Consider the following 115,343-nt stretch of genomic DNA (forward strand, 5'->3'; position numbering starts at 1 on the left):
TGCTGCAAACCTCACAAAAGGAAACGAAGGCAGCGGAAAAAGAAGAACGGGAACAAGGAACAGCTGTAACTATAGCAGAAACCTCCTTAAAACTGGCGGCCGAACAGCGCGACAAGTCAGGAAAGAAAGTGGAAAAGCATGAAAAACAGCCTGAAGCATGGGAAAACCTTGATCTACAAATAAAGGAGATCGAAATTAAAGACCAAACAAAATTAGCAAAAGAGGAAGTAAAGAAGGCGGAGAAACGACAAAAAGAATCAGAAACGAAAATTACGGGTTATGAAGGGGATTTATTAACCTTATCCGTTATCCTTAAAGAGGAAGCGGCGGCATTTACGGACGATGATGTAGAAAGAATTAAGAGTCAAGGAAAAGCAGGTATTCTTTCCTGGTGTGAAGAACATCAAGCGATTCAGGAAGAAGGCCAAGAGAAGCACGCGAAAATTGAACAATCCTTGCGTAATTTAAAGCTTTCCATTGAGGGAAAAGATTGGGAGATTCGCTTTAAAAATGAAGTACTAACTACACTCGATCATATGGATACAAGGCATTATACGCATATCCAAAGCACCGTTAAAAATATGAAGCGTTTTTCACAAAGTGGATTGGAGCAATTAGAACGGGATAAGGAAAGGGCAGAAAATGCTCAAAATTTCTGGGCTAGTCGTGCCAGCATGAAAGTGATGAGTATTTCAGAGGCTATTCGTTCTATGATTGCCAAAATGAAGCTAAAAAATGAACGAGGATCCTTTCCACTTGTCCAGCTCAAAGAAGACATCTTACCTAAAAAGGCAGAAGATATCGAACCACTATTGAAACAGCATTTTGTTACTGCCATTTACAAAATAACCAAACAATTTGATGTGATTGACGATGTGAATCAATCCTTAGACCAAGAAATAAAAAAACTCATTAGTGATGAGCAAATCTTATTTGTATCCCTACGAAATCGGTATCCTGAACTGCTTGTCTATAATATGCGGACGGATAATGCCTTTATGTACGGTAAACCGCAAAGGGAGCATTATTCAACATGGCAGACTATTAATCAAGGTTCTAAGACGAAATCCGATGGAAGCGGCGGACAAAAGTTATCGGCACGAATGGTGATGATGATGATGTTATTATCCGTTAAAAGCGAAACTGATCAAAGCTGGGTTCCGTTAGTCTGTGATAATCCGTTCGGACAAGCTGCATCGGCACATGTCCTTGACCCGATCTTCGCCGTTGCTGAAAAATTGAAGTTCCAATTCATTGTCGTCACTCCACCTGAACTGGTGAAAACGGAAATTAGCCAAAGATTTGATGCCTATTATAAATTGGACTTCATCCGTGAAAAAGGAAAAGAAATTGTATCGGATACGATTGTTCCAGCCTTTCGGATTTACCAGGGAGAGGAAATCTCACAGATAAGGTAAAAATAATGATAGAATCGAATAAACGTAAAAAATCTCACTTTCTAATGGAAGGTGAGATTTTTATTTGTACCACGTTAAAGGAAATTATCTTAATCTAAAAAATTATTAACCAATTTAGACAAATGGAAGAGAAAAATATATACTAATATCAGGAAAAAGCATGAAAAGAGGAGAAATAATGGATATAAAACGTCAGAATGTCGATTTTGGTAATTCTATCTTTCAAACCCTTGTGGATGGTTATTATTTTGAGATTCCTACTAATGTAGTAGAAATAACGAAAGATAAGGCAGACGGCCACTATCCGTCTACTTTTAATGACCCCCAATTCCTTCTTCAAAATATGCTCATTTCAACTACCATAGACGGTGTAGAGAAATATTATTTAGTAGGCGATTCAGCTGAAAAACAGGTGTTAGGAAACATTCATATCAACAAGCTTCATGATAAAACAGAATCTGAGATTCCCTATGTGATGTTCCTTGCGTCAGTTGCCTATTATCATGTATTAAAAGGATTCAGCAAAGAAGATAACCAAGTGAACATTAATTATTTTTCGACCATGCTTCCCATTTGGTTACTTAAGAAAACAAACAAGTTCAGTGATATGCAAAATAAAATGGCCAGCAGATTTGAAGGGGAGCACCAAGTAGCGATTTTAACTCCAGGATTTGAAAGAGTGGTCACCATTCAAGTCGAAACAAGCAAATGCCGGATTGAAAGCGAAGTTGCTCGCTGGGCCATTAAAAAAGATTTTGATTTGCAGGATCGTGAGGAAGCAAATGCATTTAAAAATGTTGAAACTCTCATTGTAGATTTAGGGGGAGGGACCGTTGATCTTGCCTTGCTCCAAGCAGGACTTCAAGCTCCTAAAAGCAGGGATTCACTGAACTGCTTCACTGACATTTCGTATTTAAAACATATCGAAAAACTGAGAAGCGAAAAGTTTCTAGAGTCCTTTGATGATGTTCGCTCACTAGAAGAATTCATTATCAAAACAATCGAGAAAACAAAAATGGAGCAGCGGGATGGAAATAGCGGTAAAACCGTTGATCTTACAGAGCCAATCCATGAGTCATTAAGGGAATATACGCAAATTTTATTAACGAAAATTGAAAACACATTCCCATCACCTAAGGATAAAGTTTATAAATATATTTATATAGGTGGAATCGCCGGAATCCTTAAACGATTCCTTGAAGAATCAATTGATATAAGATATGGCGTTGAAATTAGAGAGCAAAATCATCTATTCCTACCTGATGCCAGAAAGTTAAATTTATATGGTCTAGAAATTTTAAGCAGGCATGAAACAAACATAGTTTCCGCATAAGAGGGGAGAAGAACGTATGAGCAACAAAGATCATCTTCTTGGTGAAAAGTCCGCTGTCGGATACCATAATTTCTATTCAGATCTGACTGCACAGATGTTTGCACCATTTTACGCTCTATCAAACTTTTTATTACCTCCTGCTACTCGCCAAACGGATGTGGTCAGATTAATGAATTCGGAATCAAGAAGTAAAAACGAACGTGTAGGGTTGACATTAAATCCTTTGAAAATCTCTCCAAAGGTGTATGCATTTCTTGAGGAGAAAGCACAGGCAAATGAGTTGGAGGATTATATCACGAATCTTATTGAACAGGATTTGGATAAAGTGAAAAAAGAAGAGACACTAACCTTAATCGATACACTTCGTGAGGAGTTTTTAGGTAAGATTGATTTACTTAAACAAGAATTTGTCTCTGGTCGCGCAGTTGATTCTTCTGGGATGGGGTCCTTCCAAGCAAATGAGTTACGGGAGTTTATCACGAAACTCGGTGAGCAAAAATTAGATAAGAATCAATTCCAAACCTTGTTAAAATCCTTTCGCATCGAGCTATTAGGTGAGATTAACCAACTTAAAAATGAACTTACTTATCGTCCTGTTGATTCTGCTCATCCAAATAACACAAAGCCTGCAATGGGACAGACTAAAGAAGTCAACGATTTGAAAGAAGGGCAATTGCTCAAAAGTGATCAAGTGACAGGTACTATTAATGAAGTTATAGATATTGATTTTTAAAATAGGAAGAGCCGGCTGATCTTGAAAAGGAGCTGAAACGGGTTATTGAGTCTATTTACTAGATATCTAAGATCTATTTTTAGAAATCCAACCTGAATTCATATATTACGCCTTATCAAAAAACGCATGACACGTAAAAAATGTCATGCGTTTTTGTTACTTAATTAAGGCGCCCACCGCTGAATTAGTTTCTTAACATAATGATCCAAAAAAGCTTGCTTTTATAAAAGAAACGACCGTATTTTCTATTTGCCCGAATTTTTATTTCTTTTTTATCCATAACGGACAATACAAAATATAAAAACTTAAAATCATCACCATCTCCATGGAGAGAAGATACCATGGCCACTGTCCAAGATAATCTAAAAGCGAAACTGATTTTGGTTTTTTCATGATATATAGATAATTTGCTCCCAGCCATTTATTGAGGAAAAAGACAATGCCAGAATAAATGTTTACAATAAAAATGGTTACCCACATTCCCTGAAGAGTCGGGCAGTAATTGAATACCAAAACCATGAATAGACAAGCCAGCACCACCCCGCCATGTGACACAAAGAACTCAAAATATTCAAAGTGCGGGAAGGAATATCTTCCAAGGTCAGGAGTCAAAATAGCTTGAAGCGAACTGCCTAACCCTGCAAAGTACATAAATTCAAAAAGTTTTTTACTCCTGGTAAACAGCATCACAATAGCGAGAATGACAGAAAGATCACTAAGCTGAAGCGGTAATGACCTTTTCAATGACCATCCATGCTCAAATAGAAGCCAAGCTTGCTCCCAAGCGGTAGAAAAAAAAAGGAGAAAGGCTAAAAAGAAACTTACATATCTTCTTTTACTTTTCTCTTTTAGCTTGTTTCTAAAAATAAATAGGAGAGTGCATAAAATTAAAATGATACCAAGCGGCAAAAGGTGTTCTACTGAAAAAAGGCGGAAAGAATGAAGATTGGAATGAATCCGAAAAAATGCATGCATTTTTTTACCCCATTATTTTGATCATTTCTCATTTTAATTTGGGGCAAATTCTTCGCATACTATACCAACCATTAAATTTTTCATATGAGTTAATCCAATATGTTATGCTCCCATTTTCCCTTGAACTACAACCTGTTTTGCCGTCTGCTTTTGCTTCTTATTTACGAGATAGATACTAGCCACAATCAGTATAATTCCTAAAAATAAGAGTTTCGTAAAGGGTTCATTCAAAAATACAGTTCCAATGACAACTGCGAACATTGGGACTAAGAATGTAAATGTTGCCACAACACTCGCATCCCCTGTTTTCACAAGTATGACGTAGAGAATCCATGATATTGCAATCCCCAGAATCGTACCAAATGAAAGACCCCATAAAAACGTATCGTTCCAAACAATACTAGTCCACTTTTCAGAAGAAAGTCCGGCGATCATAAGAACACATCCCCCAATTAAGCATTGGAAAGCTACCATCCAAAGGGAATCCACCGAGTGCGCATGTTTTTTGGTGTATACGGTACCTAATGCCCAAGAAAGTGCTGATAATAATCCGAAAATAATCCCTAAAATGGAAACATGCCCGGAAAATCCTTCTGCACTGACAGAAATGACTCCTAGAAAACCTAGAATAAGTCCCGCTACTTTAGCTATAGTCATTGATTCGCCTAACCATAGCCAAGCTAGAAGACCTACTATAATCGGTTGAAAATAGACGATGACAGAGAATAAACCGGAAGGTACTAATTTAAGCCCTTCAGTTTGCAGCCCATAGAACAAAGCAATATTTAAAGTGCCGGTAATAACATAGATCTTCCAATTCTTTCGCCATTGAATGCGGGCACGTGTTTTCCAAATGACAACACTCAAGATCAAGCCGCCTAACAAACACCTCATCCCTGCAAAAAGCAATGGAGGTGTAAATACCAATGCAAGTTTATAAATGGGCCAGGAAACACTCCAAATAATGATTAATCCTGCCATCATTAAAAACCATTTTACATTCATCAAATCTCTTCTCCCTCAGTGTAATTGAACGAACTGAATGGTTCATAGACTTTAGAGCCTATCCCCTTAAAAAACATAACTTTCATAGAATACGCCCCTTCGTAAAATAATTCAATTAAGAAATCTTGGATATTCGTTTTTAGTCATTGATAACCCATTCTAAGGGTATTTATAATAAATAGAAACCTAAAAAATGAAACGGGTGTTTAAAGGAATGAGTATTTTAAAAAATGACTGGGCTCCTTTACTAGAAGGAGAGTTTTCAAAAAACTATTATTTACGATTAAGGGAGATTTTAAAAGAAGAATATCAAAAGAAAGTGATTTACCCCGAAAAGTCTGATATATACAATGCACTCCATTTTACTTCATTTAAGGATACAAAAGTGGTGATTATCGGACAGGATCCATATCATGGACCTGGACAGGCTCATGGACTTAGTTTCTCCGTGAAGCCGGGGGTAACGATTCCGCCTTCATTGAAAAATATTTATAAAGAATTGTATAGTGATATAGGCTGTGAGATACCAAATCATGGATCTCTAACGGAATGGACGGATCAGGGAGTGCTGCTGCTTAATGCAGTGCTGACTGTACAGGCGGGGAAGCCCAACTCCCATAAAGGATTAGGCTGGGAAATGTTTACTGATAGAATCATAGAAATCCTGAATGAACGGGAGACACCGGTTGTCTTTATCTTGTGGGGAAAATTTGCGCAGCAAAAGCAGCAGCTAATCACCTCACCAAGGCATTTTATTATAAAATCGCCGCATCCTAGTCCGTTTTCTGCCAACAGTGGCTTTTTTGGCAGCAGGCCCTTTTCCCGAACCAATGACTTTTTACGAAAAGTAGGGCAGGAGGAGATTGACTGGACAATATCAAACATTTAAAAAACTGAAGGGAGAGACTATAGGCGCAAGCCTACGTTATGAGTGCCTGTTAAGTTAACTTTCCTTCCTCAACATTAATTCAAAAATAACCCTGAATGATTTACATTCAGGGTTATTCGTATTTATTTAATCTTTATTTAGATTGGTCATGGGGAACAGAGGCAGTAACACTCTTAGTTATTTCATTACCAGCTTTATCTGTAGCTGTAAAAGTAATCGTGTATATACGTCCATTACCGTTCCCTAATCGATCTGCACGAAGTTCAAAGGTAGTAGTAGAACCTGTAATAGATGTATTCAATTTTACATTCTGAATATCATCAGATGGAATCTTCTCATTACACGTAATGGAAGTTAACACGACGGAGTCGATTCCTGATGTGGCATCAGATGAACTAATACTAGCCGTAACTGGCACCATCTTATGATTAGCTGGCCATAAAACAGATTTATCAAGAGTGATAGTTAACGTAGGTGCTGTCTTATCCAGTTTAACGGTTGTTGTCTTAACCGGCTCGACATTTCCAGCGTTGTCTACACTCCAATAAGTGATCGTGTGGACACCTTCATCAGAAATCGTGAAGGTACTACCAGTGTGTTCGGTTCCGTTATCAATCTTATAATAGGTAGCTTTAACTCCCGAACCATTATCATTTGCGTGGAGCGCAACCGTAACATCTTTATTAACCCAAGCTGTTGGTGCATTATCAGTCGTAACAGGTGCGGTGGTGTCAACAAGTGTCAGGATGCCGAATACGGATGTATCTTGGTATCCATTACCGGTTGTATCGTTCCATGTCGCCACGCTTTGACGGGCACCTGCTTTACCGTCATTGATTTGTACATCAAAACCGATCTTTGTGTTGTGCTGAGGAGTGATCGTTTTTAACGGAATCTTCATTTCAACGATGTAGCTATTACCGGATACGTGGGTTGCAGATTGGAAACCACTTGCCATGCTTCCAGGGTTGAAGGAAGTCTCATTGTCAAAGTTTACTCGATATTGTCCGTCTCCATTTTCGTAGGACGAGGTCTTTGCATTATTCTCGTCGACAAAGACTTCAACGGAATCCTGCTCCCATGGATTTGGACTTGATTTGTCAAGTTGGGAGTCGCTTACCTGCGTCAACACATACAGGTTTTCTTTATCCCAAAGGACCTTGGATACGCCGTTTGCTCCTTGCCAAGCCATTTGATAGCGGTTAACCGGAAGTTCCGGAGCGTTATTCCAAACAGCATCTACCGTTCCATCAATTTCAGGTGTGCCGAATAGAGCAGTGGATTGATTAGCCTCTTTCTGTTCAGGCGCATGTTCTGCAATAAATTTATCCGAATCAATCACACCATAGTAAGCTGGTTTCGCTTGCAGGTCTTTATCGAAGATTAACGGACTTTGGGCAGCACGCCAACTTGTCGCGTCATTTAATCCCCAGAAGGTTACGCGTCCGATGTGATCTGCGTGATCTTTGTAGATCTTAAACAATTGCGCGTATAGATAAGCCTGATCATTCGCTTGCTGTCCGGTAAGTTGATTGTTACTTCCGGCTGCCACGTCTAGTTCAGTGATGCTTACCTCTACACCCAAGGATAGAAACTTTTCCATCGACTTTTTAACATTTTCTGGGTTGGTTTTTGTATTGTAGTGTGACTGCATACCAACGCCATCGATGAGAAGTTTACCATTGTGCTCTTTCGCATATTTGTCATTGATTTCTTTGACCATCTGATAAATGGCTTCCGCTTTGTTCTGATTATCTTCGTTGTAATCGTTGTAATAAAGCTTAATATTCCAGCCGTTTTCGTCGACTACTTTCCTCGCCTCTAGGAAGGCCTGCTCTACAAAATCCGGTCCGATGGATTTATACCATGCGGATTGACGAAGGGATGCTTTCCAATCCGTCGGGTTCGGCGGGTTATCGTTTATCGCTTCGTTAACTACGTCCCAAGAAATCACATTGTTACCGTAATGCTCAACGACTGTTTTCACATGGGTTCTTAAATTTGCGAGTGCTTCCTCACGCCCCAAAGGATTGCCGTTTTCATCCGTATTCAACCAAGCTGGTGTCTGTTGGTGCCATACAAGGACGTGTCCATGCAATTTTAGACCTTCAGCCTTAATTTTAGCGACGAGCGCGTCTTCATCGGAAAAGTCAAATTGTTTGTTGGCATTATAAGCTTGATCCGGTTTCATTGCGTTTTCTGCAGTAACAATATTGAAATGCTTTTTAAGGAGCTGAAGTCTAACGCCATCCAGATCTGCCATTGATACGGCGTTTCCGATTAAGAAGTTGTTTTTATATACCTCTTTTATCGGAGTTAAATCTTGGATTTGGATTGGACCCGAACCAGTAGGTTCGAAGCTGATGTCGTCAATATAGAAAGAGGAGGTTGCGTTATTTGAACTTTCTACATAAATAGTTAAATATTCGCCGCCTGCATTGTTATAACGGTAGGTTCCTTCTAGCTTAACCCAGCCGTCTGTAGTGCTGATTGTTTTGCCTTGAAGGTTATTGTAGCTAGCACTGCCGCCGCTGCCAACCTGTGTGGAAAGCTGCAGTTGGGAACTTCCCGGAGAAATCAACTTGACCCAAGCCGAAATCTTATATTCTTTTCCAAGGTCAACGTATTTTTCTACATGTAATGATGGACCATTCCAAGCTTGTGTTCTGCCATCAATTTTTAAAGCATAGGAACCGTTTGGGGTATGATTCGCATCATTAGTTACAGTCAGCGATTCAGTACCAGCTCTGCCCTCAAAGCCTCTTGTCGTTTGATCTTCAAAAGTAATTGGATGGAAGGTTTGCGCAGGTGGTCTTTGGCTTCCAGGCTCATTGCCGCCGTCTGAAGCTACCTTCTCTGTGATCAGGATATCTCCGATGTAGAAAGGAACCGTTTTTCCTGCATCGTTAGATTGAATGCGCAGTGCTTTATCTTTGCTCGTATCAACGGTGTACTCACCGCTTAAAGTAAAGGTCTGACCTGATTTATAATCTGCTGCCACATACAAGCCATTGTAGCTGTTTACATTCTGAAGTAATGCTTGTGCACCTGCAGGGACACTGAGACTTCCATCAACATAACCTTTGACTGTGATGCTATATTTTTTGCCATTTTCCATGCCGACGCTGCTGAAATTGATATCCACGCCATCCCAGTTGTTTGCTCTTCCACTTACATAGATCGCTTTACCGTCATCATTACCGTCAAAAACTTTTCCAGAAACCGCTTCTACTTGCGGACCGCCAGCTTTCGTTGCAACACCCACACCATTGGCAAAGGTTTCATGATAAACCGTTTGAGTCGTAGTCTGGTCTCCTGGTGTTGTTGTCGGTGCTGGGCCGCCGATCATTTGAGCGATTTGAGCTAAGCTCTGATTTGTTACATAGTAACGACCCATGGCATAATCTCCATCATTAGGATAGCCAACTTTAAAGGCGTATTTTATACCATTTTCCTGGTTTACTTGTTTTGTCATATCATTGTAGCTGCCATAAGGGTAGGCCATGAGCACAGGGTCTTTGCCAGTAATCCCTTTAAGATAAGTATTTGCTGATGTAATTTGATCCTCAGCTTGTTCTTTCGTTATAGTACTGCGCGTGCCTCCGTCAGTTCCCCAAATAGCACCATCATGTGTTTTAGTATGATTCTGCAGACTTAAAGATGGCTCATTCGCCAGACTTTTCAACTGCACCTCTGTCATGCCGTAACCATTGCCGATCCAGTCACTGACAATAAACAGAACTGCGTTCATGTTATATTGTTTCAATACCGGAAGAGCATTGGTAATGAATTCAGGAGTACCATCATCAAAGGTTAATAGAATCGGATGTTCAGGAGCCGTTTCTTTTCCTTCCATGATGTTTACATATTGTTCCGCAGACAAAGTGGTATAACCATTATCATGAAGATACTTCATGGTCTGCTTAAACGTATCAGCGCTCGTATCCGTCCATTGATTTGTAGGATTATCCATGATTCGATGATACAGAATAACTGGAATATCTGCATTTGCCGCCTTAGCAACACGAGTAATCCAGCCTGTCGGAATAACCAAAAAGGCTACAAGAAGTAATGAAATGATTCTTTTAAACTTTCCCCTCATTTTCTGCCTCCCCTGAATTCTATAAAGTTAAGCGCTTACAAATAATAAATTACCTCCTCTCTCTATTATTCTTTTATTCTAGCTTGATGCCCAAAACATTAAACCGTAAAAACTATAGATAATATTTAAGAAATTAAATATCTTACTAGTTATTGGTAGATAAAACAGTTTTTGGCGATAGAAACTACAAGTTCAATGTAAGGGTTAATCTGTATCTAATTTATAAGGAAGTTCTTCTTTGCAGTTAAAGTGCAAAAAAATCGGGCGAGTGCCAAGAAATTTGGCATATTGGTGTCCTGAAAAACTTAAGAATCGGCGTTTTCACTATTGGCACAGAAATTGCATTAATAAAAGTGAAAAATAGCGATAACTGTGAAAATTCTATCGCTATTTTTATAACATTATAGAATTAAATACATTATTTAGGAGGATTCAAATGAAAACAGGTACAGACCGTGTAAAAAGAGGCATGGCTGAAATGCAAAAGGGCGGCGTCATTATGGACGTTGTGAATGCAGAGCAAGCAAAAATCGCAGAAGAAGCAGGGGCGGTAGCTGTAATGGCATTGGAGCGGGTTCCTTCTGATATTCGTGCAGCTGGAGGAGTGGCAAGAATGGCGGATCCGAGAATCGTAGAAGAAGTACTGAATGCGGTTTCCATTCCGGTTATGGCGAAAGCTAGAATCGGCCATATTGTAGAAGCTCGTGTACTTGAAGCTTTGGGCGTTGACTATATCGATGAAAGTGAAGTATTAACACCTGCTGATGAAGAATTCCATTTATTAAAAAGTGATTATACGGTTCCATTTGTATGCGGCTGTAGAGATCTAGGGGAAGCTGCCCGCCGGATTGGTGAAGGCGCATCCATGCTTCGTACAAAAGGAGAGCCTGGGACGGGTAATATCGTAGAAGCTGTTCGACATATTCGTAAGGTGAATGCTCAGGTCCGAAAAGTTGTAGGAATGCACGAAGATGAGCTGATGACTGAAGCAAAGCTATTAGGTGCACCTTTTGAATTACTGCTTGAAATTAAACGTTTAGGCCGTCTTCCAGTTGTAAATTTTGCAGCGGGCGGAGTCGCGACACCTGCAGATGCCGCACTTATGATGCAACTTGGAGCAGATGGTGTATTTGTAGGATCAGGAATTTTCAAATCGGAAAACCCTGCCAAATTTGCACGAGCCATTGTGGAAGCAACCACTCATTATCATGATTATCAATTGATTGCTGAGCTTTCCAAGGACCTTGGAACCCCAATGAAGGGAATCGAAATTTCATCATTAGCACCGGAAGCACGTATGCAGGAACGTGGTTGGTAAGGAGTTTTTTTAGTATTTCAAGGTGGGTTAGCTAATAAATCTTATATTAAAAAAATAATTACGTCTATTTGAAAGCGCTTTAACCTTTTTGAAAATTATGAATTTTATCATTGACATTGTTTTGGCAGACCCGTATACTCATGATTAGAAAATGATCAGTTAGTTTTAAAAGGAGGTTTGGAGGCATGCAAACACTGGAAACAGTGATTGTTACAGGATATGCAAAAGCTCCACAGGGAACTTCCATGTATGAAATGTATAAGCATGCTGGAATTGTACTCGAAGTGGATCCGAAAGAACATAAAATTATCAACGCCGAATTTACTTTCGTTACAGAATTAACGAAAAATCATTTTCAAAAACTGCTGATAGGCTACCGCCTTCAAGATGGTGTGGAGCCTCTGATTCAAAGAATTCAAAGCTTTTATTTTGCTCCATCCCAGCAAGCGATCATTGTGGCCCTTCAGGCTGCAGTTCAACGATACTGGGATAACGTGAAGCAAAAGAATACATAACGTTTGGTTATAATAAAGTGGGAAGATGACCTCTTTCCATGGTCTTATTAAAACCGGGCAGACATGAACACTTTGTAGGGAATTGTCATTCACATGACATTCTTTATAAAGGATTTATGTTTTGCTCGGTTTTTTATATTTCCAAACTGTTAGCACACACACTCGTCATGGAAGGGCAGGGGAAAACATGAGCAAGCTGATTACCTGCAAAGAAGCAGTAAAAAAAGTTAAAAGCGGCTCACGGATTATGGTAGGGGGATTTGGCCTTGTGGGAAGTCCGCTAGAATTAATAGCGGCATTAGCTAAAACCGAAGTCAAAGACTTAGAGATTATTAGTAATAACCTGGGAGAACCCGGAAAAGGTCTTGGAGTATTAGTCCGGCAAAAAAAAGTGAAAAAAGCCATAGGTTCCTATTTTACATCCAACCCGGAAGTTGTTAAAGCTTATCAGGATAAAGAATTGGAAGTGGAGCTTCTCCCCCAGGGGACAATGTCTGAAGCGATTCGAGCCGGGGGGGCTGGCATTGGAGGGTTTTATACACCTGTCAGCGTGGGGACAAAAATCGCGGAAAACAAAGAAGAGCGTACGCTTAACGGTAAAAAATATGTTTTCCAGGAGCCCATGAAAGCGGATTTTGCTTTTATTAAAGCAAAAAGCGCGGACCGATTAGGAAATCTCATTTACAACAAATCGGCCAGGAACTTTAATCCGATGATGGCAACAGCAGCGGATGTTGTGATTGCAGAGGTGGATGAGTTAGTGGAGACAGGCCAGCTTTCCCCTGAAGAAATTGTGACCCCGCATTTATACGTAGATTATATCGTGGTAAAGGAGGGGAACTAGCTTGAATGCGAAACAATACATTGCTGCAAGAGCAGCAAAGGAATTAAAGAATGGCGACATCGTCAATTTAGGGATTGGGATTCCAACACTGGTGGCTGATTTTATCCCTTCAGATATAGATGTCTTTTTACATTCGGAAAACGGCATTCTCGGAGTAGGCCCTTCACCAGATCCGGGGCAAACTGACCAAAATCTTGTCAATGCAGGGAAACGGCCTGTCACCGTGTTGGAAGGTTCCTCCTTTTTTGATAGCGCTTCCTCGTTCGCTATGATTCGCGGAGGACATGTAAGTGTTTCTATTCTTGGTGTTCTCCAAATAGATGCCATTGGGCGGATCGCCAATTGGGCCGTTCCAGGAAAAAGTGTCCTCGGAGTAGGCGGGGCAATGGATTTATTAGAAGGCTCCAAAAAGGTGATTGTCACAACGATGCATACGAATACGGAGGGAGATTCAAAAATCGTCCCTAAATTAACTTATCCGCTCACTTCAGAACGAAAGGTCGATTTAATTATTACGGAACTGGCTGTGTTCTCCGTTAAGGAAGATGGACTTCATCTAATTGAGCTGGCTCCCGGAGTTTCCCTAGAGGAAGTTCAACAGAAAACGGACGCACCGTTCCAAATTTCCGAGACTTTTACTAGAGGTAATGAGGTGATGGTGTAGTGATTGTAATCGTAAATGCCTTTCGCACGGCTATTGGGAGCTTCGGCGGATCACTGGCGAAGATACCTCCGGAAGAGCTGGTAGCCCTCATCATGAAAAATAATCTATCAGCTGCCGGGTACGGCGCGAACATGGTCGATGAAGTAATCGTAGGCCAAACAAAGCAGAGTGCCCATGCACCTAATATTGCCAGGGTGGCTGCCTTACTTGCCCATTTTCCTGAATCGATTCCTGCTTATACCGTGCATCGTCAATGCGGCTCCGGTATGCAGGCAGTCGTAAATGGGGCAATGTCGATTTTAACCGGTCAAGCGGACGTGGTTTTAGCCGGAGGGGTTGAAAGTATGTCGCAGGCTCCTCACTATACGATTGGTACACGATTTGGCCCAAATATAGGAGAGATGACTCTGTATGATTCGAATACGGAGAGTCAGCCAAAATCACAGCCAGAGGGGATATACGGCCGCTTTACAATGGGGCAGACAGCAGAATGGCTCGCTGAAAAATATACCATTAGCCGTCGTGAACAGGATAAATTTGCTTATTTAAGCCAGCAGAAAGCCAAACGGGCGATTGAAATGGGTCGTTTTGAAGAAGAAATTGTTCCTGTCCCGGTAAAGGAAGGGAAAAAAGGGATCAGACACTTTGCCATAGATGAATACCCAAGATTGACGGACCTTGAAAAGTTAGGAACACTACATCCCGTTTTTCAAAAGGATGGTACGGTAACTGCCGGAAACTCTTCTGGGAGAAATGATGGAGCCTCAATCCTATTGTTGATGTCGGAGGAAAAGGCGAGACAGTTTGGAGTGATGCCACTCGCAAGGATTCGTTCCTTTGCTTCAGCGGGCGTATCGCCAAAAGAAATGGGAATCGGCCCTGTCCCTGCATCCGAAATCGCCTTGAAAAAAGCAGGCCTTCGCTTGGAAGATATCGATTTGATTGAATTAAATGAAGCATTCGCAGCGCAAAGTCTTGCGTGTCTAAGAGAATGGGGCATCAAAGGTGACAACGTAAATGTAAATGGAGGGGCGATTGCCTTAGGCCACCCGCTTGGCTGCTCCGGTGCTAGAATTGTCACTACTCTATGTCACGAGCTTGAAAAACAAAAACGGCAATTTGGCCTGGCGACACTTTGTGTAGCCGGAGGATTAGGAATGGCAATGGTGGTGGAGAGATGGAGCGAATAGAAAATGATTACGTGTTTCATCGAGATTTAAAAAAGGAGTACCCGATCATTACTCACGGTGTAGGGTCTTATCTAATAGATGAAAACGGCAAAAAATATTTGGATGCTTGTTCAGGAGCGGTTGCAGCCAACTTGGGCCATGGAATTCCATTTATTGGGGAGGCAATGGCAGATCAAGCAAAAAAAGCCGCTTTCGTCCATACGATGCGTTTTGAGACGAAAGCATTGCATCAATTGGCTGAAACAATCGGAAAAATGGCTCCCGACCAATTAAATAAAGTTTATTTTACAACCGGAGGTTCCGAAGCAAATGAAAGTGCTATGAAGCTGGCAAGACAATATCATCGGGACGCCGGCAGATCTCAAAAACATATTGTAATTGGGCGATGGCAATCGTATCACGGGAACACGATTGGTTCCTTATCAGCAGGAGGGGACGTGAAAAGAAGGCATGCATACACTCCGAATCTATTAAACTATGCCCATGTCTATTCACCATACTGTCACCGATGTCCATACGATCGCCAGCATGATGATTGTCTTTCCAACCAAAACTGGACATGTGTAACGGATATTGAAAGAACCATTTTGGAACTTGGACCTGAGAACGTGTCGGCATTTATAGCGGAACCAATTGTCGGAAGCCAGCAAGGTGCAGTCCCGCCGCCGCCAGGATATTTTGAGAAAGTCCGGGAGCTGTGTGATCGTTACGAAATTGTCCTCATAATTGATGAAGTGATGACTGGATTCGGCCGTACTGGAACCAATTTCGCGACAGAACAGATTAGAATTACGCCCGATATTATCACTTTTGGAAAAGGGGTATCAGCAGGATATGCCCCACTGGCGGGAATGATAGTTCATGATCGGCTAATCGAAGGGCTTATCCAAAACAGCGATGGGAAATTTATTCACGGTTACACCTATAGCGGGCACCCAGTAGCCGTTGCTGCCGGACTTGCCGCATTGGACGTATACAAGCGGGAAAGGGTACTAGATAACGTCATTAAACAAGGTGACTACCTTTTCAACCGTCTTTTAGAGTTAAAGCAAAAACATACTTATATAGCTGATGTTCGGGGCAGAGGACTTTTAATTGGGATCGAGCTTGTAAGAGATCGGGAGCTTGATCTGTTGTTTGATCCAGCTGAAAAAGCGGCCGACCGATTGAATGGAATTGCGATGGAACTCGGTGCCGTTTTTTATCCCGGTGCCGGCTCGATTGACGGCACAAAGGGGGAACACCTTATCATCAGCCCTCCCTTAAATGCCATCAAAAAAGAAATAGATGAGATTGTGAGAATATTAGACGAATCATTGACCATATTTAAGAGTCTGGAAAGAAAGGGCGAGCGATATGAAATTACGAAATAAAACAGAAGAAATTCAAGAAAAGGCAAAAAAGCATCTTTCACCGGTCATGACAAGGGTAACCGAGTTAGTCATTGAAAAAGCACATGGCGCCAAATTTTGGACGACAGATGGAAAGGAATATATCGATTTCGTTTCAGGAGTGGCAGTCAATGCAGTTGGGCATACAAACCAAAAGATGGTTGATGCCATTAAAAAGCAGGCGGAAGCCCTGATTCATCTTGGATTGAACTATGGTTACTATGAAACGGCAGCAAATTTGGCGGAAAAGCTTGCTCAAATCACACCAGGAAATCTGGACACGGTCTTTTTCTCAAATTCAGGAGCTGAAGCGATTGACGGTGCGCTAAAACTGGCCAAAGCAGCCACAGGCAGACCGGCGATCATTGCTTTTGAAGGCTCATTTCACGGCCGTACATTAGGGGCAACAGCGATTACCGCATCAAGCTCTAAATACCGTCGTTATTATGAGCCAATTTTAGGAGAAGTGTACCATGCCCCATATCCTTATCCAAGCCAGCTGAAAAACATTAAAACAGAAGAAGCGGAAGAATATTGCTTGAATCAACTTCAAAAATTGTTCGATTTACGAGTCGATCCTTCACGTGTGGCGGCAATCGTGATTGAACCTGTCATGGGTGAAGGCGGCTATTATCCGGCACCGCCAAGCTTTTTACAGGCGTTAAGAAAGATGACAGAGGAACACGGAATTTTACTGATCTTTGATGAGGTTCAAACAGGATTCGGCCGTACGGGTAAAATGTTTGCCGCGGAGCATGCCCATGTGACCCCTGATATTTTAGTATTGGCAAAAGCCCTTTCTGGCGGTATGCCTCTTGGGGCGATTGTAGCGAGCCGTGAGCTTCATGAAAAATGGCCGACGGCAGGTCATGGTTCGACATTTGGAGGAAACCCCGTTTCATGTGCGGCGGCTTTGGCGAATATTGAGGTGATTGAGGAAGAGAAGTTGGTGGAGCGCAGTGCAAAAATCGGTGCGGAGATTGTCAGCCGCCTGCAAGACACGGTCGGGCATTTACCGGGCATTATCGATGTAAGAGGAGTCGGTATGATGATCGGGATTGAATTCGATTCAGAATCCGCATCATTGTATGTACCGAAAATTAAATCAAAAGCATTGGAACATGGCTTACTTATTATGAACTGTGGAGTGAGTGGGCAAACGATCCGACTAATGCTGCCTCTTAATATACAGGAGGACGTGCTCCATAAAGGTTTAACAATTTTAGAAAAGGTGATGACAGAAACCCTTTTAGGAAACTGATTTTGTTTATAAAAGACCATAAAAAGGAGGCAAAGGTTATGTTCAGTCAAATCAAAACAGATATTCTTCAGGGGGATCTTTATATAAATGGAAAATGGGTACAGGTCCCTGGACAGTCCTATTTTGAAAGTTTAAATCCGGCAACTGGGGAATTTGTCGGTGTATATGCAGCTGCCACAACGGAGCAAGTGGATGAAGCGGTATTTGCGGCAGACGAAGCGTATTCAAAATGGAAGAATACCCCTATTCCGGAACGGGCGTCGTATTTAAATAAAGCCTGTCAACTTTTTGAAGCACGGAAAGAAGAATTGGCCCGTGTCATGACGATGGAGATGGGTAAGGTTCTAACGGAATCTTTGGGCGAAGTGGGAGTGGTTATCGCGACTGCTCAATATATGGCAGGCGAGGGTCGGCGCCTCTTTGGGGAAACGGTGCCTGCGGGATTCACCGACCGGAACGTAAGAATGGTTCGTGAACCTCTCGGTGTGGCAGCGTGTATCACATCTTGGAATTTCCCGGTGGCACTTGCTTCCTATAAGATCTTTTCTGCTTTGATTGCCGGCAACACCGTCGTATGGAAGCCAGCTTCAGAGGTGGCATTATCAGCAAAGATTTTCGTGGAAATCTTAGAAGAAACGAGATTGCCATCAGGGGTAGTGAACTTAATTACTGGTTCCGGAAGTAAAGTGGGGCGAAGACTTGCCGATCATCCAGATGTGAAAGTCATTTCGTTTACAGGTTCAACAGAAGTAGGACAACAGCTGGCTGAAATGAGCAGTAAAACGTTAAAACGAATTTCATTAGAATTGGGCGGAAAAAATGCCGTGATTGTCCTAAAGGATGCGGATCTTGATAAGGCGGCAGACGGAATTGTAAAATCAGCGTTTACGACAACCGGTCAGCGCTGTACGGCGGCAAGCCGTGTCATTGTCGAGCGGGCAGTGAAGGAACGGCTCGTTCAAAAAGTGGTTGAATTAACAAAATCTATGAAAATAGGGAATGGACTTGAAGAGGGAATTCAAGTGGGCCCGCTAGTAAATGAAGATCAGCTTCATACAGTGGAGAAATATGTAAGCACAGCGATTAAAGAAGGCGGAAAAATTGTGTCGGGTGGTCAACGTGTTAAAGAATTGGGCGGTTACTATTATCACCCGACCATCATTGAGAATGTAAAACCGAACGATACCATTGCACAGGAAGAAATTTTTGGTCCTGTACTCGCCATTATTGAAGTGGACTCTTATGAGGAAGCGATGGCGGTCAATAACGGGACAGTTTATGGGTTATCAACTTCTATTTATACGGAGAGCCTGCATTATGCGAACCGTGCAGCAAGGGAATCGGTAAGCGGACTTGTCTATATTAATAACGGAACGTCCAATGCTGAAATGGGTGTTGCGTTTGGTGGGATGAAAATGTCTGGAAACGGTCACCGCGAAGTTTCTTATCATGCCTTCGATGTCATGACCGAGTGGAAGTCAATCTATACCAACTATTGATTAACAACCATTTCATTTACAAAGGGGGAAGAATATGAGACATCGTATTGGTATAGCCTTCTTTTACCATGAATCCCACAGTTTCAGCCCCATGAAAACCGAAATTGAACATTTTTGGAATGAAGGCTACTTTATCGGCGATGAAATTTACGATGCCTATACTGGAACGAAAACGGAAGTGGGCGGGTTTCTAGATGTTTTGAAACAGCAAGAGGATGTTGAAATCATACCGCTTCTTTGTGCGGCCGCGGTTCCCTCAGGTGTGGTTTCTAGCAATGCCTACTCGATCATCGAAAAACAAATGCTGGAATCCATTGAGCAGGCGGGAAGGCTGGACGGGGTATTGCTGGCACTTCATGGAGCAATGGTTGTGGAGAACCTCTTTGATCCGGAAGAGCATCTGTTGAGTAAAATCCGTCAAGCAATCGGACCCAATGTCCCCATTGCCACAACTCTGGACATGCATGCCAATTTAAGTGCAAAAATGATTGATTACACACCGCTTCATTTTGGATTTAAAACCTATCCGCATATTGACATGTATGAACAAGGGGTTCAGGCGGCTATCGCCTTATTAAAGCAATTAAAGGAAGATATTTCTTATTATGCTGCCTTTGAAAAATTACCGATGATGCCTCCATCTATTAATATGAGAACGGCAGAGGGGCCGATGCACAAAATGATAGAGTGGGCGAAACAGGCCGAAGAAGATGATGAGATTTATAATGTATCCATATTTGGCGGTTTTCCTTATTCCGATATCCCCATGGCTGGCGCAAGTGTACTGGTTGTTTCACTCCATCCGCAAAAAGGGGAGAAGACAGCGAAAATGCTAGCTTCCTTGTTTTTGAGTGTAAGAGAAGAGTTTATCATGGATTTGCCAGATGTGAAAGAAGGTCTGAATCGGGCATTGGCGTTCCAAGATGACAATCCAATAGTACTGGTTGATATCTCAGATAATCCTTTAAGCGGCGGCAGCGGGGATACAACTGAGCTGCTTCGGGAAATGGCTCAAAGGAATACGCCCGATACGCTGTTCGGAGGACTCTATGATTCTGAATCTATTGAAGCTTGCCGTAAAGCAGGGGTGGGAAACAAGGTGTCCTTGTCTCTTGGGGGGAAAATATCGCCCGAATTCGGCGAACCTGTTCTGGTTGAAGCTACGGTTGTTGCCTTATCAGACGGCATATTTTATAATTCCGGTCCCTTCAACCAGCATCTAAAAGTAGATTTAAAGGGAGCCGCTCATATTCGCGTTGGCCATTTGGATATCCTCCTCATTGGAAGGCCGATGTCAGCAAATGATCCAGAAATGTTTCGTCATATTGGCATTGAGCCGCAGGAAAAGCGAATACTTGGGTTAAAAGCGAAAAATCATTTTCGCGCAGCTTTTGAGCCGATAGTGGGTTCGATTATTTATGTGGATGCACCTGGGGTTGCTTCCAATCGTTTAACCACTTTTAAGTATCATCATATTCCAAGGCCAATTTGGCCGCTTGATGAAATCCATTATGAAGTCGAACAAAGGAGGAAAGAAACGTGGAGACACTAAACAGATCCTATTTTGTTGAAGTACCATCTTCATTGAATCCGGAACAGCTAAATATGATGATGGAGCTTGAAAAAGATGCCTTTCCGGGCTTAGGCGCGGTAGATGAACAAACGCTTGTTCCGCTGACACGCTATGGAAAGCTGATTCAATATTGGCAATCAGATGACCCAAGGCCGATTGCAGTTTGCGAACTTATGAGAGATTACAAGGATATTCACAAAGCTTATATTTTTGGATTTTATGTCCGCTCCGACCAGCAGGGGAAAGGAATCGGAAAATTATTTTTACAGGAGATTTATCCGATTTTGAAGCAAGATGGATTTCGGAAGGTTTGCCTGACGGTCAACGTTAAAAACGAGGCAGCCGTGAAGTTATATGAAAAAGCAGGATTTGCCATAAAAGAGACGAGGTTCGATGAATTTGGCGAAGGGGAAAATCGCTATTACATGGAGTACCTCATTTCTTTATAGGCTGTATTAAAGATAAATGTTTATTATTTAACCCTGTTGATTGGAGCGTAAGGCCCGAAAACTCCTGCGGGAGTACGGGACAGGGGAGACCCCGCAGAAGCGAAGCGACGAGGAGGCTCTCCGTACCGCCCGCGAACCGCTCGGGCCTGGAGCGGAAATCAACAGCCATGTTTAATAGAACCTCTATAAAGTAAAGTTCAAAGGGGAATTCATTCAAATTGTCAATATAATCGATTAATTTCAGGAGGGGTTATGATGAGAAACACTTTATTCACACCGAAAAGACATTGGAAAGAGATCGAGCTATGGAAGGAAGTAACAGATGAACAGTGGAACGATTGGGTGTGGCAGCTGACGAATACCATCAAAAATTTAGAAGACTTAAAGAAAGTAGTTAACTTAACACCAGAGGAAGAAGAAGGGGTAAAAATCTCAACGAAAACCATCCCGTTAAACATCACACCGTATTATGCCTCTCTTATGGACCAGGACGATCCAAGATGTCCGGTCCGTATGCAGTCTGTTCCGATTTCCGAGGAACTTCATAAAACAAGATATGATTTAGAAGATCCTCTTCACGAGGATGAAGATTCTCCGGTACCTGGGTTAACCCATCGCTATCCGGATCGCGTGTTGTTCCTAGTAACCAACCAATGCTCGATGTACTGCCGTTACTGTACAAGAAGACGTTTCTCCGGACAAATCGGAATGGGCGTTCCAAAGAAACAATTAGACACAGCGATCCATTACATCGCATCCAACCCGCAAATTCGCGATGTGTTAATTTCCGGAGGAGACGGACTCCTGATTAATGACAATATTTTAGAATATATTTTAAAGAATTTACGAGAGATTCCCCATGTGGAAATTATTCGTATCGGTACAAGAGCACCAGTCGTGTTCCCGCAGCGCATTACAGAAAATCTTTGCAATATCTTGAAAAAGTACCATCCAGTTTGGTTGAATACACATTTTAATACGTCGATTGAAATTACCGAAGAATCGAAACGTGCGTGTGAAATGCTGGCAAATGCGGGGGTACCTCTTGGTAACCAGGCGGTTATTTTAGCAGGTATTAACGACAGTGTACCAATCATGAAACAACTAATGCATGATCTTGTGAAAATCCGCGTTCGTCCGTATTATATCTACCAATGCGATTTATCAGAAGGCATCGGCCATTTCCGTGCACCGATCAGCAAAGGCTTGGAAATTATGGAAGGGCTTCGTGGTCATACATCCGGTTATGCCGTTCCAACGTTTATTGTAGATGCACCGGGTGGAGGAGGTAAAATTCCATTACAGCCGAATTATATTATTTCTCAAAGTGCAAATAAGGTGGTTTTACGAAACTTTGAAGGTGTCATCACCTCTTATCCTGAACCGCAAAACTATCTGCCAGGAAGTGCGGAAGATTATTACAAAACGGTTTATCCAGAAGTATTTGAAAAGTTTGAAAGTAATGGGGTTCTGTCCATTATTGACGATACGAAATTTAACCTAACACCTGAAGGATTAAAGCGTCTGGACCGCCGGAAAACGTATAAGGAAAATCCTGAACATAGTTCTTTAAAGGATAAACGTGAAAAGCGGGATGAGTTAAAAGAGAGGAAGTTCCAGGCGCAAATAACTAAGTATGTAACGGTGGGAGCAGAGGAGGAATAATGTTGGTTTGTCAATGGTGCGAATCTGACTTAACAAGCAAAACTAGTAACACCGTGTATTGGGAGCTTCCAGATGGAACGAAAGTGATCGAAATTCACAACACACCAACCATTCAATGCTTGGAATGCGGAATGAACTATCAAACTGATCGTACTGTGAAAGAAATTGAGGATCAACTCTATTTAATTGATACCTCTATGCTCGAAAAAAGTATGACGTATGACACACTCATGGCTGTTCCACGCTTATTGAAGCGAAACTACTTTGATTTTTCAAAATAAATAGTGGGCTGTCTCCCGTTTTTTAATAGGAAGAGGAATTGAATCTTATGGACCATTTATCGCTATCCTAATTCAGTTGGGATAAATGGTCCTGTAAAAAAAGCAAGATTTATCGTTCGAAAGTGAAGGGAGATAGGACATGGAAGCAACCAAAAGCCATAATCATGAACATAATAATCAGAAATATCAGAATGTCAAAGAGGAGAAACAGCACATAAAAAGAAACTTAAAGGCACGTCACATGACGATGATTGCCATTGGCGGTTCTATCGGAACGGGGTTGTTTTTAGCGACAGGGGCGTCGATCCAAACCGCTGGACCTGGCGGGGCGCTAATAGCTTATGGAGCGATTGGCATTATGGTCTACTTTTTAATGACTAGTCTAGGAGAAATGGCTACCTTAATGCCTGTTTCGGGTTCCTTTGCAACCTATGCCAGCCGTTTTGTCGACCCGGCGTTTGGTTTTGCGCTCGGTTGGAATTATTGGTTCAACTGGGCAGTGACCCTTGCCGTTGAAATCGTTGCATCTGCTATTATCATGAAGTTTTGGTTTCCGGATATACCCAGCATCGTTTGGAGTGTACTGTTTTTAGGAGTCATCTTTTTATTGAATGCATTGTCGGTCAAAAGTTACGGAGAATCCGAGTATTGGTTCTCCTTGATAAAAGTAGTGACAATTATTGTTTTTATTGGAGTAGGTCTATTGACGATTTTCGGTATTCTGGGCGGACAATTTATCGGATTTAAAAACTTTACCTTAGGTGATGCTCCGATTCACGGGGGCGTTATGTCGATTTTAGGGATCTTTTTCATTGCCGGGTTTTCCTTTCAAGGAACTGAACTCGTCGGGATTGCTGCAGGAGAAAGTGAAGATCCTCAGAAAAACGTACCAAAGGCAATTCGACAAGTATTTTGGCGTATTCTCCTATTCTATATCGTTGCCATTGCTGTTATTGGCCTTATTATTCCTTATACAAGTCCCAATCTATTAGGCGGGGACGTTGAGGCCATTGCGGTCAGCCCTTTTACCCTTGTCTTTAAGCAAGTGGGCATTGCATTTGCGGCATCAGTAATGAATGCGGTCATTTTAACATCGGTTTTATCTGCGGGGAATTCCGGTTTATATGCCTCGACTCGTATGCTATGGTCGATGGCAAAAGACGGTCAGGCGCCAAAATTTTTACAAAAACTAAATCCTCGCGGAATTCCAATGAATGCTCTTGTCTTAACGACCATTATTGGAGGCTTTGCCTTTTTAACATCCATTTTTGGAGACCAAGTATATACATGGTTATTAAATGCTTCAGGCTTAACTGGATTTATTGCCTGGCTTGGAATTGCGGTCAGCCACTACCGTTTTAGGAAGGCGTTTACAGCCCAGGGCAGGGACTTGAATGAACTACAATTTAAAGCGAAATGGTTCCCCCTTGGTCCGATTCTCGCTTTTACAATGTGTATAATTGTGATTTTAGGCCAAAATTATCAAGCTTTTTTAAATGGTAGGATTGATTGGTATGGAGTAGCTGTTTCTTATATTGGGTTACCAATCTTTTTGGCAGTATGGATCGGGTATAAGATGGTTCATAAAACGAAGGTCGTTCCACTAAAGGAATGTTCCTTTGAAGAGAAGTAGTCTAAATAGAAATTCGTTATTTGGTGTCTCCGGTCATTTTTCTTGGAGATAACAGCTGAAAACTAGAATGTTCGAAAAGCAAACAAACTTGCCTGACATGCAAGTTTGTTTGCTGCTTATGGGTCCCGTTTTATTGCTGATTGGATTTTAAACTGTAATATTTATTTAATCTAAAATGGACACTCGAGAGGTTGAGGGAAAACAGTCAAAAAAATCAAGAGACTGCATAGACCCATTGATTACTGAAAAAAACATGCAGTTGAATGGGGTACTTGTGTCCTCCACAGTCTTCAAAACTGCTTGAGACCTGCGTGCCAGGTCAGGTGGGTTCGATTCCCACGCAGTCCCGCCAATGTTCTACTCCGGCAAGGGTTTGACAATGATTGATCCAGTGATTGTTGCCGGTGATTGATACGTTAACTTACACAGTTTCAGCCTAGTCTAAGCGCAAGACTGTAAAAGACTAGCGGATAAAACTGTAGTTTTGATAGTTGCCGAAAACTGTTCGTCCTCTTACGCTAGCTACTAAAAATTGCGGAAGGGGATTTTTTATTATGCGGAAAGGATTAAATCGACGTAAACGGTGGCATCGGTTAAAGATACACTCACAATTACGGAGATGTTCGAGGAGTTCATGCTCATAAAGAAGGGCGAAGGATTAGCGAAATGGAAGATTCAGGAGCATTATAATAATTTCGGTTATTTTAAATCGTATATCGGCAAGGAATTATCTGCGGATGAAATGACAACGGAACTCTTTATGGGTTGGATAACGTATATGCTTGAGGAAATGGACTATACTCCGGGTACCGTTAATATTAGAGTCAGAACTATTCGTGCATTCTTACGATATTGTTACGAGGATAAGATGTGGTTAAGCGAGCCTACTCATAAGCGCTTTAAACCGATTAAGGCGCCTGTTGACGAAGTTGAGGTGTTTACAGTAGAGGAATACAGACGTCTCATTGTGGCCTTTGATGATGAGACTTATGTTGGATTTAGAACAAAAGTCATGACGTTTGTGCTTCTAGATACAATGGTCCGTGTATTCGGATTGGTGGATATGAAGCGACAGAATATAGACTTTAAGACGATGTCTATACGCTTGGGGGAAGCTGATACTAAGACTCGAGTTGGACGTGTGGTTCCAATATCCGCTAGAACTGCGAAACTTTTAAGCAAGTTTTTACAAGAGACAGAGGAATTTGGCAACGTGTATGTATTCTTAACTTATGAGGGAGAAAAGATTGGCGAGGCCACGGTCCGTGATAATCTAAGAGTCTACGGCCAAATAGCGAAGATTAATAATAAACGAGTGAGTCCGCATACACTGCGATATAGATTTGGCATTTTAACGAATTTTTTCATTATAAAAGCTCCTCCAATTGATTTTTAGGTAGTTTATCAATTGCTGAAGAGACATAACCATTTCCAGGAAAATGTCAGTAGGAAAATAAATGTAAAAAATATATTTTCCAATTGTGAATTTCGATATTTATTTCGTTCCAATAACGTATTATTTTCATGTAAATAGGTCTTTGTGAGGGGGGATGGTCACATTTTTGTTTCAAAAATCCTCTTAATTTTTTAGTAGCATTTTAATGGGGGGGGTATATTTATTTAGTATTAATTTTCTTTTCTGTGTATTTGATTCAGTAATTCAAATGGTTCAAAAACAAAAAAGTAGATTGGTATGAATTTAGTAGAGAAGTTGATATATTTTGGCTAGTCAAGGATTACATAGACATATTAACTTGAAACATGGGGTGCTTAAGGCGGCGGTTCTGATGGTGGTTTGGGAGGATGAACCAAGTGGCAAAATATTCTTCATCAGACATTCTATTTTAAATCTAAATCTTATTTGTTAAACTTTAGAATGGTGAATGTACGATTTATTTTTCGCTTTTAAAATATTCATTTACCAAATAAACAACAGGATTCATTTCAGGAGGCAAGTAAAATTAATGAAGTGGTTTGTCTTTATGTGTCTATCCCTGATTTTTCTAATCTCACCTTTTCAGGAAGGCCTTTATTATAGCGCTGGTTACTACTCACTCGGTCTTATTTTGTTTATTATTTTTCTTGTATTTCTCATTAGGCTTTTGACAAGAAATGAGATTCATTTAATTAAAAAGTACTTGATCATTTTACTATTGCCATTATGTTATATAGTGTCACTTCCTTTCTCAGAAAGTCCGAAAGGAGCATGGGATTCAGTACTAAAGTGGCTTTTTTACTCCAGTTTTTTTATTTTATTGATTTGGACTGCATCAAAACCGAAAATCAAAGAAATGCTCCCTCATCTATTTCAATTCTCAGGAGCAAGTATTGCTTTATCCATGATATTTGACTATTACGGCTGGGTAAATTATCCTCATGCCATTGAAAGTGGCCGCTTCGGAGGCGTCTTTCAATATGCTAATACATTTGGTATGGCCATGGCGCTGTTTTTTTTCTATTGTTTGGTTAACTTAACAGAAGAAAAAATCCCTGTAAAGAAACTATTTTTACAAACATCTTTATCATTGATCTATTTTGTTTGTATGATTCAGTCGTCTTCACGGGGAGTAATGATGTTTTTCCCGCTGATTTGGCTTGCAGGATTACTATTGCTGCCAGTAAAAAAGCAGCTGAAGTATATATTCTATTCTTTCATTAGTATTCTTGCTGCTCTTATTGTGTACCAGTCAATGATAAAAGAGCAATCTATCAAAGTTCATTACCCTGGATTCATTTTATTGATCGTTATGATGCTCATATCAAATGTAATGATCTTCTTTATAAATCGGATATTAATCAATCGCACCTTTCCTTTCGTGATGAATAAATGGACTCGTCTTGCTTTACCGGCTGCAATTGTGGTCATTTTCATTCTTGGATTTCTCGACCTAAGGTACCATGGCATAGTGTACCACCAACTGCCGGTTCAATTACAGGACAGACTTGGAAGTATCAACTTAAGTACACCGACTGCAGAGAACCGTCTAACCTTTTTTAAGGATGCTTTAACGATGAGTAAGTCTTCTCCTATTATTGGTTTTGGTGGAGGAGGATGGGGAGTAATATACCATGAGTTTCAGACTTTTCCCTATATTACTAATAAAATACACAATGGTTATTTGGAATGGATTATAGATACCGGCTGGTTAGGTTTTTTACTATTTTTAACTGTATTTGGTCGGTTCTTCTTTTTACTTATTCATTCCTATATAAAAGAAAAGAGCTCTTCATTAAAGATATCTGTCATTCTTGCGCTACTAACTATATTTTTGCATAGTTTTGTTGATTTTGACTTTTCCTTCGGAACTGTATGGTTCCTTATTTTTTGGTTATTTGCTATCGTATTTTCGGATTTGCCGAAGGATAAACAAGCAGAAACTAAACAATTGAAAAAACTAGCAAATAAAAAAACCATTATAGTAGTAGATAAACCAGGGAAATATAGGGCTATTCTTATTGCTTATGCCTGTATTTTGATCATTGGGCTGATTCAATCCTACCGATTTTTAACCGCACATCAATATTATGCGCAAGCAAATTTCTCAAAAGATAATAGTATGAAAGAGTTACTGATTCAAAAGGCAATTGGAAGGGATCCAAGCAACATTAACTATATGCTGGATTTAGCAAATATTTACCTCGGACAATTTAGACGAACTTATGGTGTTGAATATCGGAAAAAGGCTGAACAATTGGTAGAAAACATAGGGAATACGGAACCTCATAATTCAATGGCTCTCTATCAAATTGCTCATCTATCCGAACTGCTTGGTAATAACGATCAAGCTCTTAAGTACTTCAATCAAGCTTTACGTGTTGATCATTTCAATTCTTCCTTATATCAGGACAGCATTATCTTAAAAGTTAATATGGCTATTGATTATAGAATTGACCATAATGTAGAAAAATCAAATAACTTGATTAATTCAGCTATTACTGATTTTCAACAAGAGGAGTTGTGGTATGGCAAAATTGATCATTCAGAGGCAGGAAAAAAATTTTATTATAACAGAAATTTTTATATTACTCCGTCTACACAATATTATACGGGGATTGCTTATATTATAAAAAAAGATTATTCACGAGTAGTAAAAGTAACTCAGGTACCAAAAGATGAGATGGGAGATAATCTTCATGCTTTACGTATTCTGGCTAATGAGAAATTAGGCATAAAGAATGAAATAGCCTATAGTAAAAGTCTGGAAAAAATTATCGAAAACCTGAGGAATCTACTACAAAAAATGTAAAAATTACTAGACAGATAGGATTTTAAAACTATATCATATTATTGTGAAAAATTTATTAATATTATAGACAGGGGGTGTAAAGATCTCTAAAAATAGCAGAGATCTGATATGAGGAAAAAACTATCTTTTCTGAGCGGCTTGGCTGCAGTAATACTATTTTTATTCTCAACAGCCATTAATACATTTGCCGCTAACGGTCTCGCTGACACCAATACAAATTGTGGTGGCTCGGTTTCAGGAAATGTATATGGATATGACTCAGGTGTGACCAGTAACGTGTATGGCAATGAAGGTCCGGGAGTAACCGGTGACGTTTATGGTTCTATAGGGTCAGGAATAACCGGAGATGTGTATGGCTATAACGGTTCAGGAGTAACCGGTGATGTCTATGGCAATGAGGGTCCGGGAGTAACCGGAGATGTGTACGGCAATGAGGGTCCGGGAGTAACCGGAGATGTCTATGGCAATCAGTGTACGGGAGTAACCGGAGATGTGTACGGCAATGAGGGTTCGGGAGTAACCGGTGATGTCTATGGCAATCAGTGTACGGGAGTAACCGGAGATGTGTATGGCAATGAGGATCCGGGAGTAACTAGTGATGTGTATGGCAATCAGTGTACGGGAGTAACTCCATTTATACCGCCTCTTATCGATAGTGTATCTGTCACGCCGCAAACGGTTGTTACTGTTAATGATCAGGTAACCGTAAGGATTAAAGCGCATGATGATCCATCAGGAATCTCTATGATGACTGCGAATTTTAATAATACTAGTGGAACATTCAATGGGAAGTCAGTTTGGCTTAGATATGATCCATCATCGGGTGACTGGGTTGGAACATTTAACGTGGGACAGAATGATATGACTGGAAAATGGACACTTAGCGTTGTTTCGATAACCGATAATGCAGGAAATTACACCGATGTAACGGTTGCTGCAACTGCCGATGCATCATTTACTGTTGATAATCCAAATGCTGACTATACAGCTCCGATCATTAACAGTACAAAACTATCAGCATCTTCCATTCATGTTGGTGAAAAAGTAACGATCACAAGTGATGTAACGGACGATAAATCTGGAGTGGATACTGTTAACGCTTCTCTCAGCAACCAACAGGGAGGAGATTCCTATAATATTCAAATGAGATATGATGCAGCAATCATGAAATGGGTGGGTACATTTGAAGCGACAGAGACAACAAAACCGGGACAATGGGATGTATATGTAGATGCGAACGATAAAGCATACAATTATACATCTGACTATTCCATTGTTTCATCATTTACTGTCGTTAATCAGACTGGAGATTACATTCCTCCTGTTATTAGCAATGTTGTGGCAGATAAAACAGAAGTTAATGCGGGCGATCAAATTACTTTTACCGCAACAGTCGACGATTCCCAATCCGGTGTTGGCTGGGTAGAGGGCACGCTCAATAATGTTGGAACAATTGTCTTTAAAAAGGATAACAATACAGGGAAATGGGTGGGTACTGCCACGATTCCGACAAATATCACGGATGGAACCACATTAGCTCTGGAATCGATCCATGCTACAGATTTAAAGGGCAATGCTTCTTGGGGCGGGAATTCAGTATTCTTCCTGGTCCATAACAAAACCGGGGATTATACCGCACCGTCTTTAGATGACTTGCAAATCAGTTCCGTAGATGTAACGGCAGGCGACCAAATTACCATCAAAGCCAAAGTGTCAGATTCACAAACAGGGGTTAAATCGGTATCGGGATTTTTTAACAACAGCAACAGCGATCTATTTCCGATGACGTTTACGTATGATGCTTCCTCTGGGTTTTGGATAGCAAACTGTACAATCCCGTCCAATGTGAATCCAGGCCAATTAGAATTAAAAGTGGATGTCGAAGATAATAATCAAAACTCGAATCTTGTCAATACGGGAAAATACATCAAGGTTAGTAATCCAAATATAGATATAACTGCACCAGTTATTGAAAACGTCGAAATGACTCCATCCATTTTAAATGTAGGAGATAAGTTGAATGTTGCAGCAACCATTACAGATACCGAATCTGGTGTTCGCTATGTGGTAGCTACTATCCATTCAGGAAGCCATTTTGCACAAATTCCACTCACGTTTGACGCAGCACTAAACAAATGGGTTGGATCGTACACCGTCCAGGCCAATGACCCAAGTGGCACGTGGGAATTTAACTTGGGCGCTTCTGACAGCTTCTATAATATTGTTTCTTATAGCAATGTATTCAAGGTGAACAATCCAGATGGTGATCTTGATGCGCCTTATCTAGATTCTTTTACAGAATCCTCCAGCACAGCGAATGTCGGAGATACTGTTCATTTTGAAACCATGCTGAAGGATGACCAATCTGGTGTGAAATCGGCCCATTTAGAGATTTATACAGATGATTACAGAACTTTTGTTTCGGTACCATTAAGTTTTGACAAAACAAAAGGTGTTTGGACAGCTGATTACATCGTCCCAAGTTATTCAACGGCTGGACCACATAATATTATAATGATAGCAAATGACAATGCCGGTAACGAAATGTGGGTACAGATAGCACAACGATTATTAATCTTTAATGATCATCCTGATAATGATGTTCCAATCGTTAGTGATATAACCGCAAACTTGAATAAAGTATCAGTTGGAGATACTTTGGATTTTAAGGTAAAGCTTAGTGATTCAGGCTCAGGTGTAGGTAGTGCATATGTAGTACCATCTATGATAGGTAGCACTACTGCATATGATGAAGGTTCTAATCCTATGTCAGTTCCGTTAGAATATGATAAAGACCAGAATCTATGGGTTGGAAAGTATACCGTTAAATCTTCTGACTTGCAAGGTACCTATATCTTCGGTGTTTATGCCACAGACAATGCTGGCAATAGTACAATGGATTGGAATGTTGGATCCTTCACGATCATAAAACAGGCAGCCATTGATAAAACAAGTCCAGTAACAACGACTAACTCTGTTAATCAAAACTGGACCCATTCAGATGCCACCATTACTTTAACGGCCACTGATGACTTGTCAGGATTGGCCCGTACTGAGTATCGTGTAAACAATGTAGACTGGCAAGTATATACTGGTCCCATAACGATTAATCAAGAAGGCCAAAACACAGTGGACTACAGAAGTATTGACAATGCCGGCAATACAGAAGAAATGAAAAGCTTGTCCGTAAAAATTGATAAAACTGAACCTGTTACAGCACTAAGCACAAATACAGGTACACCTAATGGTAAAAATGGCTGGTATACAACGGATGTTCAAGTTAATTTAAGTGCAACAGATTCAGGCGGTTCTGGTATAGCTAAAACAGAATATCGTATCAATGGGGGAGCATGGACTGTTTTTAATGGGGCATTTACTCTATCTACAGATGGAACTTACACCATTGATTATCGAAGTACAGACAACGCTGGAAATACTGAACAATCTAATACACAAACAATTAAACTAGACAAGACAGCACCTACCTTTACTATTAGCTTAGACAAGAACACTTTGTTACCAGCTAATCAAAAGATGGTTTCAGTTACGGGTACAATTAATGCTTACGATGACACATCAGGAATCGATTCAGTAGTGTTAACATCCATTACTAGCAATGAACCACTTCAATCTGATGATATTCAGAATGCAAATTATAATACGCCTACTACTGGTTCAACTGACTCCTTTGAACTTCGTGCCGATAGATTAGGGAACGGTAATGGACGTATATATACAATTGTTTATACTGCTACAGATAAAGCGGGTAATGTGTCAACTAAGAGTGTTACTGTATCAGTTCCCCATGATCAATCTAACAAATAATTTATTGTTACGAAAATCACCAGATTCTTCGGAATGATAAAAAAGTATAAAGTTTTGTCACCCCACAGTCCTTGAGGTTGTGGGTTTTTTTGTAAATTGAGTCAAATAAACTCAAAACGAATTAGGTTGGTTTTATAGAATTAATGGCTGAGGTTTATACTTCTTGTAAAAACCGGTCGTTTAAGATTAGCTTTTGGGATCAGTCTCAGACAACCCAAAAGTTAGTGTAGGGTAAGGTGTGAATGCCATTGCCTTTCCCACAGCTTTCTAAATGGGACAAAGCGACATGAGTATTTCATGACTATTCTTTTTGCTACCCTTCCTCATGCGCAGATAGGAAACCAAGACTTATATAAGGAGACTATTTCAAACTTGCAACGAGCTATTGAGGCTACGTTACAACCTTTTCTAAATACTGATCAATTGAAGAAAAAGGGGAAGATGCTATCTGATTTAGTGCCTGTATTTGTTTCGCATCAAGTTTTATTTTTAGGTCAAAAAGTAAACAAAAGTTATATTGAAAATATTGTTGATGAGATTATGTTGCCAGCAATAAAGTTTAGTTAATTATATATTATTTATTTAATACGGGGTTTTTAGGAATATGGCTACTGCTTCCGTAGCCTTTTATTATGAGAAGAGACAAGTCTGAAGAAGCGAGACGTTCAGCCGGTACAGGCCGGTTCATATGGAGAAGGTGATTGATGTTGTTTTTTATGATGGAAAGGGAGTCCATCGGAACCAGCTAAGAACATTTTTAAGGGAACAGAGTCATGTTCCCTATATTTTTGTGTCTCCAAGCTTAGTAAGGTTCCGTGCATATTGACCCTTAATTGAAAAAGCTTAACCTACATCATAATTATACTTATGCGCAATGGAATCTATCTCATCAATAGAATCCTTAAAATCTCGATCTAGCCATGTAAATAAAATGGAACAAAGAGATTTAGAAGCAATATTGATAAAATATTCATTTTCAATTGTCTTTGGATATCTCTTGTATAGATTTTGTGCCATTTCATTTAACAGATTATCCTCAACTAAGCTAAGCAACTGATTTTTCTTAAGAAGATAAAGAAAATCTTTTCTAGCATACCAAAATTGAAAAAATAGTTCTAAACCAGAAACCGCAGCATGGGAAATTAGTTCATGAAATTCTTCTGAATAACCATCCATAATTAATGATAAAACATCTTCTTTGGTTTCGAAATTATTATAAAACGTTCGTCTTCCCACCTTAGCGGTATTGCATAAAGTTGATACAGAGATATCCTTAAATGCTCCTTTTTGCATTAATGCTAAAAGGGCATTTTTTATTAGTTGCTGACTATATATGGCAGATGGATTTGTTTGTTTTTTATACATAAAAAGCCCACTTTCAGAATATTGTGCCACTTGTTTCCGAGGCATTGAACTCTACTTTCTTTTACTTTATCATAAATTTGAAAACAGTTACAAGTGTGCCAGGAGAGGTGGAGATATTGATATGAAGCCAGTTTTTAAACAATTATTGCAAATTGGTATTATTGTCAGGGATGTAGATGCATCAGTTAAACACTATGAAGAATTAGGAATGGGTCCATGGGATATTTCTTATATGAGTTATGATAAGGAACCATTTGAAGATTTGACATTTGATGGAAAGCCATTACCTGTTAAGGGGGATATATTAAAAACAGCATTCCTTCTTTAGGAACTTTTGTTCAGTACACCAAAGGGGCAATGCTTTTAGAACGAACCCAAAACGAAGCACCTGAGCGTTATGTACTGCCTGAAAATTCAGATGCAAGGTCAATTCATTTCATTGGTGGTGTACAGTCTCTTATTGATGCTGTAGCAGAGACTATTCCCTCTGGGATAGTCAAGCTTGAAACACGAGTTACAGCAATTAAACTTGATGAAGCTGGTGCTATCACGGTTGAAGCAGACCTTGCTAATGGAAAAAGAGAAAAAATTTCTGCAAGTGCTGTTATCCTAGCATTGCCGCCTCGAATTGTGGCACGTCATATTGAATTCTCTCCTTCTCTCCCTACAGACCTTATGACTGATCTGGTAAACAAACCTACGTGGATGGCAGGACAGGCTAAGGCTGTTGCAATCTTGATTGTCCTTTTTGGAGGGAATCAGGGCTCTCTGGCTTCGCAACGAGCTGGGTTGGACCTTTGCAAGAAATCCATGATGCTTCTCCTGATACAGGCTCTGGTGCAATATTTGGTTTCTTCGGAATGTCAGCGAAAATGCGTAAAGAACTGGGGGAGGATAATGTTTTAAATTTGGTCATTGAACAATTGGTTAGGCTCTTTGGAACCTCCGCCCAAAACGTAAGGGCTATCCTATACAAGGATTGGTCCAGAGATTCCGAAATAGCTGTTGAGGAAGATTTAGAACCGCTTAGAGATTTTCCGAGCTATGGTCAACCACCAAAATCAGGGGTTTGGGAAAAGAAGATTATTTTTGCTGTTACAGAAACTAATTCACAATATGGGGGCATCTTGAAGGTGCACTCCTGGCAGCTGAACAGGCAGTTTTTGAAATCACTACTTTAAATAACAAGCCTTTATAAGACGATTAATGAGTATCTTTTGTGAAAGCTAATAGACATTGATTTTTTGACTTTAGTAAAAGTCAACTTCACCTGGAAGTGTGTATGCATACATTGATGAAGCTTTAGGAGCATAGGAGCAGCGTCCGGTGTTCAAAACAATGTTTCGCTTGGTTCTAATAAGTTTAATTGGTGGCATGTTGACGGCAAATTAACTATTTTAAATAAATAACTATAACAGACTAAAACAGAAAAAACCTTGCAGTAGCGGGTTATTGTTAAATAAGGCCTTAATCAAAGGTTATTAAAAATTTTATAATAAAAAAGCATGACTTTTCATGTCATGCTTTTTCATTGGCTCTGTTATTTTTTTAATTGTTTTAGTTTATTGGCAGGACCTTAAATCAATCCCCAGACAAACAAATAATAAAGACCAAATACAAGAAAAATGAGTATTAAAGAAAAGGATAGGTAAACGACCATTAATTTTGAAAATCTAAATGTTTGATTATTAATTTCGTTACCTTTTTTAAAATATGAAATAGTAGTAATGATTAACGCAATGATTCCAACGACAATAGAAGCTAATCCAATCACTCTGGCTAAGATATCTGCCATATTTAGTTTGATCGTAAGAGTTGAAAAATGCAGATTTGTGATTAAGAAACCTACTCCCATAATAGTAATACTTGTTCTAATCCATGCAAGATAGGTTCTTTCATTTGCTAAATGCTGCTGAATATATTTTGAATCAATAGATTGCTTCTGTATATTTTCTGAATTGATAGATCTTTTACGAGCTTCATTCATACTTTATACCTCAGTAGTTAAATATCGATCTTTTGCAAATCCTTTCATTCTGCGAACCGTAATTAACAATACACTGGTTAGAATAATTACAATGGAAATCACCTGAGCAATTCTTAAATGGCTTGTAAGCATTAAACTGTCAGTTCTCATACCCTCGATAAAGAACCTGCCAATGGAATACCAGATAAGATAAGTAAAAAACATCTCGCCACGGCGAAGATTAACTTTTCTTAAAGAAATTAGGAGAATAACACCCACAAAACTCCAAAGGGATTCATATAAAAAAGTAGGGTGGTAATATTCCCCATTTATATACATCTGGTTGATAATAAAAGTTGGAAGGTGCAATTGTTCGAGAAAAGCTCTTGAAACAGGTCCTCCATGAGCTTCCTGATTCATGAAATTCCCCCATCTACCTATTGCCTGACCAAGTAATATGCTCGGAGCTGTTATATCAGCTAACTTCCAAAAGGATATTTTTCTTTTATAAGTAAAAATTATGGCAGTTATAATAGCCCCAAGAAGGCCTCCATGTATAGCTATACCCCCATGCCAAATTGCCGGGATTTCAGAGATATGATTTTTATAATACCCCCATTCAAATAGTACATAATATATTCTTGCAGAAATAATGGCTATTGGTAATGCAAACATGATTAAATCCACAAGGTGATCCGGCAATAAACCTCTTTTTTTACATTCTTTTGTGGCTAAATACAACCCTACTAATGCACCTAAACCTATGATTAATCCGTACCAATGTACGTTTATTGGTCCTAAATGAAAAGCAATGGGATTTAAAGGACTAAATTTAGTTTGCACAATAAAAAAATCCTCCTTAAATTTTTTAAAATTTTTGTTCAATTTTATTATAACATCCATAAAAAGCTTTAACAGAATATGAAGAAAAGTTAATATTTCTTTACAAAAATGTGATCGAAGTAACGGATATGGGTGTGCCTGGAGGCAAGGAACGTGAATATGGCAATGGGAAAAGTATTATAACCTCTAAAAATGAGATTGATTGCTGGTGTTATCATTCATTTTATTTACAAAAACTTTACATTAAAAAATTTGATTTCAATAGTTTATTGTTCTAATATATAAGCGAATAGTTATATATCAATCTTATAATGATAACAATAGAACGATATGCATAAATTTCATTATTACAACAAAAAATTAAAAAACTCATAATTTGATGGTTTTAAAATAAGCAAATAACTATTTACTTATGAATATAAAGAGGAGGTGTATGCCATGTTGAAATCCACAGTTGAATTAGAGCGTGCCGCTAATGTTTTAAAATTATTAGGTGATAAAACCCGCTTGGCTATTATAGCAATTTTAATACACCGTGAATGTTGTGTTTGTGAATTTCAAGAAGTTTTTGACATGAGTCAGCCATCCATAAGCCAGCATCTTCGAAAATTAAAAGATGCAGGGTTGGTTAAGGAAGAACGAAGAGGACAATGGATTTACTATTCACTAAATCAACAAAGTGAGCTTTACGGCCTTATTGAAGATATTTTGGAACATGTACCAGACCAAATAGAGAAAATCAAAATAATTGAAAAAAGTAACCCTACACTTCGATGCGGTTGTTAGCTTTATGATAAATAGGGAGTGAGAAAGATGAATACTAGTACTACAGAAAAGAAACGATTATCGTTCCTAGACCGATACCTTACGCTTTGGATTTTTATTGCTATGGCGATTGGTATTGGATTGGGTTTTGTTTTTCCTGGCTTTGTCAAAGGAATGAACAGATTACAAGTTGGAACCACCTCGATTCCACTGGCCATTGGCTTAATATTAATGATGTATCCACCGCTGGCCAAAGTTCGATATGAGGAAATTGGGCGAGTCTTTAAAGATGTAAAAGTCCTAGTCTTATCTCTTGTACAAAACTGGATTATTGGACCAATTCTAATGTTTTTATTAGCAATTATTTTTCTTCCTGATAAGCCAGAATATATGGTTGGTCTAATTATGATTGGCTTAGCTCGTTGTATTGCAATGGTTATTGTATGGAATGACCTTGCAAAAGGGGATACGGAATATGCTGCAGGTTTAGTGGCATTCAATTCTATTTTCCAAATGCTATTCTTCTCCGTTTATGCGTATGTGTTTGTAACCATCATTCCTGAATGGATAGGTATCCAAGGGGTGGTGGTAAACATTACGATGATGGAAGTTGCTAAATCTGTTTTCATCTATCTTGGAATACCTTTTATAGCTGGAATGATTACACGTTTTATATTTGTAAAAGCAAAGGGGAGACAGTGGTATGAGAAAGTGTTCATACCCAAGATAAGCCCTATTACGTTAATTGCTCTTCTTTTTACGATTGTTATCATGTTCTCTTTAAAAGGAGATACAATTGTAAGCTTACCATTAGATGTAGTTCGAGTAGCAATTCCTTTGTTAATTTACTTTGTTTTAATGTTCTTTGTTTCTTTCTTTCTTGGAAAGAAGATTGGAGCGAATTATTCTGTAACCACAACCCTTGCTTTTACTGCTGGAAGTAATAACTTTGAATTAGCGATTGCTGTGGCTGTTGGTGTATTTGGCATACATTCTGGAGCAGCATTTGCAGCTGTAATTGGACCACTTGTTGAAGTACCTGTCATGATTGCGTTAGTAAACGTAGCATTATGGTTTAAACGAAAATACTTTAAAGAACATGCAGCTTGAATCTAATAATAAAGGTGGAACTCAACATGAAAAACAAAAAGAAAATTTACTTTTTATGCACAGGAAACTCATGCCGTAGCCAAATGGCAGAAGGTTGGGCCAAAAGGCATCTAAGCGATGAATGGGAAGTGAAAAGTGCTGGGCTTGAGGCTCATGGATTAAACCCTAATGCTGTAAAAGCCATGAAAGAAGCGGGCATCGATATCTCAAACCAAACTTCTGATGTAATTGATCCTGAAATATTAAATAATGCTGAATTGGTTGTTACGTTATGCGGACATGCGGCAGAACACTGCCCAGTAACTCCTCCACATGTAAAACGAGTTCACTGGGGATTTGATGACCCAGCAAAAGCTCAAGGAACTGAAGAGGAAAAATGGGCATTCTTCCAACGTGTTCGTGACGAAATCGGCGACCGTATTAAACTTTTTGCTGAAACTGGTGAGTAAGAATAATTATTTTTAGCCAAGAGTATCAAAACTCTTGGCCTTAACTTTTTATGGAAACAGTTGAAATATTTGACCCAGCATTATGTTGTGAAACGGGAGTTTACGGTTACCATCGGATTAAGAAAGAAGTGGATTAACAAAGTAACTACTGAATTGGCAGAAAAAAATGCAATTGTTCCTCTTATGAGTGAAGAGAATAAAGGATATGAACATTTATAACATTTTCTGAATGTTAAGTGACATGAAAGGTGGAAAAAAAACATGGCTGATAAGAACTATAACGAATTAATTAAAGATCGTATTTATTTTGGCGGGGCAGATGATGTTCCGAACGTGATGGAAAATGAAAAAGCCGATGTTATATTTGATTTACGTGCAGAGTCACATGAGAACAAGTCCGGGTATGATCGGATACATAGCCCAATCGTTGATGATGCAGAGCATCAAGACGAATCAATAAGAAAATCAATCGAACATGTAGTAAATGCTTATAACGAAGGGAAAAAAGTTTATTTCCATTGCGGCGGGGGAAGTACTCGTGCAGGCACAGTTGCTGTTGGAACCTTATTGTCATTAGGTAAGGCAAAGACCATTGAAGAAGCGGAGGAAAAGGCTAAGGCCGCTCGTCCTAAGGTAAATGTAAAACCTCAAATGAAAGCTGCATTACAACGTATTTATCCGAATACTTAAAGCTACAATATTCACTTAATAAGCTTTTTTATTTCCAGAGTGATTAAAACCAAGTAAGATAAATTAGTAAATTCTTTGAAAGGTGATGGACAAATTGAATATCACAGATCAAGCTCGTGATGTTTTGAAACAATTGTTCCTACAACACAATGCTAAAAACATTCGTGTATATTTTGCAGGCTATGGCTGAGGAGGGCCAAATATGGGACTGGCTCTGGATGAGCCAGAAAATAATGATAGAGTATTAATAATTAATGAAATAAAAGTGGCTATCGATCCTGATATTGAACCTTATACTGAGGATCTTACCCTTGAATTTAATCAAGAGGCCAATGGGCTCGTATTATTAGGAAATGACAGTGACTGTTGTTAAAAAGCAATTCTGAAGGGAAGCTAATTAGTAACTTCCCTTTTTTGATACTTATCAAAGGCCAAATGAAATCAGTTAAATTTGAGCCTGGCTACAGGACGAGTACTTAACAACAGCACACGCAATCGCAATTTGTTTTTACGATAGTTAATTGTTGTTTCGGTTTAAATTTCTTAACTAGCTTTTGAAATAATGAGTCTCTTTGATAATCTGCCACTTTCCAGGCATTTTGTGCTTTTCTTTCAACCTCCTCTTGGCGTAATTTCATTATTTGATATACTTCATAATCATTAAACATGTGATTTCCTCCTAATAATCAAATAATATTGATATATTAATCAAAAAAAATTGATTTAAAGCTTAAAAAAATTAGCAGCAAGTTGGTTTAAAGATACAGCAAAGTTCATGGGACAATAAATGATTCAGTTCATCTTGATTCAGTTCATAATAACTCCAGGTGCCCTTTGTTTCTTTTTTAATAATGTTTGCATCTAATAAAATCTTTAAATGATAAGATAATTTCGATTGTGCCATATCCATCATTGGTACCAGATCGCACACACACATAGAACCATTCTGAGTTAAAATATTCATGATTTGAAGTCTTTTTTTATCAGCAATAGCTTTAAATTTTAGTTCATATTTTTCAAACATTTTATCTAAGGATATATCATGTAATTGAATTTCTTTTTCCATTTTTTATCACCTACTTCATTAATCAAATAAACTTGATACACTCATAATATATCCAATATTTTCATGTGTCAATTGACTAAATCAAAAAAAGTTGATTCAAATTTATATTTTTATTATATTTCTGTAGTGCTAAAATGACACAAATATAAAATCAAATTTTTTTGATAAAGGGGTTGTAATTAGAAAATATTGCAAATATACTGTCATTATAAATCAAAAAAAGTTGATTTACGAAATATAAATCAACTTTTTTGATTTATAAAATACTCATGAGGGAGTTGTTAATAATGAAAATGCATGTTGGAGTGAATGTTACTGATCTAGAGAAATCAATTCAATTTTACAAAAAGGTTTTTAATTCGGATCCAGTAAAGGTAAAACCAGACTATGCTAAATTTTTACTTGATGACCCAGCCCTTAATTTCACTTTAAACTTAAAAGATAAGGTATCTGGAAATCAGGTAGGACATTTCGGCTTTCAAGTTGAAAATCAGGAAGAGGTTCTGCTACATAAAGACCGTTTAGAAAAATTAGGATCCTTTGCAAGGGAGGAGATGGATGTTACCTGTTGCTATGCCACTCAAGATAAATTTTGGGTAACCGATCCAGACGGGAACGAGTGGGAGTTCTTTTATACAAAAGGTGATGTAGAGAATATGAAAACTGAATCATCATGTTGCACAACTCAACCAATAAAAGTAGAAATCAAAGCCTCTTCATCTTGTTGCTCTTAAGATCGGAGAGCATTAAGCTCTCCTCCTTTTTTTTATTCCGCATTTGATTCTTTAAGCAAGTGAGCACGCAGCTAAATCTTGGCCCAAAAATTATGAAACTTTAACTTTTATCTCACCAGTAAGTGGAAGAGAAAAGGTTTGTATAGACCTCCTCAATTACTCCTGTTCTTTACTCTATACGAGAAATTTTTAAATAAACACTTCTATATTTTATTAATTATCTATATAATTGACTTTAATCAAAAGTTTAATTTAATTCAACTCTGTTGAATCTCTTCTAGATTCTTATAAAAATAAACTGGGTGGAATGATAAATATGAGTAAACAAAGAAAATACTCACTTGAGCAGATTAAAAGTCAAGGATCAGATGGATTTTTTGAAATACTAACAAAACGTATCTCATTATCAGACTTAAATTCTCTATTACTAGATATTTTTCGCATCAGAACTACTGCCAGTACACCTAGTAACCTACTAAAAAAGTATTCTGAAAACAGATTTGTTCAACCAGCTGGGATTAGTCCGATCGAGTTGAAACACTTGGAACTTGAGCTGCTTCAATTGGCTGAAAGTCTTTGTTTTACTCCTATTCTTTTATCGCCGGTAGCCCAATTAGGATCTTGCTCTATAATAGCACCAGTTAATCAAAATAAAGTGATTTCGGCTTTAAGGGGGACAGAGGTAGTCGCAGATTCAACCAATTCACTGGCACTTTATATTTGTGACCATTTGAAAAAAGGAGAATTTAATAACAAGAATGATTTTGTTAGGTTTTGTAACTCTCAAAGGATTGTACGAGCACAAAGTTTTTCTAAAGCAGGTTTGCTGCCACATTTTCATATATTTTCTTTGGTTACTTCTGGCATAGATAAAGGATCTTATTCGTTTGAGAAGAAAGCGCTTACTGAACATTTCGAGATGTATCATCGGATTTTTCGTACAATCATGAATCCCAAGATTACTTTTCGGTTTATTCAAACAGAAGGATATAAAGACGGTAACGGACTTATTAATAGAATTACTGAATATATCCAAGAAATAGCACCACATATTAACCTGGACAATAATATTGAAGTTGTTGAAAATTCATACTATCAAGGATTGCAGTTTAAAGTCATCATTGAAGAAAATGGAGAAGAGATTTTTATTGGTGATGGAGGATTTGTAAATTGGTCCCAAAAATTATTAGGAATTAAAAAAGAAAGAATGTTGATTAGTGCAATTGGCTTAGACCGACTTCTTGTTCTTAAAAATAAACATTAAGTAATTTTTCCTTAAATTGAAAGGTGGTAGGTCAACATTTTTCCTTCATTAAGTCCAATTGAATGGATGATTTCAATCATTGTAGGCTGTTTAATAGGAGTAGCTAAAACCGCCATTGCAACTTTGGGGATTTTTAATGTTACTCTATTTGTACAAGTTTTTCCTGCAAAGGAATCAGTAGGCATGATGCTGCCTATGTTAATTATTGGTGATTTATTTGCTGTGATCTATTATCGCCGTAGTGTAGTTTGGAAACATTTATTTTCGCTCATACCATGGGTTCTTGGAGGACTAATAATAGGATTTTTTGTTTTGTGGAAAGTCAATAGTGCACAGTTAACCCTTTTACTAGGAATATTAATTTTGGTTTTAATGGTCCTACAGATTTGTAAGGATTTTATTCATTCAAAGATTAATGATCATTTTATTAATTCAAAATGGTTCACCTATTTGATGGGAATATTGGCAGGTTTTGCAACTATGATAGGGAATGTATCGGGCGTGATTATGTCGATTTATTTAATTTCTAAAGGTCTTCCAAAAAAAGAGTTTATTGGTACAGGCGCTTGGTTCTATTTATTTGTAAATATTATAAAAGTTCCCTTTTACATTGGATTAGGTATGATTACTGTACATTCCTTTCTTTTCAATCTATGGATCATTCCTTTCATTTTTCTTGGTTCTTATATTGGGATAAAAATAGTAAAATTTATTCCGCAAAACTTTTTTCAGCGGATTATATTAATCCTAGGTGCGGTAGGAGCCATTAAATTAATCTTGCAAAATTTTTTCTCCTTTTAATATTTTTATATAAAAAAAGCTTTTGACTTAGTTTTTTAGTTGAAATAAACTAAACATAGTTGAATAAAATTAAATCTGGGTGTGATTGTGAATGAATTTGGGACAAAAAATTCGAAAACTGCGTAAAGAACAAAATCGTAATTTGTCTGATATTGCAGATGCTTGTGGATTTTCGAAAAGTTTGCTATCTAAAATAGAAAATGGTAAGACGGTTCCTCCAATAGCAACCCTTGTAAAAATTGCGGAAACATTAGGTACGAAAGTCTCAGCATTATTGGATGATCATGATGAGTCGGGCACTATTTTTACAACAAAAGAAACAAGCATGGATCATTTAGTTAAAACGGAAAAGGGTTATTCTTTTTTTGCCTTTGCTGTTGAACGACAAGATAAATTAATGCAGCCATATTTGTTTGTCGCTAAAAAGGGAGAAACAACTAAAACGCCATTATCTCATACAGGTGAAGAATATATTTATGTTCTAGATGGTGTAATGAAATATATAGTTGGTAATAATCAATTTACACTTAGCACAGGGGACAGTATTTATTTTGATTCGCTTGAAGAACATAGACTGGAACCGATTACGGATGAAGTCAGGTACCTAGCCATATTTACCCAATCAAAAATGAATGAATGACTTATGTCGAAAACAACTATTTTAGAATAGTTGTTTTTTTCTTTAACGATTCTAAAACTCCTTTATATATTCGATAAAATCCTCAAAGTTCTTCAATTTTACTCATTTTTCACAACTAAATCATTTAGAAGTATAGATTTTTTACTGTTTAATATTATCTTTTTAAAAAATTGAAGGAAGGATAATATTAAAAATAAGTGAATTTTTTAAAGAGTCAAAAGTTTTAAAAAATATTGAAAAATCGTATTGACTAGGAAACTTAGTTGAATTAAACTAAAATTAGTTGAACGAAGTTCAATAGCTTCTAATAGGAATAAGGGGTGAGCTTGTATGGGTAAATGTTTTAATGTAGGTCTTATTGGTGCTGGTGGAGTAACAGAATTGCACTTAGAAGGGTACAAAGGTAACACTGATCGTGTGAAAGTAACAGCAATATGTGACTCAAATCCTGCTATTTTAAAAGAGAGAGCTGATAAATATGGAATACCAAACAGGTTTACTAGCTTAGAAGATTTTATTGAATTTAGTAATGTAGATGTAGCTGTTGTCTGTACCCCAACTTCAGTCAGAAAAGATGTACTATTTCCGTTAATAGAAGCAGGATTTCCAATTTTCGTTGAAAAACCTTTTTCAGATTCTATTCAAGAAGCAATTGAAATAACAGAAAAAGCAAAGGAGCATAATGTTCCTATTTCTGTTAACCAAAACTTTAGACGTCACTATCCATTTGAAGTAATAAAAGAAATTGTTGATCAGGGGACAGTTGGAAACGTTACTCAAATCATCTTTAACGAAATATTTTTCAGGCAAGACCAAGGATGGCGGTTAAATTGTGAACGACATGCGATGTCTGTTATGGGGATCCACTGGTTTGACGGTTTTAGATTAGTACTGGGATCTAATCCTGAATCAGTTGCTTGCCTTACGCGATCTTCATCCGCAATTAATTGTAAAGGTGAAACGGATTCAACTGTTCAAGTCGCTTTTGAAAATGGTGCAATCGTTACTTATGTTCAAAGTTTTTCCAGTACATACAGGAAAAATGAAATGACTGTCATTGGTGAAACAGGTACTTTAGTTGCGAATCATACTTCTGTAAAACTATACAGAAATGGTGAAAGAGAGCCGGTTCAGACTTGGGAGAATCATGTTTCAAGAGAAGAGGCTACGTTTGGAGGTATAAATCAGTTATTAACTTCTATTGAAACAGGGAAAGAAGCTGCAAATAGTTCTATCGATAATTTGAAAACGGTTGCATTGTTGGACGCTGCCTATAGAGCAGCAAATGAAAAAAGAATCGTCACATTTAAGCAAGGGGTCTTAGTATGACGAAAAAATTGGCCTTTTCAAGACCAACAGAAACCTTTGGGGAACAAGCCTCTCTGTTTAAAAACTATCGTTCCATCGGTTACGATGGTCTCCAACTGAAATATGGGCAGTATGCATCGTATATAGATGAGCCAGAAAGATTTTTAGTAGAATGGGATTCATCCCCTGGACTTGCTTCTGGATTAATTACTGCTGGAATTCTTGATGAAAAGAATATAGAACAGCTGCGAAGGGTCTATAAATTTGCAGAAAAAGTTGGAACAGATCTGATCATCTTTTGTCATTTAATTTCAAGAGATCAGGTTGGAGTGGAGGACATACGTAAGTTCGCAGATGTGTTCTCCGAACTGGGAAAGGAAGCAGAACAATTTGGTGTGAAGCTATCCCTTCACCACCACTATAATAACCCAGTTATGTATAGAGAAGATTTTGATGTATTTTTTGAAAAAATTAAAGATCAAACAGTTGGGTTAACCGTTGATACGGCTCATCTTGTAAAATCAGGTATTACGAATATACCAGAAGTCATTCAAAGTTTTGGAGGAGTAATTGATAACTTTCACCTAAAGGATTTTGCTGAAGGTGATTGGAGAGTCCTTGGAAAAGGGGATATCGATTTTTCGCCAGTTTTTAAAGCAATTGATGATATAAAGTATAGTGGATGGATATCTGCTGATGAGGAAAGTGGAAGCGGTGTCATAGATGGAATGAAAGATTGTTATTCCTTTATAAAACAGGGCTTATTAGTTAAAACAACCGATTAGTAAATTTGTTAAATAGCTGTTATCACCTTTAAAATGGAACCGTTTTAATAGAGATAGCAGCTATGATTTTATCCTGGAACCAATCTGCAAGGATGATAGAAAGGTTGTGTTTCGAATTGGAAACCGTATCTACAGTTACCTCTTCTGCAAAAGTAATCGAAAAGAAGAAGAAAAGATCAAAGCTTTATGCAGATTTAAAACGTGATAAATTTCTGTACTTGTTAATGCTTCCTGGTATTTTGTTTTTTATCATTTTTAAATTTATTCCCATGTGGGGGATTATTATTTCATTTCAAGAGTATTCCCCATACCAAGGAATCTTAAATAGTGAATGGGTGGGTTTGACCCATTTTGAAAGATTTTTTACTAACCCGGATTTCCTTATCCTTTTTCGTAATACGATGATGATTAGCTTGTTAAATCTAGTCTTCTTTTTCCCATTACCAATACTCCTAGCAATACTGCTAAATGAAGTACGCTCAAAAGTCTTTAAACGATCTATTCAATCAATTGTTTATTTGCCTCATTTCCTATCCTGGGTTATTATTGCGGGAATTTCATTCTTATTACTAGCTGAATCCACTGGAATCATTAATCTATTACTAGAGAAATTGGGAGTGAAAAGCTTTGACTTCCTGACAAATGAAAGTACATTTTGGTATTTGTTAGTAGGTCAAAATATGTGGAAAGAAACGGGCTGGGGGACAATAATTTTCCTTGCGGCAGTTGCAGGAGTTAATCCCCAATTATATGAAGCAGCCAAAATAGATGGTGCCAGCAAACTCAGACAAATTTGGCACATTACCTTACCAGGAATTAAGAATGTGATCATTGTACTGTTTATATTGCGACTAGGCAGTATTATGGATGTCGGATTTGAACAGGTATTTTTGATGGCCAATGGTGCTGTATCTAATGTGGCCGATGTATTTGAAACCTATGTTTATCGAAATGGGATTCAAAGCGGGCAGTTTAGCTATACCACAGCTGTTGGGTTGTTTAAATCGATTATTGGATTAGTACTTGTAGTAATTGCTAACTGGTTTGCGAAGCGTTTCGGAGAAGAAGGAATCTATTAAGAAAGAGGGGGCAGAAATGAGAGAAAGTTCTGGGGATCGGATATTTAATATTATTAATATTACTGTTTTAACCTTGATAGGGCTTGTTACTTTGTTCCCTCTTTATTATGTTTTTGTTGTTTCATTTGCAACACCCCAAGAGTTTGTTGAAAAAAATGGGTTTATCTTGTTTCCGACTGAATGGACACTTGCTGCTTATAAATACTTATTAAACACCTCTGCTTTTATTAAATCAATTGGTGTTAGCACTTTTTTAGCGACAGTTGGAACCGCACTCAGTCTTGTTGTAACAGCCGGAATGGCATTCGGTCTTTCTCGTAAACGTTTACGAGGAAGAAAGATGATGTTGATGTTAATTCTATTTACGATTTTATTTCATCCAGGAATTATACCACAATACGTTTTAGTAAGAGATTTAGGTTTAATTAATAGTATCTGGTCATTAATTCTTCCTGTCCTGACCAGCGGTTGGTACATTATTCTTATGAAAAGCTTTTTCGACAGCATTCCGATCGAGTTAGAAGAAGCAGCTAAAATGGACGGTTGTAACGATTTGGGGGTCTTTTTCCGGATTGTACTGCCATTATCGCTGCCAGCAATGGTTGCATTTGGATTATTTTATGCAGTTGCCTACTGGAATACTTTCTTTAACGCCATTCTTTATATCAACGATTTTGATAAAGTACCTTTGCAGGTTGTATTACGAAATATGTTGATTGATTCAGATACTTCTACAGGGGGTGCTGCGGCGGTTGAAATGGTCTCAGATCAGCAAATTCCTACTCAAACAATAAAAATGGCAGCCGTTGTCCTTTCCACACTGCCAATTCTATTAGTCTATCCATTTTTACAGAAACATTTTTCAAAGGGTGTAATGTTAGGTTCTATTAAAGAGTAGTCCAATTTATGTAATGAGGGGGCAGTATTTGATGAGTAGGGATACAAGGCTTACAAAAAGAAAATGGTTAACCTCGATGTTGGTTACGGGGGTCTTATTTAGCTCAGTGTTAGCCGGATGCTCAAATACAAAAGAAAGTTCTGTTGACGAAAAAGGACCGGTTAAAATTTCAATTATGTCTGACTTTACCATTGCACAACCACCTTCAAAGGATAATCCTGTGCTAAAAGAATTAGAAAAGAAAACGAATACAGACTTAGATATTACTTGGGTGGCAGGTCCTGATTATCTGGACAGGTTAAATGTTGTCTTAAGCTCAGGCGACCTTCCCGATCTGATAAAAATTGATGATGTCGTAAATCCAGTTTTTCAAAAGCTGGTAAAACAAGGTGCCTTTTGGGATTTAACGCCTTATCTGAAGAATCAGAAGAACTTAAAAAATTACCCCGAGGTCATTTGGAAAAATACATCTATTGATGGGAAAAACTTTGTCGTACCAGTTGCCAGACCTTTGGATGGTTTTGTTACCCCATCTATCAGGAAAGATTGGCTCGATAAACTAGGGCTTCAGGTCCCTAAAACTACTGATGAATTATATGAAGTCATGAAGGCCTTTAAGGAGAAGAAGCCGGGCGGCCAGAATACCACATATGGGTACACCATGCGGGCGGATTATTGGCTTGAGTCTGTATTTACGGGTGCAAGAGGTAAATGGAAAGAAGAAAATGGGAAACTTGTTGATGTAACGTTGGGCTCTGATATTCGAGATGCTTTATTGTTTAAAAATAAATTATATAAGGAAGGCTTAATTCCGCCAGATTATGCGGTAATGCAGGAATCGCAATTCTGGGATCTTGCCACTGGTAACAGGGCTGGTATTACGGCAGAAACCATAGAAGCAACCTGGCGTTGGACCTACGACCAATGGAAAAAGGATAATTCTGTGAACTGGCAGCCCCTTGTAGCCCTTAGCGCACCGGGAAAAGAACCATATGCAGAGCAGTATAGAGGCTATATTGGCTGTATTGCCATCCCGAAATCTGTACCTGAAGCGAAGATGAAAAAGATTTTATCACTTATCGATTACGGTGCATCCGATGAAGGTGGTACTCTCACTCTTTATGGCATAAAGGGTGTACATTATAACGAAGAAGATGGATTTAAGGTAACTACGGAACAGGCAGTAAAAGATAGTGTAGGTGTTGGGGCATTCGGAAAAATGTTTATGAAATTTGACCCATATATGTATGCCTATGCACCGGGAATGCCGAAGGAAATATTTGAACGTAATAAAAAGATTATTGATGAAAAAGAACCGATCAGTGTCCCTGATCCATCTATCGGATTGGTATCCCAAACACAATTAACGATGGGTGCTGATTATGATAAGAAAATCAATGATTTAAAAATTAAGGTTATTATGGGGAAAGAGCCAATTGAGGCATGGGATAAACTTGTTGCACAGCTTAAGAAAGACGCCACATACCAAAAAATTATTAAAGAAATGAATGAAGCATACAAGAAACGTGAAGCTTCCTTAAAATAGTTAACTACAATCAAAAGGGCATGATTCATTTAGAAAAACGAGAGGATTATAATACTAGTTTTTGAAATATGGTCATGCCCAATTATTAAAATTAAAGGGAGATGAGGATAATGGCGACAATTACTGATTTAAAAGACAAAAAACATGTATTGGATATGGAATGGGGAAAAATCCAATGGTTATGCGGCCAGGAGATCGATTCAGATTGTGAGATGACTTTTGGGATGGTTTTTATTAATGCTGGTGAGTCAAACCCGAGACATATTCATCCTAATTGTGAAGAGTATATCTTTGTTCTTTCAGGTGAATGTGACCATACATTAGGGGATGAGGTATTCCATCTTTCACCCGGCATGATGTTAAGAATACCAAGGGGAGTATCGCATAATGCAGTGGTAACCAGTTGGGAGCCCTGCCGTATGATCATTGCTTACTCTGCACCTGATCGGCAAACCATTGGAGAATAATACTTAGAACAGATTATTCGCTTTGAGATGTTTATACTGCACAAATTCATTTTATTAAAAGGGGTGTAGTAATTTTGACACAGAAAGTGGTTCTAGTGGGTTCATTGGACACAAAGGGGATTGAATTCAAGTATATAAAGGATGCTCTAGAAAAGTTAGGTATCGAGACCCTGGTTGTTGATGTGGGTGTCCTTAATAAACCTGCTTTTAATCCGGATATACCAAGTTCGGAAGTTGCCCAGTTTGCGGGAACAACTTTAGAAATTCTTAGAGAAGAAAAAGATAGAGGGAAAGCCGTAACTGCAATGGCTGAAGGAGCTGCTAAAGCTGTAGAAAAATTATTGGCACAAGGGATTGTTGGCGGGATTTTTGGAATGGGAGGTACAGCAGGAACTACTGTTGGGGCATCAGCCATGAAAGTTGTTCCTATTGGAATCCCTAAATTACTTCTTTCCACAGTTGCCTCTGGTAATACTAGGCCATACGTGGGTGTGAAGGACGTAACCATGATGTATTCAGTTATTGACATTGCAGGAGTTAATAAATTATCACGTCGTATCCTGAGTAACGCTGCCTATGCAATAGGTGGAATGGTTAAGGGAATTTCAACTGAGCTTGAACAAGAAGAAGAAAAAACAACCATTGGGATGACCATGTTTGGGGTAACAACACCATGTGTTACAAGAGTTCGGGAAATCCTCGAAGAGAAAGGGTACGATATATTAGTATTTCATGCAACTGGAACAGGTGGTCTCGCTATGGAAGAGTTAGTCGATGCAGGTTTTATTAAGGCCGTTGCTGATATTACAACTACTGAATTAGCGGACGAATTGGTAGGTGGCATTTTTACTGCCGGCCCTTCAAGATTGGAAGCGGCAGGTAGATCAGGAGTACCACAGGTTGTATCTGTAGGAGCTTTAGACATGGTGAATTTCGGACCACCTGATACCGTTCCGGAAAAATTTAAAAATCGTAAGTTTTATCAACACAACCCAACAACAACATTAATGAGGACAACAATAGAAGAGAACCGTCAATTAGGGGAAACAATCGCGAAAAAGTTGAATCAAGCCAAGTCACCGACTGTTGTTATTTTCCCAAAAGGAGGAGTTTCGCTCATTGATCAGGCCTCTCAAGCGTTTGATGGGGTAGAGGAGAGGGAAGCCCTTTATAAGGCTCTAAAAGAAAATTTGAGAAGCGATATTCCATTTATTGAGAGTGAAAAGAATATAAATGATCCTTCTGTTTCCGTACTTATTTCAGAGCAATTATTAAGTATTTTAAGAGAGGAGATTTCTATTTCATGATGATTACTAGAGAAGAAATCCTACAAAGACTGCACACAAATATTAAGGAAAATATAGCTGTCGTTGGTGCCGGAGCAGGGACAGGTTTATCAGCAAAATGTGCTGAAATGGGTGGAGTAGATTTAATCATTATCTATAATTCTGGCAGATACCGCATGTCAGGCAGAGGTTCATTAGCAGGATTGATGCCTTATGGGGATGCCAATCAAATTGTGGTAGACATGGGAAGAGAAGTTCTTCCGATCGTAGAAAATACACCAGTGCTAGCTGGGGTATGTGGAACAGATCCTTTTAGAGTAATGGATGTTTTTTTGGAAGATTTAAAACGGATGGGCTTTTCTGGGGTGCAGAATTTTCCTACGGTTGGCCTATGTGATGGAGTTTTTAGACAAAATCTTGAAGAAACTGGCATGGGTTATGATCTGGAAGTGGAGATGATTAGGAAAGCTCATAAACTCGGATTACTAACGACACCATATGTTTTTAATGAAGAAGATGCCATGAAAATGGCGGAAGCTGGAGCAGATGTACTTGTAGCACATGTTGGGCTGACAACCAAGGGAAGTATTGGTGCAAAGACAGCTTTAACGCTTGACCAATCAGTGGATCTTGTTCAGAGAATTCATGATGCAGCCAAATCGGTAAATCCCGAAATCATTGTATTATGTCACGGCGGACCTATCTCCGAACCAGAAGATGCCGCGTATGTTTTAAGTAAAACCAATGGTGTTGCAGGCTTTTTTGGAGCTTCTAGCATGGAGCGGCTGCCGACGGAAATTGCTATTACTGAGCAGGTTAAAAAGTTTAAGAATATTTACTAGTTGTATACTTCGATGACCTTCTTAAAATAGTTACTTTTCCACCTAAAATTATTCACTACACTGGCTTTTTCACCTATATTGTTTAATAATAAAGTCTGCCTAGAATTATTGGGCAGACTTTTTTAGAACAATCTTACAAAATATTGATAAGTAACTTGAAAGGATTTCCCAATGAATACATCATTAGAAATGCTAATCCATTTATTTGAACGTGCTGCTTTGCTTTTGATTTGTCTATTCTTTATGATCCGAATCCCAAGATTTAAAGAATCCCTTCAAAAAGACCGCCATTCAATGACAGAGCGGCTTGTTATTACTCTTATGTTTTGTTTATTTGCTATTTTTGGTACCTATTCGGGGATCAACGTCGAAGGTTCCCTGGTGAATATTAGGATCATCGCAGTTGTTTCGGGTGGTATTTTGTTCGGTCCTTGGGTGGGAATCATTTCTGGAGTCGTCTCGGGTGTGCATCGCTATTTAATTGATATTGGTGGAATCACATCGGTCCCATGCTTAATCACAAGTATTATTGCGGGGATTGTCTCTGGTTATATTAACCGAAAAGTAAAGAGATCTTTACGTTGGATTTATGGAATAGCCGCAGGTATGTTTTGTGAAATATTGACGATGCTGTTGATTCTTGCCATGGCAGAACCATTTTCACTTGGATTGGATATCGTTTCGAAAATTGCCTTTCCTATGATAGCGGGAGCAGTTAACATTGGTCTGATTGTATTACTGGTTATGAGTGTGGAGGGTGAAAAAGAAACGATCGCTGCAAGACAGGCCAAGCTGTCATTAGATATTGCGAATAAGACTTTGCCTTATTTTCGCTCTATCAATTCCGATTCATTAAGAAAGATTTGCAGTATTATAAAGGATGATATCAAGGCCGATGCAGTTGCCATTACAGATATCCACAATGTCCTGGCCTATGTTGGCTTTGGGGAAGAGCATTATCGGATTGGTCAAGAAATAATAAGTGATTTGACAAAAGAAGCGATTCGAAACGGGAAGTTCATCATTCGGAATCAAATTGCCGATCACCATACGCCCCAAATTCACTCTCTGTTGATTGTTCCTTTTGAGGAACATGGAGAAGTGACAGGAACATTAAAAATCTACTATCGAAAAGCCTATAAGATGACTTATTCGCTTCAGACGATGGCCATCGGACTTTCGCAGATTATTTCCACTCTTATGGAAGTTTCCCGCATTGAACAAATAAAGGAAGCAGCCAATAAGGCAGAGTTGAAGGCATTGCAAACAAAGATTAATCCTCACTTTTTGTTTAATGCCCTTAATGCGATTGCCTCCACTACCCGCAGGAATCCCGACAAGGCCCGTGAGTTGATTATCAACCTCTCCGGATATATGCGCTACAATCTAGAGGTCAGTGATGAATTGATTGACATACATAAAGAATTGAATCAGGTCCACGATTATGTAGAAATTGAGAAAGCCCGTTTTGGGAGCCGTTTGACAATAGTATATGATATTGATGAAGTGGATCTTAAAATTCCAAGCTTGCTCATCCAGCCTTTAGTGGAGAATGCCATCATTCACGGCATCTTAAAGAGAAAAGGACCAGGAATTGTGTCCATTTCAATTAAGGATTTGGGAAAAAAAATAAGAGTAAGTGTCAAGGATACGGGTGCTGGCATTAGTGAAGAGGTCATCGACCAATTGAAGCATGATACTGTACCAGCAAACAAAATCGGCTTGTATAATGTACATCAGCGTGTCAAACTCATCTTTGGACATGGGCTCGTCATTCGCCGTCTGTCACCAGGAACAGAAGTTTTTTTTGAAATGGTAAAGGAGAAACTATGAAAGCAATCATTGTGGAAGATGAAATTCCAGCTCGTGAAGAATTGGAATATTTAATTGAAAACTATAGTAATATTGAAGTCACTCATTTCTTTGATGATGGCTTAGATGTATTGAAATTTCTGCAGGAACAAGAAACAGACGTGATTTTTTTGGATATTAATATCCCATCACTTGATGGGATGCTGCTGGCTAGTACCATAAGCAAATTTACCAAAAGACCTTATATTGTCTTTACCACTGCCTATAAGGAACATGCCGCGCAGGCATTTGAACTAGAAGCCTTTGATTACGTCCTCAAGCCATATGATGAAAAGAGAATTGCGGCGATGTTAAGCAGGCTTGAAGCTGCCTATACACGGGATCATACCACTGATACCATGATCCTTGATAGAAAAACGAATGCTCCTGCACATGAAACGGAAGCCCACGCAAAGGCGCCAAATCGAATTAATTTAAAAAAGAATGATAAAATTATTGTGACGGATGTGAATGACATTTATTATGCGGAAGCAAGTGAAAAGGTAACATTGGTTTACTCAAGGAATGAGGAATATACCATGCCGATGAGTATATCTGAATTTCATGCTCTTTTACCGGAAGACATCTTCTTTCGTTGTCACCGTTCGTATACAGTTAACTTAACAAAAATTCGTGAAATTGTACCTTGGTTTAACCAAACCTATCAATTGCGTTTGAAAGATCTTTTAATAGAAATTCCGGTAAGCAGAAGCAAGGTGAAAGCGTTTCGACAAATTATGAAGCTATAACCTCCATTCATTCCGATTATTAAGCATTTCATTCCGAAAACGGTTTCTCTCTTTTTTTCAGTGGTATTATGATCATGTAAACGATAACAAAAAGATTATTAATGGTAAACATGATTATTTTTATAGGAAGAAAAGAGGAGATTGTGATGAAAACAAGCACAGATCGTCGTTGGTTAATTGTAATAGGAACCATTATCGTACAAATGGGACTAGGTACTATCTATACTTGGAGTCTTTTCAACCAGCCCTTGGTAGACCACTTTGGCTGGCAGTTAAATTCAGTTGCTTTGACTTTTTCGATTACTAGCTTAGCCTTAGCTTTATCCACACTGTTTGCAGGGAAGCTGCAGGATAAATGGGGAATTCGCCGTTTACTTACTTGTGCAGGTATTGTTCTCGGTGCTGGATTAATAATAAGTTCCCAAGTTTCATCATTATGGATGCTTTATATCTTAGCAGGGGTCATTGTTGGTGCAGCTGATGGTACGGCTTATATCACCTCATTATCAAATTTAATTAAATGGTTTCCGGAAAGAAAAGGTCTTATTTCTGGAATTTCTGTTGGAGCGTATGGTACGGGTAGTTTAATATTCAAGTTCATTAATGGGTCCTTCATCCAATCAGCCGGGGTTACCCAGGCATTCCTTTTTTGGGGATTAATCGTCATGATCATGGTCGTGGGTGGTTCATTTCTAGTTCGGGAAGCCAAAATTTCTCAAGAGCAAAAAATTCAAAATGGCAGAATTCAAAAAAATTATACGGTTAAAGAAATGTTAAAAACGAAGGAAGCTTATCTCTTATTTGTGATTTTCTTTACAAGCTGCATGAGTGGATTATTCTTAATTGGCATTGTGAAGGACATTGGTGTTAAAATGGCTGGGCTTGATATTGCAACCGCAAGTAATGCAGTGGCATTAGTTGCCATCTTTAATACAAGCGGCCGGATTATTCTTGGAGCTTTATCGGATAAAGTAGGCCGTTTACGAGTAGTATCAGGTGCATTACTTGTTACAGCAGCGGCTGTATCTGTATTAAGTTTTGTCCATCTGAATTATGGACTGTTCTTTGCTAGTGTAGCTGCAATTGCGTTTTGTTTTGGCGGTAATATTACAGTATTTCCAGCCATTGTCGCCGATTTCTTCGGATTGAAAAATCAAAGTAAAAACTATGGAATCATTTATCAAGGCTTCGGTATTGGCGCCATCTCAGGATCATTTATTGCTTCCTCTTTAGGCGGATTTATTCCAACCTTTAAGTTAATTGCGGTTTTGAGCATTGTTTCTGTCATCATTGCCATGACGATCAAGTCACCTGGCAATGGCAATCCTAAAGCGAAGGATAAAAGTAATACTGGTAAAATTGGCAGCTTCTCACCAGATACACGAGCAAGTTAATATCGAATTAGAAATGAAGGAATTTGGAAAAAGGCAGGAACATACTGCCTTTTTTTGTTGTATGTAAGAATATTTAATGATGCCGCTTAATATTTTGAATTCTAGCAACGATATTTTGGGAAGTAAACTGTATTGTTGCTATATATGAAACTTTAATAAAAAAATTAATTCTTAGCCAAGCAAATGAGGAAGCAATGAACCGTTTGTTTATTCTTTTTGGTATGTATTAATCAATTGCTTAATAAAGGCATCCATCGTATTGTCTATGAATAAATCTTTTTTATAAACGATCCCTATCATTTTTCGAAAATCACGATCCATAATCTGTACCTGTCTAATTTTATGATCGTGAATGGTAGAAAGATAGGATTTTGGTAAAATAGTGGCTAAATCATGATTCTTCTTTACAAGTTGAAGCAGTCCCTCAACGGTTGAAAACTCAATTCTAGGTTGGATAGTGAAGCCAGCCTTTTGACCTTCTTCCTCAAAAAAGTGACGCATGGTAAATTGATGGGGCAGTAATGTCAGCGGATAGGTTTGCAAGTCTTTTAGTTTAATAGACTCGATCTCAGCAAGGTCGTGAAGATGGGATATGACTAAATAAAACTCCTCTTCAAAAAGTGGGATTGTTTCAAGCCGATTGTCTTCCTCCATTAAAAAGGTTACTCCCATGTCTAATTGATTTTGTAAAATCCTATCAAAGGTCTCTTTCGTTCTCAAATCAATGATGGATAGCTCGATTCCAGGATATTTTTCATGAAAGGATAAAACTGGAGATGTGAGTAAATGTCCTCCCGAGCATCCAATCGCCAATTTTCCGCGTAAAATCCCCCTCACGTCCTTAATTTTTGTAGTTGCCTGTTCTATTTCAAAAAAAATCCGTTCGCAATGTTCCAATAGAATGTTCCCTGCATAGGTTAAACGTACTTTTTTCCCGGCCCGGCTGAACAGGGGGGTACCCAGCTGGGCTTCCAACAGCCGTATTTGCTGACTCAGTGTGGGCTGACTGATTCCTAGTTTTTCTGCAGCTTTTGTAAAATGTAATTCCTCAGATACGGTAACAAAATATTCTAATAGACGAAACTCCACTAGCTTCACATCCTTTTTTGATAGTTTATAACTATGATAATCATTAAAAATATTATATTGAACAATGAAAGGGTTTACAAATATAATGGCATTAAAGTTTTAAAAGTCTAAAAATTCATAACTGTTATTAGAGATTTAATCGAAGGACAGGAGATGTGATTATGTCTAGTGAAAAAACTTCTATGGCATTAGCTCAAGCAGCGACAGGAAATTTCAAGTACACAACTTCCTCCGCTTTAATGGAGGCACTTCAAGAATCTGGGGTTTCTTACATTTTTGCAAACTTAGGAAGTGACCATCCAGCCATTATAGAAAGCTGGGCACAGGCTCAACTAGAACAAAAAGAATTCCCAAAAGTGATCATTTGCCCGCATGAAATGGTAGCCTTAAGTGCTGCACATGGATTTGCGCAGGTTAGTGGAAAACCCCAAGCTGTTTTTGTACATGTTGAATGTGGAACCCAAAACATGGGTGGGGCCATACATAATGCGGCCAGAGGAAGAGTACCTGTATTTATTCTTGCTGGAGCTTCACCATATACACAGGAAGGGGAACTTTTAGGAAGCCGGAATGAACATATTCACTGGCTTCAAGATGTGTTTGACCAGCGTGGGATTGTAAGAGAATATGTGAAATATGACAATGAAATAAGGACAGGGAAAAATGTAAAGCAGCTGGTTCATCGGGCGCTGCAAATAGCAGAAAGTGATCCAAAGGGACCCGTTTATTTAATGGCACCCCGTGAGGTGTTGGAAGCAGAAATTGAACCTCCAGCTGTTGATCATCGTGGATGGAAACCACTTTCTTCATGTGCAATTGCACCGGACGATGTAGCAAAACTTGCCGAGAATCTGATCAAAGCCGAACATCCTTTAATTGTCACTTCCTACCTTGGCCGAAATACGGAAGCGGTTTCGGAGTTGGTCAAGCTTAGCGAGAAGTTAGCGATTCCTGTATTGGAGTCCGTACCAAACTATGTAAATTTTCCCGCTGACCATTCGATGCATGTAGGCTATCAATGGAACGCTCCTGTTCAAAATGAATTATTAAGTCAAGCGGATTATATTCTGGTCATTGATAGTGATATTCCTTGGATTCCATTAGTCAATAAGCCTGCTGATGGATGCGCTATTTCTTATATTGATGTAGATCCATTAAAAGAGAAAACACCACTTTGGTATATTCCGTCTGAAAGCTTTTTTAAAGCAGATTCATTGGTGGCTCTTCAGCAATTAAATTCCTATATTGACAGTGTTAACGATTTAAACCAAGAAAAAATATCTAACCGCCACCTCCAAATTGCTACGATCCATTCCAAACAAAGAAAGGAATGGAAAGAGAATGAGACCTTACAGAACCCTGCCATCATTACACCTCAGTATTTAACAGCCTGTATCCGCGAGGCAATTGATGAAAACACGATTGTCTTGACAGAATCCATTACGAATTATGATGTTGTTTCCAAACACCTTCCACGGAACACGCCTGGAACGCTATTTGGAAGTGGGGCAAGCTCACTGGGTTGGCACGGTGGTGCCGCCATTGGTGCTAAGCTGGCAGCTCCGGAGAAAATGATTGTCAATCTTACAGGGGATGGTACTTATATTTTCAGTAATCCGACACCTGTCCATTGGATCTCAAGGAAATATAACGTTCCATTCTTAACAGTGATTTATAACAATCATGGCTGGGGCGCGCCAAGGATGTCCACATTGGGTGTACATCCAAATGGAATTGCCAGTCGAACCGATCAATTTTGGGTGAATTTCGACCCGGTGGCGGATTTATCGAAAGTAGCCGAGGCCGCTGGCGGAGCCTATGCGCAAATTATTGAAAGATCAGAGGAACTGATGGACAGCCTTGTCAAGGCGATCAAAATGGTCAAAAGCGGAAGATCGGCTGTATTAGATGTACGGCTTCAAAATGTGTCCCAACAGCAGCTATAAAGAGTATTCAAATAAATTGATATTTAAATTTAAGGGGGAGAACGGATGAAGAAAAAGGGCTGGCAGCGCTATCACACGATTTGGGCAATGCTGTTTTTAGGGTGGTTTGTTTCCTATATTGACCGGACAGCCACCGGACCTGTCATTACATGGATGATTGACAATAAGGTGTCTTTCCTGTCCAATGTCCCAAATCCACATGGATTAGGGGGATTAATCGGCAGTTTATTCTTTGCCGGTTTTATGATGAATCAATATCCTGGCGGTTCCATTGGTGATAAATTTGGGCACCGGACAGTTGTAGTATTAAGTATTTTATGGGCAGGGATTACGACCCTATTCACAGGGGTTATCTCAGGCTTAATCCTGTTTGTTCTTATACGTGTGTTATTGGGATTGGGAGAAGGGGTCTTTTATTCGAATGACCGCTCCTATATTGTCTACCATTCACCAAAGGAAAAAGTCGGGCTTGGAATGGGTGTCGTTATTACCGGACTTTCGGTTGGTCTAACAGTCGCGACTCTTGGTGTCCCGCTTCTTCTCAACGCGATGGAACCAGTGATGGGGAAAGAGGCATGGCGCTCTCCTTTTATCCTTCTTGGTGTCATTACTTTAATCGCTTCAATCCTAATTTATAAATATATGAAACCTTTATCTGCATCTGTTCAGAAAATGAACCCAGAATCTCCAGCAGTCAAAGAAGCCTATGGAAGTGCATTTCTTCAAATGTTGAAGTATGCAGCTGTTTTCGTTGTCATCATCATGGGCATTTACTTTGCTGCCTTAAAAATGGGATTATCCGATATTGCCATTGCTTTTATTTTAGTCTGTCTTTGTCCGCTCTTTATTATTTTCCTTTACAAAACGCGTAAATCTGAAATTCGTCCTGTTTTAGCCAATAAAAACTTAATTTTTCTTTACCTATCCTTTATTCCGGTGATTTGGCATTTGTGGCTGTATGGTTATTGGTCCGTTTCGATCGTGAAGGATTTTGGCGGCGGAGCACTTGTTGCAGCTGCGCTGGTTGCTTCCTTTAATGGTATTGCTGGCATTATTGGCTTCCCAATTGGAGGAAGGATATCCGATATGGTAGCTGGAACGGAAAATGGCCGCCGAAATGTTTTGGCCGTTATGACTGCATTACTGACAGTATCAATATTTATATTTGCTGCGTACGTAATGACGGGTCATAACAATCCTGTCATCATGTCGATCATCCTTTTTGTATCTGGGTTGTTCTTCTTTGCCCTTCAGCCAGTGTCACATGCTTTGAATGCTGAAATTGCTCCTGAAAATAATCGGGGTGCAGCTTTTGGAATGTTTAATTTTATCTCGGAGATTGGAGCAGTTCTCTCTCCGGTTGTCTCTGGTGTTCTTCGTGACAGTACTGGAAGCTGGGGAGCCCCGCTGTTGCTGGATGGTGTACTCCTTGCTGCCAGCTGTATTCTTGTGTTATGCGTCAACCGGGGAGTCTCCACGCAAATGAGCTTAACTGTTGAGAAATAAACGGTAAACTCTGCAAGATAAAAACCGCCTTGTCTTTTTCCTAAAGGAGAAAGACAGGGGCTGATTTATTTTTTTAATAGAATAGTCGGTGTGATTTTACATAAATAGAAAAGCTTAAATGATTTGTTCAAGAGTAACTTTCGGCTCATTGCCTTACCATTTTTCACTTAAAAGTGAAGGAGGATAAATAAAATGCAATTGTTTAGAAAGACATTGGATGAAAAAGCGTTCCAACTATTAAAAGAAAAAATGGAGCAAGGACTGCTGCCCCAGTGGGTCGTCACAGATCCGGAACTTTATGAACTGGAAATTGAAAAAATATACGGACATTCATGGCAATTTCTTGGACATGAATCGGAGTTAAAAGAGCCAGGCAGCTATGTGACAAGATGGATGGTAAATGATCCTATTCTTCTTGTGAAAAATCGCAATGGTGAAATTAACGCTTATCTCAATTCTTGTACACATCGTGGAACGCAGCTTTGCACGGCAGACCGGGGAAACAAAAAATCTTTCACCTGTCCATACCATGGCTGGAGCTTTAATCTTGATGGGGATTTAATCGGCATCGTTGCTGGTAATAAAGTGTACGGTGAAGAAATGGATAAATCCGAGTGGGGACTACGCAAAGTCCCGCAGATTGGAATTTACCAGGGGATGATTTTTGGAAACCTTGATCCAAATGCGGAAAGTCTGGAAGACTATTTAGGTGATATGAAGTGGTATTTGGATATGATGATGGGCAGAAGTGATGGGGGAATGGAAGTTATTGGTTTGCCGCAGCGCTGGGTAGCAAAAGCGAATTGGAAGGCAACGGCGGAAAACTTTGCTGCTGACCCGTACCATGTCCAAACCACTCATCGTTCTACAGTTGAAATGGGAATTAGTCCAGAAGACCCGCTTTATGCGGGATATGGACACCAGGTAGTCATGGACCATGCTCATGGAATTAATGTGATCACATCTAAAACCGGTGAAGCCAGGGTGCCTTTTCAAGGAACTCCTGAATCGATGTGGCCGATGTTCAAGAAAAACGTCACTCCGGAACAATATGACATCCTTTCAAGAGTAACGGTTTTTGTTGGCGGCGTGTACCCAAACCTTTCCTTCGTCAGTCCGATTCATGGGACAGAAGGACATTTGCACAATTATTTGAATTTCCGGCTCTGGAGACCGATAGGACCTGAAAAAGTGGAGGTATGGTGCTGGTTCTTTATTGATAAAGCGGCTCCGAAGGAATATAAGGAAGCAGCTTATAAAGGGTATTTAGGATCATTTGGTCCAACCGGCACACTTGAACAGGATGATACGGAAACATGGGCACGGATTGTGGAAGTAAGCAGTGGATTGATGATGCGGGATAAAGAATTAAGCTATAACAACGTTAGTAACTATTTAATGGGAATGAACCGAATTGAACCGGATGAAAATTTCCCTGGTCCCGGAACGGCCTATCCAACCTGCTATCTTGATGCGATTTCTAGAAAAATGCATGAAGAATGGCTTGAGTTGATTTCAAAGGATCTCTTTGTTAAGGAGGGAGTTTAAATGGAGTCCAATGTTCAAATGAGAATCTCAACTGAGTTGGAATTAGAAATCACTCGTTTTCTTCATAAAGAAGCTTATTTTTTAGATCACCGTAAATATAAAGAATGGCTCGAATTGCTGGATGATGAAATCGAATATCGTATGCCACTAAGAGAAACGGTAGAAGGTGTTGGAGTGAATGATATTGCTAGTGATTCGTCCTTTTATGAAGAAACAAAGCTTTCACTTACTACACGGGTCAATCGGTTGTATACCAAATCAGCTTGGGTGGAAAATCCAGCAACACGGCAGCGCCATTTTATCTCAAACATTGTGGTTGAACCAACTGAAAATCCAAATGAATTTAGAGTCATTAGTTATTTCTTATATAAAAGAAGCAGAGGTTCTACACATGTAATTGAAGAATTATTTGGTGAGAGAAATGATATCATTCGGAAGGTTCATAATGACTATAAAATTGTTTCACGGACCATATTTCCTGATCAGACTGTTATTACGACGATGAATATGAGTATGTTCTTATAGTTAGATTCCGAAAACACTTTTTGAGAGGTCTCAGAAATAGACTAAATCCGAAGTATTACTTTTTGCAAGAATTTCGGATTTTTTGTTATCGAACAATCTGGAAGTCAATTATCATACATGAATAATCAAGGGAATACACCCTGGGTGTGATTCCCTTTCAAGTGTAGCTTGATTATATCAAAGTGTCCGTGGTGTATTACTTCAAATACAATTTAGTTGGATAAGCTCCACTAAAACAAGCGATACAGCGGCTGCTTGTGTCTGCTAAATCTACATCTACAGCCTCTAATAATCCTTCGGTACTTAAAAAGGCTAATGAATCTGCACCGATTACTTTTCCCATTGCACGTTCATGCTCATGCTTATTTGCAAAAAGTTCCTCTTTTGTTGGCATATCCACTCCATAAAAACAAGGATTTTTGACCATAGGGGAACTTATTCGTACATGAACCTCCTTGGCACCTGCTTGACGAATCAATTGAACAATACGCTTACTTGTTGTTCCACGAACAATCGAATCATCAACAAGCACGACTCGCTTATCCTCTAGAATTTCCCTGACGGCACTTAATTTTAGACGAACGGCCAAGTCCCGCAATTCTTGGGTCGGTTCAATAAAAGAACGGCCTGCGTAAGGATTTTTGATGATACCCATTTCATAGGGAATACCCGATTGTTGGGCAAAACCCATGGCTGCGGGGACACTTGATTCTGGAACGGCCACAACCACATCTGCTTGTGTTGGATGTTCTTTTGCAAGGATTTGACCTAATTCTTTCCGGATGGATAAAACACTTCTTCCATGAATGACACTATCTGGACGGGCAAAATAAACAAATTCAAAGGAACATAGGGAAATATCGCCTTTTTCGGCAAATCGGCCTGTTTGAATACCCTTTTCATCAATGATAAGCCATTCTCCCGGCTCGACATCCCTCCAAAACTTGGCATCAACCGCCTCTAAAGCACAGGTTTCGGAAGCGGCAATAATGGATTCACCAATTTTTCCGAGGCTTAGAGGACGTAACCCATGTCTATCAAGGGCAACAAGCATTTGTTTATCTGTCATGATAAGCAAAGCGAATGAACCATCAATCCGCTTAAGTACTTCAGGTCCAGCTCTTTCAAAGTATTTTTTACTGGAACGGGCAATAAGGTGAGCGATAATTTCCGTATCTGTTGTTGTCTGAAAGATGGCACCTTGTTGCTGGAGAACCTTCCGTTCGATAGCAGCATTCACCAAGTTCCCGTTATGGGCCACAGCTAAATCACCCTCACTATATTTAAAGACAAGGGGTTGTGCATTTTGCAGTAAACTAGCACCGGAAGTGGAATATCTTACATGACCAATAGCCATATTTCCACTTAATCCATCAAGAATCTCGCGTGAAAATACTTGAGTTACTAACCCCATTCCTCTGTGATGCCTAAATGACTTCCCATCACTAGCAACGATTCCTGCGCTCTCCTGACCGCGGTGTTGAAGGGCATGAAGTCCGTAATAAGTTAAATCGGACGCTTTAGGATGATTAAAAACTCCAAATACCCCGCATTTCTCCTGCATTCCTGAATCCATTTGTCTTCCTCCCATAATTTCATTCCCTTATTTTTGGCAAAGGGGAAATTTCTATCCTTTTTTATTCTTCATTTCTTAGTTCGCCTGTTCTGGCTGCTTAAAGCTTAAAAGTTTTCTAGTTATTAATTAAAGGAGGGTGATTCAGGATAATCTAAAATCATTAAAAGATTATAAACACACAAGAATTTTTGTTGTTTGAAAGGGGAAAACGCTGTGAAAGTAATTAAACCCGATTCAACAATTGGCATCCTAGGCGGAGGGCAATTAGGAAGGATGATTTCGATTGCAGGGAGAAACATGGGATATCGCTTTATTACCCTGGATCCGAATCCGGACTCTCCATGTGGGCAAGCAGCAGATCAACAAATAATAAGTTCCTATTCTGATCTCAAGGCTGCCAAGGAATTAGCCGATTCCTCAGATGTTATTACCTACGAATTTGAAAACGTCGATTCAAATGTGACTTCCTTGTTAGAAAAAACATCCTTTGTCCCACAAGGAAGTGAACTTTTACAAATAACACAAAACAGGATCCATGAAAAATCAACTTTGCATTCCTATAATGTGCCTGTCGCTCCTTTCTTGGTCATAGAGTCTGAAAATGATATACATAAAGCCGTTGATTGTTTTGGTTTTCCTTACATAATGAAAACAGCTACTGGGGGCTACGATGGAAAAGGGCAATGGATAATAAGTAGTATGGATGATATTCCAAATGCGATTGAGACTTGGAAAAATGCGGGGAAAGACATGATTATTGAAAAGTTTATTCCCTTTTCGAAAGAATTATCGGTCATTGTTGCCCGAAATTTACAAGGGCAGACAAAGACTTTTCCTATTGCTGAAAATATACATATCAATAATATTCTGCATCAGTCTATCGTTCCTGCAAGAATCACTGCTGAGCAACAAGAGAAAGCGGAAAAAATCTCATTAAAAGTGGCTGAGTCATTACAAGTAATCGGATTAATTGCTATAGAAATGTTTCTTACCAATGATGGAGAAATCATCGTGAATGAGTTAGCACCAAGACCACATAATTCTGGTCATTATTCAATGGATGCTTGTATAACATCACAATTCGAACAACATATACGGGCCATATGTGGACTGCCTTTAGGAGAAACTAGCCTCTTAAGCCCGATTATTATGGTGAATATCTTAGGTCAACATTTAAGTGAAGTGCTTAATAAAATCAGTCGTCTTCCTCCTACAGCTAAACTGCATTTGTACGGTAAGAAGGAAAGTGTAGAAAATAGAAAAATGGGCCATATCAACTTTTTAGGTTCAACAATCGAACAAGTAGACCAGCAAATAAAGGAACTTCAAATTTGGACCTAAATGAATGTAGAGCGAAGGGGTAAAACAAAATGGAAAAATTAGAACAGCTTTATGAAGGTAAAGCGAAAAAAGTGTTCAAAACATCCGAACCAGAAAAGTACTGGATTGAATATAAAGATGATGCGACTGCCTTTAACGGGGAGAAAAAAGCACGAATAGCAGGAAAGGGAACGCTAAATAACGAGATTAGTGCTATTTTCCTTAGTATGCTGAAAGAAAAAGGGGTAGAGAATCATTTTATTAAAAAAATTTCAGCAACAGAACAAATTGTCCAGCAGGTGGAGATAATCCCCATTGAGGTGGTTATTCGAAACATCGCTGCAGGATCAATGGCAAAAAGGCTTGGATGGGACGAAGGAAAGGAACTCCCGAAGACGATTGTGGAATTTTACTACAAAAATGATGAGCTGGGAGACCCTATGATTAACAATGATCATATTGACATTCTTGGGCTCGCTGCAGAACAGGAATTAGTTGAAATTCGAAAACAAGCTCTGAAAATCAATGAAATCCTAAAGGAATTTCTACAAAACAAAAATATTATCTTGGTGGATTTTAAATTAGAGTTTGGCAAAATCCCAGCAGGGACCATCATTTTAGCGGATGAAATCTCCCCGGATACGTGCCGATTTTGGGATGCCGACACAATGAAAAAGCTGGATAAAGATCGGTTTAGACGGGATTTAGGCAGCGTCGAAGAAGCATATCAAGAAATATTAAGGAGAATCGGGGGTAGTGTCAATGTTTAAAGCGACTGTATACGTAACGCTGCGAGAAAGTGTTTTAGATCCACAAGGGAATGCCGTTCAGGAATCACTGCATTCACTTGGATATGATGAGGTTGGAGAGGTACGCATTGGGAAATACATGGAGCTTGAAATAAATAGTGATGATCAAAAAGCGGCAGAAGAACGTGTGAGCGATATGTGTGAGAAACTATTAGCCAATACCGTGATTGAAGACTTTAGGTTTGACCTTAACAAAATGGAAGGATAGGAGGGAAGTAAGTTGAACTTTGCTGTATTGGTTTTTCCTGGTTCAAACTGCGATGTAGATATGTATAAGGCGGTTTTAGATACAATTGAACAATCGGTCGAATATGTATGGCATCTAGAAACAGACCTATCGAAATATGATGCGATTCTTGTCCCAGGAGGATTCTCCTACGGGGATTATTTGCGGCCAGGTGCTGTTGCTAGTCTGTCTCCCGTCATGGAGCAGGTGAAAATAGCAGCGGAAGAGGGGAAATTGGTCCTTGGTGTCTGTAATGGATTTCAAATACTAACAGAAGCAGGGTTATTGCCAGGTGCTCTAAGAAGAAATCAACGTTTGAAATTTCATTGTGATACCATTGATTTAACAGTAGAAAACAACCAAACTCCGTTCACCTTAGAATATCAGGAAGGCGAAACGATTCGTATTCCCATTGCCCATGGCGATGGAAATTATTATTGTGACCAAGAAACATTGGAACAATTAGAACAGAACAATCAAATTGTTTTCAGATATAAAGGGACCAATCCAAATGGTTCTATTTCTGAGATTGCAGGGGTGATCAACGAAAGAGGAAATGTTTTAGGATTAATGCCCCATCCGGAACGTGCCGTTCACAAGTGGCTCGGAACAGATGACGGAAAACGGATGTTTTCATCTATTTTAAGTTACTGGAGGCAACAACATGGTACAGCATAAAGAACCAACTCCCGAGCAAATCGCCCAGCAAAAGGTCTATCGGGAAATGGGATTGACGGACGAAGAGTTCGATAAAGTGATCGAGATTCTCGGGCGAAAACCTAATTATACGGAAACGGGAATATTTAGTGTCATGTGGTCCGAGCATTGCAGCTATAAAAATTCGAAGGTGGTCCTAAAGCGTTTTCCCACTTTAGGCCCGCATGTCTTGCAAGGTCCTGGAGAAGGGGCTGGAATTGTTGATATTGGTGATAACCAAGCGGTCGTGTTTAAAATTGAAAGCCACAATCATCCATCAGCCATTGAGCCTTATCAAGGTGCTGCGACGGGAGTTGGCGGGATCATTCGTGATGTTTTTTCCATGGGTGCACGTCCGATTGCCTTATTAAACTCACTCCGTTTTGGCGAACTTGATAATCCAAAAACGAAATATATTTTTGAAAATGTGGTCGCCGGTATTGCAGGATATGGTAACTGTATGGGCATTCCTACAGTTGGCGGGGAAATCTACTTTGATGCTTCCTATGAAGGCAATCCCCTTGTAAATGCCATGTGTGTCGGGTTAATTAACCATGATGAAATTCAAAAAGGTGTCGCTAAAGGGATTAATAACCCGGTTATTTATGTTGGAGCTGCAACCGGAAGAGATGGTATACATGGAGCAACCTTCGCATCAGAAGAGTTGAGTGAAAATTCAGAAGCGAAACGTCCAGCTGTTCAAGTAGGCGACCCGTTTATGGAAAAATTGCTGCTGGAAGCGACTCTTGAATTGATTTCCTCAGGTCATGTAGTAGGAATACAGGATATGGGGGCTGCAGGATTAACCAGCTCCAGTTCTGAAATGGCCAGTAAAGCGGGAAATGGTATTGAATTAAACCTAGACCTCGTTCCACAACGTGAAAAAGGGATGAGTGCCTATGAAATGATGCTGTCAGAATCCCAAGAAAGAATGCTGGTTGTCGCCAAAAGTGGAAAAGAGGAGGAAGTAAAAAAGATTTTTGACAAATGGGGACTGCACTCTGCCGTGATCGGCCGAGTGACAGATGATAATCATCTTCGATTACTCCACAAAGGAGAGGTCGTTGCGGAAATCCCGGCAGACAAACTGGCAGAAGATGCGCCGGTTTATTGTAAAACCTCTAAAGAGGCTCCTTATTATGAACGATTTTCATCGATAGACGCAGCTGCAGGCATGGAAGAGCCAAAAGAATATAATTCGGTTTTAAAGCAGCTGCTTGCCTCGCCTACGATTGCCAGTAAAGAGTGGGTATATCAACAGTATGATTATATGGTGAGAACAAATACCGCCGTTATACCAGGATCCGATGCTGCTGTTGTTGCGATTCGTGGAACCCGGAAAGCATTAGCGATGACGACGGATTGCAACGGCAGGTATGTGTACCTTGATCCATTTGTAGGAGGAGCAATCGCGGTAGCAGAAGCGGCCCGTAATGTGGTTTGTTCCGGAGCGGAACCTTTAGCGATTACAGATAACTTGAATTTTGGGAGTCCAGAAAAACCAGAAATCTTCTGGCAGTTTGAAAAGGCGGCTGATGGTATTAGTGAAGCTTGTCGACAACTTAATACCCCGGTTATTGGCGGAAACGTAAGCCTCTATAACGAGACAAAAGGAGAAGCCATTTTTCCAACCCCAACGATCGGCATGGTTGGGCTAATGAAAGATATCGCTCACATTACAACACAGGAGTTTAAAAATGAAGGCGATATAATCTTTTTAATTGGGGAAACCAAAGCAGAAATAGGCGGCTCGGAATACCAAAAAATGATGACAGGCAAGATCGAAGGCCGTCCGCCGCAGTTAAACCTTGACTTGGAAAAGAAGATTCAAGCCTTTACCCTTAAGATCATTCAAGGAGGAATCGTAAAATCAGCTCATGATGCGGCAGAAGGGGGTTTAGCAGTTGCAATAGCTGAAAGCTGTATAGGCGGGAAGTTGGGAGCAGAAATTCATTTAACTGATGAATTGCGTACGGACTTAAGTCTCTTTAGTGAAACTCAATCTCGAATTATTGTATCTATGTCAGAGAAACACGCTGAGAAGATAAAGGAAATGGCCAAACAGCAAGAAGTTCCGATAAAAGAGATCGGGAAAGTGAAGGGTAGCGAACTTTCTATTTTTCATAATGGAAATAACATAATCTCACAACCTGTTGCTACATTGGATGCTGTCTGGCGGAATACTATTCCTGATATTATGCGTTCCGGATTACTAAAAAAGTTTAACATGCAGGAAATCTCTACAAGTTTACCGTAAAGGAGTGAAACAGATGAGCGACGCGTACCGTCAAGCTGGAGTCAATATTGATGCGGGAAATGAAGCGGTTGAAAGAATGAAAAAACATGTAAAAAAAACCTTCCGTAAAGAGGTGTTAACGGGACTAGGAGGGTTTGGGGCTATATTTAAACCAGATATAACAGGGATAGAAGAACCTGTTTTTGTTTCAGGTACGGATGGTGTAGGGACTAAATTGAAGATCGCCTTTTCCATGGATAAACATGATACCATTGGAATCGATGCCGTTGCTATGTGTGTGAATGATGTAATCGTCCAAGGGGCCGAGCCTCTTTTTTTTCTAGACTATCTTGCTTGCGGTCAGATTGTACCGGAAAAAATTGAAGCCATCGTAAAAGGGATTGCAGATGGATGTGTGCAGGCTGGGTGTGCGCTAATTGGCGGCGAGACAGCCGAGATGCCAGGGATGTACCAGGACGAGGAATATGACATCGCCGGCTTTACAGTAGGCATGGTGGATCAAAAACATCTTATTGATGGAACCAAAGTAAAAGATGGACAGGTTCTCATTGGTTTAGCTTCGAGTGGTGTACATAGCAACGGTTTTTCACTGGTCCGAAAGGTTCTATTAGAAGATGCTAAACTCTCATTCGGTGATTATATAGAAGAATTAGGATCTGAATTAGGAAAAGTGTTGCTGCAGCCGACAAAAATTTATGTGAAATCGGTTCTTTCAACTGTAAGAAAATATAATGTCTCTGGTCTAGTACATGTGACAGGCGGAGGCTTTTATGATAACATTCCTCGAATCCTACCCAAAGGCTTACAGGCTGAAATTAATCATGGATCTTGGAAGGTCCCAAAAATTTTCTCCTTTATACAGGATAGAGGTAAAATATCTGATTATGATATGTTTCGAACTTTTAATATGGGAATTGGCATGATTTTGGTGGTAGATTCCATAGACGCCAAGGCCATTTTAGAGCACTTACAAACTTTAGGTGAAACTGCGTACGAAATAGGTACCGTGCAAAGTGGTACTAATGATGTCGTTATTAAAAAGGAGTAAGTATGAAGATAGCTGTTTTTGCTTCTGGTACGGGTTCTAATTTTGCTGCGATTCTAGAATCCATCCAATCGAAAAAAATTATGAATGTTGAGGTGGTTTTACTAGTCAGTGATCGCCCAAAAGCTCTTGTAATCCAGAAAGCCAGGGATGAACGGATCCCTGTGTTTACTTTTAAGGCCAATGACTTTCCAAACAAACAAGTCTATGAAGAAGAGATTCTTAACGAGTTAACACAAAGAGAGGTTGATTTTATCGTATTGGCTGGCTATATGAGACTGTTGGGTCCTGTTTTACTTCAGGCTTATGATGGAAAAATCATTAATGTCCATCCTTCTCTATTACCAGCTTTCACAGGAAAAGATGCCATTGGTCAAGCGCTTGATTGTGGGGTAAAAGTGACAGGGGTCACGGTCCATTATGTCGACGAAGGAATGGATACAGGACCGATCATCGACCAACGAGCAGTGACAATCGATCCAGATGAAACAAGAGAAACATTAATAAAAAAAATTCAGGAGCAGGAGCACCGATTATTGCCAGAAGTAATCCAAAACCTGGCTTCCAGGCTTACATTTTAAACACTAGGAGGTAAGATAAAATGAAGGTGTTAGTTGTAGGGGGAGGGGGCCGTGAGCATGCGATTGTTTGGAAACTGTCGCAAAGTCCTAAAATTAACAAACTTTATTGTGCTCCTGGCAATCCAGGAATTGCAGAATTAGCAGAATGCGTTTCGATTGCTGTTTCAGAGATTGAGAAATTGGCGGATTTTGCAAAAAAGGAACAAATTGATCTTACTTTTGTTGGACCAGAAGAGCCGCTTTCATTGGGTATTGTCAATTTTTTTAAAGAGCAGGAGTTAACAATATTTGGCCCTTCAAAGGAAGCGGCCCTAATAGAGGGAAGTAAGGCATTTGCTAAAGAATTAATGATGAAGTATCAGATTCCGACAGCTAAATATGCTGCTTTTACAAACTATGAGGAGGCACTAGCCTATGTTCGCAGCGAAGGTCCACCGATTGTGATTAAAGCGGATGGCTTAGCTGCAGGAAAAGGTGTAGTTGTCGCGAAAAAATTTGAAGAAGCTGAGGAAGCCCTGAAAAGTATGATGAAAGAAGTCACGTTTGGTTCCGCTGGAGCAAGGGTAGTAGTTGAAGAATTTTTGGAAGGAGAAGAATTAACTCTGCTCAGTTTTGTGAATGGGGCTACTGTTAAGCCAATGGTTCCGGCTCAGGATCATAAACCCGTATTTAATAACGACAAGGGACCTAACACTGGTGGAATGGGAACTTATGCCCCTTTACCGCATATTGAATCTTCTATGATTGATCGAATTATTCAAGAAATCGTCGAACCAACGGCAAAAGCAATGGTTGAAGAAGGTTACCCATTTGAAGGGATTCTATATACAGGATTGATTCTTACTAAAGAAGGACCAAAGGTCATTGAATATAATGCTCGTTTTGGGGATCCGGAAACACAGGTCATACTCCCTTTATTAGAAACGGACTTACTTGACATTTTGATTGCAAGTTCTGAAGGAGAATTAGAAAAGATAGAGGTCAATTGGACAGAAAAGTCAGCGGTTTGTGTCATTATGACTTCGGGAGGCTATCCGGGTCCATACAAAAAAGGAGATGTAATAAAAGGATTAGAACAGATTGAATATCCGACGATTGTATTCCACGCAGGGACATCCGAAAAGGATAGTGAGATATTAACAAATGGAGGACGTGTTCTAGGAATTACTGCTATTGGTGACAATCTTCGAGAAGCGAGGGATATGGCTTACAAGTCCGTAGGGAAAATATATTTTTCAAATGCACATTTCCGAACAGATATCGCATCTAAAGCATTCTATTAAATATTGTCAATATGGGTTCAGAGGCACTACACATTAACAAATGTAGTGCCTTTTCACTGGTCTGGATTACAAAATTTAGAAGTTTTCCCAATGGAACTTATATTCCTTATTATGGTTACAAATACTATTCTCGTCTGCAGGATTTTAATAAAAAAAAGGAGGATTATTCCAATTGGTGAAACAGTTTTTATTCATTTTTGTAGTTTTAATTTTCATAGCAGGGCAGTTTTATCCTTTACAAGCAACTGCCCAAAAGCCGAGCAGTACGGTTCAGTTACGCTTGCTTGAAACGACGGATGTACATGTGTTTTTAGCGAACTATGATTACTATCAGACCAAACAGGACGACAAGGTTGGTTTGGTGAAAACCGCAACCCTCATCAAACAGGCAAGAAAGGAAGTGAAGAATTCCATGCTGTTTGATAATGGGGACGAAATTCAAGGGAATCCTTTAGGTGATTATATTGCAAAAGAGAAGGGGTTAAAGCCCGGTGAAGTTCATCCTGTTTACAGGTCCTTTAACTTGTTGCAATACGATGCCACCACGGTTGGAAATCATGAGTTTAATTATGGCTTAGATTTTTTAAAGGAAACATTAAATGACGCGAAAATGCCTGTAGTCAACGCTAATGTGTACAAGGCCGGAACCAATCAGCCATATTTTAAACCGTATGTTATGTTAAACAAATCTGTAGTGGATAACGCAGGGAAAAAGCAGACACTTAAGGTAGGGGTAATCGGCTTTGTTCCGCCGCAGATTATGGAATGGGATAAAGGTAATTTAGAAGGAAAAGTGGAAACTAGATCGATTGTCGAGTCGGCAAAGAAATACGCCCCAATCATGAAAAAAGAGGGGGCAGATGTCATTGTTGCCCTTGCTCATACGGGAATTAGCGGTGAACCATATCAGCCAGGTATGGAGAATGCAGGTTATTATGTAACACAAATAAAGGACATTGATGCCGTATTCACAGGACATCAGCATAACACCTTCCCAGGTCCAATCTATAAAGATTTACCAAACACCGATTTGGAAAAGGGTACAATTAACGGGAAGCCAGTTGTAATGGCTGGTGCTTTTGGCAGCCATCTTGGTGTCATTGATCTTCAATTACAAAAACAGCGAGGCAAATGGAAGGTAGTGGATAGTAAAGCTTCATTGCGGCCGATTGTGGATGCAAGTGGTAATTCCGTTGTTCAAACGGACGAGCTATTAATGAATTCAATCAAGCCGGAGCATGAAGCCACTATCAAGTATGTAAATCAACCTGTCGGTGAAACGACTGCTCCAATTTTTAGCTATTTTGCGCTCGTTCAAGATGATCCATCTGTACAAATTGTCAATAACGCCCAAACCGATTATTTGGTAGAAAAATTAAAAGACCCTTCCTATAGTAAGTATGCTGGAATACCTGTTCTTTCAGCGGCAGCGCCATTTAAAGCAGGCGGGCGAGGAGGTCCAAGTTATTATACCGATATTCCTGCGGGAACATTGGCCATTAAAAATATTGCTGACTTGTATTTGTACCCGAACACACTGCAGGCAAAATTAGTCACTGGTGCACAGCTTAAAGAATGGCTGGAAATGAGTGCGGGGCAATTCAATCAAATGAATCCTGCCAGCAGTGGGGAACAGCAGCTAATAAGTCCCAATTTTCCTTCCTTTAATTTTGATGTGATTGATGGCGTACAATACCAGATCGATGTAACGAAACCGGCAAAATATGACCCGAACGGAAATGTCATTAACTCGGGTTCAAGCCGGATTGTTAACCTGTCTTATCAAGGAAAACCAGTTACAGCTGATCAAAAGTTCATTGTGGCGACAAATAATTATCGTGCTTCAAGCAACACTTTCCCTGGGGTTAGTCAAGGTGAGATTGTGTTTAAGTCCCCAGATGAAAATCGACAAATTGTCACGAACTATATACAGGCGCATAAACCGCTTAACCCAACTGCGGATCAAAACTGGTCACTTGCTAAATTTCAAGGAACGGCCATCCCTGTTTTTGATTCATCACCAAATGCCCAAAAGTATCTAGGACAATATCCAAATATAAAATATATCGGGCCTTCCGCAGGAGGATTTGTAAAATATTCAATCAACTTGAACCAATAGCAGTATGAGGATACCCCAACTGCCAACGTTTAAACAAAAAAGCTGTCCCACAAAAATGTTGTGGACAGCATTTTTGTGTGCAGATTTATTCTATAAATAGTGAAGTTTGCTTTTCTCGGTACTCTTTTGGTGTGCATAATTTGATCTTTACAAAGTTGCGATTAAATGAACGGATATTTTCATATCCACAAAGGAAAGCAATATCTGAAATCGTTTTTTCTGTTGTGCTAAGTAAATAACAAGCATAGTTTATTCTCGTCTCATTTAAAAAATCTACAAAAGACGTTTTCACATGAGCATTAAAATATTTAGATAAGTAATTGTAACTATAACCTAATTTACGAGCCATACCGTTTAAAGAAATCGATTCTGTAAAGTGTTCCTGTATATAAGATAATATGGAGTGAAGCAGATCTGGTTCTTTCTTTGCTTTAATTAAAGTGGTTTGTTCCATCAGCTCTGATAATAATAAGTAGAGACTTGCTTTTTGTTCTAGTAAATTCGAGTTAACCGAAAAAAGTGCCTTCGAAATAAGCGTTCTTGCTTCTGAAGATAGATTGAAAACTGGGTTTGCAAGGGAGCTTTTTTCTATCATCCTTTGAAAAGTTGGAACATAGTCTGGGGAAAAAATACAAATTTTCGTTTGAGATTGTGATTTTGTAATTAATGAATGAATTTCAAAAGGTAAGATTAATAAGAATTGTCCAGTTTTCAAATGAAAACTTCTTTGACTGATAATGACTTCCATTTCTCCATCTATGACAAATATCAATTCATAACAACGGTGGAGGTGGCTTGGGAAGTTTAAGTTAGTAGTTTGAAAGTTTGTAATTAAATCAAAATGTTGGGCTTCATATATTAACATTTTAATATTTTCCTCTTGAAAAAGTTAATTTTTGTCTAGGATTATATAAGTTTTTTCTTGTTGTGTCAAACTTAATAATGATACATTTACCAATAGATTAGTTAAAAACAAAAATAGTTTAAGAAGCTTTTACTCTCTTATTCTTATCACAATCCAAAATAAAAAGGAGAAGGCTATGGAAAATATCAGAATCGGAATGGTCGGCTATAAATTTATGGGTAAGGCACACAGTCATGCCTACAAGGATTTACCACTCTTTTTTCCAAACACAGTACACCCTGACATGAAGGTCATTTGTGGCCGGGATCCTGAAGGTGTTTCGATAGCAGCCAAGCAATTCGGCTGGGAGGAATATACCACAGACTGGAAAACCCTTTTAGATAGAGAGGATATTGATTTAATCGATATTAATGCACCAAGTGATGTACATAAAGAAATAACGATTGCCGCTGCACAAGCAGGCAAACATGTTTTTTGCGAAAAACCGTTAGCGCTTACATTAGAGGATTCTAGAGAAATGCTTCAGGTGGTTGAGACGGCTGGGGTTAAGCACATGGTTGGATTTAATTATCGCTTTGCCCCTGCCGTCATGCTGGCTAAAAAGCTGATGGATGAAGGGAAATTAGGTGAAATCTATCATTTCCGCGCTTGGTTTTTACAGGATTGGCTCATCGATCCAAACTTCCCATTAGCCTGGAGACTTCAGAAGGATGTTGCAGGTTCCGGTTCTCACGGAGATCTGGGTGCCCATCTAATCGATTTAGCGCATTATCTCATTGGGGATATGACAGAAGTAATAGGAATGAATGAAACATTTATCAAAGAAAGACCGATTCCATCGCAAATGGCAGGCCTATCAGCAAAAGGCAGCGATAGTGATGAAAAAGGGGAAGTTACGGTTGATGATGCAACTCTATTCTTAGCACGTTTTGCTAATGGTGCTCTTGGAAGCTTTGAAGCTACTCGTTTTGCTGCTGGACACCGCTGTACAAATTCATTTGAGATTAATGGCAGTAAAGGCAGTGTGATCTTTGATTTTGAACGAATGAATGAACTGCAAGTTTATTTCGTGGATGACAGAGATGATGTCCAAGGCTTCCGACGTGTCTTAGCGACTGACCCAACGCATGCGTTTGCCGAGGCATGGTGGCCGCCAGGACATACGATTGGTTATGAGCATACATTTATTCATGAAGTAGTTGAATTAATGGAGTCTTTCCGAGAAAATCGACTTCCAGTTCCAAACTTCCGTGATGGCGTCAAGTGCCAAGAAGTATTAGCAGCGGTTGATCTATCGATTGAAAAACGCCAATGGATCCGAATTTCTGACGTTTAAACTAACATATCAAAGGAGTGCTAGAACATGCAAAAAAAAGCATTAATCGTTTGGGGTGGCTGGGATGGCCATCAACCAGACCAGGTCGCTGAAATCTTTAAAGGAATTCTAGAAGAGGAAAACTTCCAAGTAGAGGTTTCCAATTCACTAGACTCCTATGGAGACAAGGAAAAGTTAAAATCCTTAGATCTAATCGTACCTCACTGGACGATGGGTCAAATTGAAAGAAAGTATGTCTTAAATATCTCTGAAGCAGTTGCAGCAGGTGTTGGTTTAGCTGGCTGCCACGGCGGAATGTGTGACTCTTTCCGTAACAATGTAGACTGGCAATTTATGACGGGCGGAAATTGGGTCGCTCATCCTGGTAATGATGGTGTGGAGTACACAGTAAATATCAAGCATTCTTCTAGTCCTCTGTTAGAAGGAATATCTGATTTTAAGGTTGCTAGTGAGCAATATTACCTTCATTACGACCCAGCCGTAGAAGTGTTAGCTACTACTCGCTTTCCTGTGTTTCATGGTCCGCATGCTGCTAACAAAGCAGTGGATATGCCAGTTGTTTGGACAAAACGATGGGGCCTTGGAAATGTGTTTTATAATTCATTAGGCCATCACGCGGACATCGTTGCCATGCCGGAGGTTTCGCTCATTATGCGCCGCGGATTCCTTTGGGCTGCTGAAGGAAAGAAACGGGCTGAAGAATTGGATGTAGATTCTATTTATGGAAATGTCCGTACCTATACAGGCATGGGAGATAGTCAATAAGAAAGTCTTTAAGAATACTAAACTAGGAGGAGCTAGAATGAGAAAGCTAAAGATTGGTATTATCGGTTGTGGAAATATTAGTTCTATTTATATGGAAAACTGTCAGAAGTTCCCTCATCTTGAGCTGATTGCATGTGCGGATTTAGATGTAGAGCGTGCACAGTCCCAAGCTGAAAAGTTTGGTGTTCCTAAAGCCTGCTCCGTCGAAGAGTTGCTTTCTGACCCGGCAATTGAACTAGTCATCAATTTAACGATTCCAAAAGCGCATGCCTCTGTCTGCATTCAGGCACTTGAAGCGGGCAAGCATGTATATACGGAAAAACCACTGGCTGTTACTCGCGAAGAGGGAAGAAAAATTTTAGAAACAGCAAAGGAGAAAAATCTCCTTGTTGGCAGTGCACCTGACACCTTCTTAGGTGCTGGTATTCAAACGGCTGTCCATTTGATCGAACAAGGTGAAATTGGTGAACCGATTGGGGCTTCAGCCTTTATGATTTGCCGCGGTCACGAACATTGGCATCCAGATCCAGCCTTCTATTATGATAGGGGCGGCGGGCCCATGTTCGACATGGGACCGTATTATTTAACAGCCTTGGTGGCTCTACTTGGACCAATAAAAAGAATTTCTGGATCCGCTCGCATCAGTTATCCTGAAAGAACGGTGCTAAGCCAGCCAAAAGCAGGTACTAAAATTGGAGTCTCAACCCCTACACACATCTCCGGTGTGATTGATTTTGCATCTGGAGTAATCGGAAACCTGACAACTAGCTTTGATGCGTTTGGCGGTTCATCGCTGCCGCCGATTGAAATTTATGGAAGTGAAGGCACGTTGCTTGTTCCTGATCCAAATACGTTTGGTGGTCCTGTTAAGATAAGAAAACGGGATGAAATCGAATTTAAAGAGGTTCCTCTTGCGTACGGCTACTCCCAAAATAGTAGAGGACTAGGTGTGGCTGATATGGCCAAAGCGATTCTAGAAGGCGGGAATTACCGAGCAAATGGCCAATTAGCGTACCATGTTTTAGAAGCCATGCATGGCTTCCATGATTCCTCGGATAGCAGTAAACACTATATAATGGAAAGTACATGTGAGAGGCCTGAATCAGTGCCTTTTGAAGAATTACAAGCTAAGTAAACTCTGAAACTTATTCAAATCAATAAAGGTCTACTTATTTCAAAATGAGATAAGTAGACCTTTTTTAAAAAAGGGGACCAAAAATGACTAAATTAAGGGCGATCCAAGTTGGAACAGGAGGTTTTGGAACCTCTTGGCTTGAAATATTAGAAAAATTTCAAGATATTGAGTTAGTAGCGGTAGTCGATGTGAATCAAGAAAATCTTGAGAATGCGAAAAAGTTTGTTAAAAACCAATCGGTTGAATACTACACAGATCACATAGAGGCCTTTACAAAAAGTAAGGCCGATATCGCCGTGATTATCACCCCTCCACAAACGCATAAAAAGCTGGCCCTTGATGCGTTAGCTTATGACTTACATGTTTTTATGGAGAAACCAATTGCGCAAACATTTGAAGATGCGAAAGAGTTACTTGAAAAATCCAGAATCTACGAGAAATTCATTATGATCAGTCAAAATTATCGCTGGAGACCCGAAATACAAGCCGTTAAAAAGGCTCTAGATGAGGATGTAATCGGAAAAGTAGAATACGTTGAATGGAACTTTCGCCGGGCTACCAAATTCGGAGGCTGGAGAGATCAATATACAGAGATCCTAATCGAGGATATGAGTATTCATCACTTTGACTTAATGAGATATCTACTAGGAGTAAATCCTTCCACTGTATTTGCCAAAAGCATGAAACCTTCCTGGAGCTGGTTTAACGGCAATAGTGCTGCAAGTATTGTAATGGACTTTGAAGGGATCCTTATTAACTACTTTGGAAGCTGGGTAACAAGAGGGAAAGAAACGCCATGGAATGGTGAGTTTAAGCTGGTGGGGGAAAAGGGTGTCCTTGAATTAACAGATGATTGTCCGACGGTTACGCTTGAAAATGGCCAAACAATACAACTAGCCATAGAATCAATGGATTATCAGGATCGAGAGTACTCCATTTACGAAATGATATCAGCTATTAAACAAGGAAGAAGCCCGGTTACGGATCTTTCTGACAATATTCAAAGCTTTGCCGTAGTGGGGGCAGCCTTACAATCCATCCAACAAAGCAAAGAAATTGATGTCCAAAATATTCTGATAGCAAGGAGTGTAGAAGCATGAAACTAGGTGTATTTGCAGTATTATTTTCAAAAATGTCTTTAGGTGAAATGTTGGATTACGTTAAAGAAAGCGGTTTGGACACCGTTGAAATCGGTACCGGAGGATATGTCGGCAATGCCCATTGTAACCCAAAAGAATTACTTGCAGACAGTAGGAAATTGGAACAATTTAAACAGGCATTTGAATCAAAAGGGATTAAAATCAGTGCATTAAGCTGTCATGGAAATCCGCTGCATCCCAATACAGAAATTGCCGATGAACACCATGACGTATTTGTTGATACGGTGAAGCTAGCTTCAATTTTGGGTGTAGAAAGTGTAGTAACCTTTGCAGGATGTCCAGGTGAATCAGAGTATTCACAACACCCTGTCTGGATTACGAATCCTTGGCCTGAAGACTTTTCTAATGTAGTGAAGTGGCAATGGGAAAATAAAGTCATCCCTTATTGGAAAAGGCAATCTGAACTTTTAGAAGAATGTAATGTTCGTGTGGCCATTGAACCACATCCAGGGTTTGTTGTCTATAATACAGAAACCGCATTGCGTTTACGAAATGAGTGCGGGAATAGAATTGGGATTAATTTTGATCCAAGTCACTATTTCTGGCAAGGAATGGACCCAGTAGTCAGTATTAAGGCACTAGGAGATGCCATCGTCCATTTTCACGCAAAAGATACGAAGGTTGATAACCAAAATTGTCTTTTGAATGGGGTGCTAGATACAAAATCATATGCTGATATTTCAAATAGATCTTGGGTATTTAGAACTGTTGGATACGGACACGGAGAAGATGTGTGGAGAGATATAATAAGTGCTCTCCAAGTCATCGGGTATCAAGGCGCCATTAGTATTGAACATGAAGATGGACTCATGAGTGTCGAAGAAGGATTTAGTAAAGCTGTAGCATTCTTAAAGGATATGGTAATTAAAGAGGGCGCTAAGGAATTATGGTGGGCATAAAAAGAAGTTAGAATTGGGATGGTTGACTAGGTTGAATGGTAGAGTTAAATACACCTCTATCATTCAGCTTTTTTAATTTTTTTTAACTAGAGGATAAGACAATCAGGCTCCAATAAAATAATACATTTTTCGTAAAGTCCGGTGCAATGTATTCCATTTTAATAGAAGATGTAACGAGTTTCTTAAAAATAGTATATATTTCCATTTCATACTTTATAATAGAGAGGAAATATATTGTGACTTTACCTTACTTTAATAATGGTTAGATGGAGAAAGTCATATATAATCACAAAATATATTAAAAATTAATGCTTTTTGGAGGTTATCATGGGAAGATTAGTTCATTTCGAAATTCATGTGAGTGATATGGAAAGAGCCAAGAAGTTTTATGGAGAGGTGTTTGGCTGGACCTTTCAAGATTGGAGTGACTATGCAGGAATGCCTTATTTTGGAGCAGTAACTGGTAATGAGGATGAACTAGGAATTAACGGTGCGTTGATGCAGCGTCAGAGTGCTCCTCCAGAAACAAATCAGGCCTTAAATGCATTTGCATGTACAATGGGTGTAGAAAATTACGATTTAACCGAAACAAAAATTTTAGAAAATGGAGGCCAGGTGGCCATGAAGAAGTATGCCTTGCCTGGAATGGCGTGGCAGGGTTACTATATTGATCCGGAAGGAAATATATTTGGAATCCATCAACCAGATAAGAACGCCAAGTAATTGATTTCCACTAAAAATAAAAGCACCTTTTATTAACGGGCTCCGTTTCCTATCGCAAAACGTCAATTTGCACAGGAAAGTGCAAACTAAAATGGTATCCTTTTTGCATAATAAAATGTAGGACAATTTGTAAGGCAAGAGAGATTAAAAAACATTAGAAAAAGCAAGGGTTTATACCCTTGCTATTTTTGCTTTTTAATTGCTATTTCTTCGGATTGCGAATGACGAAGTTTGCAAGCCATTTCCGCCTTCTCCGTATCATTTTCGTGTAGGTATGAGAATTCATAGGCGGAGAATTTCCGGCTAATGTATTTAGGGGTAGCTTTAGAAGCGGATATAAGAGGAGATATTCCGATTAACTGTTCTAAAAAAGACAAAATCCAAAGATTTGGATAATATTAACTGAAAAACTCCCCTTATTTTTAAGAATATATGGGTATTTCCCAATTTAGCCGGAATTATACCGTTTATCTTTTATACACAGTGAACTTAACATTCAGTTATAACAGTGCCTAACCTTAAATTTTTAAAAAAATTTTTCTGTAATCACTCTTAAGTAAATCATAATAATATTATGTAAACAATATTATTGCTAGGATTCTCTTTCAACATTTAATTGAATACATAGCAATGGGTCTGTCCTAATAGTCTTTTTGAGCCATTCACTTTATCCTTTAACTCCTATAAGATAAATATTATTAAAAAATAAGCACGATTGAGTCATCTTTTTAACTCAGTGAGGGAAAGGAGATCAATGTGAATACAGATCAAGCCTTTGAATTTTTAAAAGCAGCAGGACTTTCTGAAGATAATTGTGTTGAAACGGTAAGACGATGGCTGCGAGAAAAGAAAATTATATATCTGGGTAAGGGTGCGTTTCAACAAAATGACTACATAATTCAAGATACAGAAGAAGCTATCAATCTACTAAATGATGCAGGTGTCGCACCTAGTGTGGGCATTCAGGTCGTTCAACGCTGGCTGTATGAAGGTAAAATTCAAAAAGTAGGAAACGGGAATCAATTAACCGAATACATAGCAAATGTAAAAAATCCTAAGCAAGTAATCAATCCACCTTCAGACCAGGATAAGCTTATCAGAGAATTAAAAGCTAAAGTAAAAGTGCAGGATGAACATATAAAAGAATTAGAGGAACTCCATAAATCGTCAGTCAAGACTTTCATTCAGCAAAGAAATAAATTACAAAAAGAAATACTTAACTTAGAACTTGAAAAAAATGAATTACAAAAGGAAACTAAAAAGGTACTCAAGGATAATATTGAACTGCGCAGTGAGTTGTTATACTTAAAAGAAAAACTTTCAAAACAAGGGAAAAGAGTTCCTGAAAAGGTTCACATCTCATCATCCGTTCAAACACTCGATTATCGTAAAAAGTTAGGACTATCAAAAACGGCAAGTGAGAAAGAAGTATTAACAAGATATAAAAAATTATTAAAAATTACCCACCCTGATCATGGTGGCAACCCAGTAGTCTTTCATTATGTAAAAACAGACTATGATCATTATAAAAATGGCATGTAAGGATCATCTTTTAGTCTAAGGAGTTATCGATGGACACTCAATTAAAATGGAACACAAAACATAAGGAACGTCTGACACAAATGGACGGGTCTTCACCGAATCCAAGATTAGTGAAATTATCGGATTATCTCAATGGCGGTATCGCCCTTGATCTTGCATGCGGCCTAGGTGGTAACAGTTTATATCTTAGTCAAAAGAACTATAAAGTACATGCCATGGATATTTCGGAAGTTGCGATCGCTTATATTCAGGACCAGGCCGTAAAAAAGAACGTTTCAATTGATGCCCAGATAGCAGACCTTACTGCACTGGATCATTTCACCTGGGAAAACCGAACCTATGACATGATTGTTGTGACCTATTACCTGGATCGTTCGCTTTTTCCTCTTATTAAAAAAATCCTTAAAGAGGGTGGCTGCTTTTTCATGGAGACCTATTACCAATCGCCAAAAACAGAGAATCAGGGAGTATCTAATCAGTACAAACTGAAGTCGAAAGAATTGTTGAACGAATTTGGAGATTGGAAAGTTCTTTTTTATGAAGAAAATGAACACGAGGGACGGCAAACAATTTTTTGTCAGAAATAGCATGGGGGAAGGCAAGATTATATCAGTAAAATAGTGGATTAAAAATCCACTGTTTTTTGATCTTTGAATGATTATAAAAGTACACACTTAAATGTTATTACTTTTTCTGAGCCAGCCACTCTGCTACAACCTTTGCTTGGTCAGGTGAAATGACGCCAGAAGGCATGGCATTTCTTCCGTGGTTAATGATATTCTCAATTTCACTTTGCGAATATTTTGATCCAATTTTAGTTAAATTTGGTCCTGCACCACCTTGCAGGTTTTGACCATGACAGGTAACACAATTGCTGCTCACAATCTGTTCTGCCTTATCAGCTGAGGAAGTACCCTTATCTTGAGCGGTATTTGTTGCCTGTTTTTGAGGTCCTTCGTAAAAAAATAATAAAAATACTAGTAATCCAGCCAGAATTACATTAGCTCCCAGCGTAACCCATATTTTTTTCATTTATATAAACCTCCATGATAGTAGAAATATTCATAATAGAGAAGACCAATTATAAAAGATTGACCAAACTAGACCACTGAATAATAAACCTGTAATAAATAAGCCCCAAGAATGTTTTTTATCTTCCCAGCAACCTACAATAAGGGCAAGACCCACTGTAAATCCAATAAAGGCAAGCCATGGGAAGGTATCATTGGCTTTATAAAAATAAAGGCCAACGGTCGTTGTTAATAAGATGGATAAGAGAATCTCATTTATTAATGATAATTCTGATTTCACATGAGTGTCCATTACGTTCCTCCCACTGAATGTATCAATTCATCAATTCTTTTCTGTAAAATTGATTTACTGTTAATATGTACTTTCTACAATAACTTAAATCGAAAATCATTTTTACAATTATTGTCAAAGATAGAACAAAAAACCCGATTATTCGAATAGACCGATCACAAGGGCTATTTTTGCTCCAATTCCACGAAAAATTTTTCCTTCTGACTTTCTTTCATAATAAATTATGGAAATCCTTTCATTTTCCATCCCTGCCTATCTTTATTGCCCCGCTACAGTGGGTATCCAACATACATTCTTGGCAGTTATTTACAATTAATGGGTGATTAACCAAGTTTATTTTTATAATCGAAAATCTTTAAATCGAGTTACTTTTCTTGACCGTCAAAAAGTTCGGGAGTATCATGGTTACGTAATTTAATCAAGGTTACTAATTGTTACCTCTAATAAATTTTAAGGACATAAAGAAAACTTTTGAAGGGGTGAAAAAGATGGTGGAAGTTACTTTGATGATTCATTACAGAGGAAAAAATTATTTAACAAATGTAATGGTTGAAAAGGGCACACCAGAAAAGCAAATTTTGCGGATCGCAAAGGAGCAAATAAAGAAGCAAATGGTTAAATTAAAAAAAGTAATATAGATATCTCCTGGTTTTCGAAGGAAAGGAGTTAAAATTACTTGAACCAGAAAAAAGAAGTCGGAGAAAAAGCAGTCGAATATGTGAAAGATGGAATGGTCGTGGGTCTTGGGACGGGTTCCACTGTATTCTTTACCATTTCCAAACTAGGAGAATTAGTCAAACAAGGACTTTCAATAAAAGGGATCCCTACTTCTATACAAACAGAGCAATTAGCAAATCAGCTTGGAATTCCATTAGTTTCTTTTACTGAAATCAATCAAATTGATATCGCAATAGATGGTGCCGATGAAGTCAGTGCTGATTTAGACCTCATTAAAGGGGGAGGAGGCGCCCTGCTTAGAGAGAAAATTATAGCGAAAGCAGCGAAAACTTTTATAGTTGTGGCCGATTCCCACAAACTAGTGAATAAATTAGGATCCTTTCCTCTGCCAGTTGAAGTGGTACCTTTTGGGGTAGAAATGACAACAAAATATATACTGGAACTTGGGGGAGCGCCAAAGTTACGGCAAAAAAATGGGAGCCCTTATCTTACGGATAATGGTAATTATATTCTTGACTGCCATATCCAACCTATTATACATCCTGAAGAACTAGAAAGAGACCTGAACATGATACCTGGCATTGTGGATAATGGCTTATTTGTCGGAATGGCTGACTACATCATTACCATGAATGAAGATAAGGAAATAGACATTAAAATCAAAAAGCGGTAAAAAAGTATAACACGCTAATCGTTTTTAGATAATTTTACAACAATGAGGAGAAACAGCTATGGAATCAATGACATTTGTATTATTTGGAGCAACAGGGGATTTAGCAAAAAGGAAAATATACCCAGCTCTTTATAATTTATATATAGATCAAAAGCTCCCTCAACCTATATCTATTATTGGTTTAGGCCGAGGTAAATTATCACATTTTGATTTTCAAGAAAAAGTAAAAGAATCAATTTTAGAGTTTTCTCGTCGGTTAGAGCATGACGCGAGTCAAATGGGAGAATTTTTGAATGCCTTTCGTTTTAGTACATTAGATGTAAATAAAACAGAGGATTATCAAAAATTATTGAAGTTGGTGAAGGAAAGAGAAGAAGAATTACAAATGAAGGAACATCGCATGTTTTATCTTTCCGTGGCACCGGAATTTTTCGACATCATTGCGCTAAATATAAAAAATAGCGGGCTTGGTGAAACAAATGGATGGAAACGACTAATCATCGAAAAACCATTCGGCCATGATCTCCAATCTGCTCGAGAACTAAATGAAAAACTAAGCCGGGCCTTTGATGAAGATGAGATTTATCGCATTGACCATTACCTGGGTAAGCCGATGGTTCAGAACCTGGAAGCTCTAAAATTTGCTAACCCCATCCTCCAGTCTATCTGGAATAAGGATCATATTGCGAATGTTCAAATTACAGCTAGTGAAACAGTTGGAGTCGAACAAAGAGCAGGTTATTACGATCATTCGGGTGCCATTCGAGACATGGTGCAAAATCATATGCTTCAAATGCTTATGATGACTGCAATGAATTTGCCTTATAAGATGAACGCAGCTGAAATTCGAAATGAGAAACGCAAAGTGATGGAAGCTGTCCGTCCATTTATAAAAGAAAAGGTTAAAAACCATATTGTTCGTGGACAGTATGCGTCCGGAGAGATCAACGGTCAGTTAGTTTCAGGTTATAAAGATGAGCCGGGAGTAAATCCATCCTCTCAAACTGATACATTTGTTGCTGCTCGTTTATGGATTGATAATCCGTTATGGAGTGGCGTTCCTTTCTATGTACGAACAGGAAAAAGAATGAAGGAAAAGTCGACTCGTATCGTCATCGAATTAAAAAACAGTTTAAAACTTCTTTATAACCAGGATCAAACGGTAAAACCCAATTTATTAATCATCGACATCAATCCTGACGAAAATGTTACCTTGCAATTGAATGGTAAAAATCCATTGAACGGGAAAATTGAACCAGTTAGAATTAATTTTTCTTGCGAAGATTTAAATCGAAATCGGTTAGGGGTACCAGAAGCATACGAAAGACTCATCTTTGATGCATTAATTGGAGATTCTACCTTCTTTGCCCATTGGAAAGAAGTCGAATTATCTTGGGAATGGGTACAGCCAATACTGAATGCCTTTGAAGAAAATTTATCGCCTCTTCATGAATATCAGTCTGGCTCCTATGGACCTGAAGCTGCTGATTTTTTATTAGCTGAAAATGGATTCAAATGGTGGTTGGATGAAAAAAATATAGAAGATAAACAAATAATCCCTCAAAAATAACGATTGTGCAGGAGGAAAATCGACATGACGCAAAACATTGAGAACTTAGCTGTAACAACCATTCGAACCTTGGCAATTGATGCGGTTAATGCGGCCAATTCTGGTCATCCAGGACTTCCAATGGGAGCAGCTCCAATGACCTACGCCTTATGGGCAAACCATTTGAATCATAATCCTAAAAATCCAAGCTGGTTTAACCGTGACCGATTTGTTTTATCAGCAGGACACGGCTCAAGCTTACTATACAGCATGCTTCATTTATTTGGATATGATGTCTCCATGGATGATTTAAAAAACTTTAGAAAATTAAATAGTAAAACTCCAGGACATCCTGAATTCGGTCATACTGCAGGAGTAGAAGCAACCACTGGCCCATTAGGGCAAGGAATTGCCAATGCTGTAGGGATGGCGATGGCGGAAGCACATTTAGCTGCAAAATTTAATAAAGAGGGATTCCCAGTGATTGATCACTATACCTATGCATTAGTGGGTGATGGTGACCTTATGGAAGGAATATCCTACGAAGCTATGTCAATGGCAGGCCATATGAAGCTCGGCAAACTGGTTGTGTTATATGATTCAAACGATATCTCCCTTGATGGTGAATTAAACGTTTCCTTCTCCGAAGATGTCAAGAAAAGAACAGAATCTGCTCATTGGCACTATTTAAGAGTAGAAGATGGCAACGATATCGAGGCTATTACAAATGCAATCGCCACAGCAAAGCAGAATACTGACCAGCCAAGCTTGATTGAAATCAGAACGATCATTGGTTACGGAAGTCCAAAGGTAGCAGGAACAAACAAGGCTCACGGTGCACCACTTGGAGCTGAAGAAGGGAAAGCGACTAAACAAGCCTATAATTGGCTTTATGAGGAAGATTTCTACGTTCCGGAGGAAGTAAAGGCTCATATTAAACAATTAAACCTTAAGGGAATGAAAACAGAACAAAGCTGGAACCAATTATTTGATTCTTATAAAAAGGAAAATCCAGAATTGGCAACACAATTATCTAATGCGATCGATGGAAGAGTTCTTATCGATCTAAATGATATTCTAACGTTTGATAACGGCAAATCCGTATCCACTCGTGTGGCCAGCGGGGATGCCATTAATCATTTTGTGAAAACCGTACCAGCCATTTTTGGAGGCAGCGCGGACTTATCTCACTCTACGATGACTGAGATTAAAGGGGAACAAATTTATGCGGTTGAATCATACGGAGCACGGAATGTTTATTTTGGTGTGCGTGAACATGCCATGGGTGCAGCAGCAAACGGGATGGCTTATCACGGGGGGGTAAAGCCGTTTGTCAGTACATTCTTTGTATTTAACGATTATCTCCGTCCTTCTATTCGCCTAGCAGCTTTATCAAAGCTTCCAGTGATTTATGTGTTTACACATGATTCTATTGCAGTTGGCGAGGATGGACCAACACATGAGCCAGTGGAACATTTAGCTGCCCTTCGTGCCATCCCAGGTCTAACGGTCATTAGACCAACGGATGCGAATGAAACCGCAAGTGCTTGGGCTTTTGCTCTTCAACAAACAGAAGGACCAGTCGCCCTAGTTTTAAGCCGCCAAAACCTGCCTGTATTTAACGAAACAAAAGCAAATATTGAAAATGTTTCAAAGGGTGCTTATGTATTAACAGAAACCAATTCAACACCACAGGTCATATTGATTGCAACAGGATCGGAAGTTTCATTGGCTGTCAATGCAAAAACCGAACTAGAAAAAGATCATATTTCTGTGCGTGTCGTAGCGATGCCAAGCTGGGAGTTGTTTGAAGATCAATCAGATGAATATAAAGAGGCGGTACTCCCTTCTTTAGTAACAAAGCGTTTGGCAATTGAAATGGGTATACGATTAGGATGGGAACGCTATGTAGGTTTTGAAGGGAAAGTATTATCCATTGAGTCATTCGGTGCTTCTGGAGACGGTGGTTCCGTGATGAAGCATTTTGGTTTTACGACTGAAAATGTCGTGAATCTGACAAAATTAGTTTTAAAAAAGTAAAACGTGGGGGAATTGAGGATGAAAGTAGGATTAATTGGCCTAGGAAAAATGGGGTTTAACTTAGGACAAAATCTAATGGAGCACAATCATGAAGTGGCAGCGTTTGACGTAAACCCAAATGCTGTCGAAGAAATCAAAAAGTACGGAGCAAAAGGCGCAGCAAACTTTAAAGAACTTGTGGAATCTTTGGAACAACCAAGAATCCTTTGGATTATGGTTCCGCATGCGCATGTGGATTCTGTGATTGGTGAAATTCTACCGTTTTTAAAAGAAGGAGATATCGTCATTGAAGCGGGTAATTCCCATTATAAAGAATCGATTCAACGTTATAACGAATTAAAGGAATTGGGCATTCACTTTATGGATGCAGGGACATCAGGCGGTATGGAGGGGGCTCGTCATGGGGCTTGCTATATGATTGGCGGAGATCCAGAGGCATGGGAGATTGTTGAACCTCTTTTTAGAGATACATCTGTAGAAAATGGATATTTATATGCAGGAAAAGCAGGAAGCGGTCATTTCCTAAAGATGGTTCATAATGGCATTGAATATGCCATGATGGCTGCTATTGGTGAAGGATTTGAAGTTCTTGAGAAAAGTGATTTCAATTTTGACTATGAAAAAGTAGCAAAAGTTTGGAATAATGGTTCCGTGATCCGTTCATGGCTGATGGAATTAACCGAAAATGCATTTTCAAAATATCCAAATTTGGATGAAATCAAAGGTATTATGCATTCCTCAGGGGAAGGGAAATGGACAGTTGAAACTGCACTTGACCTTCAAACAGCTACCCCTGTTATCGCCTTGTCTTTATTAATGCGTTATCGTTCTTTAGAGAATGACACGTTTACAGGAAAAGTGGTAGCAGCACTTAGAAATGAATTTGGTGGACATGCGGTCGAAAAAAGTGAATAATAAGAATGTATAAAATATTTATCGGAGGAGAAAACAGCATGAAATTTTTTATTGATACTGCAAATTTAGACGAAATTAAAAAGGCTTACAAGATTGGGGTCTTATCAGGTGTTACTACAAACCCTTCTTTAGTTGCTAAAGAGGGTGTTAAATTTGAAGATCGTATAGAAGAAATTCTAAATGCTGTTCCAGAAGTGGAGTCTGTATCAGCTGAGGTAACTCCAAACGCATTAACAGCAGAGCAAATGATCGCGGAAGCCAACGAGCTTATCAAAATTAATGGCGGAGATAAAAACATCACCATTAAACTTCCAATGACATTGGATGGGTTAGAGGCATGCCGCTACCTAACTAAAAAAGGTGTAAAAACAAATGTTACCCTTATTTTCACCGTTAACCAAGCATTATTGGCAGCACGTGCTGGCGCAACTTATGTATCCCCATTCTTGGGCCGTTTAGATGACATTAGTGAAGACGGAGTTCAACTTGTTGCAAAAATTGCTGAATTGTTCCGTGTTCAAAAATTAGATTCACAAATCATTGCCGCATCCGTTCGTCACCCAGACCATGTCACTCGTGTAGCATTGGCTGGTGCTCATATAGCAACCATTCCATTTAAAGTCATTGAGCAATTGTCTAAACATCCATTAACCGATCAAGGAATTGAAAAATTTGCCGCTGATTGGAAAAGTGCGCTCTAAACTTTGGTTCATACAAACACCCTTATCGCTTTTAAGATAAGGGTGTTCTTTTAGATTTTTATTTAATTCTTTGTTCAAATAATGTGACTAGAGGGAGAGTAGTCAATGCGTCTTGACACAAAACTATGTGAAATACTTGGGATAACCTATCCTATTATCCAAGCGGGAATGGCTGGGGGTCCTACAACAGTGGAACTTGTTGCCAGTGTTTCAAATGCCGGAGGATTAGGCTCCTTAGGTGCTGCTTATATGAAGCCAGAAGAAATAAGAACAGCTATTAGAAAAATAAAAGAGCAAACCTCTAAGCCCTTTGCTGTAAACTTATTTTGTACGGATTGGCAAGATCAATTTGCTAGAGTAGAAGAATCGCAAAAAGTCTTGAATGCGATTCGAGAGAAGTTAGGACTGAACCATTTGAATCAGCAGGTAGCAACGAATGATTTTTTTGAAGAACAGTTTGAAGTACTGATTGAAGAAAAAGTCCCTGTGATTTCTACTGCTTTTGGTATACTTCCACGAAGTAAAATGGCTGTAGTCAAGGAACAAGGAATGAAGGTTACTGCAATGATCACGACGGTACGGGAAGCACAATTGGCTGAAAGCGAGGGGGCCGATATCATTATTGCCCAGGGAAGTGATGCCGGTGGTCACCGGGGGACATTTGATATTGACAAAAACACCCATGGTGCGGACATTGGAACCTTCTCTCTTGTTCCACAGGTGGTGGATGCTGTTTCGGTGCCAGTAGTTGCTGCTGGGGGAATCATGGATTGCCGAGGCCTCGCTGCGGCGTTAGCTCTAGGGGCCCAAGGTGTGCAAATGGGTACGGCTTTCTTAACCACCATAGAGTCGGGGGCGCATGCAGTCTATAAACAAGCCCTCATTAATAGTACAGAAGAAAGTACGGTTATTACCAAAGTCTTTTCTGGACGCCCTGCTAGAGGAATTAAGAATGCTTTTATTCAAGCCTACCAAGACTCGAATCTTCCACCCGCTGACTTTCCGACACAAAATACTTTAACGAGTGATATCCGTAAGGAAGCGGCTTTACAAAATAACTCTGAATATATGTCTCTATGGGCTGGACAAGCGACAAGACTTTTGCAAAATGAAATAACAGCGGGGAAATTGATAAAAGATTTGGTAACAGGTTTTGAACAGTTATTTTCCTAAAGTCGATAGAGCGAATGAAGAGAAAATCCGAACCTTCAATACAATAGCTAAAGATAATAAGCGGTTATTTAACAAAAAATAAAAAAATTTTTTAAAAAATATAAGAGTAATACGCAAATTTTTCATGTTGATATATTGATATACTCCTTAGCCTGCATTTAAATGATTAAATCCCTATGATAAAAAATCATAGGGATTTTTTTGTCTCTTTTGATCAAAGATTAAAAATGCACTAGTAATGAACGTTCCTTTTTATTCATAGAAAAAGAGTAGTGTTATAAAATGTAACATATATAACATAAAGAATAGCCGTAACCTTTTATGTATATTTATTATTTCAATATAGATATACTTTGTGAGAATTTCTAACAAAACGTTGATAAGTAAACGTTTTATATTTATAAATGTAAATATTTCCATATTAAAAGTGATTTCAAGAGAATAATTTTTTGCTATTTTTCTATTTACGAATGAAAAGACGAGGTATATAATCTGTATTAAATTAACACCAAATGTAAGTAATGGAATAAATGTTAGATTTATTTATATTTACATGTTAATAAATCTAACATGAACTACTATCAATCCACTTAAGGGGGTGAAAGGTAAAAAGAAAAAAATTTTTACCTGTTTATATCTGAATATTAAGTAAATTTAAAAATAAGGGGGCTTTATGATGAAAGGGAAACGAAGACTTTTCAAAAATTTGCTAGCGATGATTGTATTGGTTTTAGCACTAAGTGCCTGCAGCAGTAATTCAAGTACTACAACTTCAACTGAAAATGGAGCTTCAAAGGATGCAGGAAAACCTACATACGGTGGGACGTTAGTCAGAGCTGATATATACGGTGACCCACAAAACTTGGACCCAGCCATTCGGTCACATGGAACAAGCACTTCGATGATTACCTGGAACATTTTTGAACCTCTTGTTCGCTACGATGCAGTCAAAGGAAAGTTTCTTCCAGCAAATGCAGAAAGTTGGGAGATTAGTACAGATGGAAAAGTTTATTCCTTTACTTTACGAAAGGGAGTTAAATTCCACAACGGACGTGAAGTAACAGCGGAAGATTTTAAGTACACATTAGAAAGGGTTCTTAATCCAAAGACCGCTTCACCAAATGCCGGCAGTCTAACAGGTATTGTGGGGAGCAAAGAATTTATGGCTGGTAAAAGTAAAGAAGTATCAGGGATTAAAGTGGTTAATTCTACAAAGTTAGAGATTACACTTTCAAAACCGGATAACACCTTTTTAACCATCATGTCTTTACCGTTTACAGGTGCAGTACCAAAAGAAGTGGTAGAAGAAAAAGGAGATAAATTTGGGCAGGAGCCAGTTGGTGCGGGTCCATTTAAATTCTCTAAATGGGTTAGAGACAGCGAGGTAGATTTAGTGGCAAACGAGGATTATTACGCTGGTAAGCCTTATTTAGAAAAAGTAGATTATATAATCATGACGGACCAAACGGCTCGTGATAACGCGTTTGCTTCGAAACAAATCGATATGATGGTTTTAGGAGATGCGCAGTATAAGCGTTATGCAACGGATCCTTCCTATAAGTCACAAATTGTAGAAGTTCCAGAGTTATTTACACGAAATATGAAATTCAATCTTGATAAAAAGGGCCCATGGCAAGATGTACGTGTCCGCCAAGCGATTAACTACGCAATTGACCGCGATACCATTATTGGTTCGGTTATTCAAGGAAAGGCCTATTCTGCTTTAGGTGTCCTTCCAACTTCAATCCAAGGCTTTAACAAAGCAGTTACTTCCTATAAGTATGAACCTAAAAAGGCAAAGAAATTACTTGAAGAAGCAGGATATGGTAATGGATTTACATTAAACATTTTAACCACTTCCCATCCAGCCTTTGGATTACCGGCTGTTGAAGCATTAAGTGGTTATCTAGAAAAAGTAGGTATTAAAGTAAAGACTGAACAAGTTGATTTTGCCACACTAACTGATCGCTTAAATAGCGGTAATTATGAAGTAGCTATGTCTTCAAATGGCGGTTCTACGAATCCGGTTGAATATTTAAGCCGTTATTTCCATTCGAAAAACGATGGAGCATCCGGAAATACAAGTCATTATAAAAACCCAGCGGTAGACACTCTGCTGGATAAGGCAAGCGAGACAACTGATAACAAGGAAATGATCAGTGACCTTCAAAAAGCGGAAGATTTGATTGTTAAAGATGCTCCATGGTGGTTCTTTAACTACAATAAAGCCGTTATTGTCCATCAAAAATGGATTAAGGGATTGCAGCCTGTACCAACTGATATTGATTATCAAGATCTAACTAAGGTGTGGGTGGATGAAAGTCAAAAATAAGAAGGGAGGAAGCCATACATGTTGGGATACACGGTTCGCCGCTTACTAGAAGCCATTCCAATCTGGATTGCGATTACTCTGATTGTTTTCATCTTAATGAATATTATCCCTGGAGATCCGGTCGCGCAACTAATGGATGCACGCTCTGGCGCTTTGGATAAACATGTAATTGAACAAATTAGGGAAGAGTGGGGTCTGAATGACCCTCTCGCCCTACAGTATCTGCATTTCCTAAAAGGGGCAGTCGTTGGTGATTTCGGAACCTCCTATCAAACGCGCAGCGGGGTAACGGAATTATTATTGGAGCGTATTCCCGTTACGGTTAGCATTACGGTATTGGGTTTAATCATGGCCATTGTCGTGGGAATTACCATCGGAGTCATAGGAGCATATAAACGCGGTACCTGGATCGATTCACTCGTAAGTTCCTTTTCAGTTTCGGGAGTTTCGATTCCTTCCTTCTTTTTAGGACTGATCCTGATGTATATCTTTGCAGTTAAGTTCAAGATTTTGCCATCTTCCGGGTATCAAGCAGGTGAACTGAAATTTTTAATTCTCCCGGCTGCGACCCTTGGATTGGCAGTGAGCGGAGTGATTGCACGCATCACCCGATCGTCGATGATTGATGTATTGAAACATGACTTTATCACAACAGCTTATTCCAAAGGAATCTCATCCCTAAGAATTACGGTGCTGCACGCACTGAAAAATGCCTTGCCGCCAATTATGACGATTATTGGTGTTCAAATGGGGCTTTTGCTATCAGGGGCTGTTATTACTGAGACCATCTTCGGCCTCCCGGGGATTGGCCGGCTGCTGATTGATAGTATTTTACAGAGGGACTTACCTACTGTACAAGGCTGTGTTGTTTTTATCGCTACGGTATTTTTATTAGTAAACTTATTGACCGACCTTTGCTGCCGCTGGATTGATCCTAGAATTAAGGTTGAAGCTTAAACTTCAAATTGACCTCCATCGCTTTTAGAAATCGATGGAGGATCTTATCAAAACCAAGAGGAGATGATGGTAATGGAAACTGTTGAAACAACGGTTTTAGAGCAAACGTCCACCTTTCCAAGGCAGAAATCAAAGAAAAAAAGTATAAAACTCTCTTTTTCCATGGTCGGCATTGGCCTTGCCGGAATGGTCTTATTAGGTACCATGTGTGCTCCGCTACTTACACACTATAATCCGAATACCAATGATTTGACACAGGTTTTAAAGGCACCAAGTGCGGTCCATTGGTTTGGTACGGATCATTTAGGAAGAGATTTGTTTACCAGGGTATTGTATGGCGGGCAAAAATCATTACTAATCGCCGTTCTTGTTCAGCTGATGTCCGTGATCATTGGTACCATGTTAGGTCTGCTCTCCGGTTATTTTGGCGGGAAAACTGATAAGGTGATCATGGCTGTCACAAATATTATGTTTAGTTTCCCAGGACTATTGTTTGCCATCGCGATCATGGCAGCGCTTGGACCAAGCGTGTTCAATCTGATTCTTGCCTTAGGTTTCGTCAGTTGGCCAGAAATTTGCCGGCTCGTTCGCTCGCAAACACTTTCGTTAAAAGAACGGGAATTTGTTGAGGGAGGGCACGCCCTTGGTGCTAGTGTAGGAAGGATTCTTTTCCGCTACATCCTGCCGAATTGCTATGGAAATATCGCCGTGTTAATGACACTTGGCATGGCAACAACGATTTTAGCAGAATCTAGTTTAAGCTTTCTAGGGCTGGGGGTGCAGCCGCCAGATCCAAGCTGGGGTTCGATGGTTAACCAAGGAAAAGATTATATGTTCTTTGCACCATGGTATTTGTTTACTCCGGGCGCTGTGATGTTTGTAACCATCTTAGGAATTAATTTACTTGGAGATGTTCTCCGCGATTACTTCGACCCAAAAATGAAATCATCTAAATAAGAAAGGGGTCTGATTGGCATGTCTACTCTTCTTGATGTCCGGGATTTACGAGTTGGTTTTCAGAAAAATGGTGAAATGACTGATGTTTTAAAAGGAGTTAATTTTTCAATTAAAAAAGGAGAAAGTCTTGGAATCGTAGGAGAGTCGGGTTGTGGAAAAAGCATGACTTCCTTAGCGATTATGGGCCTATTAAAAAACAAGGGGTTGGTTGCGACAAAAGGTGAAATTTTGTGGGAAGGAGATAATCTATTAACGAATACGAAGCAAGACTGGCGGCGCCTTCGCGGAAATGACATCGCGATGATTTTCCAAGAGCCGATGACTGCATTAAACCCGCTATTAACCATCGGGAAGCAAATTACAGAACAAATTCTTGCTCATCAATCCATCAGTAAAAAGGAGGCAAATGAAAAAGCCGTTGAGATGCTAAAGCTTGTTGGAATTCCATCTCCTGAACAGAGATTGAGAGCTTACCCTCATGAATTATCGGGGGGAATGAGGCAAAGGGCGATGATCGCGATGGCGTTATGCTGTGAGCCGAGATTGCTCATTGCGGATGAACCAACAACCGCCCTAGATGTGACGATTCAGGCGCAAATATTAGATTTGTTAGCCGATGTCATGAAAAAAATGGATATGTCGATGATATTAATTACACATGATCTAGGGGTGGTCGCGAATTATTGTCAAAAAGTCATTGTCATGTATGCCGGCAAAGTAATGGAAGAAGCAAGTAAAGACCAATTATTTGCTCATCCGCTTCATCCGTATACCCAGGGACTCCTACAATCGGTCACCTCTATTGAGGAACAAAGTGAACGAATTTATTCCATACCTGGCCGGGTTCCATTACCAGATGAAAAGGTAAAAGGCTGCGTATTTCATGATCGCTGTCCATATGCTATTCATCAATGCAAAAGCCAAGAACCACCACTTATGAGCTTAGAAGATGGAAGAAAAGTAAGCTGTTTTCGCCATAAAGAAATCATAGAAGGGGGAGGCATGTGATGACGGTTATTGCAGAAAGAGAACCATTAATGGAAATAAGCAATCTAAAAAAATACTTTCCTATTAAACAAGGAATATTAAACCGCTTAAAAGGGAAGGCAACCCCAGTTGTTAAAGCTGTAGATGATGTGAACTTTACGATCTATAAAGGAGAAACATTGGCGCTTGTTGGGGAGTCAGGATGTGGAAAAAGTACTACGGGCCGTTCTCTTTTACGCTTAATCGAACCAACTGCTGGAAAAGTGCTGTTTGAAGGGAAAAATATTCTTGAGCATTCGAGTCAGGAATTAAAAAGAGCAAGGCGGGAAATGCAAATTGTTTTTCAGGATCCATATGCGTCTCTTCATCCTCGAATGACAGTGGCAGAAATTATCGCTGAACCCCTTCATATACATAAGGTTGGGACGTTAGCAGAACGGGAGAAGAGAGTAGAAAGTCTAATGGAAACCGTTGGTCTTTCTACAAGAATGAAGAACCGGTATCCCCATGAATTTTCAGGCGGACAAAGGCAGCGGATAGGCATCGCCAAGGCGCTTGCGCTTAATCCGAAGCTTGTCATATGTGATGAGCCGGTATCTGCCCTTGATGTTTCCGTTCAAGCACAGGTTATTAACCTTTTTCAAGATTTACAGAAGGAATTCAACTTAACCTACTTATTTATTTCTCATGATTTAAGCGTAGTTAAGCATATTTCGGACCGCGTTGGTGTGATGTATCTTGGGAAGCTGGTTGAAATTGCTAAGACGGAGGAACTTTTTAGTAGTCCGAAGCATCCTTATACCAAAGCACTCTTGTCTGCGCGGCCGATGATACATGATAAAGATCGGATGGAGAGGATTTTTCTTGAAGGGGAGCTGCCAACTCCGCTAAATCCGCCAAGCGGCTGTCGTTTTCATACACGCTGTCCTTTTAAAATGGAAAGATGTGCGGTGGAGGAACCTATTATTAAAGATTTTGAAGACGGTCATCAGCTGGCATGCCATTTAATATAGGTGAATTTAGAAAGGACTTACTATGACAAGAAAGTCGTTTTATTTACTAGCTTTCATTATGTTCTTATCCATGACGGGCTATGGGGTGGTACTCCCGGCATTGCCATACTTAGCAGATCATTTAGGGCTGAGCTCCTTCCAAATGGGCAGTTTGATTACCGGTTGGGCGTTAACCCAATTCCTTGTTGTTCCATTTTGGGGGAGACTGATTGACCGCATTGGCCGGAAACTCGTTTTGCTCATTGGCTTGTTTGGATTTGGGATTGCTTTTTTATTAATGATTTTTGCTGAATCCTATGTTCAGTTACTAATTATTCGGATCATCGGGGCAATGTTATCCAGCGGGACACAGCCTGCAGCCCTGGCATTGGTCATTGATACACATGAAAAAGAAAAACGGAGCCGTGCTCTTGCAAATATGGGGGCTGCTAATGCCCTTGGTTTCCTTTGCGGACCCACAGTGGGTGCTATTTTTTCACCGCTGGGATTACATGCACCTTTTATTGCAGCTGGATTACTTAGTTTGATTACCATCCCGTTTGCCCATTATTTTTTGCTTGAACCGGAACAGAAGAATAAAACACTTAAAGAAGTCTCATTTAAGGATTCCTTAAAACATATGGTGAAGCCTGGATATCGTAATCTGCTGCTTATTACCTTCGGATTAGCGGTTTCTACTTCCAGTTTATTTGGAGTTTTAGGCTATTTTATGATTGAAAGATTTCAGTCAACAGCGAGCGAAACAGGTTTTGCTTTCAGTGCCCAATCCCTCTCATCAGTAGTTATTCAACTATTTCTCATGGGGGTAATCCTCTCAAGATTTCATGAAATAACCATTACGAAAATGGGGTTAGTGGTGGAAATCGTGGGGTTCGCTTGTATCGCTTTTGCTGTTTCTGCCTGGATGGTTTTAGCAGGCTGCTTATTGGTTGGGGCAGGGCAAGCCATAGCAAGACCAACGATTATTTCTCTCTTATCCAAGCAGGAAACAGTCGGGCAAGGGACTGTGATGGGGTTTCAGCAATCAATGGATAGCTTCGGCAGAAGTGTTGGGCCGCTAGTTGCAGGCTGGATTTTCCTTTTCCATCCTTCCGCACCGTTTGTCTTTTCATCCAGCATTTGCTTGGTTCTCTTTTTGTTTATAATGCTAAATCTGAAAAAGGAAAGCCATTTGTATTTACGAGAAAAGGAGACTGGTAATGAATATCTTGCTAAATAATAGGATTGTACCAAGAGAAAGCTTTTCGCTAGATCTAGAAGATCGGGGCTTTCAATTTGGGGATGGTATCTATGAGGTGATTCGAATTTACGATGGAATCCTTTTCGAATGGGAAGCCCATCTTGAACGACTGGTACGCAGTGCTAAAGAATTGATGATTCCTTTGCCTATACCTGTTAATACACTCTATCAAAATCTTCAACTGCTTGTTAGAGACAGCGAGATTACCGATGGGTCTGTTTACCTCCAAATTACTCGTGGTTCGGCTCCCCGGTTCCATGCCTTTCCTGAAAAAACGGATCCCACGTTAGTGGCTTATGTAAGGGAAATGCAGCGTCCGCTCGAAAAAATGAAAAAGGGAATAAAAGTAATTACAGCAGAGGATATTCGTTGGCTGAGAGTAGATATTAAGAGTCTGAATTTGCTAGGGAATGTATTAGCAAGACAAAAAGCGGTAGAAAAAGGGGCTGGAGAAGCAATTCTTATCCGAGACGGAATGGTAACAGAAGGGAGCAGTTCGAATGTTTTTGCCATCAAAGGAAATCATTGTTTTACCCATCCTGCTAATCACCTGATTTTAAATGGGATTACTCGACAAGTGGTCCTTCGTCTCCTAAAAGATACAGATTTAACATTAAAAGAAACTCCAATTACCTTGGGTGAATTGTTAGAGATGGATGAGGTGTTTATAACGAATACGGGCCAAGAAGTGTGCCCAGTCATTCAAATTGACGAGTTCAAGATAGGGAAGGGAACCCCTGGTATATATACGCGTCAATTGCAGTTTGCCTTTGAATTATTGATAGGTTCTGTAATCCCTTCTTCAACCTGAAAGGTAGATTACTGGAAATAAGAATTTCGAATACAACTTACTTTTAGGAGGAATGAAAATGACAGTCTTAAAAGAATATACTTATTCAAAACGGTTTCCAAATTTACCTTTAATCGCGGCTGCGTTTGCCGATCAACACCCTGATTTAATTCCACTTGCCTTCGGACTGCCAGCCAAAGAATCTTTTAATCTTTCGCTTATGATGGAGTCCTCCATTGAGGCCATTCAAAAAGGGGGAGTAAAACCGCTTGAATACGGAGGCGGTACAGGTCCTATGGTGGTTGCCGAATGGATTAAGCAAAGATCGTTGCTGCGTTCAGTTCGTGCGGAGACCAAAGAAATACTCGTGACAGCCGGCTCAAGTCAGGCAATCGATATTGCGACAAGAACTTTAACCGATCCAGGCGACCATGTCTGGGTAGAAGGTCCATCCTTTTTCGGTGCTATTCGGCAGTTTCTTTTAGCGGAAACAAAGTTAACCTCTTTCCCTGTTGATGAAGATGGATTAAGAGTCGATTTAGTGGAGCAAAAGCTGCAGGAAGTAAGGGGAAATGGCGGCACGATGCCGAAAATGCTCTATGTCATGCCAAACCACCATAATCCTACAGGGGTAAGTCTTTCGATTGAAAGAAGAAAAAAATTAGCGGAATTGGCCTATGAATACAATTTTTATATCCTTGAAGATGATGCCTATGTGGAGCTAAGTTTTACTGGAGAATATGTTCCTTCCATTTATTCGTTTGGACCAGAGCGAGTCGTTTATTTAAGTACGTTCTCCAAAATTGTTGCGCCAGGAATCCGGATGGGCTGGGCCGTTGCGAGTGAACCGTTAATCAATAAAATGCGGATGCTAAAATCGGATGGCTCAACGAGTGTGTATGTTCAAGAAATCGTTTCGCAATTTTTAACAACGATTGATTTTGATCAGCATGTTGAGTTCCTTAACTCCATTTACCGGTCAAGGATGGAGGCAATGGTAGTGGCAATCGAGGAAGCTTTTGACGAGGATGTTTCTTATATTGTGCCTGAAGGGGGATTTTTCCTTTGGTTAACCTTCCCAGGAGGAACGGATACCAGCCAGTTTATGCAGCAATCCCTTCAAAAGGGTGTCAGTTATTTAGATGGAGCCCATTTCTACTTGAATGCCGATGAGAAAAATCATATCCGACTCGGTTTTACCTACTGCAATGAGGAAGAAATTAAGCGGGGAATAGAGCGTTTGGCGGAGTCCTATCATGAATACAAACAAAAAACGTTCGTCTTAGAGGGGGTAAAAAAATGAAGGTAATGACAAAAAAAGTATCACCTTCAATTTATATCCGTTACAATCTTCCAGAGATATACCTGAAACAATTTAAAGAGATTTGCCCTAATATTGTTGTAGAGCCATGGAAATTTGATGAACCAGAACCAGAGGTAACCGTGGATTTATCAGATTGCGAGGTTGTTTTAACCTTAGGCATGCGTGATAATCTGAACATACTCAAAAATGCAAAAAACGTAAAATGGGTTCATTCGATTAGCGCTGGATTGGATGCCATGCTCACCGATGATGTGAAGAACAGCGATGTGATCATTACCAATGCCAAAGGCTGTACCTCCGTTCCGATTGCCGAACATACGATTGCCTTAATTTCTGCTTTTGCCAGGGAAGTACCTACGATGGTAAGAAAACAACGAACGCAGGAATGGTGCAAAATGCTTCCGGTTAGAACACTTGCTGGCTCTACAGTTGGCATCATCGGATACGGAGAAATCGGCTATGAAATTGCCAAGCGATGTAAAGGGTTAGAAATGAAGGTGATTGGTTGCCGAAGGAATCCTGATAAGAAAAACAAGGAACACGAACCCGCAGATGAAGTGGTAGGAATGGACCGTGTGGATGAAGTGCTCTCAAAATCAGATTATGTCGTTGTGGCCTTACCATCCACGGAGGAAACAATTCATTATATGAACAAAGATCGTTTTGAAAAAATGAAAAAGGATAGTTATTTAATCAATGTTGGTCGTGGGAATACGATGGTAGAAGAGGATTTAGTTGAGTGCCTGAAGAGCGGCAAAATAGCGGGAGCAGGACTTGATGTATTTGAGGTTGAGCCTTTACCGAAAGATCATCCGTTTTGGTATATGGATCATGTCATTGTCTCGCCGCATAATGCCTACAACTCTGATAATCATTCAGAAAGGGTTATGAATTTGATATTAGAAAATCTAAAACGATTCTATGAGGGGAAACAGCTTCTTAACATCGTAGATAAAAATTTAGGTTACTAGAATAGTTTTTCTGAATAAAATGTGCCAGGTTCCCTAAAGGAACGTGGTATTTTTTATTGTAATTAATGAATTTTCAAATAATTATTAACTATTTGGAGTTTTTCATGTATAATATTTCAAACAAGATAGAGAGGTTTAAAGACATGAATGCATTTATAAAAGACCAAATTGAATTATTTAAAGAACAGAATAAGAATCGCGGCAGGCTTTTAGTAAGCTGTCCTGACCAGCCAGGGATCGTTTCAGCTATTTCAAGGTTCTTATTCTCCCATAATGCCAATATTATTGAATCAAGTCAGTATTCCACTAATCCCGAGGAAGGCACTTTTTTCATTCGAATTGAATTTGAGTGCCCTGGATTAAAGGAAAAAGCGAAAGAAATGGAAAAACAGTTTGCTGAAATAGCTGAGAATTTTTCTATGGAATGGAAATTTACTCATGTATACAATATTAAGAAAGCTGCCATCTTTGTATCTAAAGAGCTTCATTGTTTGCTAGAACTTTTATGGGAATGGCAAAGTGGAGATTTAATGGCTGACATTGCCCTGGTGGTAAGTAATCATGAAAATGCTAGAGAGGTTGTTGAGGGACTTAATATCCCGTTTTTCTATGTTCCAGCGAACAAGGAAATTCGTCAGCAGGCAGAAACAGAACAGCTTAAGCTGTTAAAAGAGTATGAGATTGACTTCGTAGTATTGGCTCGTTATATGCAGATTTTAACGCCAAACTTTATTAAGGAAAATCCAAATAAAATTATTAATATTCACCATTCGTTTTTACCAGCCTTTGTTGGGGCAAGACCGTATGAACGCGCCTTTGACCGCGGGGTAAAATTAATTGGTGCCACTTCCCATTATGTAACCAATGACCTTGATGAAGGACCAATTATTGAACAGGATATTAGCAGGGTAGGGCATCATGATAACGTGGATAGTCTTAAAAAGATTGGACGGAGAATTGAACGGAGTGTGCTGGCTCGGGCAGTGAAATGGCATATCGAGGACCGCATTATCATTCATCAAAATAAGACCATTGTTTTCTAAATAATGTTAAGGGGCAGGCACTATACAAATGGTGCCTGTTTTTATGGTTATTTTCATCGTATTAATAATTAATAACAATTATATTTTTCGTATTAAATATAAGTAAAATTAAGTTTATCTTAAAAATTTCATTATATACTCTTATACATAGTTTATTGAGGCTCATTTTGAATCTTCAAAACAGTCAACCTCAAATTTTAATAGAAGAGAGGGAAAACTATGAGTAAGAGACTAGATTGGTTAGATTTAGGAAAGGGATTAGGTATGCTGCTCGTGATGTTGGGGCATGCAGATATCCCAGCTCCACTAAAAACATATATTTATACCTTCCATATGCCGTTATTCTTTTTCCTATCTGGATATTTATATAAAAAAGAAAAGTTCCCAAACTTAAAAGTATTTTTAACAAGAAGGACTAAATCATTAATTCTTCCGTATTTGTCCTTCTCACTTATTGCCTACCTTTGGTTTTTATTATTATTTCATTTTGGACTTGTCAATTATGAAAACAATCTCTTAACTCCATTACTGGGGTCTTTCATTGCAGAAAGAAAATCGATATGGACGGTTCATACGGGTGCTTTATGGTTTGTAGCCTGTCTATTTTGTACGGAATTACTGTTTTACTTTATCGCAAAGATTGGCAGAACCAAAAAGGTCATCGGATTCCTTCTAATAATAAGTTCCATTCTTGGATGTCTTTATAATAAAATAGTTGGCCAGCCATTGCCATGGAATATAGATGTAGCGATGATTAGCATAGGATTTTATGGTGCAGGTTATTTATACAGGGAATACAATAGAGGTTTTGAGCTTTTTAATCATATACAAACTTTTATTCTTTTGTTCATCATAAATGTCGTTACTGGTTATCTTAATGATGTCGTTACAGGAGAAAGAGTCGACTTTTATAGTAGCAGCTTAGGAAATATTCCATTGTTCTATCTATCGGCATTTTCCGGCATTGGAGCTTTTGTTATATTAGTTAAACAAATGAAAAAAAATAAGGTACTCCAGTATATTGGAAAGAATTCATTCATCTATCTAGCTTTACATCAAAAGATCGTCTTCTTTGTCTTTGGTTTATTGATTCAAAATTCGGTTGTGAATTTTGACACCCTTTTAAAGCATCCAATCGTTGAAGGATTATTGTACACACTTATTACCGTAGTGGTTTTAATTCCAGCCGTGTATCTCATCAATCGCTATTTCCCTTTTCTGTTGGGGAAAACAACGAGAAAGAGTTCAAGGGGATTTTCAATGAATGCATTTTAATTTAACAATTTGTTCATAATTTGGTAATAATTCATGGGCATCCTACCATCTGTAAAACGAAAACCTTTTTTTAGGAGGAAGTTACAAGATGAGAAAGATGCTGATGAATTATTTTTTTGCCTTTGCTTTATTGATTGGAATTTTGGGCCCCATCCAAGTGTTTGCAGCCACACAGCCAAATGAACAAAATCCATCCTCTGTGGCACATGGACATAGACATGATCACTTCAGGCACAATCCTGAATTTATTAAAAAGCAGGCTGAATCACTGGGTATAAAAACTGATGGCAAAGATACAGAGACCATTGCAAAAGAAGTCAGAGAAGCCATGATTAAAAAGAGAGCAGAGGAACTCGGGATTAGTACAAAAGGGAAAGATCTTGATTCCTTAGCAAAAGAGGTCTTTGAAACCCAAATAAAAAATGAGGCCAAAAAGTTGGGGATTTCAACAGAAGGAAAGGATCTTCGGGATGTAGCCCGAGAAATTCATGAAAGCCAAATTAAAAAAGAGGCGAAAGAGTTGGGGATTGCAACGGAAGGAAAGGATCTTCGGGATGTAGCCCATGAAGTACGGGATAAAAAGATCTTCCAAGCGGCAAAAAAGTTGGGGATGGACACAAAAAATAAGTCTGCGGAAGAGCTTTTCAATGAAATCATGACCAAGCATGCAGATAAGGTGAAGGAATTGGATCTGTTTCCTCAAAAAGCAAGAGGAATGCATTTTTTCTTTAAAGGGTCAAAAGAAGGATAATATAAATTAGGAAAATTCAATTTATACGAGCTGTCCGCATACATGTTACCCATGGGAACAACAGAAGTCATCTGTTGTTCCAGGTTTTTGAATTCCCGTTTTTTTAATTAGTCATTTCCTTTAGCTCTGTACAGTAAATAAATTTGATTTGTAATATAATCTGAACTAAAATGGAGCCCCTTCTTTATCCACCACATGATGATGCCCACCAATGAGGCTGTTTTAATATCAATCGTACAGCTGCTGGTGAGATTCTAGTTAATAAAAAAGCACTTGAATAATAAATAAAGGGCGCTTTTCTTTAATAAGATGGCGTTTTTTTGCATGGACACATAATGAACAGTTTTAATAGATTTGTTCATTAATTAACAAATCGTACTCATTTAACAATTGTAAGTTTCACGTTTATTTTTATACTAAGAATGAAAGCTTAAAAACATTTGGAAAGTGAGGAATGGCAAATGGAATATACTAAACTTGGTAACACGGGATTAGATGTATCTAGACTTTGCCTAGGTTGTATGGGTTTTGGAGTAAAGGAACGCTGGGTGCATCCGTGGGTAGTTGATGAGGAAAGCAGTCGTACAGTTATTAAAAAAGCTCTTGAGTTAGGTATCAATTTTTTTGATACGGCGAACGTTTACTCAGATGGAACGAGTGAAGAATTTCTCGGTCGTGCCCTTAAAGATTTTTCAAATCGAGATGAAATTGTCATGGCAACAAAGGTTTATTTCCCATTGGGAAAAGATTTAAACAGCAAAGGTCCGAACAGCAAAGGATTATCCCGAAAACATATTATGAGCGAAATTGACAAGAGTCTTAAACGCCTTGGAACGGATTATGTGGATCTGTACCAAATTCATCGCTGGGATTACAACACACCCATTGAAGAGACTATGGAAGCACTCCATGATCTAGTGAAGTCTGGTAAGGTAAGATACATAGGCGCATCGGCCATGTATGCCTGGCAGTTTTTGAAGGCGAACCATGTGGCTGAGAAAAATGGGTGGACCAGATTTGTTTCGATGCAAAATCATCTTAACCTCATCTACCGTGAAGAGGAACGGGAGATGCTACCGTTATGTAAGGAGGAAAAAATCGGCGTAATCCCATACAGCCCTCTAGCATCAGGTAGATTAACCCGTGATTGGTCGGAAGACACTCTTCGTTCTGAAACGGACGATACCCAAAAATCTAAATACGGTGCAACTGAACACAACGACCGTTTTGTCGTGGAACGAGTTGCGGAATTGGCAGAAAAACATAGTGTGCCAAGATCTCAAATTGCACTTGCCTGGTTATTGCAGAAGGAACCAGTCACAGCTCCTATTATTGGTGCTACAAAAATTTCTCATCTTGAAGATTCCGTGGGTGCTCTATCGGTTAAGTTAACCAATGAAGAAGTTACATATTTAGAAGAGCCTTATATTCCACATCCTGTGGTTGGTGCTTTAGGTTCTAAGTAATTGTAACTCATAGATATTAAAAATACACCATATGTAGCGGAATCCGCTCATGGTGTATTTTTTTAATCAATAAGTGCCTACTGCTTTATTGGACACAGATGAAGAAAATTATAAATTCCTCTCTAACAACATTCCTACTTGTTCTGCCATGACTTGAGGTGGATATGGCATTCCATTCGTGATCCACCATTCCACCATCCCAACATATGAAGTGACAATAAATTGAAGAAGAACATCTTCATTTAATTCATGGTTCTTTCCTTGTGATGTATCAACTTCATCCTTGAATTCTTCGATGAGAAACTCATGGAATTGCCTACGAAAAGAAGGAGCTCCCTTACTTGCTAACATGGTTGAAAAGAATAAATAATTATTTTCAAGGTATTCAAACCAGGGTAAATTCGCATCTTTGAAATCCATTTCAGAGGTAGTTTCGCAGATTTCCCCCATTTCGTTAATATGTTCCTCAATAAGTTTATCTAGTAAATCAAACTTATCCACGTAATGAAGATAGATAGTTCCTCTGCTAACATTTGCGTGATTGGAAATGTCCTGAATGGTAATTTCATCAAAATTTTTCTCAGACATCAACTCAATCAAGGATTTTTTTATGGCTTCTTGGCTTTTGGCTATTCTTCTATCTACTTTAGGCATTTTAAGGTTCACCAAACTTTCATAAAAGATAATGAACAATTTTAATTGATTTGTTCATTACTAGTCATATTGCTTTGAATTAACAATTGTAAGCATACTATATCTGTTTACAATTATATACAGTTGTTCATTAATGAATCAATATTTAATTTTAAATAAGTAGAGTTATCACGTTTTGCGGCAGCCGCTATTATTATTACTTTGGCTTTTAACAAAAAGCAGCCACTATATATTAAGAAAAGTTTAAAGCACAAATTTAACTGTTTAAGTCCTACTGTTATCAGATGGCAAGTGTTATTTTCCCATATAATGTTTAAAAGGAAGTGATTAAGTTTAAACATAAGTGATAACTTTTTGGGGAGGAGGAGTTTTACTATGTGGTATGCTGCCATGTGGGGAGCTATTTCGGGTTCTGCGGTTTTCCTAGGCGCACTTGCAGCTTTATATTTACCTGTAAAGAAAAGAATAATAGGAGACATTATGGCATTTGGTACGGGAATATTGATTGGTGCAGCATCATATGAATTGCTTGAGGATTCAATCCGCAACGGAGGATTACAGGCCACTGTCACAGGATTCACTTTGGGTGCCGTTATATTTACTATTTTAAATTTTTTCGTTTCTAAAAAAGGAGCGGATCAGCGAAAAAGATCCATTCAGAATACAAAAGGTGCAGGGATTGCCATCTTTATAGGAACAGTGATGGATGCGATACCCGAATCCATCATGGTAGGAGCCAGTCTTTTGGAAAAGCAGTCTGTCAGCTGGTTGTTGGTTGCAGCCATTTTTCTCAGTAACATTCCAGAAGGACTTTCAAGTACGGTTGGATTAAAAAACAGCGGATACAAGAAAAGAAAAATTTATCTTTTATGGATAGCGGTTTTAGTAGTTTCTTCTTTTAGTGCTTGGGGAGGGTATTTTTTCCTATCAAACGCTCCCGAATATCTATTGGCAGGAATTGCCGCCTTTGCAGGTGGTGGAATCATCGCTATGATCACATCAACAATGATGCCAGAAGCATATGAAGATAGCGGAACAGTAACTGGATTGATTGCCGCGCTCGGTCTCTTGGTATCGCTGATTATGGATCATTTTTCTACCTAACCAATGATTAGAAAGATTGGTTCTTCAATTAAGTTTCGCACACAATCTTCAATTTACAAAAATATGCAAAAAAGAGGTGCTTTTCCTTAATGGAAAACACCCTTTCTTTTGTAAAAGTCTGAATGATGCTTATACCTTAGAATAAGGCAATTAAATTTCTACAGGCTTTTGCACATTTTTAAACCATAATGTAAATTTTTGAATAGTAAGTCAATATTCTTGTCAATTTATTTTTTTCATTTCATCCTTATAAAAAAAGGGCATATTAATATGACAATTCCAACAAAAATAGTACCAACAGCACCGAGCTTATTTTTTTCCTTTATTAAATAGTAGGCATGGCCGAAACTATAAAATGAAGCTAAAAATACCACAATCCACATAATAATCTTCATTAATCTCGCACCTTTTTCATTTCTTCCTCTTTTATTTGTTTCCCGAATCCAATAATTTCAATATCCACATTTACATTTATATCAGCAAAAGGAAAATTTTTATTTGTCCAATCCCACTTTTCATATTCCTTTACAGAACTAAACAATGGGCGGATTTCTAATGACCAATAAAAAGGTTCGGACTTAAATTTTTTCTGTGTTTTTTCAACTAACTTTTTTAATCTGTTTTCTAATAATCTTTCGATACTTTGCTTTAATTTTTTTTGTTTCTGTAAGTCGTCTCCATATCCTAACATGCTTGGAATAGAAATAAGTTCTAATTCAAGTGGAACATTTACCTCAATTTTGAGTGGACCATTTCTTCGTGTCATTTTTACTTCTGTGTTCGTTTTTTTTCTAATTCTTGCACCTATTTTATATTTTTTATTTAGAGGATCTGGGTAAGTTACAAACATATCTTGAATTTCTGATGTATTATCCAGTAACATAGCACATAAGCCATTTCTTCAACTTCTTTTTTATTCCAACAAGCTGTCAGAAGGATGGGTAATAAGGAAATACAAATTAGTTTTTTATATTTTATCATCTCCTCAAAACCTCCTTTATCTTCACTGTAAACATTAGGATTGGCGGAAAGAATAAAAAGAAGAACTTTTTTGCCCAGTGGTTTATCTATTCTTCTTTTCCAATTTTAAAATTATTAATCATATACATGGAGTCCTAAACCCTGACAGCTTGACGAACTTATAACCAAAACAACAACCTACGCCAAAATAGCTTTAAAAAATGAATGACAGTATATAACAAAAATATTAAAATAATAAAAAAGAGATTTAGGAGTCGAGTTACAATGCTGAAAATCTATCCTCCATTGGTGAAATCTCAACTGGTTTAGCTCATGAAATCAAGAATCCGTTAACCGCGGTTAAAGGATTTATTCAATTATTATCAGAGAATCACTATCATCATTATTTAGACATTATATCTAGCGAACTAGAGAAAGCTTTATCAACGATAAACAATTTACTTCACGTTGCAAAACCTGAATTAGAAAATGAACCATCTACATCCCTTAATTTATGTTCCGAATTAGAGTCACTGCTATTCTTATTTAAGGATCAATTTTATAGGGTTGAAATTGAAAAGCGTTTCTATGATAAAGAACAGAACATTATTGGACGAAAGAATTTAATATTAAAGGCTTAAAAATGCCGTTGAAGCAATGAAAGGAAATGGAAAACTCCTTGTTGAACATTTCCTGAAGGAGGACTTTATACATATTAAAATTACGGATACAGGAGTTGGTATTCCCGAGGATAAAATTAATCAGTTAGGAACACCTTTCTATTCTACAAAAAATGAAGGAACAGGAATGGGATTAACCCAGGTTTTTCATACAATACATAATCATGGAGGAAGTATAGAGATTCATAGTGAAGTTGGAAAAGGATCGACCTTTTGGATACAACTTCCGAAGTATTAAATAACCAAAGAAAACATTTTCATTTTAGGTATTGAAATATCGGGAATCCCTTTTATGAATAAAAAGAGCCAAAATACGCAAGAAGTGTAAAAAGATTGCATATTTTAGGCTTGGTTTTTTTTCCTTATAGGTTGATTATTAAAACTTAATTCCACCCCTTTATTAATGATATTTCCAGTTCGTGTCCATTCCGTTTACAAATCTCTCCCCACATATTACTTTATACATTTTTTTTCGAATAATAAACGATGAAATATTCGATTGATACAGACTTGTGTTAGAACATAGGACAATTCTATTTTAGAATATTCATCAGCTCTTAGAAGTGTTTCTCTCACCAAAATTTCATCAAGTTTAACCGTATAGTTGCATAGGCTGATAAAAAGCAATGGAGGTTCAGTTATGCAGGACTATAGCATGCTTTGCCAACAATATTCCCATATTCTTGGTGGAGAAATGAATGTAAAACATGGAGTATGTTCTGTAAAAAAAGATCGCTCAAACATCAATTTAAATATATTTGGGAAACCGTCTCGTTCTGGTGTAGCTCTTCATTAGATGTGGTCTTTCGAATCCTTAGAACCAAATGGAAAAGCTTTAAACTTAGGTGAAACTGTTCTTCTTCAGGATGAAGTATATCCATTTATTTGGCACTTGCAAAAAAACGGAATCATCTTATCTGCTTTGCATAATCACTGGTTGTATGATAATCCGCATCTCCTTTATGCACACTATATTTCAATTGAAGAGCCTCTTTCCTTTGCCAGGAAAGTTTCAGAAGCTTATAGATTCCTAAAATGATAAATTAAGTGCTGCGTAATTTATTAAAAGGAAACTTATATTTCTTTTTGCTTCTCATGTGATGTTTTTATGGATGATTGGAGGTATCTAATAAATGTTCTCATTGAATCATCGGATGAGCAAAGCACTTTCAGAACAAACAACGCTGCTTATTTATGCAGCAATTATTGGGATTGGGGGAGGGTATGGGGCAGTTGGTTTCCGAGGGTTAATCAATTATTTTACCTATTTATTTTTTGGGCGCATACAGAACGAAATCGGTACTTATCATGGTGTTAGAACACTATTTGTTCCTATAATCGGCGGATTAATTGTAGGACTGTTGGTTCACTTTTTTGCAAAGGAAGCAAAAGGGCATGGTGTTCCTGAAGTGATGTATGCTGTAACCAAAAAAAAAGGTTCGATTCGTCCCAGAGTGGTGGTTATAAAGGCTCTTGCTTCAGCTATTACGATTGGTTCTGGAGGTTCCGTAGGAAGAGAGGGGCCAATTGTTCAAATAGGTGCAGCTTGGGGGTCAACTCTTGGTAGGTTTATGCGAATTAGAGAACATCATTTAAAAACCTTAGTGGCATGCGGAGCCGCTTCAGGAATCGCAGCAACTTTTAATGCTCCCATCGGTGGTGCACTTTTTGCTTTCGAAGTAATATTAGGAAATTTCTCAATGGCCAATGTGAGTGCGATTGTGATCTCTTCAGTTCTATCTGCAGAAATTGGACGTGATTATTTTGGCAATACGGCTTCTTTTCCCATCCCACACTACCATGTATCTGGAATTCTTATTTTATTATTATTTGCTGTCCTTGGCATTATTGGCGGATTATACGGAGCCGCCTATGCTAGGACGTTGGTTTTTTTTGAAAATTTATGGGATAGGATAAAGTCTCTTCCAGAATGGATCAAACCTGCGACTGGTGGAATTATTATTGGTACCCTTGGATTCTTTTTTCCACAAGTTCTTGGAGTTGGTTATCCTTCAGTTGAAAAGGCATTAATGGCTCACTTTGACTTAAGAATGCTTTTAATTCTAATGGTATTAAAATTATTTATTACCTCCATTACAATTGCCTCAGGAGGATCAGGAGGAGTATTTGCTCCTGGTTTGTATCAGGGTGCCATGCTCGGTGGGGCCGTTGGTTTAATATTTCAAATGTTGTTCCCAAGTATGCAAATTAGTGAGGGTGTATTTGCAGCAGTCGGCATGTCTACTGTTTTTGCTGGATCTGCTCATGCCCCTATCACTGCAATGATAATGTTATTTGAAATGACTGGAAATTACCAGCTTATTTTACCTTTAATGCTTGCAACAGTCATTGCAACCACGGTTTCTACGAGAATAAATCGAGAAAGTATTTATACCATGAAGTTAATGAAACGAGGATTTGATATTATTCGAAAGCGGACAACAGATCGCCTATCTTCTTTTCTTGTAGAAGAGGCCATTCACCCAGAAAAACTATGTCTCCAAGATACTATGACATTAGAACAAGCTTACACAAAGTTTGAAAATAGTGATGAATGGTTTGCAACTGTACGTGATAAGGAAGAAAATTTATTGGGGAGTGTTTCAAAAGCACAAATACTTGAAGAGCTTCGATGCAACCATGGCAATGGTCTGATCCTAAGTATACTACCAAAGAAAATTGGTCATGTTTCATCGAAAGCAACACTTAGTGAAGCAAGTAAAATAATGAATCAATTAGGTCTGAATTACCTTTTAGTAATTGATAAGAATTATAATCAAATTGGTGTAATCGGGAGTTCAGATATTATAAAATGCTACAAAGAATAAATTCTACTTACTCATTCATTGAATCTTTTCTTAATGTACAGATTTTGGAAAAGAAAATAAACTGCCCTTACAATTTAGGGCAGTTTTTACAATTGATTGTTCATTTATTCTAGGTTCCTATCCAACAATGCCCCCGTTTGTTCAGCCATGACGTGAGCTGACAATGGCATTCCATTCTTGAACCACCATTCCACTGCTCCAACCACCGCTGAGCCAAAAAATTGAAGAATCACTTCTTCTTTTAATCCTTTGTTTTTTCCTCCTGTTATATCCACTTCTGGTTTAAACTCTGATACGACTAAATCAAGAAAACGACTACGAAAATATGGTGCACCTTTACTCGCTAACATCGTTGAAAAAAACAAATAATTATGCTCAAAGTATTCGTACCAAACATAATTTCCTTCCTGAAAAGTCATCTCAGATGCCGATTGGCATAGTTCTCGGAGATTGTCTATATGTTCTTCAATCATCTTATCTAGGAGGTCGTATTTATCCGAGTAATGAAGATAAATGGTCCCTCGATTAACATCAGCTCTATCTGCAATATCCTGAATGGTAATGTCGTCAAAACTTTTTTCAGACATCAGTTCAGTTACTGCCTTTTTTATAGCCACTTGGCTTTTGGCTATTCTTCTATCTACTTTAGACATTTACATTCACCAACTTTTTCTAAAGATAATCAACAATTTTAATTGATTTGTTGAGTAATCAACGATTTGCGTTAATTTAACCATTGAAAGTATGAAGGGCTTTTTTATAATTATAAACAGGTGTTGATTAATCAATCAATATTAATTTTTATAGGCATCAAGTGCAGCTACTTTAATAAAAATCAACCATCTTCTAATAGGAGGCTTATTTATGGACCGTGTTGAAAAGAGCAAAGAAAAATACAGACAGCTTTTTGGAAATGGAGTCCCTGCCGCATACGCTACTGATCCTGATTTTCAGGACATTCTTAGCCGCTTTATTTTTGGAGAAGTTTTCTATCAAGGTAATTTGGATAACAAGCAACGTGAACTTATAACACTCGTAGTGCTTGCTACCAATCAGACGTTGCCACAGCTCAAGGCACACGTTGTTGCGGCTCTAAATGTCGGGCTGACACCAGTAGAAATAAAAGAAGCAGTCTACCAATGTGCTCCGTACATTGGATTTCCCAAAACTTTAAACGCCATCAATGAAGTCAATGAGGTTTTTAAAGCGAAGAATATTGCATTACCAATTGAAAGCCAAAAGCAGGTTGATGAAGAAAATCGGTTTGACAAGGGATTTGCAACTCAAGTAGAGATTTTTG

At 38.9% G+C, this 115,343-nt stretch carries 109 protein-coding genes and 1 pseudogene (2 of these 110 cut by a window edge); 93 read left to right on the forward strand and 17 right to left on the reverse strand.

Translation table 11 applies throughout. The features are described from left to right. From CVD27_RS02940 to CVD27_RS02950, 3 genes are all read left to right on the forward strand, one after another. Positions 1–1,418, forward strand: the final stretch of a protein-coding gene (locus tag CVD27_RS02940) for a hypothetical protein (protein ID WP_101646401.1). Its footprint begins 3,052 nt before the window's first position; the window shows 1,418 of its 4,470 coding nt (coding positions 3,053–4,470); its start codon lies beyond the left edge, outside the window; it ends in the stop codon at positions 1,416–1,418. 178 nt (positions 1,419–1,596) lie between these two features. After that, positions 1,597–2,751 (forward strand): ParM/StbA family protein, encoded by a 1,155-nt coding sequence (locus CVD27_RS02945; RefSeq protein WP_101646402.1) that lies wholly within the window; start codon positions 1,597–1,599, stop codon positions 2,749–2,751. 16 nt (positions 2,752–2,767) lie between these two features. Continuing rightward, entirely contained in the window at positions 2,768–3,484 is a 717-nt protein-coding gene (locus CVD27_RS02950) for a hypothetical protein (RefSeq protein WP_101646403.1), read from the forward strand. Between the two features lie 261 nt (positions 3,485–3,745). Here CVD27_RS02950 and CVD27_RS02955 read toward each other — a convergent pair whose 3' ends face one another. Together CVD27_RS02955 and CVD27_RS02960 are read right to left on the reverse strand one after the other, a co-directional pair. Next, the gene (locus CVD27_RS02955) at positions 3,746–4,459 is read right to left on the reverse strand and encodes a YwaF family protein (RefSeq protein WP_101646404.1); all 714 of its coding nucleotides are present in this window, start codon (positions 4,457–4,459) and stop codon (positions 3,746–3,748) included. Between the two features lie 102 nt (positions 4,460–4,561). Continuing rightward, complete coding sequence (locus CVD27_RS02960) at positions 4,562–5,464, reverse strand: DMT family transporter (protein WP_101646405.1); 903 nt, start codon at positions 5,462–5,464, stop codon at positions 4,562–4,564. A 214-nt stretch (positions 5,465–5,678) separates the two neighbouring features. Here CVD27_RS02960 and CVD27_RS02965 point away from each other — a divergent pair, with 214 nt between their 5' ends. Next, on the forward strand, positions 5,679–6,353 hold the full coding sequence (locus CVD27_RS02965) for a uracil-DNA glycosylase (RefSeq protein ID WP_101646406.1): 675 nt from the start codon (positions 5,679–5,681) through the stop codon (positions 6,351–6,353). Positions 6,354–6,486: 133 nt separating this feature from the next. Here CVD27_RS02965 and CVD27_RS02970 read toward each other — a convergent pair whose 3' ends face one another. Then, complete coding sequence (locus tag CVD27_RS02970; RefSeq protein WP_101646407.1) at positions 6,487–10,455, reverse strand: endo-1,4-beta-xylanase; 3,969 nt, start codon at positions 10,453–10,455, stop codon at positions 6,487–6,489. Between the two features lie 436 nt (positions 10,456–10,891). Here CVD27_RS02970 and pdxS point away from each other — a divergent pair, with 436 nt between their 5' ends. The 17 genes from pdxS (at position 10,892) to CVD27_RS03055 (ending at position 33,377) form a co-directional block, all read left to right on the forward strand. Beyond that, positions 10,892–11,773, forward strand: coding sequence for a pyridoxal 5'-phosphate synthase lyase subunit PdxS (gene pdxS, locus CVD27_RS02975; RefSeq protein WP_101646408.1), 882 nt, complete (start codon positions 10,892–10,894; stop codon positions 11,771–11,773). 185 nt (positions 11,774–11,958) lie between these two features. After that, a complete protein-coding gene (locus tag CVD27_RS02980; protein ID WP_101646409.1) occupies positions 11,959–12,288 on the forward strand; it encodes a DUF3870 domain-containing protein in 330 nt (109 codons plus the stop codon). A 187-nt stretch (positions 12,289–12,475) separates the two neighbouring features. Further along, positions 12,476–13,132, forward strand: coding sequence for a CoA transferase subunit A (locus CVD27_RS02985; protein WP_101646410.1), 657 nt, complete (start codon positions 12,476–12,478; stop codon positions 13,130–13,132). Between the two features lies 1 nt (position 13,133). Then, positions 13,134–13,796, forward strand: a complete 663-nt coding sequence (locus CVD27_RS02990) for a 3-oxoacid CoA-transferase subunit B (protein WP_101646411.1) — start codon at positions 13,134–13,136, stop codon at positions 13,794–13,796. Beyond that, the gene (locus CVD27_RS02995) at positions 13,796–14,986 is read left to right on the forward strand and encodes a thiolase family protein (RefSeq protein WP_101646412.1); all 1,191 of its coding nucleotides are present in this window, start codon (positions 13,796–13,798) and stop codon (positions 14,984–14,986) included. Before CVD27_RS02990 ends, CVD27_RS02995 begins: the two co-directional genes overlap by 1 nt. Continuing rightward, positions 14,974–16,359, forward strand: coding sequence for an aminotransferase family protein (locus CVD27_RS03000; protein ID WP_101646413.1), 1,386 nt, complete (start codon positions 14,974–14,976; stop codon positions 16,357–16,359). Before CVD27_RS02995 ends, CVD27_RS03000 begins: the two co-directional genes overlap by 13 nt. Further along, positions 16,343–17,638: an aspartate aminotransferase family protein gene (locus CVD27_RS03005; RefSeq protein ID WP_101646414.1), complete on the forward strand. Its 1,296-nt coding sequence runs from the start codon at positions 16,343–16,345 to the stop codon at positions 17,636–17,638. The genes CVD27_RS03000 and CVD27_RS03005 overlap by 17 nt, the downstream gene beginning before the upstream one ends. A 38-nt stretch (positions 17,639–17,676) precedes the next feature. Further along, positions 17,677–19,137, forward strand: a complete 1,461-nt coding sequence (locus tag CVD27_RS03010) for an aldehyde dehydrogenase family protein (RefSeq protein WP_101646415.1) — start codon at positions 17,677–17,679, stop codon at positions 19,135–19,137. Positions 19,138–19,171: 34 nt separating this feature from the next. Further along, the gene (locus CVD27_RS03015; RefSeq protein ID WP_101646416.1) at positions 19,172–20,689 is read left to right on the forward strand and encodes a M81 family metallopeptidase; all 1,518 of its coding nucleotides are present in this window, start codon (positions 19,172–19,174) and stop codon (positions 20,687–20,689) included. Continuing rightward, positions 20,677–21,159, forward strand: a complete 483-nt coding sequence (locus tag CVD27_RS03020; RefSeq protein ID WP_257984242.1) for a GNAT family N-acetyltransferase — start codon at positions 20,677–20,679, stop codon at positions 21,157–21,159. Before CVD27_RS03015 ends, CVD27_RS03020 begins: the two co-directional genes overlap by 13 nt. Positions 21,160–21,414: 255 nt before the next feature. Then, positions 21,415–22,824: a lysine 2,3-aminomutase gene (gene ablA / locus CVD27_RS03025; RefSeq protein WP_101646417.1), complete on the forward strand. Its 1,410-nt coding sequence runs from the start codon at positions 21,415–21,417 to the stop codon at positions 22,822–22,824. 2 nt (positions 22,825–22,826) lie between these two features. Then, a complete protein-coding gene (locus CVD27_RS03030; protein WP_101646643.1) occupies positions 22,827–23,105 on the forward strand; it encodes a YokU family protein in 279 nt (92 codons plus the stop codon). A gap of 139 nt (positions 23,106–23,244) precedes the next feature. Next, on the forward strand, positions 23,245–24,738 hold the full coding sequence (locus CVD27_RS03035; protein ID WP_101646418.1) for an amino acid permease: 1,494 nt from the start codon (positions 23,245–23,247) through the stop codon (positions 24,736–24,738). Positions 24,739–25,321: 583 nt separating this feature from the next. Next, the gene (locus CVD27_RS03040) at positions 25,322–26,134 is read left to right on the forward strand and encodes a tyrosine-type recombinase/integrase (protein WP_257984243.1); all 813 of its coding nucleotides are present in this window, start codon (positions 25,322–25,324) and stop codon (positions 26,132–26,134) included. An 859-nt stretch (positions 26,135–26,993) separates the two neighbouring features. Further along, positions 26,994–28,985 (forward strand): O-antigen ligase family protein, encoded by a 1,992-nt coding sequence (locus CVD27_RS03045; RefSeq protein ID WP_180960126.1) that lies wholly within the window; start codon positions 26,994–26,996, stop codon positions 28,983–28,985. A 108-nt stretch (positions 28,986–29,093) separates the two neighbouring features. Then, entirely contained in the window at positions 29,094–32,810 is a 3,717-nt protein-coding gene (locus CVD27_RS03050; RefSeq protein ID WP_101646421.1) for an OmpL47-type beta-barrel domain-containing protein, read from the forward strand. A 297-nt stretch (positions 32,811–33,107) separates the two neighbouring features. After that, positions 33,108–33,377 (forward strand): hypothetical protein, encoded by a 270-nt coding sequence (locus CVD27_RS03055; protein ID WP_101646422.1) that lies wholly within the window; start codon positions 33,108–33,110, stop codon positions 33,375–33,377. A 276-nt stretch (positions 33,378–33,653) separates the two neighbouring features. On the opposite strand, the gene CVD27_RS03060 is transcribed toward CVD27_RS03055, so the two are convergent. After that, positions 33,654–34,175 (reverse strand): TetR/AcrR family transcriptional regulator, encoded by a 522-nt coding sequence (locus CVD27_RS03060; RefSeq protein ID WP_101646423.1) that lies wholly within the window; start codon positions 34,173–34,175, stop codon positions 33,654–33,656. A gap of 121 nt (positions 34,176–34,296) precedes the next feature. Between CVD27_RS03060 and CVD27_RS03065 the strand changes: the two genes are divergently transcribed. Genes CVD27_RS03065 through CVD27_RS28605 form a run of 3 tightly spaced genes read left to right on the forward strand, consistent with a single transcriptional unit; the run spans position 34,297 to position 35,356 of the window. Further along, on the forward strand, positions 34,297–34,503 hold the full coding sequence (locus tag CVD27_RS03065; protein WP_101646424.1) for a hypothetical protein: 207 nt from the start codon (positions 34,297–34,299) through the stop codon (positions 34,501–34,503). 29 nt (positions 34,504–34,532) lie between these two features. Further along, positions 34,533–35,081: an FAD-dependent oxidoreductase gene (locus CVD27_RS03070; RefSeq protein WP_257984244.1), complete on the forward strand. Its 549-nt coding sequence runs from the start codon at positions 34,533–34,535 to the stop codon at positions 35,079–35,081. A gap of 2 nt (positions 35,082–35,083) precedes the next feature. Continuing rightward, positions 35,084–35,356, forward strand: coding sequence for a hypothetical protein (locus CVD27_RS28605; RefSeq protein WP_257984245.1), 273 nt, complete (start codon positions 35,084–35,086; stop codon positions 35,354–35,356). A gap of 395 nt (positions 35,357–35,751) precedes the next feature. Here the strand turns inward: CVD27_RS28605 and CVD27_RS03075 are convergent, their stop codons facing one another. Continuing rightward, positions 35,752–36,162 (reverse strand): YidH family protein, encoded by a 411-nt coding sequence (locus tag CVD27_RS03075; RefSeq protein ID WP_101646425.1) that lies wholly within the window; start codon positions 36,160–36,162, stop codon positions 35,752–35,754. Positions 36,163–36,165: 3 nt separating this feature from the next. Beyond that, entirely contained in the window at positions 36,166–36,984 is an 819-nt protein-coding gene (lgt, locus tag CVD27_RS03080) for a prolipoprotein diacylglyceryl transferase (protein WP_257984259.1), read from the reverse strand. A gap of 438 nt (positions 36,985–37,422) precedes the next feature. Between lgt and CVD27_RS03085 the strand changes: the two genes are divergently transcribed. From CVD27_RS03085 to CVD27_RS27865, 6 genes are all read left to right on the forward strand, one after another. Then, entirely contained in the window at positions 37,423–37,770 is a 348-nt protein-coding gene (locus CVD27_RS03085) for an ArsR/SmtB family transcription factor (RefSeq protein WP_101646427.1), read from the forward strand. Between the two features lie 27 nt (positions 37,771–37,797). Next, on the forward strand, positions 37,798–38,859 hold the full coding sequence (arsB, locus tag CVD27_RS03090) for an ACR3 family arsenite efflux transporter (RefSeq protein WP_101646428.1): 1,062 nt from the start codon (positions 37,798–37,800) through the stop codon (positions 38,857–38,859). 26 nt (positions 38,860–38,885) lie between these two features. After that, positions 38,886–39,308: an arsenate reductase (thioredoxin) gene (gene arsC / locus CVD27_RS03095; protein ID WP_101646429.1), complete on the forward strand. Its 423-nt coding sequence runs from the start codon at positions 38,886–38,888 to the stop codon at positions 39,306–39,308. Between the two features lie 69 nt (positions 39,309–39,377). Continuing rightward, on the forward strand, positions 39,378–39,527 hold the full coding sequence (locus CVD27_RS28610) for a hypothetical protein (RefSeq protein WP_257984246.1): 150 nt from the start codon (positions 39,378–39,380) through the stop codon (positions 39,525–39,527). Between the two features lie 42 nt (positions 39,528–39,569). Next, positions 39,570–39,998 carry a protein-tyrosine phosphatase family protein gene (locus CVD27_RS03105; protein WP_101646431.1) on the forward strand — a complete coding sequence of 143 codons (429 nt, stop codon included), beginning with the start codon at positions 39,570–39,572 and terminating at the stop codon, positions 39,996–39,998. Positions 39,999–40,200: 202 nt separating this feature from the next. Beyond that, entirely contained in the window at positions 40,201–40,371 is a 171-nt protein-coding gene (locus CVD27_RS27865; RefSeq protein ID WP_180960127.1) for a hypothetical protein, read from the forward strand. Positions 40,372–40,474: 103 nt separating this feature from the next. On the opposite strand, the gene CVD27_RS03110 is transcribed toward CVD27_RS27865, so the two are convergent. Together CVD27_RS03110 and CVD27_RS03115 are read right to left on the reverse strand one after the other, a co-directional pair. Further along, positions 40,475–40,666: a hypothetical protein gene (locus tag CVD27_RS03110; RefSeq protein WP_101646432.1), complete on the reverse strand. Its 192-nt coding sequence runs from the start codon at positions 40,664–40,666 to the stop codon at positions 40,475–40,477. A 71-nt stretch (positions 40,667–40,737) separates the two neighbouring features. Then, positions 40,738–41,064: an ArsR/SmtB family transcription factor gene (locus tag CVD27_RS03115; RefSeq protein ID WP_101646433.1), complete on the reverse strand. Its 327-nt coding sequence runs from the start codon at positions 41,062–41,064 to the stop codon at positions 40,738–40,740. 284 nt (positions 41,065–41,348) lie between these two features. On the opposite strand from CVD27_RS03115, the gene CVD27_RS03120 reads away from it, so the two are divergent. The 15 genes from CVD27_RS03120 (at position 41,349) to CVD27_RS03190 (ending at position 56,708) form a co-directional block, all read left to right on the forward strand. Further along, positions 41,349–41,798, forward strand: coding sequence for an ArsI/CadI family heavy metal resistance metalloenzyme (locus CVD27_RS03120; RefSeq protein WP_101646644.1), 450 nt, complete (start codon positions 41,349–41,351; stop codon positions 41,796–41,798). A gap of 316 nt (positions 41,799–42,114) precedes the next feature. Then, entirely contained in the window at positions 42,115–43,062 is a 948-nt protein-coding gene (locus CVD27_RS03125; protein WP_101646434.1) for a hypothetical protein, read from the forward strand. 66 nt (positions 43,063–43,128) lie between these two features. Then, positions 43,129–43,863: a sulfite exporter TauE/SafE family protein gene (locus tag CVD27_RS03130; RefSeq protein WP_101646435.1), complete on the forward strand. Its 735-nt coding sequence runs from the start codon at positions 43,129–43,131 to the stop codon at positions 43,861–43,863. Positions 43,864–43,954: 91 nt separating this feature from the next. Beyond that, a complete protein-coding gene (locus tag CVD27_RS03135) occupies positions 43,955–44,503 on the forward strand; it encodes a helix-turn-helix domain-containing protein (RefSeq protein WP_101646436.1) in 549 nt (182 codons plus the stop codon). 330 nt (positions 44,504–44,833) lie between these two features. Next, positions 44,834–45,832 (forward strand): Gfo/Idh/MocA family protein, encoded by a 999-nt coding sequence (locus CVD27_RS03140; protein WP_101646437.1) that lies wholly within the window; start codon positions 44,834–44,836, stop codon positions 45,830–45,832. Continuing rightward, positions 45,829–46,596: a sugar phosphate isomerase/epimerase family protein gene (locus tag CVD27_RS03145; RefSeq protein ID WP_101646438.1), complete on the forward strand. Its 768-nt coding sequence runs from the start codon at positions 45,829–45,831 to the stop codon at positions 46,594–46,596. The genes CVD27_RS03140 and CVD27_RS03145 overlap by 4 nt, the downstream gene beginning before the upstream one ends. 116 nt (positions 46,597–46,712) lie before the next feature. Further along, entirely contained in the window at positions 46,713–47,675 is a 963-nt protein-coding gene (locus tag CVD27_RS03150; protein ID WP_308301728.1) for an ABC transporter permease, read from the forward strand. 16 nt (positions 47,676–47,691) lie between these two features. Next, on the forward strand, positions 47,692–48,573 hold the full coding sequence (locus CVD27_RS03155; RefSeq protein ID WP_101646439.1) for a carbohydrate ABC transporter permease: 882 nt from the start codon (positions 47,692–47,694) through the stop codon (positions 48,571–48,573). A gap of 31 nt (positions 48,574–48,604) precedes the next feature. Continuing rightward, positions 48,605–50,119: an extracellular solute-binding protein gene (locus tag CVD27_RS03160; protein WP_257984247.1), complete on the forward strand. Its 1,515-nt coding sequence runs from the start codon at positions 48,605–48,607 to the stop codon at positions 50,117–50,119. Positions 50,120–50,229: 110 nt separating this feature from the next. Further along, on the forward strand, positions 50,230–50,586 hold the full coding sequence (locus CVD27_RS03165; protein ID WP_101646440.1) for a cupin domain-containing protein: 357 nt from the start codon (positions 50,230–50,232) through the stop codon (positions 50,584–50,586). A gap of 74 nt (positions 50,587–50,660) precedes the next feature. Next, positions 50,661–51,893, forward strand: coding sequence for a Tm-1-like ATP-binding domain-containing protein (locus CVD27_RS03170; RefSeq protein ID WP_101646441.1), 1,233 nt, complete (start codon positions 50,661–50,663; stop codon positions 51,891–51,893). Beyond that, positions 51,893–52,714, forward strand: coding sequence for a phosphoenolpyruvate hydrolase family protein (locus CVD27_RS03175; protein ID WP_219621281.1), 822 nt, complete (start codon positions 51,893–51,895; stop codon positions 52,712–52,714). Before CVD27_RS03170 ends, CVD27_RS03175 begins: the two co-directional genes overlap by 1 nt. Positions 52,715–52,885: 171 nt before the next feature. Beyond that, positions 52,886–54,547, forward strand: coding sequence for a sensor histidine kinase (locus CVD27_RS03180; RefSeq protein ID WP_180960128.1), 1,662 nt, complete (start codon positions 52,886–52,888; stop codon positions 54,545–54,547). Then, the gene (locus CVD27_RS03185; protein ID WP_101646443.1) at positions 54,544–55,314 is read left to right on the forward strand and encodes a LytR/AlgR family response regulator transcription factor; all 771 of its coding nucleotides are present in this window, start codon (positions 54,544–54,546) and stop codon (positions 55,312–55,314) included. The genes CVD27_RS03180 and CVD27_RS03185 overlap by 4 nt, the downstream gene beginning before the upstream one ends. A 146-nt stretch (positions 55,315–55,460) precedes the next feature. Then, positions 55,461–56,708, forward strand: coding sequence for an L-lactate MFS transporter (locus CVD27_RS03190; RefSeq protein ID WP_101646444.1), 1,248 nt, complete (start codon positions 55,461–55,463; stop codon positions 56,706–56,708). Between the two features lie 207 nt (positions 56,709–56,915). Here the strand turns inward: CVD27_RS03190 and CVD27_RS03195 are convergent, their stop codons facing one another. Further along, the gene (locus CVD27_RS03195; protein ID WP_101646445.1) at positions 56,916–57,797 is read right to left on the reverse strand and encodes a LysR family transcriptional regulator; all 882 of its coding nucleotides are present in this window, start codon (positions 57,795–57,797) and stop codon (positions 56,916–56,918) included. A 161-nt stretch (positions 57,798–57,958) separates the two neighbouring features. On the opposite strand from CVD27_RS03195, the gene CVD27_RS03200 reads away from it, so the two are divergent. The 4 genes from CVD27_RS03200 (at position 57,959) to CVD27_RS03215 (ending at position 63,322) form a co-directional block, all read left to right on the forward strand. Further along, the gene (locus tag CVD27_RS03200; RefSeq protein ID WP_101646446.1) at positions 57,959–59,743 is read left to right on the forward strand and encodes a thiamine pyrophosphate-requiring protein; all 1,785 of its coding nucleotides are present in this window, start codon (positions 57,959–57,961) and stop codon (positions 59,741–59,743) included. Between the two features lie 45 nt (positions 59,744–59,788). Next, entirely contained in the window at positions 59,789–61,249 is a 1,461-nt protein-coding gene (locus tag CVD27_RS03205) for an MFS transporter (RefSeq protein WP_101646447.1), read from the forward strand. A gap of 198 nt (positions 61,250–61,447) precedes the next feature. Next, the gene (locus tag CVD27_RS03210) at positions 61,448–62,797 is read left to right on the forward strand and encodes an aromatic ring-hydroxylating oxygenase subunit alpha (RefSeq protein ID WP_374703038.1); all 1,350 of its coding nucleotides are present in this window, start codon (positions 61,448–61,450) and stop codon (positions 62,795–62,797) included. Further along, the gene (locus CVD27_RS03215) at positions 62,798–63,322 is read left to right on the forward strand and encodes a 3-phenylpropionate/cinnamic acid dioxygenase subunit beta (RefSeq protein WP_180960129.1); all 525 of its coding nucleotides are present in this window, start codon (positions 62,798–62,800) and stop codon (positions 63,320–63,322) included. It begins immediately after the preceding gene. Positions 63,323–63,518: 196 nt separating this feature from the next. Here the strand turns inward: CVD27_RS03215 and purF are convergent, their stop codons facing one another. Continuing rightward, positions 63,519–64,898 carry an amidophosphoribosyltransferase gene (gene purF, locus CVD27_RS03220; RefSeq protein ID WP_101646449.1) on the reverse strand — a complete coding sequence of 460 codons (1,380 nt, stop codon included), beginning with the start codon at positions 64,896–64,898 and terminating at the stop codon, positions 63,519–63,521. A gap of 213 nt (positions 64,899–65,111) precedes the next feature. Between purF and purK the strand changes: the two genes are divergently transcribed. The 9 genes from purK to CVD27_RS03265 all read left to right on the forward strand — a co-directional run bounded on the left by purK (position 65,112) and on the right by CVD27_RS03265 (position 75,234). Next, positions 65,112–66,239, forward strand: a complete 1,128-nt coding sequence (purK, locus tag CVD27_RS03225) for a 5-(carboxyamino)imidazole ribonucleotide synthase (protein WP_308301730.1) — start codon at positions 65,112–65,114, stop codon at positions 66,237–66,239. 29 nt (positions 66,240–66,268) lie between these two features. Then, positions 66,269–66,988 (forward strand): phosphoribosylaminoimidazolesuccinocarboxamide synthase, encoded by a 720-nt coding sequence (gene purC / locus CVD27_RS03230; protein WP_101646451.1) that lies wholly within the window; start codon positions 66,269–66,271, stop codon positions 66,986–66,988. Next, a complete protein-coding gene (gene purS / locus CVD27_RS03235) occupies positions 66,981–67,235 on the forward strand; it encodes a phosphoribosylformylglycinamidine synthase subunit PurS (RefSeq protein ID WP_101646452.1) in 255 nt (84 codons plus the stop codon). The genes purC and purS overlap by 8 nt, the downstream gene beginning before the upstream one ends. Positions 67,236–67,247: 12 nt before the next feature. Then, positions 67,248–67,931 (forward strand): phosphoribosylformylglycinamidine synthase subunit PurQ, encoded by a 684-nt coding sequence (purQ, locus tag CVD27_RS03240; RefSeq protein WP_101646453.1) that lies wholly within the window; start codon positions 67,248–67,250, stop codon positions 67,929–67,931. Beyond that, positions 67,918–70,206 carry a phosphoribosylformylglycinamidine synthase subunit PurL gene (gene purL, locus CVD27_RS03245; RefSeq protein ID WP_101646454.1) on the forward strand — a complete coding sequence of 763 codons (2,289 nt, stop codon included), beginning with the start codon at positions 67,918–67,920 and terminating at the stop codon, positions 70,204–70,206. The genes purQ and purL overlap by 14 nt, the downstream gene beginning before the upstream one ends. Before the next feature lie 13 nt (positions 70,207–70,219). Then, positions 70,220–71,254, forward strand: a complete 1,035-nt coding sequence (gene purM, locus CVD27_RS03250) for a phosphoribosylformylglycinamidine cyclo-ligase (protein ID WP_101646455.1) — start codon at positions 70,220–70,222, stop codon at positions 71,252–71,254. 2 nt (positions 71,255–71,256) lie between these two features. Continuing rightward, the gene (gene purN, locus CVD27_RS03255; protein ID WP_101646456.1) at positions 71,257–71,832 is read left to right on the forward strand and encodes a phosphoribosylglycinamide formyltransferase; all 576 of its coding nucleotides are present in this window, start codon (positions 71,257–71,259) and stop codon (positions 71,830–71,832) included. 20 nt (positions 71,833–71,852) lie between these two features. Beyond that, entirely contained in the window at positions 71,853–73,115 is a 1,263-nt protein-coding gene (purD, locus tag CVD27_RS03260; protein WP_101646457.1) for a phosphoribosylamine--glycine ligase, read from the forward strand. A 175-nt stretch (positions 73,116–73,290) separates the two neighbouring features. Next, the gene (locus tag CVD27_RS03265; RefSeq protein WP_101646649.1) at positions 73,291–75,234 is read left to right on the forward strand and encodes a bifunctional 2',3'-cyclic-nucleotide 2'-phosphodiesterase/3'-nucleotidase; all 1,944 of its coding nucleotides are present in this window, start codon (positions 73,291–73,293) and stop codon (positions 75,232–75,234) included. Between the two features lie 85 nt (positions 75,235–75,319). On the opposite strand, the gene CVD27_RS03270 is transcribed toward CVD27_RS03265, so the two are convergent. Then, positions 75,320–76,099, reverse strand: a complete 780-nt coding sequence (locus CVD27_RS03270) for a helix-turn-helix domain-containing protein (protein ID WP_101646458.1) — start codon at positions 76,097–76,099, stop codon at positions 75,320–75,322. A gap of 175 nt (positions 76,100–76,274) precedes the next feature. On the opposite strand from CVD27_RS03270, the gene CVD27_RS03275 reads away from it, so the two are divergent. The 8 genes from CVD27_RS03275 to CVD27_RS03310 all read left to right on the forward strand — a co-directional run bounded on the left by CVD27_RS03275 (position 76,275) and on the right by CVD27_RS03310 (position 84,246). Further along, a complete protein-coding gene (locus CVD27_RS03275; protein WP_101646459.1) occupies positions 76,275–77,435 on the forward strand; it encodes a Gfo/Idh/MocA family protein in 1,161 nt (386 codons plus the stop codon). A 27-nt stretch (positions 77,436–77,462) separates the two neighbouring features. Then, on the forward strand, positions 77,463–78,200 hold the full coding sequence (locus CVD27_RS03280) for a ThuA domain-containing protein (RefSeq protein WP_101646460.1): 738 nt from the start codon (positions 77,463–77,465) through the stop codon (positions 78,198–78,200). Positions 78,201–78,237: 37 nt separating this feature from the next. After that, the gene (locus CVD27_RS03285; protein WP_101646461.1) at positions 78,238–79,335 is read left to right on the forward strand and encodes a Gfo/Idh/MocA family protein; all 1,098 of its coding nucleotides are present in this window, start codon (positions 78,238–78,240) and stop codon (positions 79,333–79,335) included. 83 nt (positions 79,336–79,418) lie between these two features. Then, positions 79,419–80,435, forward strand: coding sequence for a Gfo/Idh/MocA family protein (locus tag CVD27_RS03290; protein ID WP_101646462.1), 1,017 nt, complete (start codon positions 79,419–79,421; stop codon positions 80,433–80,435). Next, the gene (locus tag CVD27_RS03295; RefSeq protein ID WP_101646463.1) at positions 80,432–81,394 is read left to right on the forward strand and encodes a sugar phosphate isomerase/epimerase family protein; all 963 of its coding nucleotides are present in this window, start codon (positions 80,432–80,434) and stop codon (positions 81,392–81,394) included. The genes CVD27_RS03290 and CVD27_RS03295 overlap by 4 nt, the downstream gene beginning before the upstream one ends. Positions 81,395–81,721: 327 nt before the next feature. Then, positions 81,722–82,117, forward strand: coding sequence for a VOC family protein (locus CVD27_RS03300; RefSeq protein ID WP_101646464.1), 396 nt, complete (start codon positions 81,722–81,724; stop codon positions 82,115–82,117). Positions 82,118–82,873: 756 nt separating this feature from the next. Beyond that, positions 82,874–83,659 (forward strand): hypothetical protein, encoded by a 786-nt coding sequence (locus tag CVD27_RS03305; RefSeq protein ID WP_101646465.1) that lies wholly within the window; start codon positions 82,874–82,876, stop codon positions 83,657–83,659. Between the two features lie 29 nt (positions 83,660–83,688). Next, positions 83,689–84,246: a class I SAM-dependent methyltransferase gene (locus CVD27_RS03310; RefSeq protein ID WP_101646466.1), complete on the forward strand. Its 558-nt coding sequence runs from the start codon at positions 83,689–83,691 to the stop codon at positions 84,244–84,246. Positions 84,247–84,343: 97 nt separating this feature from the next. Here the strand turns inward: CVD27_RS03310 and CVD27_RS03315 are convergent, their stop codons facing one another. Together CVD27_RS03315 and CVD27_RS03320 are read right to left on the reverse strand one after the other, a co-directional pair. Further along, entirely contained in the window at positions 84,344–84,691 is a 348-nt protein-coding gene (locus CVD27_RS03315) for a c-type cytochrome (protein ID WP_101646467.1), read from the reverse strand. A 30-nt stretch (positions 84,692–84,721) separates the two neighbouring features. Beyond that, positions 84,722–84,982 (reverse strand): hypothetical protein, encoded by a 261-nt coding sequence (locus CVD27_RS03320; protein WP_101646468.1) that lies wholly within the window; start codon positions 84,980–84,982, stop codon positions 84,722–84,724. Between the two features lie 488 nt (positions 84,983–85,470). Between CVD27_RS03320 and CVD27_RS27720 the strand changes: the two genes are divergently transcribed. From CVD27_RS27720 to CVD27_RS03410, 19 genes are all read left to right on the forward strand, one after another. Beyond that, entirely contained in the window at positions 85,471–85,620 is a 150-nt protein-coding gene (locus CVD27_RS27720) for a BA3454 family stress response protein (RefSeq protein ID WP_142384070.1), read from the forward strand. A gap of 38 nt (positions 85,621–85,658) precedes the next feature. Further along, positions 85,659–86,333: a ribose-5-phosphate isomerase RpiA gene (rpiA, locus tag CVD27_RS03325; RefSeq protein WP_101646469.1), complete on the forward strand. Its 675-nt coding sequence runs from the start codon at positions 85,659–85,661 to the stop codon at positions 86,331–86,333. A 58-nt stretch (positions 86,334–86,391) separates the two neighbouring features. Then, the gene (gene zwf, locus CVD27_RS03330) at positions 86,392–87,903 is read left to right on the forward strand and encodes a glucose-6-phosphate dehydrogenase (RefSeq protein WP_101646470.1); all 1,512 of its coding nucleotides are present in this window, start codon (positions 86,392–86,394) and stop codon (positions 87,901–87,903) included. Positions 87,904–87,927: 24 nt separating this feature from the next. Continuing rightward, positions 87,928–89,922 (forward strand): transketolase, encoded by a 1,995-nt coding sequence (tkt, locus tag CVD27_RS03335; RefSeq protein ID WP_101646471.1) that lies wholly within the window; start codon positions 87,928–87,930, stop codon positions 89,920–89,922. An 18-nt stretch (positions 89,923–89,940) separates the two neighbouring features. Next, positions 89,941–90,837: a phosphogluconate dehydrogenase (NAD(+)-dependent, decarboxylating) gene (gnd, locus tag CVD27_RS03340; RefSeq protein ID WP_101646472.1), complete on the forward strand. Its 897-nt coding sequence runs from the start codon at positions 89,941–89,943 to the stop codon at positions 90,835–90,837. Between the two features lie 38 nt (positions 90,838–90,875). Further along, complete coding sequence (gene fsa, locus CVD27_RS03345; RefSeq protein WP_101646473.1) at positions 90,876–91,538, forward strand: fructose-6-phosphate aldolase; 663 nt, start codon at positions 90,876–90,878, stop codon at positions 91,536–91,538. 105 nt (positions 91,539–91,643) lie between these two features. Further along, positions 91,644–92,711: an NAD(P)H-dependent flavin oxidoreductase gene (locus CVD27_RS03350; protein WP_101646474.1), complete on the forward strand. Its 1,068-nt coding sequence runs from the start codon at positions 91,644–91,646 to the stop codon at positions 92,709–92,711. Between the two features lie 676 nt (positions 92,712–93,387). After that, positions 93,388–95,043, forward strand: a complete 1,656-nt coding sequence (locus CVD27_RS03355; RefSeq protein ID WP_180960130.1) for an ABC transporter substrate-binding protein — start codon at positions 93,388–93,390, stop codon at positions 95,041–95,043. Between the two features lie 18 nt (positions 95,044–95,061). Continuing rightward, positions 95,062–96,000: an ABC transporter permease gene (locus tag CVD27_RS03360; protein WP_101646476.1), complete on the forward strand. Its 939-nt coding sequence runs from the start codon at positions 95,062–95,064 to the stop codon at positions 95,998–96,000. Positions 96,001–96,072: 72 nt separating this feature from the next. After that, positions 96,073–96,957, forward strand: coding sequence for an ABC transporter permease (locus CVD27_RS03365; RefSeq protein WP_101646477.1), 885 nt, complete (start codon positions 96,073–96,075; stop codon positions 96,955–96,957). Positions 96,958–96,975: 18 nt separating this feature from the next. Beyond that, positions 96,976–97,965, forward strand: coding sequence for an ABC transporter ATP-binding protein (locus CVD27_RS03370; RefSeq protein ID WP_101646478.1), 990 nt, complete (start codon positions 96,976–96,978; stop codon positions 97,963–97,965). Beyond that, on the forward strand, positions 97,965–98,957 hold the full coding sequence (locus CVD27_RS03375) for an ABC transporter ATP-binding protein (protein ID WP_101646479.1): 993 nt from the start codon (positions 97,965–97,967) through the stop codon (positions 98,955–98,957). Before CVD27_RS03370 ends, CVD27_RS03375 begins: the two co-directional genes overlap by 1 nt. A gap of 22 nt (positions 98,958–98,979) precedes the next feature. Then, positions 98,980–100,176: an MFS transporter gene (locus CVD27_RS03380; protein ID WP_101646480.1), complete on the forward strand. Its 1,197-nt coding sequence runs from the start codon at positions 98,980–98,982 to the stop codon at positions 100,174–100,176. After that, complete coding sequence (gene dat / locus CVD27_RS03385) at positions 100,157–101,008, forward strand: D-amino-acid transaminase (protein WP_101646481.1); 852 nt, start codon at positions 100,157–100,159, stop codon at positions 101,006–101,008. The genes CVD27_RS03380 and dat overlap by 20 nt, the downstream gene beginning before the upstream one ends. A gap of 58 nt (positions 101,009–101,066) precedes the next feature. Further along, complete coding sequence (locus CVD27_RS03390; protein WP_101646482.1) at positions 101,067–102,290, forward strand: aminotransferase-like domain-containing protein; 1,224 nt, start codon at positions 101,067–101,069, stop codon at positions 102,288–102,290. Beyond that, positions 102,287–103,282: a D-2-hydroxyacid dehydrogenase gene (locus tag CVD27_RS03395; RefSeq protein WP_257984248.1), complete on the forward strand. Its 996-nt coding sequence runs from the start codon at positions 102,287–102,289 to the stop codon at positions 103,280–103,282. Before CVD27_RS03390 ends, CVD27_RS03395 begins: the two co-directional genes overlap by 4 nt. A gap of 143 nt (positions 103,283–103,425) precedes the next feature. Continuing rightward, positions 103,426–104,325 carry a formyltetrahydrofolate deformylase gene (gene purU / locus CVD27_RS03400; RefSeq protein WP_101646651.1) on the forward strand — a complete coding sequence of 300 codons (900 nt, stop codon included), beginning with the start codon at positions 103,426–103,428 and terminating at the stop codon, positions 104,323–104,325. Between the two features lie 219 nt (positions 104,326–104,544). After that, on the forward strand, positions 104,545–105,600 hold the full coding sequence (locus CVD27_RS03405; protein ID WP_101646483.1) for an acyltransferase family protein: 1,056 nt from the start codon (positions 104,545–104,547) through the stop codon (positions 105,598–105,600). An 88-nt stretch (positions 105,601–105,688) separates the two neighbouring features. Continuing rightward, complete coding sequence (locus CVD27_RS03410; protein WP_101646484.1) at positions 105,689–106,351, forward strand: hypothetical protein; 663 nt, start codon at positions 105,689–105,691, stop codon at positions 106,349–106,351. Positions 106,352–106,458: 107 nt separating this feature from the next. On the opposite strand, the pseudogene CVD27_RS03415 reads toward CVD27_RS03410, so the two are convergent. After that, positions 106,459–106,584, reverse strand: a pseudogene (locus tag CVD27_RS03415) (TetR/AcrR family transcriptional regulator); the annotation flags it as partial. Positions 106,585–106,812: 228 nt separating this feature from the next. Between CVD27_RS03415 and CVD27_RS03420 the strand changes: the two are divergent. Further along, positions 106,813–107,817 carry an aldo/keto reductase gene (locus tag CVD27_RS03420; RefSeq protein WP_101646485.1) on the forward strand — a complete coding sequence of 335 codons (1,005 nt, stop codon included), beginning with the start codon at positions 106,813–106,815 and terminating at the stop codon, positions 107,815–107,817. Between the two features lie 108 nt (positions 107,818–107,925). On the opposite strand, the gene CVD27_RS03425 is transcribed toward CVD27_RS03420, so the two are convergent. Next, positions 107,926–108,471: a TetR/AcrR family transcriptional regulator gene (locus tag CVD27_RS03425; protein ID WP_101646486.1), complete on the reverse strand. Its 546-nt coding sequence runs from the start codon at positions 108,469–108,471 to the stop codon at positions 107,926–107,928. 375 nt (positions 108,472–108,846) lie between these two features. Here CVD27_RS03425 and CVD27_RS03430 point away from each other — a divergent pair, with 375 nt between their 5' ends. Beyond that, the gene (locus CVD27_RS03430; protein WP_101646487.1) at positions 108,847–109,575 is read left to right on the forward strand and encodes a ZIP family metal transporter; all 729 of its coding nucleotides are present in this window, start codon (positions 108,847–108,849) and stop codon (positions 109,573–109,575) included. 394 nt (positions 109,576–109,969) lie between these two features. Here the strand turns inward: CVD27_RS03430 and CVD27_RS03435 are convergent, their stop codons facing one another. Then, positions 109,970–110,458, reverse strand: coding sequence for a Ger(x)C family spore germination C-terminal domain-containing protein (locus tag CVD27_RS03435; protein WP_101646488.1), 489 nt, complete (start codon positions 110,456–110,458; stop codon positions 109,970–109,972). 448 nt (positions 110,459–110,906) lie between these two features. Here CVD27_RS03435 and CVD27_RS29035 point away from each other — a divergent pair, with 448 nt between their 5' ends. The 5 genes from CVD27_RS29035 (at position 110,907) to CVD27_RS03455 (ending at position 114,043) form a co-directional block, all read left to right on the forward strand. Continuing rightward, positions 110,907–111,176, forward strand: a complete 270-nt coding sequence (locus CVD27_RS29035) for a hypothetical protein (protein ID WP_445375982.1) — start codon at positions 110,907–110,909, stop codon at positions 111,174–111,176. A 16-nt stretch (positions 111,177–111,192) separates the two neighbouring features. Continuing rightward, a complete protein-coding gene (locus CVD27_RS03445) occupies positions 111,193–111,453 on the forward strand; it encodes an ATP-binding protein (RefSeq protein ID WP_101646489.1) in 261 nt (86 codons plus the stop codon). 402 nt (positions 111,454–111,855) lie between these two features. After that, entirely contained in the window at positions 111,856–112,011 is a 156-nt protein-coding gene (locus CVD27_RS28615; protein ID WP_257984249.1) for a hypothetical protein, read from the forward strand. Then, complete coding sequence (locus CVD27_RS28620) at positions 112,012–112,254, forward strand: DUF1259 domain-containing protein (protein ID WP_257984250.1); 243 nt, start codon at positions 112,012–112,014, stop codon at positions 112,252–112,254. It begins immediately after the preceding gene. A gap of 94 nt (positions 112,255–112,348) precedes the next feature. Continuing rightward, the gene (locus tag CVD27_RS03455) at positions 112,349–114,043 is read left to right on the forward strand and encodes a chloride channel protein (RefSeq protein ID WP_101646490.1); all 1,695 of its coding nucleotides are present in this window, start codon (positions 112,349–112,351) and stop codon (positions 114,041–114,043) included. Positions 114,044–114,147: 104 nt separating this feature from the next. On the opposite strand, the gene CVD27_RS03460 is transcribed toward CVD27_RS03455, so the two are convergent. Next, positions 114,148–114,696 carry a TetR/AcrR family transcriptional regulator gene (locus tag CVD27_RS03460; RefSeq protein WP_101646491.1) on the reverse strand — a complete coding sequence of 183 codons (549 nt, stop codon included), beginning with the start codon at positions 114,694–114,696 and terminating at the stop codon, positions 114,148–114,150. 211 nt (positions 114,697–114,907) lie between these two features. Here CVD27_RS03460 and CVD27_RS03465 point away from each other — a divergent pair, with 211 nt between their 5' ends. Then, on the forward strand, positions 114,908–115,343 hold the 5' portion of the coding sequence (locus CVD27_RS03465; RefSeq protein ID WP_101646492.1) for a carboxymuconolactone decarboxylase family protein. 320 nt of this gene lie beyond the right edge of the window; the window shows 436 of its 756 coding nt (coding positions 1–436); its start codon is at positions 114,908–114,910; its stop codon lies beyond the right edge, outside the window.

The sequence above is a fragment of the Neobacillus cucumis genome (genome assembly GCF_002860255.1).
Taxonomy (GTDB): Bacteria; Bacillota; Bacilli; order Bacillales; family Cytobacillaceae; genus Neobacillus; species Neobacillus cucumis_A.

Bases quoted from the DNA above. Each gene is read 5' to 3' on its own strand.
- CVD27_RS02945 (WP_101646402.1), top strand. From the start codon at position 1,597: ATGGATATAAAACGTCAGAATGTCGATTTTGGTAATTCTATCTTTCAA.
- CVD27_RS02950 (WP_101646403.1), top strand. From the start codon at position 2,768: ATGAGCAACAAAGATCATCTTCTTGGTGAAAAGTCCGCTGTCGGATAC.
- CVD27_RS02955 (WP_101646404.1), bottom strand. From the start codon at position 4,459: ATGCATGCATTTTTTCGGATTCATTCCAATCTTCATTCTTTCCGCCTT.
- CVD27_RS02960 (WP_101646405.1), bottom strand. From the start codon at position 5,464: ATGAATGTAAAATGGTTTTTAATGATGGCAGGATTAATCATTATTTGG.
- CVD27_RS02965 (WP_101646406.1), top strand. From the start codon at position 5,679: ATGAGTATTTTAAAAAATGACTGGGCTCCTTTACTAGAAGGAGAGTTT.
- CVD27_RS02970 (WP_101646407.1), bottom strand. From the start codon at position 10,455: ATGAGGGGAAAGTTTAAAAGAATCATTTCATTACTTCTTGTAGCCTTT.
- pdxS (WP_101646408.1), top strand. From the start codon at position 10,892: ATGAAAACAGGTACAGACCGTGTAAAAAGAGGCATGGCTGAAATGCAA.
- CVD27_RS02980 (WP_101646409.1), top strand. From the start codon at position 11,959: ATGCAAACACTGGAAACAGTGATTGTTACAGGATATGCAAAAGCTCCA.
- CVD27_RS02985 (WP_101646410.1), top strand. From the start codon at position 12,476: ATGAGCAAGCTGATTACCTGCAAAGAAGCAGTAAAAAAAGTTAAAAGC.
- CVD27_RS03000 (WP_101646413.1), top strand. From the start codon at position 14,974: ATGGAGCGAATAGAAAATGATTACGTGTTTCATCGAGATTTAAAAAAG.
- CVD27_RS03005 (WP_101646414.1), top strand. From the start codon at position 16,343: ATGAAATTACGAAATAAAACAGAAGAAATTCAAGAAAAGGCAAAAAAG.
- CVD27_RS03010 (WP_101646415.1), top strand. From the start codon at position 17,677: ATGTTCAGTCAAATCAAAACAGATATTCTTCAGGGGGATCTTTATATA.
- CVD27_RS03015 (WP_101646416.1), top strand. From the start codon at position 19,172: ATGAGACATCGTATTGGTATAGCCTTCTTTTACCATGAATCCCACAGT.
- ablA (WP_101646417.1), top strand. From the start codon at position 21,415: ATGAGAAACACTTTATTCACACCGAAAAGACATTGGAAAGAGATCGAG.
- CVD27_RS03035 (WP_101646418.1), top strand. From the start codon at position 23,245: ATGGAAGCAACCAAAAGCCATAATCATGAACATAATAATCAGAAATAT.
- CVD27_RS03050 (WP_101646421.1), top strand. From the start codon at position 29,094: ATGAGGAAAAAACTATCTTTTCTGAGCGGCTTGGCTGCAGTAATACTA.
- CVD27_RS03055 (WP_101646422.1), top strand. From the start codon at position 33,108: ATGACTATTCTTTTTGCTACCCTTCCTCATGCGCAGATAGGAAACCAA.
- CVD27_RS03060 (WP_101646423.1), bottom strand. From the start codon at position 34,175: ATGTATAAAAAACAAACAAATCCATCTGCCATATATAGTCAGCAACTA.
- CVD27_RS03065 (WP_101646424.1), top strand. From the start codon at position 34,297: ATGAAGCCAGTTTTTAAACAATTATTGCAAATTGGTATTATTGTCAGG.
- CVD27_RS03070 (WP_257984244.1), top strand. From the start codon at position 34,533: ATGCTTTTAGAACGAACCCAAAACGAAGCACCTGAGCGTTATGTACTG.
- CVD27_RS03075 (WP_101646425.1), bottom strand. From the start codon at position 36,162: ATGAATGAAGCTCGTAAAAGATCTATCAATTCAGAAAATATACAGAAG.
- CVD27_RS03085 (WP_101646427.1), top strand. From the start codon at position 37,423: ATGTTGAAATCCACAGTTGAATTAGAGCGTGCCGCTAATGTTTTAAAA.
- arsB (WP_101646428.1), top strand. From the start codon at position 37,798: ATGAATACTAGTACTACAGAAAAGAAACGATTATCGTTCCTAGACCGA.
- arsC (WP_101646429.1), top strand. From the start codon at position 38,886: ATGAAAAACAAAAAGAAAATTTACTTTTTATGCACAGGAAACTCATGC.
- CVD27_RS03105 (WP_101646431.1), top strand. From the start codon at position 39,570: ATGGCTGATAAGAACTATAACGAATTAATTAAAGATCGTATTTATTTT.
- CVD27_RS27865 (WP_180960127.1), top strand. From the start codon at position 40,201: ATGGGACTGGCTCTGGATGAGCCAGAAAATAATGATAGAGTATTAATA.
- CVD27_RS03110 (WP_101646432.1), bottom strand. From the start codon at position 40,666: ATGTTTAATGATTATGAAGTATATCAAATAATGAAATTACGCCAAGAG.
- CVD27_RS03115 (WP_101646433.1), bottom strand. From the start codon at position 41,064: ATGGAAAAAGAAATTCAATTACATGATATATCCTTAGATAAAATGTTT.
- CVD27_RS03125 (WP_101646434.1), top strand. From the start codon at position 42,115: ATGAGTAAACAAAGAAAATACTCACTTGAGCAGATTAAAAGTCAAGGA.
- CVD27_RS03130 (WP_101646435.1), top strand. From the start codon at position 43,129: ATGATTTCAATCATTGTAGGCTGTTTAATAGGAGTAGCTAAAACCGCC.
- CVD27_RS03135 (WP_101646436.1), top strand. From the start codon at position 43,955: ATGAATTTGGGACAAAAAATTCGAAAACTGCGTAAAGAACAAAATCGT.
- CVD27_RS03140 (WP_101646437.1), top strand. From the start codon at position 44,834: ATGGGTAAATGTTTTAATGTAGGTCTTATTGGTGCTGGTGGAGTAACA.
- CVD27_RS03145 (WP_101646438.1), top strand. From the start codon at position 45,829: ATGACGAAAAAATTGGCCTTTTCAAGACCAACAGAAACCTTTGGGGAA.
- CVD27_RS03155 (WP_101646439.1), top strand. From the start codon at position 47,692: ATGAGAGAAAGTTCTGGGGATCGGATATTTAATATTATTAATATTACT.
- CVD27_RS03160 (WP_257984247.1), top strand. From the start codon at position 48,605: ATGAGTAGGGATACAAGGCTTACAAAAAGAAAATGGTTAACCTCGATG.
- CVD27_RS03165 (WP_101646440.1), top strand. From the start codon at position 50,230: ATGGCGACAATTACTGATTTAAAAGACAAAAAACATGTATTGGATATG.
- CVD27_RS03175 (WP_219621281.1), top strand. From the start codon at position 51,893: ATGATTACTAGAGAAGAAATCCTACAAAGACTGCACACAAATATTAAG.
- CVD27_RS03180 (WP_180960128.1), top strand. From the start codon at position 52,886: ATGAATACATCATTAGAAATGCTAATCCATTTATTTGAACGTGCTGCT.
- CVD27_RS03185 (WP_101646443.1), top strand. From the start codon at position 54,544: ATGAAAGCAATCATTGTGGAAGATGAAATTCCAGCTCGTGAAGAATTG.
- CVD27_RS03190 (WP_101646444.1), top strand. From the start codon at position 55,461: ATGAAAACAAGCACAGATCGTCGTTGGTTAATTGTAATAGGAACCATT.
- CVD27_RS03200 (WP_101646446.1), top strand. From the start codon at position 57,959: ATGTCTAGTGAAAAAACTTCTATGGCATTAGCTCAAGCAGCGACAGGA.
- CVD27_RS03205 (WP_101646447.1), top strand. From the start codon at position 59,789: ATGAAGAAAAAGGGCTGGCAGCGCTATCACACGATTTGGGCAATGCTG.
- CVD27_RS03215 (WP_180960129.1), top strand. From the start codon at position 62,798: ATGGAGTCCAATGTTCAAATGAGAATCTCAACTGAGTTGGAATTAGAA.
- purF (WP_101646449.1), bottom strand. From the start codon at position 64,898: ATGGATTCAGGAATGCAGGAGAAATGCGGGGTATTTGGAGTTTTTAAT.
- purC (WP_101646451.1), top strand. From the start codon at position 66,269: ATGGAAAAATTAGAACAGCTTTATGAAGGTAAAGCGAAAAAAGTGTTC.
- purS (WP_101646452.1), top strand. From the start codon at position 66,981: ATGTTTAAAGCGACTGTATACGTAACGCTGCGAGAAAGTGTTTTAGAT.
- purL (WP_101646454.1), top strand. From the start codon at position 67,918: ATGGTACAGCATAAAGAACCAACTCCCGAGCAAATCGCCCAGCAAAAG.
- purM (WP_101646455.1), top strand. From the start codon at position 70,220: ATGAGCGACGCGTACCGTCAAGCTGGAGTCAATATTGATGCGGGAAAT.
- purN (WP_101646456.1), top strand. From the start codon at position 71,257: ATGAAGATAGCTGTTTTTGCTTCTGGTACGGGTTCTAATTTTGCTGCG.
- purD (WP_101646457.1), top strand. From the start codon at position 71,853: ATGAAGGTGTTAGTTGTAGGGGGAGGGGGCCGTGAGCATGCGATTGTT.
- CVD27_RS03270 (WP_101646458.1), bottom strand. From the start codon at position 76,099: ATGTTAATATATGAAGCCCAACATTTTGATTTAATTACAAACTTTCAA.
- CVD27_RS03275 (WP_101646459.1), top strand. From the start codon at position 76,275: ATGGAAAATATCAGAATCGGAATGGTCGGCTATAAATTTATGGGTAAG.
- CVD27_RS03280 (WP_101646460.1), top strand. From the start codon at position 77,463: ATGCAAAAAAAAGCATTAATCGTTTGGGGTGGCTGGGATGGCCATCAA.
- CVD27_RS03285 (WP_101646461.1), top strand. From the start codon at position 78,238: ATGAGAAAGCTAAAGATTGGTATTATCGGTTGTGGAAATATTAGTTCT.
- CVD27_RS03290 (WP_101646462.1), top strand. From the start codon at position 79,419: ATGACTAAATTAAGGGCGATCCAAGTTGGAACAGGAGGTTTTGGAACC.
- CVD27_RS03295 (WP_101646463.1), top strand. From the start codon at position 80,432: ATGAAACTAGGTGTATTTGCAGTATTATTTTCAAAAATGTCTTTAGGT.
- CVD27_RS03300 (WP_101646464.1), top strand. From the start codon at position 81,722: ATGGGAAGATTAGTTCATTTCGAAATTCATGTGAGTGATATGGAAAGA.
- CVD27_RS03310 (WP_101646466.1), top strand. From the start codon at position 83,689: ATGGACACTCAATTAAAATGGAACACAAAACATAAGGAACGTCTGACA.
- CVD27_RS03315 (WP_101646467.1), bottom strand. From the start codon at position 84,691: ATGAAAAAAATATGGGTTACGCTGGGAGCTAATGTAATTCTGGCTGGA.
- CVD27_RS03320 (WP_101646468.1), bottom strand. From the start codon at position 84,982: ATGGACACTCATGTGAAATCAGAATTATCATTAATAAATGAGATTCTC.
- CVD27_RS27720 (WP_142384070.1), top strand. From the start codon at position 85,471: ATGGTGGAAGTTACTTTGATGATTCATTACAGAGGAAAAAATTATTTA.
- zwf (WP_101646470.1), top strand. From the start codon at position 86,392: ATGGAATCAATGACATTTGTATTATTTGGAGCAACAGGGGATTTAGCA.
- tkt (WP_101646471.1), top strand. From the start codon at position 87,928: ATGACGCAAAACATTGAGAACTTAGCTGTAACAACCATTCGAACCTTG.
- gnd (WP_101646472.1), top strand. From the start codon at position 89,941: ATGAAAGTAGGATTAATTGGCCTAGGAAAAATGGGGTTTAACTTAGGA.
- fsa (WP_101646473.1), top strand. From the start codon at position 90,876: ATGAAATTTTTTATTGATACTGCAAATTTAGACGAAATTAAAAAGGCT.
- CVD27_RS03350 (WP_101646474.1), top strand. From the start codon at position 91,644: ATGCGTCTTGACACAAAACTATGTGAAATACTTGGGATAACCTATCCT.
- CVD27_RS03355 (WP_180960130.1), top strand. From the start codon at position 93,388: ATGAAAGGGAAACGAAGACTTTTCAAAAATTTGCTAGCGATGATTGTA.
- CVD27_RS03360 (WP_101646476.1), top strand. From the start codon at position 95,062: ATGTTGGGATACACGGTTCGCCGCTTACTAGAAGCCATTCCAATCTGG.
- CVD27_RS03365 (WP_101646477.1), top strand. From the start codon at position 96,073: ATGGAAACTGTTGAAACAACGGTTTTAGAGCAAACGTCCACCTTTCCA.
- CVD27_RS03370 (WP_101646478.1), top strand. From the start codon at position 96,976: ATGTCTACTCTTCTTGATGTCCGGGATTTACGAGTTGGTTTTCAGAAA.
- CVD27_RS03375 (WP_101646479.1), top strand. From the start codon at position 97,965: ATGACGGTTATTGCAGAAAGAGAACCATTAATGGAAATAAGCAATCTA.
- CVD27_RS03380 (WP_101646480.1), top strand. From the start codon at position 98,980: ATGACAAGAAAGTCGTTTTATTTACTAGCTTTCATTATGTTCTTATCC.
- dat (WP_101646481.1), top strand. From the start codon at position 100,157: ATGAATATCTTGCTAAATAATAGGATTGTACCAAGAGAAAGCTTTTCG.
- CVD27_RS03390 (WP_101646482.1), top strand. From the start codon at position 101,067: ATGACAGTCTTAAAAGAATATACTTATTCAAAACGGTTTCCAAATTTA.
- CVD27_RS03395 (WP_257984248.1), top strand. From the start codon at position 102,287: ATGAAGGTAATGACAAAAAAAGTATCACCTTCAATTTATATCCGTTAC.
- purU (WP_101646651.1), top strand. From the start codon at position 103,426: ATGAATGCATTTATAAAAGACCAAATTGAATTATTTAAAGAACAGAAT.
- CVD27_RS03405 (WP_101646483.1), top strand. From the start codon at position 104,545: ATGAGTAAGAGACTAGATTGGTTAGATTTAGGAAAGGGATTAGGTATG.
- CVD27_RS03410 (WP_101646484.1), top strand. From the start codon at position 105,689: ATGAGAAAGATGCTGATGAATTATTTTTTTGCCTTTGCTTTATTGATT.
- CVD27_RS03420 (WP_101646485.1), top strand. From the start codon at position 106,813: ATGGAATATACTAAACTTGGTAACACGGGATTAGATGTATCTAGACTT.
- CVD27_RS03425 (WP_101646486.1), bottom strand. From the start codon at position 108,471: ATGCCTAAAGTAGATAGAAGAATAGCCAAAAGCCAAGAAGCCATAAAA.
- CVD27_RS03430 (WP_101646487.1), top strand. From the start codon at position 108,847: ATGTGGTATGCTGCCATGTGGGGAGCTATTTCGGGTTCTGCGGTTTTC.
- CVD27_RS03435 (WP_101646488.1), bottom strand. From the start codon at position 110,458: ATGTTACTGGATAATACATCAGAAATTCAAGATATGTTTGTAACTTAC.
- CVD27_RS03445 (WP_101646489.1), top strand. From the start codon at position 111,193: ATGAAAGGAAATGGAAAACTCCTTGTTGAACATTTCCTGAAGGAGGAC.
- CVD27_RS28615 (WP_257984249.1), top strand. From the start codon at position 111,856: ATGCAGGACTATAGCATGCTTTGCCAACAATATTCCCATATTCTTGGT.
- CVD27_RS28620 (WP_257984250.1), top strand. From the start codon at position 112,012: ATGTGGTCTTTCGAATCCTTAGAACCAAATGGAAAAGCTTTAAACTTA.
- CVD27_RS03455 (WP_101646490.1), top strand. From the start codon at position 112,349: ATGTTCTCATTGAATCATCGGATGAGCAAAGCACTTTCAGAACAAACA.
- CVD27_RS03460 (WP_101646491.1), bottom strand. From the start codon at position 114,696: ATGTCTAAAGTAGATAGAAGAATAGCCAAAAGCCAAGTGGCTATAAAA.